The 113,983-nt window shown below is 66.0% G+C and carries 104 protein-coding genes and 1 pseudogene (2 of these 105 running past the window's edge); 32 read left to right on the top strand and 73 right to left on the bottom strand.

Features of this window, described 5'->3' with window-relative positions; all coding sequences use genetic code 11:
- Together L1O03_RS04545 and recA are read right to left on the bottom strand one after the other, a co-directional pair.
- A protein-coding gene (locus L1O03_RS04545; protein ID WP_236118255.1) for a regulatory protein RecX crosses the window boundary here: on the bottom strand, window positions 1–560 show its 5' portion. 58 nt of this gene lie to the left of the window's left edge; the window shows 560 of its 618 coding nt (coding positions 1–560); its start codon is at window positions 558–560; the stop codon falls past the left edge of the window.
- A 44-nt stretch (window positions 561–604) separates the two neighbouring features.
- Window positions 605–1,720 (bottom strand): recombinase RecA, encoded by a 1,116-nt coding sequence (gene recA, locus L1O03_RS04540; RefSeq protein WP_236118254.1) that lies wholly within the window; start codon window positions 1,718–1,720, stop codon window positions 605–607.
- 258 nt (window positions 1,721–1,978) lie between these two features.
- Between recA and L1O03_RS04535 the strand changes: the two genes are divergently transcribed.
- The 3 genes from L1O03_RS04535 to L1O03_RS04525 are packed head-to-tail and all read left to right on the top strand — an operon-like array spanning window position 1,979 to window position 3,856.
- Window positions 1,979–2,560: a biotin transporter BioY gene (locus L1O03_RS04535; RefSeq protein WP_236118253.1), complete on the top strand. Its 582-nt coding sequence runs from the start codon at window positions 1,979–1,981 to the stop codon at window positions 2,558–2,560.
- Window positions 2,553–3,242 (top strand): energy-coupling factor ABC transporter ATP-binding protein, encoded by a 690-nt coding sequence (locus L1O03_RS04530; RefSeq protein ID WP_236118252.1) that lies wholly within the window; start codon window positions 2,553–2,555, stop codon window positions 3,240–3,242. The genes L1O03_RS04535 and L1O03_RS04530 overlap by 8 nt, the downstream gene beginning before the upstream one ends.
- Window positions 3,239–3,856, top strand: a complete 618-nt coding sequence (locus L1O03_RS04525) for an energy-coupling factor transporter transmembrane component T family protein (RefSeq protein WP_236118251.1) — start codon at window positions 3,239–3,241, stop codon at window positions 3,854–3,856. Before L1O03_RS04530 ends, L1O03_RS04525 begins: the two co-directional genes overlap by 4 nt.
- A 34-nt stretch (window positions 3,857–3,890) precedes the next feature.
- Here L1O03_RS04525 and L1O03_RS04520 read toward each other — a convergent pair whose 3' ends face one another.
- The 4 genes from L1O03_RS04520 to pgsA form a co-directional block, all read right to left on the bottom strand.
- Window positions 3,891–4,739, bottom strand: coding sequence for a PspA/IM30 family protein (locus L1O03_RS04520; RefSeq protein WP_236118250.1), 849 nt, complete (start codon window positions 4,737–4,739; stop codon window positions 3,891–3,893).
- Between the two features lie 80 nt (window positions 4,740–4,819).
- On the bottom strand, window positions 4,820–5,146 hold the full coding sequence (locus L1O03_RS04515; RefSeq protein ID WP_236118249.1) for a helix-turn-helix domain-containing protein: 327 nt from the start codon (window positions 5,144–5,146) through the stop codon (window positions 4,820–4,822).
- A gap of 15 nt (window positions 5,147–5,161) precedes the next feature.
- Window positions 5,162–5,680, bottom strand: a complete 519-nt coding sequence (locus L1O03_RS04510; RefSeq protein WP_236118248.1) for a CinA family protein — start codon at window positions 5,678–5,680, stop codon at window positions 5,162–5,164.
- Complete coding sequence (pgsA, locus tag L1O03_RS04505) at window positions 5,677–6,249, bottom strand: CDP-diacylglycerol--glycerol-3-phosphate 3-phosphatidyltransferase (protein ID WP_236118247.1); 573 nt, start codon at window positions 6,247–6,249, stop codon at window positions 5,677–5,679. Before pgsA ends, L1O03_RS04510 begins: the two co-directional genes overlap by 4 nt.
- A 68-nt stretch (window positions 6,250–6,317) precedes the next feature.
- Here pgsA and L1O03_RS04500 point away from each other — a divergent pair, with 68 nt between their 5' ends.
- Window positions 6,318–6,614 (top strand): YciI family protein, encoded by a 297-nt coding sequence (locus L1O03_RS04500; protein WP_236118246.1) that lies wholly within the window; start codon window positions 6,318–6,320, stop codon window positions 6,612–6,614.
- An 8-nt stretch (window positions 6,615–6,622) separates the two neighbouring features.
- Here L1O03_RS04500 and L1O03_RS04495 read toward each other — a convergent pair whose 3' ends face one another.
- Together L1O03_RS04495 and L1O03_RS04490 are read right to left on the bottom strand one after the other, a co-directional pair.
- A complete protein-coding gene (locus L1O03_RS04495) occupies window positions 6,623–7,708 on the bottom strand; it encodes a TerC family protein (protein WP_236118245.1) in 1,086 nt (361 codons plus the stop codon).
- Window positions 7,709–7,947: 239 nt separating this feature from the next.
- Window positions 7,948–10,791 (bottom strand): DNA translocase FtsK, encoded by a 2,844-nt coding sequence (locus tag L1O03_RS04490; protein WP_236118244.1) that lies wholly within the window; start codon window positions 10,789–10,791, stop codon window positions 7,948–7,950.
- On the opposite strand from L1O03_RS04490, the gene L1O03_RS04485 reads away from it, so the two are divergent.
- Complete coding sequence (locus L1O03_RS04485) at window positions 10,790–10,954, top strand: hypothetical protein (RefSeq protein ID WP_236118243.1); 165 nt, start codon at window positions 10,790–10,792, stop codon at window positions 10,952–10,954. The genes L1O03_RS04490 and L1O03_RS04485 overlap by 2 nt on opposite strands.
- A gap of 182 nt (window positions 10,955–11,136) precedes the next feature.
- On the opposite strand, the gene L1O03_RS04480 is transcribed toward L1O03_RS04485, so the two are convergent.
- The 10 genes and pseudogenes from L1O03_RS04480 to L1O03_RS04435 form a co-directional block, all read right to left on the bottom strand.
- On the bottom strand, window positions 11,137–11,766 hold the full coding sequence (locus L1O03_RS04480; RefSeq protein WP_236118242.1) for a TIGR03085 family metal-binding protein: 630 nt from the start codon (window positions 11,764–11,766) through the stop codon (window positions 11,137–11,139).
- A 73-nt stretch (window positions 11,767–11,839) separates the two neighbouring features.
- Window positions 11,840–13,675, bottom strand: a pseudogene (locus L1O03_RS04475) (ribonuclease J); the annotation flags it as partial.
- Between the two features lie 185 nt (window positions 13,676–13,860).
- Window positions 13,861–14,772: a 4-hydroxy-tetrahydrodipicolinate synthase gene (dapA, locus tag L1O03_RS04470; protein ID WP_236118240.1), complete on the bottom strand. Its 912-nt coding sequence runs from the start codon at window positions 14,770–14,772 to the stop codon at window positions 13,861–13,863.
- Between the two features lie 47 nt (window positions 14,773–14,819).
- A complete protein-coding gene (locus L1O03_RS04465; protein WP_236118239.1) occupies window positions 14,820–15,527 on the bottom strand; it encodes an FAD-dependent thymidylate synthase in 708 nt (235 codons plus the stop codon).
- 3 nt (window positions 15,528–15,530) lie between these two features.
- Complete coding sequence (gene dapB / locus L1O03_RS04460) at window positions 15,531–16,283, bottom strand: 4-hydroxy-tetrahydrodipicolinate reductase (protein ID WP_236118238.1); 753 nt, start codon at window positions 16,281–16,283, stop codon at window positions 15,531–15,533.
- Between the two features lie 53 nt (window positions 16,284–16,336).
- Entirely contained in the window at window positions 16,337–17,557 is a 1,221-nt protein-coding gene (gene galK / locus L1O03_RS04455; RefSeq protein WP_236118237.1) for a galactokinase, read from the bottom strand.
- The gene (gene galT / locus L1O03_RS04450) at window positions 17,554–18,687 is read right to left on the bottom strand and encodes a galactose-1-phosphate uridylyltransferase (protein ID WP_236118236.1); all 1,134 of its coding nucleotides are present in this window, start codon (window positions 18,685–18,687) and stop codon (window positions 17,554–17,556) included. The genes galK and galT overlap by 4 nt, the downstream gene beginning before the upstream one ends.
- Window positions 18,687–18,992, bottom strand: coding sequence for a hypothetical protein (locus tag L1O03_RS04445; protein WP_236118235.1), 306 nt, complete (start codon window positions 18,990–18,992; stop codon window positions 18,687–18,689). Before L1O03_RS04445 ends, galT begins: the two co-directional genes overlap by 1 nt.
- Window positions 18,993–19,007: 15 nt before the next feature.
- Window positions 19,008–20,627: a sodium:solute symporter family protein gene (locus tag L1O03_RS04440; RefSeq protein WP_236118508.1), complete on the bottom strand. Its 1,620-nt coding sequence runs from the start codon at window positions 20,625–20,627 to the stop codon at window positions 19,008–19,010.
- A gap of 196 nt (window positions 20,628–20,823) precedes the next feature.
- The gene (locus L1O03_RS04435) at window positions 20,824–21,765 is read right to left on the bottom strand and encodes an aldose 1-epimerase family protein (protein WP_236118234.1); all 942 of its coding nucleotides are present in this window, start codon (window positions 21,763–21,765) and stop codon (window positions 20,824–20,826) included.
- A gap of 213 nt (window positions 21,766–21,978) precedes the next feature.
- Here L1O03_RS04435 and L1O03_RS04430 point away from each other — a divergent pair, with 213 nt between their 5' ends.
- The 4 genes from L1O03_RS04430 (at window position 21,979) to L1O03_RS04415 (ending at window position 27,806) form a co-directional block, all read left to right on the top strand.
- Window positions 21,979–22,962 carry an ABC transporter permease gene (locus L1O03_RS04430; protein ID WP_236118233.1) on the top strand — a complete coding sequence of 328 codons (984 nt, stop codon included), beginning with the start codon at window positions 21,979–21,981 and terminating at the stop codon, window positions 22,960–22,962.
- 2 nt (window positions 22,963–22,964) lie between these two features.
- Window positions 22,965–24,029, top strand: coding sequence for an ABC transporter permease (locus L1O03_RS04425; protein ID WP_236118232.1), 1,065 nt, complete (start codon window positions 22,965–22,967; stop codon window positions 24,027–24,029).
- A complete protein-coding gene (locus L1O03_RS04420; RefSeq protein WP_236118231.1) occupies window positions 24,026–25,981 on the top strand; it encodes an ABC transporter ATP-binding protein in 1,956 nt (651 codons plus the stop codon). Before L1O03_RS04425 ends, L1O03_RS04420 begins: the two co-directional genes overlap by 4 nt.
- Before the next feature lie 151 nt (window positions 25,982–26,132).
- On the top strand, window positions 26,133–27,806 hold the full coding sequence (locus tag L1O03_RS04415; protein WP_236118230.1) for an ABC transporter family substrate-binding protein: 1,674 nt from the start codon (window positions 26,133–26,135) through the stop codon (window positions 27,804–27,806).
- Between the two features lie 129 nt (window positions 27,807–27,935).
- On the opposite strand, the gene L1O03_RS04410 is transcribed toward L1O03_RS04415, so the two are convergent.
- The 4 genes from L1O03_RS04410 to L1O03_RS04395 form a co-directional block, all read right to left on the bottom strand.
- A complete protein-coding gene (locus L1O03_RS04410; RefSeq protein WP_236118229.1) occupies window positions 27,936–30,176 on the bottom strand; it encodes a polyribonucleotide nucleotidyltransferase in 2,241 nt (746 codons plus the stop codon).
- A gap of 155 nt (window positions 30,177–30,331) precedes the next feature.
- Window positions 30,332–30,601 carry a 30S ribosomal protein S15 gene (rpsO, locus tag L1O03_RS04405; RefSeq protein WP_236118228.1) on the bottom strand — a complete coding sequence of 90 codons (270 nt, stop codon included), beginning with the start codon at window positions 30,599–30,601 and terminating at the stop codon, window positions 30,332–30,334.
- A gap of 159 nt (window positions 30,602–30,760) precedes the next feature.
- A complete protein-coding gene (locus L1O03_RS04400; RefSeq protein ID WP_236118227.1) occupies window positions 30,761–31,726 on the bottom strand; it encodes a nucleoside hydrolase in 966 nt (321 codons plus the stop codon).
- A gap of 23 nt (window positions 31,727–31,749) precedes the next feature.
- A complete protein-coding gene (locus L1O03_RS04395) occupies window positions 31,750–32,724 on the bottom strand; it encodes a bifunctional riboflavin kinase/FAD synthetase (RefSeq protein WP_236118226.1) in 975 nt (324 codons plus the stop codon).
- A 55-nt stretch (window positions 32,725–32,779) separates the two neighbouring features.
- Between L1O03_RS04395 and truB the strand changes: the two genes are divergently transcribed.
- Window positions 32,780–33,682: a tRNA pseudouridine(55) synthase TruB gene (gene truB / locus L1O03_RS04390; protein ID WP_236118225.1), complete on the top strand. Its 903-nt coding sequence runs from the start codon at window positions 32,780–32,782 to the stop codon at window positions 33,680–33,682.
- Here the strand turns inward: truB and L1O03_RS04385 are convergent.
- The 13 genes from L1O03_RS04385 to rimP form a co-directional block, all read right to left on the bottom strand.
- The gene (locus L1O03_RS04385; protein WP_236118224.1) at window positions 33,679–34,602 is read right to left on the bottom strand and encodes a metal ABC transporter permease; all 924 of its coding nucleotides are present in this window, start codon (window positions 34,600–34,602) and stop codon (window positions 33,679–33,681) included. The two genes, truB and L1O03_RS04385, sit on opposite strands and share 4 nt — an antisense overlap.
- Window positions 34,599–35,498 (bottom strand): metal ABC transporter permease, encoded by a 900-nt coding sequence (locus L1O03_RS04380; protein ID WP_236118223.1) that lies wholly within the window; start codon window positions 35,496–35,498, stop codon window positions 34,599–34,601. Before L1O03_RS04380 ends, L1O03_RS04385 begins: the two co-directional genes overlap by 4 nt.
- A complete protein-coding gene (locus tag L1O03_RS04375) occupies window positions 35,495–36,241 on the bottom strand; it encodes a metal ABC transporter ATP-binding protein (RefSeq protein ID WP_338026124.1) in 747 nt (248 codons plus the stop codon). Before L1O03_RS04375 ends, L1O03_RS04380 begins: the two co-directional genes overlap by 4 nt.
- Entirely contained in the window at window positions 36,238–37,152 is a 915-nt protein-coding gene (locus L1O03_RS04370; protein ID WP_268914025.1) for a metal ABC transporter substrate-binding protein, read from the bottom strand. The genes L1O03_RS04375 and L1O03_RS04370 overlap by 4 nt, the downstream gene beginning before the upstream one ends.
- A 303-nt stretch (window positions 37,153–37,455) precedes the next feature.
- Entirely contained in the window at window positions 37,456–38,112 is a 657-nt protein-coding gene (locus L1O03_RS04365; RefSeq protein WP_236118220.1) for a 4'-phosphopantetheinyl transferase family protein, read from the bottom strand.
- Window positions 38,109–38,936 (bottom strand): metallophosphoesterase family protein, encoded by an 828-nt coding sequence (locus tag L1O03_RS04360; protein ID WP_236118219.1) that lies wholly within the window; start codon window positions 38,934–38,936, stop codon window positions 38,109–38,111. The genes L1O03_RS04365 and L1O03_RS04360 overlap by 4 nt, the downstream gene beginning before the upstream one ends.
- A gap of 18 nt (window positions 38,937–38,954) precedes the next feature.
- Window positions 38,955–40,337, bottom strand: coding sequence for an MATE family efflux transporter (locus L1O03_RS04355; RefSeq protein WP_236118218.1), 1,383 nt, complete (start codon window positions 40,335–40,337; stop codon window positions 38,955–38,957).
- A gap of 19 nt (window positions 40,338–40,356) precedes the next feature.
- On the bottom strand, window positions 40,357–41,313 hold the full coding sequence (locus tag L1O03_RS04350) for a DHH family phosphoesterase (protein ID WP_236118217.1): 957 nt from the start codon (window positions 41,311–41,313) through the stop codon (window positions 40,357–40,359).
- Window position 41,314: 1 nt separating this feature from the next.
- On the bottom strand, window positions 41,315–41,755 hold the full coding sequence (gene rbfA / locus L1O03_RS04345; protein ID WP_236118216.1) for a 30S ribosome-binding factor RbfA: 441 nt from the start codon (window positions 41,753–41,755) through the stop codon (window positions 41,315–41,317).
- Between the two features lie 126 nt (window positions 41,756–41,881).
- On the bottom strand, window positions 41,882–44,719 hold the full coding sequence (gene infB / locus L1O03_RS04340) for a translation initiation factor IF-2 (RefSeq protein ID WP_236118215.1): 2,838 nt from the start codon (window positions 44,717–44,719) through the stop codon (window positions 41,882–41,884).
- Window positions 44,720–44,824: 105 nt separating this feature from the next.
- The gene (locus L1O03_RS04335; protein WP_420830300.1) at window positions 44,825–45,106 is read right to left on the bottom strand and encodes a YlxR family protein; all 282 of its coding nucleotides are present in this window, start codon (window positions 45,104–45,106) and stop codon (window positions 44,825–44,827) included.
- A gap of 117 nt (window positions 45,107–45,223) precedes the next feature.
- On the bottom strand, window positions 45,224–46,234 hold the full coding sequence (nusA, locus tag L1O03_RS04330) for a transcription termination factor NusA (protein ID WP_236118213.1): 1,011 nt from the start codon (window positions 46,232–46,234) through the stop codon (window positions 45,224–45,226).
- Window positions 46,231–46,788: a ribosome maturation factor RimP gene (gene rimP / locus L1O03_RS04325; protein ID WP_236118212.1), complete on the bottom strand. Its 558-nt coding sequence runs from the start codon at window positions 46,786–46,788 to the stop codon at window positions 46,231–46,233. Before rimP ends, nusA begins: the two co-directional genes overlap by 4 nt.
- 43 nt (window positions 46,789–46,831) lie before the next feature.
- Here rimP and L1O03_RS04320 point away from each other — a divergent pair, with 43 nt between their 5' ends.
- Window positions 46,832–47,710, top strand: a complete 879-nt coding sequence (locus L1O03_RS04320; RefSeq protein ID WP_236118211.1) for a DUF4439 domain-containing protein — start codon at window positions 46,832–46,834, stop codon at window positions 47,708–47,710.
- A 21-nt stretch (window positions 47,711–47,731) separates the two neighbouring features.
- On the opposite strand, the gene L1O03_RS04315 is transcribed toward L1O03_RS04320, so the two are convergent.
- Window positions 47,732–49,498 carry a proline--tRNA ligase gene (locus tag L1O03_RS04315; protein ID WP_236118210.1) on the bottom strand — a complete coding sequence of 589 codons (1,767 nt, stop codon included), beginning with the start codon at window positions 49,496–49,498 and terminating at the stop codon, window positions 47,732–47,734.
- A 31-nt stretch (window positions 49,499–49,529) separates the two neighbouring features.
- Between L1O03_RS04315 and L1O03_RS04310 the strand changes: the two genes are divergently transcribed.
- Together L1O03_RS04310 and L1O03_RS04305 are read left to right on the top strand one after the other, a co-directional pair.
- A complete protein-coding gene (locus L1O03_RS04310) occupies window positions 49,530–50,267 on the top strand; it encodes a YaaA family protein (protein ID WP_236118209.1) in 738 nt (245 codons plus the stop codon).
- Between the two features lie 39 nt (window positions 50,268–50,306).
- A complete protein-coding gene (locus L1O03_RS04305; protein ID WP_236118208.1) occupies window positions 50,307–51,722 on the top strand; it encodes a protein adenylyltransferase SelO in 1,416 nt (471 codons plus the stop codon).
- Window positions 51,723–51,836: 114 nt separating this feature from the next.
- Here L1O03_RS04305 and mqo read toward each other — a convergent pair whose 3' ends face one another.
- Window positions 51,837–53,303 carry a malate dehydrogenase (quinone) gene (gene mqo / locus L1O03_RS04300; RefSeq protein WP_236118507.1) on the bottom strand — a complete coding sequence of 489 codons (1,467 nt, stop codon included), beginning with the start codon at window positions 53,301–53,303 and terminating at the stop codon, window positions 51,837–51,839.
- Window positions 53,304–53,484: 181 nt separating this feature from the next.
- Between mqo and L1O03_RS04295 the strand changes: the two genes are divergently transcribed.
- Genes L1O03_RS04295 through L1O03_RS04285 form a run of 3 tightly spaced genes read left to right on the top strand, consistent with a single transcriptional unit; the run spans window position 53,485 to window position 56,415 of the window.
- Window positions 53,485–54,498 carry an alpha/beta hydrolase gene (locus L1O03_RS04295; RefSeq protein WP_236118207.1) on the top strand — a complete coding sequence of 338 codons (1,014 nt, stop codon included), beginning with the start codon at window positions 53,485–53,487 and terminating at the stop codon, window positions 54,496–54,498.
- Between the two features lie 60 nt (window positions 54,499–54,558).
- Window positions 54,559–55,947, top strand: a complete 1,389-nt coding sequence (gene mtr / locus L1O03_RS04290) for a mycothione reductase (RefSeq protein WP_236118506.1) — start codon at window positions 54,559–54,561, stop codon at window positions 55,945–55,947.
- Between the two features lie 3 nt (window positions 55,948–55,950).
- Window positions 55,951–56,415 carry a hypothetical protein gene (locus tag L1O03_RS04285; protein ID WP_236118206.1) on the top strand — a complete coding sequence of 155 codons (465 nt, stop codon included), beginning with the start codon at window positions 55,951–55,953 and terminating at the stop codon, window positions 56,413–56,415.
- On the opposite strand, the gene map is transcribed toward L1O03_RS04285, so the two are convergent.
- The 5 genes from map to dxr form a co-directional block, all read right to left on the bottom strand.
- On the bottom strand, window positions 56,393–57,262 hold the full coding sequence (gene map / locus L1O03_RS04280; protein ID WP_236118205.1) for a type I methionyl aminopeptidase: 870 nt from the start codon (window positions 57,260–57,262) through the stop codon (window positions 56,393–56,395). The two genes, L1O03_RS04285 and map, sit on opposite strands and share 23 nt — an antisense overlap.
- Before the next feature lie 18 nt (window positions 57,263–57,280).
- A complete protein-coding gene (locus tag L1O03_RS04275; RefSeq protein ID WP_236118204.1) occupies window positions 57,281–59,101 on the bottom strand; it encodes a penicillin-binding transpeptidase domain-containing protein in 1,821 nt (606 codons plus the stop codon).
- Between the two features lie 62 nt (window positions 59,102–59,163).
- On the bottom strand, window positions 59,164–60,327 hold the full coding sequence (gene ispG / locus L1O03_RS04270; RefSeq protein ID WP_236118203.1) for a flavodoxin-dependent (E)-4-hydroxy-3-methylbut-2-enyl-diphosphate synthase: 1,164 nt from the start codon (window positions 60,325–60,327) through the stop codon (window positions 59,164–59,166).
- 81 nt (window positions 60,328–60,408) lie between these two features.
- Window positions 60,409–61,620, bottom strand: a complete 1,212-nt coding sequence (locus tag L1O03_RS04265; RefSeq protein WP_236118202.1) for a M50 family metallopeptidase — start codon at window positions 61,618–61,620, stop codon at window positions 60,409–60,411.
- A gap of 6 nt (window positions 61,621–61,626) precedes the next feature.
- Window positions 61,627–62,841: a 1-deoxy-D-xylulose-5-phosphate reductoisomerase gene (gene dxr / locus L1O03_RS04260; RefSeq protein WP_236118201.1), complete on the bottom strand. Its 1,215-nt coding sequence runs from the start codon at window positions 62,839–62,841 to the stop codon at window positions 61,627–61,629.
- A 164-nt stretch (window positions 62,842–63,005) separates the two neighbouring features.
- Here dxr and L1O03_RS04255 point away from each other — a divergent pair, with 164 nt between their 5' ends.
- Window positions 63,006–63,461, top strand: coding sequence for a DUF2631 domain-containing protein (locus tag L1O03_RS04255; RefSeq protein ID WP_236118200.1), 456 nt, complete (start codon window positions 63,006–63,008; stop codon window positions 63,459–63,461).
- Window positions 63,462–63,628: 167 nt separating this feature from the next.
- Here L1O03_RS04255 and L1O03_RS04250 read toward each other — a convergent pair whose 3' ends face one another.
- Genes L1O03_RS04250 through rlmN form a run of 3 tightly spaced genes read right to left on the bottom strand, consistent with a single transcriptional unit; the run spans window position 63,629 to window position 67,278 of the window.
- Window positions 63,629–65,344, bottom strand: a complete 1,716-nt coding sequence (locus tag L1O03_RS04250) for a hypothetical protein (RefSeq protein WP_236118199.1) — start codon at window positions 65,342–65,344, stop codon at window positions 63,629–63,631.
- The gene (locus tag L1O03_RS04245) at window positions 65,337–66,128 is read right to left on the bottom strand and encodes an ABC transporter ATP-binding protein (protein ID WP_236118198.1); all 792 of its coding nucleotides are present in this window, start codon (window positions 66,126–66,128) and stop codon (window positions 65,337–65,339) included. The genes L1O03_RS04250 and L1O03_RS04245 overlap by 8 nt, the downstream gene beginning before the upstream one ends.
- A 43-nt stretch (window positions 66,129–66,171) precedes the next feature.
- Window positions 66,172–67,278: a dual-specificity RNA methyltransferase RlmN gene (gene rlmN, locus L1O03_RS04240; protein WP_236118197.1), complete on the bottom strand. Its 1,107-nt coding sequence runs from the start codon at window positions 67,276–67,278 to the stop codon at window positions 66,172–66,174.
- A gap of 65 nt (window positions 67,279–67,343) precedes the next feature.
- Between rlmN and L1O03_RS04235 the strand changes: the two genes are divergently transcribed.
- Window positions 67,344–67,769 carry a LapA family protein gene (locus L1O03_RS04235; protein ID WP_236118196.1) on the top strand — a complete coding sequence of 142 codons (426 nt, stop codon included), beginning with the start codon at window positions 67,344–67,346 and terminating at the stop codon, window positions 67,767–67,769.
- 28 nt (window positions 67,770–67,797) lie between these two features.
- Here the strand turns inward: L1O03_RS04235 and L1O03_RS04230 are convergent, their stop codons facing one another.
- The 6 genes from L1O03_RS04230 to rpsB form a co-directional block, all read right to left on the bottom strand.
- Complete coding sequence (locus L1O03_RS04230; RefSeq protein ID WP_236118195.1) at window positions 67,798–68,697, bottom strand: phosphatidate cytidylyltransferase; 900 nt, start codon at window positions 68,695–68,697, stop codon at window positions 67,798–67,800.
- 24 nt (window positions 68,698–68,721) lie between these two features.
- The gene (gene frr, locus L1O03_RS04225) at window positions 68,722–69,279 is read right to left on the bottom strand and encodes a ribosome recycling factor (protein ID WP_236118194.1); all 558 of its coding nucleotides are present in this window, start codon (window positions 69,277–69,279) and stop codon (window positions 68,722–68,724) included.
- A 45-nt stretch (window positions 69,280–69,324) separates the two neighbouring features.
- On the bottom strand, window positions 69,325–70,011 hold the full coding sequence (gene pyrH / locus L1O03_RS04220) for a UMP kinase (protein ID WP_236118193.1): 687 nt from the start codon (window positions 70,009–70,011) through the stop codon (window positions 69,325–69,327).
- A gap of 117 nt (window positions 70,012–70,128) precedes the next feature.
- Entirely contained in the window at window positions 70,129–72,123 is a 1,995-nt protein-coding gene (locus L1O03_RS04215; protein ID WP_236118192.1) for an acyltransferase family protein, read from the bottom strand.
- Window positions 72,124–72,365: 242 nt separating this feature from the next.
- Window positions 72,366–73,193, bottom strand: a complete 828-nt coding sequence (gene tsf, locus L1O03_RS04210) for a translation elongation factor Ts (protein ID WP_236118191.1) — start codon at window positions 73,191–73,193, stop codon at window positions 72,366–72,368.
- Window positions 73,194–73,316: 123 nt separating this feature from the next.
- Window positions 73,317–74,117: a 30S ribosomal protein S2 gene (gene rpsB, locus L1O03_RS04205; protein WP_236118190.1), complete on the bottom strand. Its 801-nt coding sequence runs from the start codon at window positions 74,115–74,117 to the stop codon at window positions 73,317–73,319.
- Between the two features lie 393 nt (window positions 74,118–74,510).
- On the opposite strand from rpsB, the gene L1O03_RS04200 reads away from it, so the two are divergent.
- Complete coding sequence (locus L1O03_RS04200; RefSeq protein ID WP_236118189.1) at window positions 74,511–75,020, top strand: M23 family metallopeptidase; 510 nt, start codon at window positions 74,511–74,513, stop codon at window positions 75,018–75,020.
- Here L1O03_RS04200 and L1O03_RS04195 read toward each other — a convergent pair.
- From L1O03_RS04195 to rplS, 8 genes are all read right to left on the bottom strand, one after another.
- Window positions 74,983–75,930, bottom strand: a complete 948-nt coding sequence (locus tag L1O03_RS04195; RefSeq protein ID WP_236118188.1) for a tyrosine recombinase XerC — start codon at window positions 75,928–75,930, stop codon at window positions 74,983–74,985. The two genes, L1O03_RS04200 and L1O03_RS04195, sit on opposite strands and share 38 nt — an antisense overlap.
- 232 nt (window positions 75,931–76,162) lie before the next feature.
- Entirely contained in the window at window positions 76,163–77,350 is a 1,188-nt protein-coding gene (gene dprA, locus L1O03_RS04190; protein WP_236118187.1) for a DNA-processing protein DprA, read from the bottom strand.
- A 21-nt stretch (window positions 77,351–77,371) separates the two neighbouring features.
- Window positions 77,372–78,901 (bottom strand): YifB family Mg chelatase-like AAA ATPase, encoded by a 1,530-nt coding sequence (locus tag L1O03_RS04185; protein WP_236118186.1) that lies wholly within the window; start codon window positions 78,899–78,901, stop codon window positions 77,372–77,374.
- Window positions 78,888–79,262, bottom strand: coding sequence for a YraN family protein (locus L1O03_RS04180; protein WP_236118185.1), 375 nt, complete (start codon window positions 79,260–79,262; stop codon window positions 78,888–78,890). The genes L1O03_RS04185 and L1O03_RS04180 overlap by 14 nt, the downstream gene beginning before the upstream one ends.
- 169 nt (window positions 79,263–79,431) lie before the next feature.
- Window positions 79,432–79,737 (bottom strand): DUF2469 domain-containing protein, encoded by a 306-nt coding sequence (locus L1O03_RS04175; protein WP_236118184.1) that lies wholly within the window; start codon window positions 79,735–79,737, stop codon window positions 79,432–79,434.
- Window positions 79,727–80,398: a ribonuclease HII gene (locus tag L1O03_RS04170; RefSeq protein WP_236118183.1), complete on the bottom strand. Its 672-nt coding sequence runs from the start codon at window positions 80,396–80,398 to the stop codon at window positions 79,727–79,729. The genes L1O03_RS04175 and L1O03_RS04170 overlap by 11 nt, the downstream gene beginning before the upstream one ends.
- A 22-nt stretch (window positions 80,399–80,420) precedes the next feature.
- Window positions 80,421–81,197: a signal peptidase I gene (gene lepB, locus L1O03_RS04165; protein WP_420830287.1), complete on the bottom strand. Its 777-nt coding sequence runs from the start codon at window positions 81,195–81,197 to the stop codon at window positions 80,421–80,423.
- Between the two features lie 87 nt (window positions 81,198–81,284).
- Complete coding sequence (rplS, locus tag L1O03_RS04160; RefSeq protein ID WP_236118182.1) at window positions 81,285–81,626, bottom strand: 50S ribosomal protein L19; 342 nt, start codon at window positions 81,624–81,626, stop codon at window positions 81,285–81,287.
- A gap of 270 nt (window positions 81,627–81,896) precedes the next feature.
- Between rplS and L1O03_RS04155 the strand changes: the two genes are divergently transcribed.
- The 6 genes from L1O03_RS04155 (at window position 81,897) to L1O03_RS04130 (ending at window position 87,650) form a co-directional block, all read left to right on the top strand.
- Entirely contained in the window at window positions 81,897–83,612 is a 1,716-nt protein-coding gene (locus L1O03_RS04155; protein ID WP_236118181.1) for an ABC transporter ATP-binding protein/permease, read from the top strand.
- A complete protein-coding gene (locus tag L1O03_RS04150) occupies window positions 83,606–85,264 on the top strand; it encodes an amino acid ABC transporter ATP-binding/permease protein (RefSeq protein ID WP_236118180.1) in 1,659 nt (552 codons plus the stop codon). The genes L1O03_RS04155 and L1O03_RS04150 overlap by 7 nt, the downstream gene beginning before the upstream one ends.
- Before the next feature lie 75 nt (window positions 85,265–85,339).
- Complete coding sequence (locus tag L1O03_RS04145) at window positions 85,340–85,558, top strand: PLDc N-terminal domain-containing protein (protein WP_236118179.1); 219 nt, start codon at window positions 85,340–85,342, stop codon at window positions 85,556–85,558.
- 96 nt (window positions 85,559–85,654) lie between these two features.
- On the top strand, window positions 85,655–85,969 hold the full coding sequence (locus tag L1O03_RS04140; protein ID WP_236118178.1) for a PLD nuclease N-terminal domain-containing protein: 315 nt from the start codon (window positions 85,655–85,657) through the stop codon (window positions 85,967–85,969).
- A 101-nt stretch (window positions 85,970–86,070) separates the two neighbouring features.
- Window positions 86,071–86,877 (top strand): ABC transporter ATP-binding protein, encoded by an 807-nt coding sequence (locus L1O03_RS04135; protein ID WP_236118177.1) that lies wholly within the window; start codon window positions 86,071–86,073, stop codon window positions 86,875–86,877.
- Window positions 86,874–87,650 carry an ABC transporter permease gene (locus L1O03_RS04130; protein WP_236118176.1) on the top strand — a complete coding sequence of 259 codons (777 nt, stop codon included), beginning with the start codon at window positions 86,874–86,876 and terminating at the stop codon, window positions 87,648–87,650. The genes L1O03_RS04135 and L1O03_RS04130 overlap by 4 nt, the downstream gene beginning before the upstream one ends.
- Window positions 87,651–87,665: 15 nt before the next feature.
- Here L1O03_RS04130 and L1O03_RS04125 read toward each other — a convergent pair whose 3' ends face one another.
- Window positions 87,666–89,969, bottom strand: coding sequence for a Tex family protein (locus tag L1O03_RS04125; RefSeq protein WP_236118175.1), 2,304 nt, complete (start codon window positions 89,967–89,969; stop codon window positions 87,666–87,668).
- 125 nt (window positions 89,970–90,094) lie between these two features.
- On the opposite strand from L1O03_RS04125, the gene L1O03_RS04120 reads away from it, so the two are divergent.
- Both L1O03_RS04120 and L1O03_RS04115 read left to right on the top strand, forming a co-directional pair.
- On the top strand, window positions 90,095–90,451 hold the full coding sequence (locus L1O03_RS04120; protein ID WP_236118174.1) for a GntR family transcriptional regulator: 357 nt from the start codon (window positions 90,095–90,097) through the stop codon (window positions 90,449–90,451).
- 3 nt (window positions 90,452–90,454) lie between these two features.
- Window positions 90,455–91,420, top strand: coding sequence for a hypothetical protein (locus L1O03_RS04115; protein WP_236118173.1), 966 nt, complete (start codon window positions 90,455–90,457; stop codon window positions 91,418–91,420).
- Here L1O03_RS04115 and trmD read toward each other — a convergent pair.
- Window positions 91,417–92,289 (bottom strand): tRNA (guanosine(37)-N1)-methyltransferase TrmD, encoded by an 873-nt coding sequence (trmD, locus tag L1O03_RS04110; protein ID WP_236118504.1) that lies wholly within the window; start codon window positions 92,287–92,289, stop codon window positions 91,417–91,419. The two genes, L1O03_RS04115 and trmD, sit on opposite strands and share 4 nt — an antisense overlap.
- A 75-nt stretch (window positions 92,290–92,364) precedes the next feature.
- Window positions 92,365–92,865, bottom strand: a complete 501-nt coding sequence (gene rimM / locus L1O03_RS04105) for a ribosome maturation factor RimM (RefSeq protein ID WP_236118172.1) — start codon at window positions 92,863–92,865, stop codon at window positions 92,365–92,367.
- 159 nt (window positions 92,866–93,024) lie between these two features.
- On the opposite strand from rimM, the gene deoD reads away from it, so the two are divergent.
- Window positions 93,025–93,738: a purine-nucleoside phosphorylase gene (gene deoD, locus L1O03_RS04100; protein WP_236118171.1), complete on the top strand. Its 714-nt coding sequence runs from the start codon at window positions 93,025–93,027 to the stop codon at window positions 93,736–93,738.
- Complete coding sequence (locus L1O03_RS04095) at window positions 93,735–95,132, top strand: MFS transporter (RefSeq protein WP_236118170.1); 1,398 nt, start codon at window positions 93,735–93,737, stop codon at window positions 95,130–95,132. The genes deoD and L1O03_RS04095 overlap by 4 nt, the downstream gene beginning before the upstream one ends.
- Window positions 95,133–95,219: 87 nt before the next feature.
- On the opposite strand, the gene L1O03_RS04090 is transcribed toward L1O03_RS04095, so the two are convergent.
- The 3 genes from L1O03_RS04090 to L1O03_RS04080 are packed head-to-tail and all read right to left on the bottom strand — an operon-like array spanning window position 95,220 to window position 98,821.
- Entirely contained in the window at window positions 95,220–96,854 is a 1,635-nt protein-coding gene (locus L1O03_RS04090) for a phospho-sugar mutase (RefSeq protein WP_236118169.1), read from the bottom strand.
- Window positions 96,851–97,495, bottom strand: a complete 645-nt coding sequence (gene deoC / locus L1O03_RS04085; protein WP_236118168.1) for a deoxyribose-phosphate aldolase — start codon at window positions 97,493–97,495, stop codon at window positions 96,851–96,853. The genes L1O03_RS04090 and deoC overlap by 4 nt, the downstream gene beginning before the upstream one ends.
- A gap of 42 nt (window positions 97,496–97,537) precedes the next feature.
- Complete coding sequence (locus tag L1O03_RS04080; RefSeq protein ID WP_236118167.1) at window positions 97,538–98,821, bottom strand: thymidine phosphorylase; 1,284 nt, start codon at window positions 98,819–98,821, stop codon at window positions 97,538–97,540.
- A 170-nt stretch (window positions 98,822–98,991) separates the two neighbouring features.
- Between L1O03_RS04080 and L1O03_RS04075 the strand changes: the two genes are divergently transcribed.
- Both L1O03_RS04075 and L1O03_RS04070 read left to right on the top strand, forming a co-directional pair.
- Window positions 98,992–99,408, top strand: a complete 417-nt coding sequence (locus L1O03_RS04075; protein WP_236118166.1) for a cytidine deaminase — start codon at window positions 98,992–98,994, stop codon at window positions 99,406–99,408.
- 5 nt (window positions 99,409–99,413) lie between these two features.
- Window positions 99,414–100,628: a NupC/NupG family nucleoside CNT transporter gene (locus tag L1O03_RS04070; RefSeq protein ID WP_236118165.1), complete on the top strand. Its 1,215-nt coding sequence runs from the start codon at window positions 99,414–99,416 to the stop codon at window positions 100,626–100,628.
- A gap of 72 nt (window positions 100,629–100,700) precedes the next feature.
- Here the strand turns inward: L1O03_RS04070 and L1O03_RS04065 are convergent, their stop codons facing one another.
- Together L1O03_RS04065 and rpsP are read right to left on the bottom strand one after the other, a co-directional pair.
- Window positions 100,701–101,657, bottom strand: a complete 957-nt coding sequence (locus L1O03_RS04065) for a sugar-binding transcriptional regulator (protein WP_236118503.1) — start codon at window positions 101,655–101,657, stop codon at window positions 100,701–100,703.
- Between the two features lie 84 nt (window positions 101,658–101,741).
- Window positions 101,742–102,230 (bottom strand): 30S ribosomal protein S16, encoded by a 489-nt coding sequence (rpsP, locus tag L1O03_RS04060; RefSeq protein WP_236118164.1) that lies wholly within the window; start codon window positions 102,228–102,230, stop codon window positions 101,742–101,744.
- A 237-nt stretch (window positions 102,231–102,467) separates the two neighbouring features.
- On the opposite strand from rpsP, the gene L1O03_RS04055 reads away from it, so the two are divergent.
- Entirely contained in the window at window positions 102,468–102,941 is a 474-nt protein-coding gene (locus L1O03_RS04055) for an ankyrin repeat domain-containing protein (RefSeq protein WP_236118163.1), read from the top strand.
- A gap of 115 nt (window positions 102,942–103,056) precedes the next feature.
- Here the strand turns inward: L1O03_RS04055 and ffh are convergent, their stop codons facing one another.
- From ffh to L1O03_RS04025, 6 genes are all read right to left on the bottom strand, one after another.
- Entirely contained in the window at window positions 103,057–104,661 is a 1,605-nt protein-coding gene (gene ffh / locus L1O03_RS04050; protein ID WP_236118162.1) for a signal recognition particle protein, read from the bottom strand.
- Between the two features lie 43 nt (window positions 104,662–104,704).
- Window positions 104,705–106,840, bottom strand: coding sequence for a [protein-PII] uridylyltransferase (locus tag L1O03_RS04045; RefSeq protein WP_338026121.1), 2,136 nt, complete (start codon window positions 106,838–106,840; stop codon window positions 104,705–104,707).
- Entirely contained in the window at window positions 106,821–107,159 is a 339-nt protein-coding gene (locus L1O03_RS04040; protein ID WP_236118161.1) for a P-II family nitrogen regulator, read from the bottom strand. The genes L1O03_RS04045 and L1O03_RS04040 overlap by 20 nt, the downstream gene beginning before the upstream one ends.
- A 73-nt stretch (window positions 107,160–107,232) precedes the next feature.
- Window positions 107,233–108,561, bottom strand: coding sequence for an ammonium transporter (locus L1O03_RS04035; protein WP_236118160.1), 1,329 nt, complete (start codon window positions 108,559–108,561; stop codon window positions 107,233–107,235).
- A gap of 485 nt (window positions 108,562–109,046) precedes the next feature.
- Window positions 109,047–110,792, bottom strand: coding sequence for a signal recognition particle-docking protein FtsY (ftsY, locus tag L1O03_RS04030; RefSeq protein WP_420830299.1), 1,746 nt, complete (start codon window positions 110,790–110,792; stop codon window positions 109,047–109,049).
- A 23-nt stretch (window positions 110,793–110,815) separates the two neighbouring features.
- Window positions 110,816–113,983, bottom strand: the 3' portion of a protein-coding gene (locus L1O03_RS04025; protein WP_236118158.1) for a hypothetical protein. Its footprint extends 378 nt past the window's final position; only the last 3,168 of its 3,546 coding nucleotides appear in the window; its start codon lies beyond the right edge, outside the window; the stop codon is at window positions 110,816–110,818.

Genomic DNA, 113,983 nt, shown 5'->3' with positions numbered 1-113,983 from the left:
AAACACCGATGGGCGAGCGCCATACTCATGCCCTGGGGGAAGCCCCGCCGCGCGAGCATCCCGAGCAGCCTGCGCAGGTGTTTGTCATATTCCGCACTATCCCGCGGAATGGAGGTGATTCTCCGGGCCTTCTTCTCGAGGATGGCCCAGGCAATCGATTCCTCGTCCTCCCGCGTGATCTGGGATAGCGCATCCTCGCGAATGTCCGACGCTACACCTTTGGCGATGAGTTCCCGATCCAGCATCCGGGCGGATTTTCCCCGACGCTCGTGACGCTGGCGGACCCACTGCTCCGCGAAGTGACGGTCATTGATGAGGCCCACCCCCTCCAGGTCATCGAGGACTTCCTCAATGACCCCGGTGGGAAAGTCGAGATCACGAAGCCGCGTCCGCAGTTCCTCGCGCGAGCGCGCCCGCTGATTGAGGAGCTTGAGCGCCCGCTCGCGAACGGGCGCCTTCGCTTCCTCTTCCCGTGCATCGAGGATGGTGTTCTCGCGCTCCCCCTCGGCGTATTCGGCCAGCGCCTGGCGCAGGCGGGCAATGGCATCCTGGTTCTCCATGGGGCTATCCCGCCTTCCTCGAGCGCTCGTGGTGATGGGTGGGGCTAGGACTCATCCTCATCGTCGAAATCCACGTTGGGGATCATGTCGACGGGATCGTCGGTAAGCTCATCGTTGTCCTCGTTGGCATAGGGCCCAACGCCCAGCTTCTTGAGGATCTTCTGCTCGATCTCATCGGCGAGATCAGTGTTGTCCTTGAGGAACTGGCGGACCTTCTCCTTGCCCTGGCCCAGCTGGTCCCCGTCGTAGGTGAACCAGGACCCGGACTTCTTAATGATGCCGTTTTCGACGCCGAGGTCGATGAGAGAGGACTCCCGGGAAATGCCCTCGCCATAGAGGATGTCGAACTCCGCGGTCTTGAAGGGCGGGGAGACCTTGTTCTTCACGACCTTGAGTCGCGTCCGGTTACCGATCGCATCCTGCCCATCCTTGAGCGTCTGGATCCGTCGAACATCGCAGCGAACCGACGAGTAGAACTTCAGCGCCTTGCCGCCCGTCGTCGTCTCCGGGGAGCCGAACATGACACCGATCTTCTCGCGCAGCTGGTTGATAAAGATGGCCGTGGTGCCCGCGTTGTACAGGGCGCCGGTCATCTTCCGGAGGGCTTGGCTCATCAGGCGGGCTTGGAGGCCAACGTGGCTATCGCCCATCTCGCCCTCGATTTCCGCCTTCGGGGTAAGGGCCGCCACGGAGTCCACGACGATGATGTCGATGGCCCCGGAGCGGACGAGCATATCGGCGATTTCCAGCGCCTGCTCGCCGGTATCCGGCTGCGAGACCAGCAGCGCGTCCGTGTCCACCCCCAGCTTGCGGGCATAATCCGGGTCCAGGGCGTGCTCGGCGTCGATGAACGCCGCAATCCCGCCATCCTTCTGCGCCGAGGCGATGGCGTGCAGGGCGACCGTCGTCTTACCCGAGGACTCCGGACCATAAATCTCCACGATGCGTCCGCGCGGGAATCCGCCCACACCTAGGGCAATATCAATGGCGGTGTTCCCCGAGGAAATCGCGCGAACGGGCGGGCGATTCTCATCGCCCAGCCGCATCACGGCCCCCTTGCCAAAGTCCTTCTCGATCATGGCGAGGGCAGACTCTAACGCCTTGGCGCGCTCCCCCTCCGCGACCGGGCCCGAGTTGGTCTTCTTTTTCTTAGCTGCCATTAGTCTCTTGTCTTTCCTTCACGATTCATGGATAGCGCCGAGGTCTCGGCTAAGCACGCACACGCACTCTATATTCTCTAGACGGCGCGTGGGCGCTTATGGATCCCTCGTCCCCATCAGGACAGTGGAAGCATATCGTCCCTCGCGGACACTACCCGACAATGTACACGCACAACTGTTCGAATACAAGCGGGCACACGGCGCTCCCGGACCGTACACTATTGAGCACTGAACATTGTTCAAGGTAAGGTGTTTCTCATGGCCTCCTCAGCTTCCCGGTCCACCACGATGGATCTCGCGTACATCGCTGTGTTCGCTGCGCTCATCATTGTCCTTGGCTTCCTCAGCATTCCCGTGGGCGGCGCGGGCGTGCCCATCGTCCTCCAGAATGCCGCCATCATCCTCTGCGGCCTGGTGCTGGGCTGCCGTCGCGGGGGGCTTACGGCTCTCCTCGTCCTCCTCATCGGCTGTGCGCTTCCGGTCCTCGCCGGCGGCCGCACGACCCTCCAGGCTCTGGCCGGCCCGACGGCGGGCTACCTCGTCGGCTATGTGATCTCCGCCTTCGTCGCGGGCTTCATCGCCTATCGTGCGCGCACCACGACGAGCTCGCTGACCCTCATGCTCTCCATCGCCGCGGTCCTCGGCCTCCTCATCCAGTACCTCTGCGGCATGGGCGGGCTCATGCTCCGCTCCGGTCTGAGCCTCTCGGCTGCGGCCGTGGCCCAGGCCCCCTTCCTCCTGCCTGACATCGCCAAGATCATCGTTGCCGTCCTCATTGCTGCGGGGGTGCACTCGGCTTTCCCTGATCTCATGGGGAGCTCGCGCACGCGTCATGCCTAGGATTTCTTTCGACCGGGTGTCCGTCTCCTTCGAGGGCACCCGCGTGCTCGATCCCCTATCGCTCGAGCTCACGGAGCAGCGCATCGGCATCATCGGGGAAAATGGCAGCGGAAAGTCGACGCTCGCCCGGCTCATCAATGGGCTCGTCACCCCCACCGAGGGCACGGTGAGCGTGGACGGCGTCGACGTCGCCCGCCATGGCGCCCGCGTTCGCCGTCGAGTGGGATTCATCTTCTCCGATGCCGACAATCAAATCATCATGCCCCGCGTGCGCGATGACCTCGAGTTCTCCCTCCGCCGCCTCCGCCTCCCCCGCACCGAACGCGAGCAGCGGATCACCAACGCGCTCCGCCGCTTTGGGCTCGACGGCCTGGCCGAGCGTTCGCCACACGTCCTCTCCGGTGGCCAGAAGCAGCTGTTAGCGCTCGCGAGCATTCTCGTCGTGGAACCGGACATCATCATCGCCGATGAGCCCACCACTCTCCTCGATCTTCGCCACCGGCGGCGTATCGCACGCGAATTCGAGCTCTTACCGCAGCAGCTGCTCGTCGTCACCCACGACCTCGAGCTTCTCGAAGGCTTTGACCGGGTCCTCTGCATCGACCACCACCGAATCATCGCTGATGGCCGCCCCGAGGACGTGATCCCCCACTACGAGACCCTCATGGAGTCGAGGGCATGAGACTCCAGCACCCGCCCCTGGGCGTCTACTCCCCGGGCTCGACGGCCATCCACCGCGCGAACCCCGGGCTCAAACTCCTGGTGCTCATTGCCTTCATCGCGCTGAGCACCATCCTCGCGAGGACACCGCTCCACGCCCTCCTCGCGTGCGTGCTCCCCGCCCTTGGGCTGGCGTGGGCGCGCATCCCGCCGCGTCTTCTCTGGGAGCAGCTGTGGCCGCCCATCCCCCTTCTGCTTGCGCTCGGCGCGTTCCGCTGGTGGTCGAGCGACCTCCCCACCGCCGCCACGATGGTGATCATCATCCTCGCTGCCATCGCCGCGGCTGTCCTCTTCACGCTGACGACCCCGCTGCCCCGCCTCATGGAAACAATCGAAAGGGGCCTCGCGCCCCTCGAGCGCTGGGGCGTCCCCGTCGAGAGGCTCTCGATGGCTGTGGGCTTGACACTGCGCCTCATCCCCTCAGTGATGACCATCGCGGGGGATGTTCTCGACGCCCGCACGGCGCGGGGAGCCGGATGGTCGCTCCGCGCTTTCGGGACGCCCCTCCTTATTCGGTGCATAAAAAAGGCCCGCGCGCTGGCACAAGCGCTGCAGGCCCGTGGGGTCGGAGATTAGTCCCCGACCCTGACGCGAATGCTCTATTCGCGTCTTAGCTTTCCCCGCGCAGCTCCCGGAGGCGCTGAGCGACCGCATCCTGCGGCGCCGCGTGCTGCGGCTGGGAGGAGGTCCCCTGCCCCAGCTGCTGCTGGGGGGAGCCCTGCTCCACCGACGGGGTGGCGCCGCCGTTCATCTCCGCGCGGATCTGCTCCAGGCGGGAGTGCCCGGCCAGCTGGAGGCCCGCCTGCTCCACCTCGGCCATGCGGCCCTGGACGCTGTTCTGAGCGAGTTCGGCCTCACCAAGAGCCTTGGCATAGCGCCGCTCGATCTTGTCCCGGACCTGATCAAGGTTCGGGGTGCTGCCCGAGGCCAGCTGATTCATCGACTGCAGGGACTCGGACACTTTCTCCTGCATCTTCGCCTGCTCAAGCTGGCTGAGAAGCTTGGTGCGCTCGGCCACCTTCTGCTGAAGAGCCATGGAGTTGCGCTCGACGGCCTGCTTGGCCTGCTCGGCCTGCCGGAGAGCCTGGTCGTGAAGCTTCTTGGTGTCCTCGACGGACTGCTCGGCGTTCACCAGCTGGGCGGCAAAGGACTCCGCCGCGTTCTCGTACTCCTGGGCCTTGCGCTCGTCGCCACTCTGGCGGGCCTTGTCTGCAAGCTGCAGGGCCTGGCGGGTGTTCCCCTGGAGCTTCTCAATCTCCGCGAGACGACGGTTCAGCTGCATCTCCAGCTGCCGCTGGTTGCCGATCACCGCCGCCGCCTGCTGGGACAACTCCTGATGCTGGCGCTGAGCCTCCTCGATGGCCTGCTGAATCTGTACCTTCGGATCGGCGTTTTCCTCGATCTTGGAATCGAACAACGCCATGAGATACTTCCATGCCTTTACAAAGGGATTAGCCATCTGTCCTGCGGCCTCCTACACCCGAGTCGAGTTATCAAATATGCGAACCCCATGGTAACCGACGCACCATGAGAAATGGCTTAGACGCGCACCAATTCTTCTGCGACGGACTGCAGCGCCATCGAGCCTGCTGCCTCGATGAGCACGTCCGACACCGAGACCCCCAGCGCGTGGCACACCGATGCGAGGAGCTCTGAGGAGACCTCCTTGCGACCACGCTCCAGCTCCGACAAATACCCCGGAGAGACGCAAGCGGTTTCCGCGAGCTCCCGCAGGGTCACCCCCTTGTCCATGCGGAACGACTTCAACGCGTCGCCCAGTGCTTCGCGCAAAAGAGGCTCGGGATGAGGACGCGGCGGTAGCGTCCCCTCCCGTGGCGTGTCTAGCAATGCGGTGTTGGTACTCATTACTCCCTCTAACGCTCAGCGCTTCGGAATTGTTCCCAGCGTCGCGAGGAGGAACTCGATAGCCTTCGCCACGCTGGTGCTTCGAATATACTCCCGCGTGCGCTGAGGATCATTCTGGGGATCGATGCTGAGGCGCCGGGTGAGCGTCGGCCCACCATCGCGCGCCACCCCGATCCAGACCTCTCCGACGGGATGGCCGTCCTGGGAATCCGGTCCGGCGACCCCCGTCAGGGCGACTCCCCACGTGGCCTCACACGTCGAGCGTGCCCCCTCGGCCATGGCGCGCGCCGTCTCCTCCGCGACGGGCCCGACCGCGGCGAGTGTTTCCTCGGGGACTCCCGCGAGGGAGTGTTTGAGCTCGGTGGCGTAGGTGATGAGTCCCCCGCGCAGCACGGCCGAGGCGCCGGGAACTGTCGCGATCTCCGCGGCGAACAACCCGGCGGTCAGTGATTCGCAGCTCGCTAGGGTCTCAGCCCGATCCGTGAGAGCGTGGACCAGCTCCTGGGCCCGCGAGTTCCCATCCGCACCGCTCACTGCTGCTGCTTCCGGGAATCCAGCAGGTACTGGGCGCCGGTAATGACCGTGATCGCCAACGCAATGGCCATCACCACATGCGTGGGCCAGTCCATCCAGGCCGGCAGCGGGCAGAGGTACATGGCCACCGCAAGCGCCTGGAGTGTCGTCTTCCACTTGCCGCCGCGGCTGGCTGGAACCACGCGCCCCTTGCGCAGCAAGACCATCCGCCAGGCCGTAATGCCCAGCTCGCGGACAACAATGACGATCGTCACCCACCACCACAGGACGCCAACGATATTGAGGCTCACCAGCGCGGTGATCATGAGGGCTTTATCGGCAATGGGGTCAGCGATCTTTCCGAAGTTCGTGACGATCCCCCGAGCGCGCGCGATATCGCCGTCGAGTTTGTCCGTCACCATGAGCGCGACGAAGACGCCGAAGGCCCACCACTGTGTGCTCCCGTTCTCATTGTTTCCGCGGATCGCTAACCACGCGAACACGGGGACAAAGAGTATCCGCAGGCAGGTCAAAATGTTCGGCAGGTTGATGTTGCTCTGCCGAGCCGAGGATCCAGGAACAGTGCTCACTCTGTCTACCCTACCTTCTTCATTCGTGCGTCCTCACTCCGCGTACCGAGCGCAGTAGAGTGACAGGCATGAACTACTTTGCCGTTCTCTACCGCTACGCCCCTGATTCTGAACTCATCGCCACGGTGCGCCCGCGCCACCGCGAGTTCCTTGGCAGCCTCAAGGAGGAGGGAAAGCTCGTCGGCTCCGGCCCCTACACTGACGGCGACGGCGGGGCGCTCATCGTCCTCCGCCTCCCCGAGCCCGCCGGCGTCGAGGACGCCGCGAGCCTCATGAACAACGACCCCTTCCTCAAGGAGGGTGCCCTCGACGGCCGCGAGATCCGGGCATGGAACCCGGTCCTCAATATTTTCGACGGCCAATAGCTGGGCGTTTAGGATTGCTCCTTCTCGGGCCAATCCTCTCCCGTGGTGAGGGCGGTATTCCACTTCGGCGGAATGCCGCCCTGCGCTTCATCGCGCTTCGTCTTCACCACGGAGGCCACCACCGTGACCAGCAGAATTCCCACGATCACGACGAGGGACATGAGCGTCGGAACCTCGGGGACCGGGACGTCCGAGCCGCCGTTGATGAAGAACAGGTTGTTCTCATGCAGCGCGTGGAGGATGAGCTTCACGCCGATAAAGCCCAGGATGACGCCCAGCCCATAGGGCAGGTACACCAGGCGGTCCAGGAGGCCGTCGAGGAGGAAGTACATCTGACGGAGGCCGAGGAGGGCGAAGGCGTTCGTCGTGAAGACAATGTAGGGCTCCACGGTGATGCCATAGATCGCGGGGATGGAGTCCAGCGCGAACATGAGGTCCACCATCCCGATCGCCACGAGGGCGACGACCAGCGGGGTCAGGGCCAGGGCGCCGTGGCGCTTCCCCTCGGCGGCGGGCAGACGAACCGCGAGCTTGTCACCGTGATAGGTGCTGGTCACGGGGATGACCTTGCGCAGCCAGCGGATGATGCGCATGTCGTTGGGGTCGGTCTCGGGGGTATCGGTGACCTCGTCCCACAGCAGCTTGATCGCGGTGTAGAGAAGGAAGATACCGAACAGGTAGAAGACGTCGGACCACGCGTGGATGACCGCCGCCCCCAGGAGGATGAACACGAGCCGGAACACCAAAGCCAGCGCGATACCGATGAGGAGCACCTTCTGCTGATACTTCCGGGGGATTTTGAAGGCCCCCATGATGAGCGCGAAGATGAAGAGGTTATCGACGCTCAGCGCCTTTTCCGTGATGTAGCCGGTGAAGAACTCGATGCCGTGCTGGTGGGGGTTGCCTGGCTCGCCCCACGTCACCCACAAGAAGCCGCCGAAGAGCACGGCCAGGGCCACGTAGAAGAGCGACCACCACGCGGATTCTTTGAGGGTGGGCTCGTGGGGGACGCGGACGTGGGAATAGAAATCGAAGATGAAGAAGCCGGCGATGACGGCGATCGTCACCACCCAGGTGACAAGGTTGACTTCCATGCTGCTGATGGACCTCCGGAAGCATAAAAAAACTTACCGGAGGTCTCCCCCACCCGTGAAGCAGATGGGCCGGTGAGGCCGGGGCACAACCGTGACTCTCAGGCGGGATCTTCGTGATCCCGCCGCCAGGGCTGTGCGTCCGTGTTGACGACCGTCACCGTGTCCGGGGTACTCCCCTCCATGACCCGGCCAACTCTACCGGGCAGGAAAGCGTCAGCGCAACTGCGCCCGCGTGGCGCCTAGACGGCGCCGCCGGAAGGGTTGGGGTGGGCATCGACGATCGTCGTCTGCGCATCCTCGTCCTGGACCTCCTTGGGGGCCTCGGCGGGATCGGCGCCCTTCACCATCCACAGGGTGGTCTCCAGCTCCTCGGGTTTGACGAGCACCTCGCGGGCCTTCGACCCCTCGGAGGGACCGACAATCCCGCGGGTCTCCATGAGGTCCATGAGGCGCCCGGCCTTCGCGAAGCCGACCCTGAGCTTGCGCTGCAGCATCGACGTCGAGCCCATCTGGGAGGTGACGACGAGCTCGATGGCTTCGAGCAAGTCGTCCATGTCCTTGCCGATCTCCTCGTCGATTTCCTTCTTCGCGTCGCTCTGGCGCTCATCCGTGACGCCCTCGGTGTAGACGGGATCGCGCTGCGCCTTGGCCTCGTCGACCACGGCTTGGATCTCCTCGTCGGTGACGAAGGCGCCCTGGAGGCGGACCGGCTTGTTGGCCCCCTGCGCGATGAAGAGGCCATCGCCCATGCCGATGAGCTTCTCCGCCCCGCCCTGGTCGAGGATGACCCGCGAGTCCGTGAGAGAGGACGTCGCGAACGCCAGCCGGCTAGGAACGTTCGTCTTGATGAGGCCGGTCACGACGTCGACGGAGGGTCGCTGCGTCGCGAGCACGAGGTGGATCCCCGCGGCGCGGGCCTTCTGGGTGATGCGGACGATCGAGTCCTCGATCTCCTTCGGCGCCGTCATCATGAGGTCCGCGAGCTCGTCGACCACGCACACGATGAACGGATAGGGGTGGTACTCCCGCTGGGACCCCGCCGGCGCCTGGATCTGACCGGCCTTCACCTTGCGGTTGAAGTCCTTGATGTGGCGCACGCGCGCCGACTTCATGTCGAGGTAGCGCTGCTCCATCTCCTCCACGAGCCACTGGAGAGCCGCACTGGCCTTCTTCGGCTGCGTGATGATGGGGGTGATGAGGTGCGGAATGCCCTCATAGGGGGTGAGCTCCACCATCTTTGGGTCCACGAGGATGAGCCGGACTTCCTCGGGCGTCGCGCGCGTGAGTAGGGAGACCAAGAGCGAGTTCACGAAGGCCGACTTACCGGAGCCCGTCGAGCCCGCAACAAGCAGGTGCGGCATCTTCTGCACGGAGTGGCAGATGAAGTCGCCCTCGATGTCCTTGCCGAGGCCGATGAGCATGGGGTCGGGATTCCGCACCGTCGAGGGGGCGTTGAGCACGTCGCCGAGGCGCACGAGCTCACGGTCCGTGTTCGGGACCTCGATGCCCACGGCTGACTTCCCGGGGATCGGCGTGAGGAGGCGGACGTTATCCGTGGCCACCGCGTAGGCAAGGTTCGACTGGAGGTTCGTGATCTTCGAGACTTTCACCCCCGGCCCGAGCTCCACCTCGTAGCGGGTGACTGTCGGGCCGCGCGAGAACCCCGTAACCGTCGCGTTCACCTTGAACTCGCGGAAGACCTCGGTGATGGCCTCGATCATGCGATCGTTGACCTCCGAGCGCTCCTTCGGCGGCTCCCCGGGGATGAGGAGGTGCGGGCTGGGCAGCTCATAATCGGAAGTCTCGACGCCGTCCTCCGCCGCCCCAGCAGGCGCCGAGCCGGAAGCCGGGGAGGGGGCGGGAGCGGCCGGCGGCGCGGCGGGCGTGGCCACCGGAGCCGCGGGACGGTCCATGCGGGTGGTCTCCTGCGGCTGCTCGCTCGGGCGCGGCGCCGCCTGGCGGGCCGAGTTCCGCGCCGCCTGCGTCAGGCGGTCATGGGACTGCTGTACAACATCCTGCGCCGGAACCTCCACCGTCGGCTCATCGCCGGGCCCGTCGAGCCCAGCGGAGCGCACGGTCTCCGGGTGCTCAGGCTCATCCGCGGCGGGCGTCGAGAAGAGCCCCTCGCCGGCCGGGGCGTCGTCGTTGGCGGGAGTGTGCGGAAGAGGGCTCGCGGGTGGCGCTGGGCGTCGGCGCGGCGGGGCCTGATAGGAGGGCCGGGCCGCGCGCGGACGCGGCTGCGGACGGGGCTCCCGCCCGGCTGCACGGTCATCGATGTCCTGGGCGACGTGCCCGTAGAGGTCATCGTCCTCCTCGGGCTCCTCGGCCTCGCCGACCATGAGGCCCGTCACCCACTCCTTCACGGCGCCCACGAACTCCCGGGTGGTGATCCCCGTCGCCTTAAGGGCACCGTAGACCAGCGCCAGAACGAGAATCGGGACCGCGAGATACGCGGTGAAACCCGCGCACAGCGGCGTGCCGATGATCGCACCGATCGCGCCACCCGCGCGAGCCCGGCCAGCCCACTCCCCCGGGTTCCCCGCGAAGACGTGGATGAGCGCCAGCATGACCACGATGATGATGCCCACGCCCAGGGCGGTCTGCCCTCGGTCCGTGCCGTGGCGCCCCATCTTGAGCATGAGGACGACGGCCAGCGCCACGAGAGCCACCGGCAGGATGAGAGCACCCGCTCCGATGACCGTGTGGACGGCCGTCGCGATCATCTCGCCGACGGGGCCAGCGACATCAAACCAGACCGAGGCGCCCAGCACGACCGCAATGCCGATGAGCGTGAGCCCCAAGCCGTCGGAGTGCTCATCCACCCACGCGGACGCGGTCTGGCCGAAGCCGGAGATGGATCCGGAGGTGGATGAGGAGCGCTGAGAGCGCGGACGCGACGGCTCGTCGGTCTGCTCCTCGGTCATGAGGTCGTCATCATCTCCTTCGTCATCGAAGAGGTCGAGGTCATCGTGGGCTGTCGAGGGGAAGTCCTCTTCGGCGCCGTAGAGGTCATCCGAGCGGCGGCTCAGCCGGGAGCGCAGGCCCCGGGCCATGGCGCCCACACCCTGAGCCGCCGAGCTCATGAGGGTCCCCACCCCGTGGCTCACCGCTTTGAGTGCGCCGGTGCTGCCGGTGCGCTCCGAGGATGTCTCTGCCGCCCGGTGGGCGACGGCGAAGGAGGACGTCGGCGTCCCACTGGCGCGCTCAAAAGACCGGGTAGTCGAGGTTCGACTCCCGGTCGCGTAGGTAGAGCGTCCCTGCGGTCGCGTTCGACTGCGGGAGGAGCTTCCGGTCCCCCTCGATCGCTTCGGCGCGGCATTCTTCACAGACATATTATTAACAATAGACGCTCATCCCACTTGCTTCACATTTGCCACACCGGCCTCGGGAGAAAAAATCCGCCCCTCGCGGCACGGGCCTAGTCAAGCCTAAATGCTTGACCGCACGATACACTCCGCGTCTCCCTCGATACGGACGCGCACGGCGTCTCGCCCATAGACCCAGAGGAGGAGCTCCCCCGGGTCGCCATACACCCACGCCCCGGCGTCGCCGTGTTCGGCAACCCCGCGGCGCGCCGCCACCGTGATCGGCGTCCGCCCCGGGGCCACGAGGTGGACGGGGGCCGTGCTCTTCTTCAGCATGATCGGGGCGAACCGATCCACTCCCCGGAAGAGAGCATCATTGACGACGGCGGAGAAGTCCCGCGGCTCCCACTCTCCTTCCGCACGGGCCACGTCCTCATAATGGACGAAATGCTCGCAGGTGTTGACCAAGGAGTCAGCGACGCGCAGCGGGTTCCACCGGGAGAGCCCTGCGGCCCAGCGGTCCACGATCTCCTCATAGGAGAATCGCGATTCATAGTCCTGGGTGACCGCCGCCGTGTGAGAGGAGAGCTTCCTCACCAGGATGCCGGCGGCTGCGTCGGGCCGCTGCTCCCGGAGGAGAAGGTGGGTGGCGAGGTCGGCCGTCGTCCACCCTTCGCACAGTGTGGGGGCGTCCGGACCTTTGGCCCGGAGAAGCTCGGCGAGGCGTTGACGTTCGGCAGCTGCAAAACTCATGGGCCCCAGACTAGCGGTTTTCTCCGCCAGACTGGGGCCTGTGCGCGGCATCCGCGCGGGAACGTGAGGTGGTCTACTGGCTCGGGCGGGAGGCCTCGAGCTCGGCATCGCCGATGTACTCGGTGTCCGAGCTCATCGGTACCACGGTGGGAACCACCATGGGCTCGCGACGCCACTTCTGTTCCACGAATTTGGAGACCTTACGCCGCAGCTGCTTCACCATGCGGTAGGGGTCGTTCTCCCCCTCCGCGGCGAGGTCGTTCATGGTCGCCTCGACGATCTTCGCGATCTCGGTGCTCATGGCCTTCGAGTCCTCGGAGAAGCCCTTCGCAACAACGCGCGGGAACTCGAGAAGCCGACCCGTGCGGTTGTCGATGACCGCCGTGATCGCCAGGAGGCCGCCCTCGCCCATGGAGGTGCGGTCCGCCAGGACTTCATCATCGATATCGCCCATCCGGACGCCGTCCACGAAGAGGTTACCGACGGGGATCTGCCCAGCGACGCGCACCCGTCCGTCGACAAGATCGACGACGACGCCATTCTGCGCGAGGACAACCCGATCCTCGGGCACACCCGTCGCGATGGCGAGCTCCTTGTTTGCCCGCAGGTGGCGCCATTCGCCGTGGACCGGCATGGCGTTGCGCGGGCGGGCCGCGTTGTAGAGGAAGAGCAGCTCACCGGAGTAGCCGTGACCGGAGGTGTGGACCTTGGCGTCCCGGCCGGTCACGACGGTGGCGCCGATCTGCGCCAGCATGTTGATGATGCCGAAGACCGCTTCCTCATTGCCCGGAACGAGCGAGGAGGACAGGATGATGAGGTCACCATCGCGGACGGTGATCTGGCGGTGCTCGCGGCGCGCCATGCGGGAGAGAGCAGCCATCGGTTCACCCTGAGTACCGGTGGTGATGAGCATGACCTTGTGCGGCGCCATCTTGGACGCCTCATCCATGGAGATGAACGTGCCGCGCGGAGCCTTGAGGTATCCCATCTTCTCCGCGATTTCCATGTTGCGGATCATCGAGCGGCCGTTGAAGGCCACCTTTCGGCCCGCAGCCACCGCGGCGTTCACCGCCGATTGGACTCGGTAGACGTTCGACGCAAAGGACGCGACGATGACGCGCTGCTTCGCGTCCGCCACGAGCCGCTTCAACGTCGGGGCGATGTCCGCCTCGGAGCCGGAGAAGCCCGGAGTGGTGGCATTCGTCGAGTCGCAGAGGAGGAGGTCCACGCCCTCGTCGCCGAAGCGAGACAGGGCCGGCAAGTCGGTGGGCTTGCCGCCAATCGGGGTCTGGTCCAGCTTGATATCGCCGGTGTGGATCACGAGGCCAGCGCCGGTCTTGATGGCAATACCCAGGCAGTCCGGGATGGAGTGGTTGACCGTCCAGAAGCGCAGGTTGAAGGGGCCCCGGTTGATGTCCGAGGACTCGTTGACCTCAATGAGCTTGGGACGCTGGCGGTGCTCCCGGCACTTCGCCGCGATGAGCGCAAGGGTGAACTTCGAGGCGAGGATCGGGAGGTCCGCGCGGTGCTTGAGCAGCCACGGAATACCGCCAATGTGGTCCTCGTGCCCGTGGGTGATGACGAGGGCATCCACCCGGTCCAGCTCATTCTCGATGGGCCCAAAGTCCGGGAGGATGAGGTCCACGCCCGGCTCCCCCGAGGAGGGGAAGAGGACGCCACAGTCCACGATGAGCAGGCGGTTGTTGTACTCGAAGACCGTCATGTTGCGGCCGATCTCCGAGATACCGCCGAGGGCGTAGATACGCAGGCCGTTCTTCGGAGCCTTGGGCGGAGCCGGAAGGCGCTTCGTCAGGTCAGCACCCTGCATCGACTTCACCACATTGCGGCGGCCACCATCCTGGCGAGAACGCTTATTCCCCTGCCCCCGGCGGCCCCGACCGCCGCGCTTCTGGCCACCATTCTTCTTTGCGGTGCTCTTCTTTGCATCGTTCTTCTGGCCACCATCAGAGGTCGCCGAGGACGCCGACTGCTCATCGGCAGCCGACGGTTCCTCCGGTGCACGGAACACCGGAGTTTCAGCCCCCGGAGGGCCCGCCTTGCGGGTCACCTTCCGGGAGCGGTTGCGAGGTTCAGTCATACTTCAAGAACTCCAGAATTGTTCAAATCGCGCCGGAGCTCCTCCACCTGCTCCGCCGAGGGCGGAACAATAGGCAGCCGAGGATCTCCGACTTCCATGCCTTGCAAACGCAGTGCTGCTTTCGCCATGCTGACCCCGCCCAGACGCGCCTGAGCACGCACCAGGGGATTCAGCGTGGCATTAATACGCCGTGCACGGACCAGATCGCCCTGAGCAAAGCTGTCGTACAGCTCCCGAAGCTGGGAGGGAGCGGCATGGCCAATCACCGAAATGAATCCGGTGGCGCCCACCGACAGCCAAGGAAGGTTGAGCGGATCGTCTCCCGAGTACCACGCTAGGCCGGTCTCCTCAATCAGGGGAGTTGCCGCAGCAATATTCCCCTTCGCATCCTTGAGAGCCTGGATGGTGGGCAGTTCAGCCAACCGTCGAATCGTATCAGACTCGATAGGAATACCGGAGCGGCCGGGGATGTCGTAGAGACAGATCGGGAGGTCCGTGGCCTGGGCGACAGCCCGAAAGTGCTGGTAGACGCCTTCCTGGCAGGGCTTGGAGTAATAGGGTGTCACGACGAGGAGCGCGTCGGCCCCCGCCTCTGCCGATGCCCGGGCCAGGTCGCAGGAGGAACGGGTGTTATTCGTTCCCGCGCCGGCGATCACGCGAGCACGGTCCCCCACCTCATCCATGACGGCTGCGATCAGTGCGCACTTCTCGGCCTTGCTCGTCGTCGGTGACTCCCCCGTGGTTCCGCCGAGAACCAGAGAGTCACAGCCGTTGTCGACAAGGTGGGCCGCCAGACGCCGACCGGCAGCGAGATCCAACTCACCGTCCCGATCGAAGGGCGTGACCATGGCCACGCAGACGGTACCGAAGGTGTCGATTCCGTTCTCCGATGTCAAACCTGTGCTCATGTTCTCACAGAGTACCCGCTCAATCGGCAGAATGGGGCACCGACCCCTCAGGTCTCCGGCCAGTTGAGGCTCACATCTGCCCAGAGCGCCGGGCTCTCCTCGGCGAGCACACGAAGACAGGATCGGGCGAGGTCGCCCAACTCAGGATCGGCGGGCAAGTGGGCGCACGTCTCAATGAATCGACGCCACTGCGCCATGCTGCCCGTCGCCACCACGGGAACCTCGAGACACTGCGGGGCGACGGTGCGGATCATCGCGCGCACCCGCTGATCCCGGAGCACGCGGTTGGTCTCCGCGGAGAGCTCCTCGGCCAGGACCTCCCCCAGCTCCTCGGCCATGAATCGGGTGTCTTCCACAAGGCTCTCGACGATCCTCCGCAGCTCAGCCTTCCCCGCGAGCTCCCGCGAGAGCGCAATGACCGGCTCCTTCTCCCACTCCCCGTGGCGCATCTCCGTGAGCTCAAGATCCGCGACGGATCGAAGATCATCGACCACCCGCCGTGAGACGCCGCGCACATAGAGCGTAGCGGAGGAATGCTCGAGGAGCCGGGTCCTGCCGACCTCAATGACAGTCCGCAGGTAGGAGGCATGATCCATGGACGCGGGGGCGCTGAGTGTGGCGTCGTGAACCCTGCTGGCGAACTCCACGAGCGCCTCGGGCCCGGAAACCTTCCCCGCCTCCCAGGCGCAGCCCTGCGGGGCACGGAACTGCGTCACCCCGATGAGCTGGACCTCCAGACTGCGGATACTGACCATCGTCTAGCCTTCGAGGCCCAGGTAGGCGTCGAGTCCCACGGTGAGGCCGGGGTGCTCGGCAACATTGCGCACGCCCACGAGCACGCCGGGGACGAAGGAGGTGCGGTCATAGGAGTCCTGGCGGATGGTGAGGGTCTGCCCCTGCGTTCCGAAGATGACTTCCTCGTGGGCGACCATCCCACTCATCCGCACGCCGTGCACCGGCACGCCCTCGACATCCGCGCCGCGAGCGCCCTCGAGCGACTGCGCGGTCTTATCGGGCTGGGCGCCCATTCCGGCCTCTCGGCGAGCCTCCGCGATGCCCTCGGCGGTGTGCACCGCCGTGCCCGAGGGCGCGTCGAGCTTGTTCGGGTGGTGGAACTCGATCACTTCCGCGGACTCGAAGAAGCGGGCGGCCTGGCGGGCAAAAGCCATGGTGAGCACCGCGGAGATCGCAAAGTTCGGCGCGATGAGCACGCCAACACCCTCGGACTTCTCCACCCAGGAGCGCACCTTCGCCAGGCGCTCCTTATCGAATCCCGTCGTCCCGACCACGCAGTGGATGCCGTGTTCAACGCAGAACTCGATGTTCCCCATGACGGCATCCGGGGTCGTGAAATCGACGATGACCTCCGCCCCTGCATCAACAAGGGTCGAGAGGTCATCATCACGATCAATTTCCGCCACCAGATCAAGATCCTCGGCTTCCTGAACACCAGCGACCACGGCCTCACCGACCCGGCCACGAGCGCCCAGCACGCCAACCTTGATTCCCATGCTTACCTCCTGGGTCATCGACGTTGTTATGAATCGATGTCCCAGTCTAAGCCCTAGGCCACCCGGCGCGCCCCCTCGGAGGGGGTAGCCGCGAGGAAGGCGGGAGGATCAAAGTGGGCATCCTCGAAAGCCTGAGCAATCCGCTGCGAGAGGGGCTCGACGTCCTCCCGGCGCACGAGAGCGATCGCGCTACCGCCGAACCCGCCGCCGGTCATGCGGGCGCCAATAGCACCGAATTCCCTCGCGGTATCAACGATGAGGTCGAGCTGGGGCACGGTCACCTCGTAGTCATCGCGCAGCGAAGCGTGCGAGGCGTACATGTCCGCCCCGAAGCCCTCGAAGTCATCGTTTCGAAGGAGCTCGATGGCGTGGAGGGTGCGGTCGATCTCGGAGGAGACGTGGCGGACCCGGCGGAGGGCAACGTCGAGGTCATAGCCCTCCTTCTCCGCCCACGCGCGCGCGGCCGCCTCGATGGCGTCGGCGTCACCGATGGCCCGGAGGGTTGGTGCCTCCGCGGAGGCCGCGACGGCATCAATGACGCCGCGGCGGGAGGCGTACTGTCCGTCGGCGAGGCTGTGGGGAGCCTTGCTATCGATAATGAGGATGGCGAGGCCGTGCCCATCGAGGTCGAAGGGGACCTGCATTGTCTCCCCGTGGAGGAAGTCAATCTTGAGGGCGTGGCCGCTCTGGCCGCTCATGGCTATGCTTTGATCGAGCCCGCCCGTTGATGCGCCGACGACGTCATTCTCGGCGCGGATCGCTGCGGCGATGAGCTCCGACCGGACGCTCGGGTCGGCGAGGCTCTCCGAACCCAGTTCGAGCTCCACCACCGCGCTGCCCACCGCGCACTCGATGGCAGCCGAGCTGGACAGCCCCGATCCCAGCGGAACCTCGGACACAATGGCGAGGTCATAGCCCCGGGGATCCGAGGGGAGGGTGCCGGCCTCACGCAGCGCCCAGATGGGACCTAGCGCATAACCGACCCAACCCTCAATGTCACCCGGGCCGAGGGAGCCTGCGGCGCACTCGGTGGCCACGGGCTCGCTGTCTCCCGGTAGAACGGAGCAGATGCGGATACGCTCGTCTTCCCGCGGGGAGGCGGCAACATAGGTGCACTGATTGAGGGCGAAGGGGAGGCACACTCCCCCGGCGTAGTCGACGTGCTCGCCGATGAGGTTGACGCGCCCGGGGGCGGCCCACACGCCGGTGGGATCCGCCCCGTACTGGGCAGCAAAGAGCTCCTTCACCTGGGCAATGGCCGTGTCGGCGCTCATGCTTGCTCTCCAATCTCCTGGAAACGCTGGGCGATGCGCTCGGGCGTGGTATCCGAGATCCACGCCGACTGCCCGGACTCCGAGCCTGCGAGGAACTTCATGCGACCCGGCGAGCGCATGAGGGAGAAGAGCTGCAGATGGAAGCGGCCGAACTCACGCCCCTCCCCCACAACGGCCTGGTTCCATGCGCTGATATACGGGGTCTTCTCCACGCCCTCGAAGAACTGATCGATCCTCCGCAGAAGGTCGAGGTAGAGGACGGCCAGTTCGTCCTTCTCCTCCTCGGTGAGGTCAGCGAAGTCCTTCACATCGCGCAGCGGCATAATCATGGCCTCCACCGGCCACTTCGCCGCAGCCGGAACGAAGACCAGGAAGTGCTCTCCCCGGCGGATGATGCGGCGCCCGTCCTCCTGCTCAGCCTGGAGGATGTCCTCAAAGAGGTCGCGCCCGGTCTGAGACCGATGCGCCTGCGACTGGGTGAGGATGGACTGGGCGCGCGTCGGTACGTACGGGTAGCTATAAATCTGGCCGTGCGGGTGTTGGAGGGTGACGCCGATTTCCTCGCCGCGGTTTTCGAAGGGAAAGACCAGCCGGATCCCCTCGATAGCGGAGAGCTCCGCCGTGCGGTGCGCCCACACCTCAATGACGGTGCGCACGCGGTGGGGGCTGAGGTCGCGGAAGGAGTGGCTCACTTCCGGGGTGAAGCACACGACCTCGCAGCGGCCGCGCGCCGGCTCCTGGGGATAGAGCTCGGGAAGCCCACTGTCGAGGGCCTCCGCCCCCTCCTCCATGTGAAGGGAGAGGGAGGGGAAACGATTCTCGAAGACGACCACGTTGTAGTCGTCCGCCGGGATTTCCGTCGGCAGCTCACCGGGCTTGGAGGGCGCGAGCGGATTCTCATTCGCCGGGGGCATGAACGTCCGATTCATGCGGTGCGCGGCATAGACGTTCCACTCCCCGGTGAGGGGATCACGGCGCATCTCCGACTGGGTGTGTGCCGTGGGAAGATCCCGAGGATCCTCGAGGGTCCGGGTGCTCTCCCCCGAGAGGAAAGGCTCCTCATCATCGAAGTAGAGCAGCTCGCGACCATCCGCGAGGTGAGTTCTGGTGACCCGCACGGGGTGGGACATTAGTTCTTCTTCCCTTCCGAGGACGCGGCGGCCAGTTCCTCCTCATCGACGACGATGGGACGCATCTTCGACCAGGCGAAGAAGATCACCGCGACGATGATGAGGACAATGCCCGCCCACAGGTTGTAGGAGGCATCCTTGGGCTCCTGGGAATCAATGTTATAGCCCGGGTTGAGGAAGAAGCTGGCGATGAGCAGCAGCACGCCATAGATTCCGAGCAGAGCGCCAATGACGTTGCGGATATCAAATGCGCCCGCGGAGTGCCGCTTCGGAGCGCGAGGCGCGGGGGTAGACGATGTCGTCATCGAAAATCAGACTCCTTAGGCGAAAATGACGTTGAGGATGATGACCATGACGAGGCACAGAATGCCGAGCGGGACCGTGCGGCGGTACCACGGCAGGGCCGCCTCCGCCTCGTCCATGAGGTGCTCCTTCGGGGTCACGGACTTCACGAAGCCGACGAGCTCGTGATCCGGCTTCGGCTTCGTCACGAGGGAGACGATCACCGAGAGGATGATGTCAACGACGAAGGCGATCGACGCCGCAACGAAGGCGGTGCCCTGCCCCGGAAGGTTAAAGAAGCCAATCGTGGTGGTGCCGAACTCCGCAACCGCCCAGTACGCAACGGCGGAGGCAGTACCCATGATGAGGCCGACCCAGCCGGCCGTCGGGCTCATGCGCTTCCAGAACATACCGAGGATGAAGGTCGCGAACAGCGGGGCGTTGAAGAAGCCGAACAGGGTCTGGAGGTAGTCCATGATGTTGCTGTAGTTCTGGGCGATGAGGGCCGTGAACACAGCGATGAAGGTGGCGATGACCGTGGCGATCTTGCCCACCTTGAGGTAGTAGCCATCGGCCTTGTTCTTCACGACGTAGGCCTGCCAGATGTCATAGCTGAAGACCGTGTTGAACGCGGAGATGTTCGCCGCCATACCGGCCATGAAGGCGGCCAGGAGGCCGGCGATCGCGATGCCGAGGAGGCCGTTCGGGAGCAGGTCGCGCATGAGGTAGAGGATGGCGTCATTCGCGGAGGCTTCCCCACTCTTCAGCGGTGTCACGAGGACGCCCGCCACCATGCCGGGGATGACGACGAGGAACGGGATGAACATCTTCGGGAAGGCGCCGATGATCGGGGTGCGGCGGGCGGCCGAGAGGGAGTCCGCAGCCATGGAACGCTGCACCTCGACGAAGTTCGTGGTCCAGTACCCGAAGGAGAGCACGAAGCCGAGGCCGAAGACCAGGCCGATCACAGACACCACGGGGTTATCGAAGCCGGAGAGCTCCGTGCCCGGCCAGGTGTGGAAGTGGCTCTCCGCAGCGACCATGGTCTTCAGACCGCCCCAGCCACCGACGTTGTGGAGGCCGATAAGGGTGAGCGGCAGCAGGGCCGCGACGATGACGAAGAACTGCAGCACCTCGTTGTAGATCGCGGCGCTGAGGCCGCCGAGGGTGATGTACGAGAGCACGATGACCGCGGCCACGATGAGGGTGACCCACAGCGACCAGCCCAGCAGGGCGTTGACGACCTTCGCCAGAAGCAGGAGGTTCACACCAGCGATGAGGAGCTGCGCTAGCGCGAAGGAAATCGCATTGACCAGGTGAGCACCCGGGCCGAAGCGTCGAAGCATGAACTCCGGCACGGAACGGACCTTCGAGCCGTAGTAGAAGGGCATCATCACGATGCCGAGGAAGACCATGGCCGGGATCGCGCCGATCCAGAAGTAGTGCATGGTCTCCACGCCGTATGTCACACCATTCGCCGAGTGGCCGACGATCTCCACGGCGCCCAGGTTGGCCGAGATGAAGGCCAGACCCGTCACCCATGCGGGCAGCGAACGCCCGGAGAGGAAGAAGTCAATCGAGCTGGACACCTTGGAGCGCGCGGCCCATCCGATGCCCAGAACGAAGATGAAGTAGATGGCAACGATGGCATAGTCCATCACCGTTGCATCGAGCCTTGGGGCTCCAGCCGCCAGAATCACGGCAGATCTCCATTCTATGTCACGAAACTAGATAAAAGTGCTATACAGCACAGATGTCTTCCCCTTCGGTATACGCCAGACGTCGTACCTCTCGAAAGGGACGTGGGTCACTATTTAATTTTTCTCACAGCTTTTCATCAGGCACGGGCGCCGACTAGGCCTCGGGAAGGTCCGGACCGATAGCCCGAATGCCCAGGTGGAAGGAGAATTCCTCACCCGGATTCAGAGTGAGGAGATCCCGCCCGGAGCGCAGGGCGTTGGGCGGACATGTCATCGGCTCCACGGCGAGGGCCCTCCCCAATCCGGGGTACCCCTCGCGTCGGGCAGGATCCGCGGTGAAGATCTGGAACCAGCGGGTACGTGCATCCGCCAGGAGTTCCACGCCGCGGCCGCCGTCGTCGAGAAGCCGTGCCCGAATCATGCCCTCACCTGGGCTTTCCACACCACCAAAGCAATGATCCAGCCACACGCCACGCAGCGGCACGCCTGACGCAAGCCCGGCGACAGCCCCCTCAATGGGGCTCTCCGGGCCAGCCGGAAGATTGCGCTGCGGATCGAGCGGGAGGGACGTCGAGACGGGAACGGTGAGGGTGCACTCATCGACGTGCGCACCCCGCGCCACGAGGTAGGGGTGCCACCCGAAGCCCAGCGGGCAGGAGGATTCGGCGGCGTCCTCGAGAGCGATGGTGACGACGCCGCTCAGGCCCGCGTCCTCCTCGACGCTCCACGTCACCTCGTAGCGCATAGGCCAGGGCCAGCCGGGCTGCCCCGGGAAGCGAAGCCCCAGGCGAACGGAGGTTTCTCCGTGGTCGAGGACCTCCCACTCCTCGCTGGCCACAAAGCCGTGGATGGCGGTCATCCTGCCCGGCTCCGTGATGTCCAGTCGATGAATGATGCCCTCGTGGGCGAAGACCCCGTCGGCGGTGCGATTAGGCCACGGCGCCAGGAGGGTCTGGGCGCTCAGTGGCGGGAACCCGTGGTCCCCATAGGGAGCAACGAGGTTCTCCCCCTGGAACGTCAGCGATGCCAGGCCTCCGCCGAAGGGGCTGACCTCGCACCGGTAGTGGCCGGACTGAATGTCGAGATAGGTGGACATATTTCCCCTCTCAGGAAAACTTCACACAACACCTCCAGGGTAGTCCCATTGCAGGACCAAGAAATGTGACAAAAGACGCCACGGACTCATGGGACTCCCCTATTCGACATTGAGGCTACTTTAAGGCTACGATTCCTTCTCATCACAGTGTTTGCGGTCACACGGCCCCTCACGTGATTGCTCCCTCACCCTCGACAGGACCTCAAGACCGACATGTTCAAGTACCTCGTGAAGAAGACCGTGAGCTGGCTGGTGGTGATCTTCCTCGCCACCAACATCGCGTACTTCCTGGCCTCGCTGTTCCTTGACCCTCGTTCGAATTACGTCGGGCGAAGGCCGCCCATCCCTGAGGATCAGGTGACGGCCATCCTCGAACCGCTCAACCTCTCGGACACCACCCCGCTCCTCCAGCGCTGGTGGACATGGTTGAGCAACATTTTGTTCCACTGGAACTGGGGCACCTCTCCCCTCGGAGACCCGGTGAATGCACAGATCTCTCACCGCATTTGGGTGTCCGCCCAGCTCCTCCTTCTCGCGACGATCCTCTCCGTCATCATCGGCGTCGCGATCGGCATTTATACCGCGTCCAATCAGTACAAGCTCGGGGACCGGGCGTGGCAGTTCACCTCCATCATCACGATGAACCTTCACGTCGTCGTCGCCTCTCTCGGCGTTGTTGCCGTGGCCCTGTGGATCAATAAGGCCGCGGGAACCCGCATCTTCTACGTCACCGGGGCCTCCAACCCGGACGTCACCGGGTTCTTCCCGAAGCTCATCGACATTGCCCAGCACCTCGCGCTCCCGACGATCTCCCTGCTCATCGTCAGCTACGCCGGGTATCACATGATGCAGCGCACGCTGCTGCTCGACAACCTCGGCGCCGACTACGTGCGGACCGCCCGAGCCAAGGGCCTCACCCGGCGGCAGGCCATCCGGAAGCACGCCCTGCGCACGTCGATCATCCCCGTGGCGACCTCCGTCGCGTTCTCCATCCCCGGCATCTTCACCGGCGCCATCATGACGGAGAAGATCTTCGCCTGGCGCGGCATGGGTGACTACTTCCTCCAAGCACTGAGCCGCAATGATATTCACGGCACGGTGGCCGTCGCCGCCTTCGGTGCTTTTACCACCGCGATCTCCGCCATTCTGGCGGACATCACCGTCGTCATCGTCGATCCACGCGTGAGGGTGAACTAATCATGAGCGACACTGGAAAGAACCGCGCGAGCGTCCACCGCACTGACCTCGGCCGATCTGCTTCCGACGACGCCCTCGGCGGCGGCGCGATCCCCAATGCCGACCTCACGACGGCCTCGCAAACCAGCTCCCAGACGTCGGTGGCCTATCCCGCGGAGGCGGGGATCACCAGTTCCCCCTCCCCCTATCGGGAGCGCAAGCCCGGCAAGAAGCACATGAGCCGCATGACGCTCTATCGGCGTCGCTTCCTTCGCAACAAGTTTGCGGTGGCAGGGCTCGTCATTTTCGTCCTTCTTATCCTCCTGGCCCTCATCGGCCCGTACGCCACCCACTGGACCTACTACGAGGCCGACTTCCTCGCCCTCTCCGATCCACCCGGCCCTGATCACTGGTTCGGCACCTCGGAGTCCGGCAATGACCTCTTTGCCCAGGCCACGCACGGTCTCGGCCGATCCCTCATCATCGCGGTCCTCGTCTCCGCCTGCGTGACCTTCCTGTCCGCGGTGATCGGATCCGCGGCGGCTCTCTATAGAGGGGCCGTCGAGAAGGTCATTCTCACGATCATTCACTTCCTCCTCGCTATCCCGACCTTCCTCATCATCGCCCTCCTCGTGGCGGATTCGGGCGGTGACTGGAAGCTCCTCACCGTGGTCCTCATCGCCTTTGGCTGGTTCTACCCGGCGCGCGTCATCTGGTCCCTCGCCCTCTCCGTCCGCGAGAATGACTATGTCCGTGCCGCCAAGTACATGGGTGTCTCCCGCCCCCGCACGATTGTCCGGCACATCGTCCCCAACATCGGTTCCCTGCTGGTCATCCAGCTGGCTCTCAGCGTGGTGAGCACCGTGATGTCGGAGACCGGCCTGTCCTTCCTGGGACTGGGCGTCAAGCTCCCCGACGTCTCGCTGGGCACCCTCCTGTCCCAGGGCGCCGGACAGCTTGAGTCCGCGCCGTGGATGTTCTGGTTCCCCGCTGGCATTCTCACCCTCCTCACGGTGTCCATGGCCTTCATTGCCGACGGCCTTCGCGACGCCCTCGACCCCAACTCCAACGCTGGAGGCAAAGCATGACCGAGCAGCCCATCCTCTCCGTTCGTGACCTCTCCGTCTCCTTCCCCTCTGAAGCCGGCACGGTCAACGCCGTCCGCGGAGTCAACTTTGATCTCTATCCGGGTAGGACCCTCGGCATCGTGGGCGAGTCCGGCTCCGGCAAGTCCGTCACCTCCATGGCCATCATGGGCCTCCTGCCGGATTACGCGAAGATCGAGGGCTCCATCACGCTGCGCGATCGCGAGCTCCTCGACCTCAACGATCAGCAGATGTCCTCCATTCGCGGCAACGACATCGGCATGATCTTCCAGGATCCGCTCTCTGCGCTCACCCCCGTCTTCACCATCGGTGACCAGATTGTGGAGGCCCTGCAGTCTCACCAAAAGCTCTCGCGCGCCAAGGCCCTCAACCAGGCCGCCGAGCTCCTCGACCTCGTTGGGATCCCGGAGCCCAAGCGCCGCCTCAAGGCCTTCCCCCACGAGTTCTCCGGCGGTATGCGCCAGCGCGCGGTCATCGCGATCGCCATCGCCAACAACCCGCGGGTGCTCATCGCCGATGAGCCGACGACAGCCCTCGACGTCACCATCCAGGCGCAGATCCTCGACGTCATCAAGAAAGCCCAGCGCGAAACCGGGGCGGCCACCATCATGATCACCCACGACATGGGTGTCGTGGCCGGCACCGCCGACGACGTCATGGTGATGTACGCCGGGCGGCCCGTGGAAAGCGCCCCGGTCGATGACCTCTTCCACCACCCGCAGATGCCCTACACCGTGGGGCTGCTGGGCTCGACTCCGCGCGTCGACATCGCCAGCGATGGCGCGCTCACCCCGATCGGTGGGCACCCGCCCGTCGTCGTGAACCTCCCCCCGGGGTGCCCCTTTGCGCCGCGCTGCCCCATCGCGCAGGATGCCTGCTGCGAGAAGGATCCGGAGCTTCTCCCCGTGCGCGGTGAGAAGCACTATGCGGCGTGTGTGCGTTCGGAGGAGATTGTCGACGGCACGCTCAACGGTGAGGCGCTCTTCCCCACCCCGCAGCTCGCCGAGGATCGGCTGGCCGGCGTCCCGCGCGAGGAGCGTCGCACGATCCTTGAAGTGAAGGACCTGAAGAAGGACTTCCCGCTCATCAAGGGGGCGGTCCTCAAGCGGCGAGTCGGCACAGTGCACGCGGTCCGCGGCCTGAACTTCGATGTGCGCGAGGGAGAGTGCTTCGCGATCGTCGGCGAGTCCGGCTGTGGCAAGACCACCACGCTTCTGGAGATCATGGACCTCCAGCCGGAGGATGGGGTTGTCATCCTCGGTGGCAAGGATGCCTCGCAGATGTCCGCGCGGGAGCGCCGCAACGCACGCAGCAGCCTGCAGATGGTGTTCCAGGACCCGATGAGCTCCCTTGATCCGCGTCTCACCATTCGCGACATCATCGCCGAGCCCCTCACCTCGCTGGGCTACGAGGGGGACATCGACGAGCGGGTGCAGGAGCTCATGAGCCTCGTGGGGCTCGACGCCACCCAGATCGACCGCTTCCCCGGGCACTTCTCCGGCGGCCAGCGCCAGAGGATCGGCCTGGCCCGGGCGTTGGCGACCAACCCCACGCTCATCGTCCTCGATGAGCCGGTCTCCGCGCTCGACGTCTCCATCCAGGCGGGCATGATCAACCTGCTCGATGACCTCAAGCGCAAGCTCGGCCTGTCCTATCTCTTCGTGGCCCACGACCTCTCGGTCATCCGGCATCTCTCGGACCGGGTCGCCGTCATGTACCGCGGGGAGTTCGTTGAGACTGGGAACGTCGACGACATCTTCGATCACCCCCAACACCCCTATACCAAGGCTCTGCTCTCCGCGATCCCCATCCCGGATCCCGCGATCGAACGCACCCGCGAACGCATCGCCCCACCCAGGGATGAGGATGGTGGGCACGGAGCCCCCATTTCCGAGCTGCCCACCAAGGGTCTCGCGAAACTCTGGAAGCGCTAGCCCGCTCACGCTTCCCCACCCCGCCCGGGGTGCGGTGGGTGGTGACGAGACGGTTCATTCCTCCTCGTCACCACCTTCCGGGCCCGAGGCGATCGGCCCACAAGCCCTCTGCCCCTGAACTCCCCAGGGGCACGACAGATAGGAGAGTCCGATGAAGAAGCCATGGAAGGCATCAGCTCTTGCGTTGCTGTCCGTGGTTGGTCTCACGCTGAGCGCCTGTGGCGGCGGATCTGAGGCCAACAACGAGGCAATCACCAGCAACCAAGTGGCTGACTACGCCCCCACCCCCCGCGACCAGATCAAGGATGGCGGCGAGCTGACCGTCCCGATTGCAGAGGTTCCCGAGCAGGAGAACCCCTTCCACGCCGACATGACGACAAACACCGGCGATATTTGGAGCCTCTACAACCCCGAGCTCGCGACGTTCACCCCCGAGGGCGAATTCGCCCCCAACGAGGACTACCTCGCGAAGGTCGAGGACAAGGAAGAAAACAACAAGACCATCGTCACCTACACCTTCCGTGACGAGGCACAGTTCAACGACGGCACCCCGATGGACTGGAAGAGCATCGAGAACACGTGGCGCTTCTCCAATGGCGAGATGCCCGGCATCGTGCCGCATAGCACCGATGGCTACAAGCTCATCGAGTCCGTCACCAAGGGCGAGACGGACAAGCAGGCCGTCGTCACCTTCAAGCAGGTCTACCCCTGGTGGATGGGTCTTTTCAACATCGTGCTTCCGCCCCAGGTGAAGACCGCAGAGGACTTCAACAACGGCTTCCTCAACAAGGTGCACCCCGAGTGGGGTGCTGGTCCCTTCAAGCTGGAGAACATCGACTTCCACACGGGCACCGTCACTGTGGTGCGCAACGATAAGTGGTGGGGCGACCCGGCGAAGCTCGAGCGCATCACCTACCGCCAGATGGAAGACACCGCCTCCATGAACGCCTTCCGCGCGGGCGAGGTTGACGCCACGGGTGTGGGCAACAAGGACCGCTTCGAAAATGCCAAGAAGATGGGCGACCAGGCTGAGATTCGCATCGGCAAGGCTCCGAAGAATGCACTCCTCACCCTCAACGCCCAGGCAGGCCCCCTCAAGGACGACAAGGTCCGCGAGGCCGTGCTCACCGGCATCGACCGCAAGCAGATCGCCGAGATCCGCTTCAACGGCCTCAACTATTCGGAGGAATCCCCCGGCTCCTTCCTCCTCTTCGATAGCCAGGAGGGCTACGAGGATAACTTTGGGAAGATTGTGAGCTTCGACGCGGAGAAGGCGAAGTCTATCCTCGAAGAAGCTGGGTGGAAGGAAGGCCAGGACGGCATTCGTGAAAAGAATGGCCAGACCCTCCAGCTGAGCTACACGCTCTTCGGCGATGACCCCTTGACCAAGGCTATGGCCACTGCTATTCAGCAGATGCTGCGTGGCATCGGTATCGACCTGTCCATCCGAGAGCGCCCCTCCTCAGAATTTTCTGACGTTATGCAGCATCGCGAGTTCGACATCCTCCTCATGGCGTTCCAGTCGGGCGATCCCTACGGAGTCGCCTACTTCGACCAGATCTACAACAGCGAGTCTGAGCTCAACAAGTCTGGCACTGGTTCCGCGGAGTTCGACAAGAAGATCGTCGACCTCACGAAGATCCACGATCCTAAGGAGCAGATTGCCAAGGGCAACGAGCTCGAGCAGGAGGCCTTCAGCTTCCACGGCATCATGCCGCTCTTCAACGGACCGGCCATCATCGCTGTGAAGCCGGGTCTTGTGAACTACGGCCCGAAGATGTTCGGCACCGTGAAGATCCAGGACATCGGGTGGAAAGCTGAATAAGCCCTCCTCAGCCCCACTCTGAGAGATCCTCAACAGACAAGAGCCGCCACCTGCTCCCCTTTTTTCGGGAGTGAGTGGCGGCTTCTTCCGCGTGCGGCGCCCGCGCGGGGCCGAGCTTCCTAGAGCCTCCTAGTGCTCGTCCACCGGCTCGAGGGAGATCTTTCCGCGGTTATCGATGTCCGTGATCTCCACCTGGATCTTGTCACCGACGTTCACGACGTCCTCCACCTTCTCGATCCGCTTCTTCCCGCCCAGGCGGGAGATGTGGACGAGGCCGTCGCGCCCAGGGGTGAGGGAGACGAAAGCACCAAACGGAACCGTCTTCACCACGGTGCCGAGGAAGCGCTCGCCCACCTTCGGCAGCTGGGGGTTCGCAATCGCGTTGATGCGCTCGATGGCGGCGTCGGCGGCCTTCCCGTTAGTGGCAGACACGTAGACGGTGCCGTCCTCCTCGATGCTCACCTCGGCGCCGGTCTCCTCCGTGATGGCGTTGATGTTCTTGCCCTTCGGGCCAATCACCTCACCGATCTTGGAGACGGGGACCTTCACCGTCGTGATCTTCGGGGCGAGGTCGCTCATCTCATCCGGGGAGTCGATGATCTCCGCCATGGTGTCGAGGATCTCCAGTCGCGCTTCCTTCGCCTGCCCCAGCGCCTTCGCCAGGACCTTCGAGGGGATGCCGTCGAGCTTGGTGTCCAGCTGCAGCGCGGTGACGAACTCGGCGGTGCCGGCCACCTTGAAGTCCATGTCGCCGAAGGCGTCCTCGGCGCCGAGGATGTCAGTCAGCGCAACGTATTCCTGCTTGCCGTCCACCTTGCCGGAGACCAGGCCCATGGCGATACCCGCCACCGGAGCCTTGAGCGGCACGCCCGCGTTGTACAGGGAGAGCGTCGAGGCGCAGACGGAGCCCATGGAGGTCGAGCCGTTGGAGCCCAGGGCCTCGGAGACCTGGCGGATGGCGTAGGGGAACTCCTCGCGGGAGGGAATGACGGGGAGCAAGGCGCGCTCAGCGAGGGCGCCGTGGCCGATCTCGCGGCGCTTCGGGGAGCCCACGCGGCCGGTCTCGCCCGTGGAGTAGGGCGGGAAGTTGTAGTGGTGAATGTAGCGCTTGTTCGTCACTGGGGTGAGCGCGTCGATGTGCTGCTCCATCTTCAGCATGTCGAGGGTGGTCACACCCAGGATCTGGGTCTCCCCGCGCTCGAAGAGGGAGGAGCCGTGGGCGCGCGGGACGAGGTCCACCTCGACGCTCAGGTCGCGGATGTCCTTCACGCCGCGACCATCGATGCGGAAGTGGTCGCGGAGGATCATCTCACGGACGATCTGCTTCTGCAGAGCGTTGTACGCGGCGCGGATCTCCTTGTCCGGGGTCTCCCCATCCTTGCCGACGAGCTCCGCCTCCACCTTCTCCAGGTAGGAGGCCGTGGCCTCGTCCCGCTCCTGCTTGCCCGGGATCTGCATGAGCTCGCGCACCTTCTTGGCGGCCTTCTTCTCCACGCGAGCGAAGGTCTCCTCCGTGTAATCCGGGAAGAGCTCGAACTCCTGCTGGTCCTTGCCGGCACGCTCCTTGAGGCCCTCCTGGGCCCGGCACAGCGTGTCGATGAAAGGCTTCGCGGCCTCCAGACCCTCCGCCACGACCGTCTCGGTGGGCGCCGGGGCCCCCTCGGCGATGCGCTGGGTGACGGTCGGGGTCGCGCCCGCCTCCACCATCATGATGGCGACGTCGTTGACCTTCTTGCGGCCCTGGCGGCGCGTGATGCGTCGGCCGGCCACAACCATCTCAAAAATGGCCTTCTCATGCTGCTGCACGTTGGGGAAGGCCACCCACTGGCCCTCGGGATGTTTGTCATCGACGACGAGCGCCATCCGCACACCGCCCACGGCGCCGGAGACCGGCAGGCCGGAGAGCTGCGTGGCCGCGGAGGCACCATTGATGGCGACGACGTCGTAGTACTCGTCGGGGTGTTGGGAGAGGACCGTCACGACGATCTGCACCTCATTGCGCAACCCCTTGACGAAGGTCGGGCGCAGCGGCCGGTCGATCTGGCGGCACGCGAGGATCGCCTCCGTGGAGGGGCGGCCCTCCCGGCGGAAGAAGGAGCCGGGGATGCGGCCCGCGGCGTACATGCGCTCTTCCACGTCCACGGTGAGGGGGAAGAAGTCAAAGCCCTCGCGCGGATGGGAGGAGGCGGTGGTCGTCGTGAGGAGCATGGTGTCCTCATCGAGGTAGGTCGTCACCGAGCCGTCGGCCTGGCGGGCGAGCTGCCCCGTTTCAAAACGGATGGTGCGGGTTCCGAAGTCCCCGTTGTCGATGGAGGCAACAGCCTCAATAATTCCGAAATCTTCGTCTTCGAAATAGCTCACGTCGCTCATGCGCGTGGTTTCTCCTCAAATTTTTCTGTTCTCCGGCGATCATCGGTGCCGCCGTCTGGGGATGTAGACACAAATTCCATCGACCACTGTATCAGGTGCATAAAGAAAACCCCTCGTTCCATGGAGAACGAGGGGAAAGATTGACCAAGCCTGGCCTAGCGGCGCAGACCCAGGCGGGAGATGAGATCGCGGTAGCGATCAACATTGTTCTCCGCAAGGTAGTTGAGCAGGCCACGACGACGACCAATGAGCAGCATCATGCCGCGACGGGAGTGGTGGTCGTGCTTGTGGAACTTGAGGTGCTCGGTGAGGTTGGAGATACGGGCGCTGAGGAGCGCAACCTGGGCCTCCGGGGAGCCCGTGTCGGTCTCGTGAAGACCGTACTCAGCGAGGATTTCCTTCTTCTGCTCGGCAGACAGTGCCATGGAGAACTCCTTATCGTGTTTCAGTCCACATCACATGTGACCCCGGCTAGCGGGGCGGGCCTGCTGACTGCTGTGGACCACAGTCATGAAGCCGCAGGACAGTTTAGCGTCCTGCGGCCTCTTCACCCAAATCGGGGGCAGACCCCAGCTGTCTGAACCCTAGCTCTCGCGCGCGGGAGTGTCCGCCGCGAGGCGGGTGATGCGCTCCATGAGCTCATGGAGGAAGCGCTCGACGTCGACGCCGACGGCCACCTTCATGCTCTTCTTCGGGTCGTTGAGCTTCTCCTCATCCCCGATGGTGCGGCCGCGGGTCTCCCCCTCGCAGTCCACCTTCATGTTGATGTCCAGGCAGGTCACCAGGCTGGGATCCACCGCCACGGCGACCGCGAGCGGGTCGTGGAGCCCGCAGCCGCCGAGGTGCGGGGCCGTGGTCTCGTAGGCCTTGATGTAGTAGTCCGTCGCCTCCGCGAGGAAGTCGCCGCCGACGGTGCCGAGCTCCCGCCACTTCGCGGTCTCCTTCACCGTGAGGAGGGTCTGCAGCGTGACGTCGAGACCAATCATGGTGACGTTCGCGCCGGAGCGGAAGAGGGCGTTGGCGGCGTCGGGGTCCTGATTGATGTTGGCCTCCGCCCAGGGGCTCACGTTGCCCGGGACGGTGAGTGCGCCGCCCATGATGACGATGCGGGCTTTCTCAGCAAAGCTCGGATCCTTGGCGATGGCAGCCGCGAGATTGGTCATCGGGCCGGTCGCCACGATGACGAGGTCATCGCCGTAGGTGTTGACGGAGTCGATGAGGAAGTCCACGGCGCTTTGCTCCTGCACGCTCCCCTTCGGATCCGGGATCTCTGCCTCACCGATGCCGTTCTTGCCGTGGATGAAGGCGGAAATGTCCAGGACCTCGAAGCTGTCCTTGGTGCTGGCGTGCGGCTCCCCAGTGAAGACCGGGACGTCGCTGTGCCCGAAGAGCTCGAGGATGGCCAGGTCATTGCGGGTCCCGGTCTCAATGAGCACATTGCCGTAGGTGCCCGTCACGCCAATGACGTCCAGCTCGGGGGACGCCAGCGCGTAGGTCAGCGCCAGGGTGTCGTCGATACCAGTGTCGAGGTCAAGAATGATTTTCGTCAACGGGTAGCCTCCTTGAGAGTCGTTTACCCGCCCGAGTGTATACCTAATGCGCTATAAGCCTCGGTGACGTCGTGGTTCATGGCCTTGAGGAGATCGTCGATCCCATCGAACTTCAGCATGGGGCGCAGATGGGCGACGAACTCCACGCGCGCCTGGCGGTCATAGAGATCAGCGTCCCGCCCCATGACGAAGGACTCGACGCTGCGCCGCTCATCGCCGAAGGTGGGATTGGTCCCGACGGAAATCGCCGCGGGATAGGCGGTGTGCGGCTCCATATCGCCTTCGACGGGCTCATCATCGGTGAGGAGGAACCACCCGGCGTAGACGCCATCCGCCGGGATGGCGACGTGCTCCGGGAAATACATGTTGGCGGTGGGAAAACCGAGCTCCCGACCCCCACGCCCATTCCCGTGCACCACTTCACCCTCGACGGCAAAGCGCCGGCCCAGGGCGCGCTCCGCCGCGGCGACGTCCCCCTCGCTGAGGGCTCGACGGATGATCGTCGAGCTGATGCTCGTGCCCGAGGACTGGAGGAGCTCGACGATGTGCGCGTCGATCCTCTCCTCATCGCAGAGGAAACGCAGGACGTCCGGGGTGCCGGCGGCGTCCTTGCCAAAGGTGAAGTTCTCCCCGACGAAGACGGCGCGGGCGTGCAGCGTCTCGACCAGCAGGGTGCGCACGTACTCCGAGGGGCTCAGCCCTGCGAGCTCCTCGCGGAAATCAATGACGAGCGCGTCATCGACGCCCAGGGCTGCCGCCGCCTCAAGCCGCTTCTCCAGGCTGAGCAGCGCCGCCGGCGTGCGCCCCGGGAGGAACACCGAGACAGGGTGCGGATCAAAGGTCACCATGATGCACGGGAGCCCACGCCGCCGCGCCTCCGCTACCGCGCGGCCGACGAGGTCCTGATGCCCCCGGTGCATCCCATCGAACACCCCGATGGTGACCACGGATCCCGTGAGCTGCGGAGGGACTTGCTGCAATCCACGCCAGATATCCACCGCTCCATGCTACGACATGGCCTCCCCTGCCCCAGCCATCGCATAGACTGCCAGCATGAGCTTGGCTGATTCTGGACTCGTCATCGTCGATAAGCCCGCGGGAATGACCTCCCACGACGTCGTGGGGCGCCTACGCCGCATCTACCAGACCCGCAAGGTCGGCCACGCCGGAACGCTTGATCCGATGGCCACGGGGGTGCTCGTGGCCGGCATCGAGCGGGGGACGAAATTCCTCGCTCACCTGGGCTCGGAGTCCAAAACCTATGAGGCGCGCGTCCGCCTCGGCGCCACCACGAGCACCGAGGACGCCGAGGGAGAACTCCTCAGCACCGCGAGCCCCGACGCCCTGGGCACGCTCAGCGAACGCGCCATCCACACCGCGGCGGAGGCCTTCCGCGGCGACATCCTCCAGCGCCCCTCCGCCGTGAGCGCCATCAAGATCAACGGCAAGCGCGCTTACCAGCGCGTTCGCGAGGGCGAAGACGTGGAGATCCCGCCCCGGCCGGTCACCATCCATGAGCTGGAGATCAGCGACATCACCCCCGGGCCTGAGTTTTGGGAGCTCTCCATGCTCGTGAGCTGCTCCTCGGGCACCTACATTCGCGCCTTGGCCCGCGACCTCGGCGAGGCCCTCGGCGTCGGCGGGCACTTGCGCTCCCTCCGGCGCACCCGCGTGGGGGCCTTCACTATTGACGACGCCCACACCCTCGAGGAGCTCGCTGACTCCCCCACCCCACCGCTCCTCGGGCTCGACGAGGCCCTGCCGCGCTGCTACCCCACCCTCGACGTCACCGAGGCGGAGGCGCGGAAGCTCTCCCTCGGGCAATGGCTCGAGCCGCGGGGGCTCGACGGCACCCACGCGGCCGTTGACCCGAAAGGCCACGCGATCGCGCTCGTCGCCGAGCAGGGCCGGCGGCTCAGCACTGTCTTCGTCGCCCGCCCCGCGACCCTCTCCTAGCGAGGGGCCGCGGGAAGGGCGGGCTCGGAGGCCTCGGAGGCCGCGGCCGTCTCCGACTCGTCCATTGTCCAGGCTCGCCGGGCGTGCAGCACCCGGGTCAGCACAAAGACGAGGACAAAGATGAGGCCGTCCACGAATGCCATCATCGCCGAGGTCGGGCGGTCCAAGTGATAGCCCAACCAAAAACCGAGCTGAGAGCCCACCACCGCGATGAGCACCGACACCCCGATGAGCCTCGGCACCGTCCGCACGAGCAGGCTCCCGCACGCCGCCGGCACGATCATGAGCGCCACGACGAGGATGGACCCGGCCACGTGGAAGGCCGCCACGATCACCAGGCACATGAGCACCATAATGATCTGGTTGATGAGCGCCACCCGCACCCCGGACACCCGGGCGAAGTCCAGGTCAAAGGAGATCGCCAGGAGCGGTCGGTAGCAGATGAGAAGGACGGCCATCGTGATGATGGCAATGCAAATGAGGATCCACGCATAGCGGGGTCCAAAGTCATAGGTCCCGATGATGACGCGCTGCCGCACCGCATAGTTGAACTCCCCGATGAGCACCGAGTGTTCAGACAGGTGGGAGGAGCGGAAGTTCCTCGTGAGCAAGATGACACCGAGGGCGAAGAGCGGAGGGAAGACAAGGCCCGTCGCCGAATCACCCGCGACCAACCCACTGTCCTTGATCCACTGCGTTCCCATGACGACGACCACCCCGGCGATCGTCGCCCCCACGAGGAGCCAGGGCGAGTCGATGCTCTGCGTCATCATCGCGGCGATGACGATGCCGGGGAGCACCGCGTGGCTGATCGCATCGGTGAGCATCGATTGGCGGCGCAGCACGAGAACCACGCCGGGAATCGCCGCGACGACGGAGGTCACGGCGGCCAGGAAGGCCACGGCCATCGCATGACTCATGAGCGCACCACCGACTTTCTCAGCATCCGGGCGACGAGCCCTCGACGCGGCGCCGCGATGAAGGACACCAGCACGATCGCCGTGAGGACCAGCACGATCACCGGGCCCGCCGGCATCCCCTGCCCCACCACGGAGAGCCACGAGCCCAGCACGCCAGCCACCGCGCCAAACAGCGCAGCAAGCGCCATCATCGCCCCCAGCGAGCGCGTCCACTGCCGCGCTGCTGCGGAGGGGAAGATCGCGAAGGCGATGATGAGGATCAGTCCCACCGACTTAATGCCCAGGACCACCGCGCAGACGATGAGCACCATCTGGATGATCGAGAGCACCGTCGCGCGCCGGGGGGACATCACGAGCTTCGCCATGACCGGGTCAAAGAGCATCGTGTGAAAAGGACGGTGGAGCACCACCGTGGCGAGCACGACGATGAAGGCGATGACGCCCAGCGTCGCGTTGTCCGCCGCGGTGAGCGTCGAGACTTTTCCGAACATGAGCTCGTCGATGCCACCACGATTCGGCAGCGTGGAGTGCTGAATGATGTGGAGGAGAATCATGCCACCGCCATAGAAGAGCGCGAGGGAGGCGGCCATCGCGGCGTCGTCGCGGACCCTCGATACGCGCGCGACCCAGTCAGTGAGCCCCACGGCGAGGAGCCCGGACACCAGCGCCCCGATGACGATGACGAGGATCGAGCGGCCGTCCACGCTCAACATCGAGGCGCCTATGAACGCCCCCATGACACCCGCCACCGAGCTGTGCCCGACGACATCGGCCAGCATCGACTGCCTGCGGAGATAGAGATGGCAGCCCAGCATGCCGGCGGCGATGCCGATGATGACGGCGCCGATCGCGGTGCGGCGGTACTCAAAGACGGAGAGAAACTCGAGGAAACTCACGGCGTGTCCTCTGTCATGAGGCCGAGCCCATACGCGGCGTTGATGTTCTCCGGCGTGAAGGCCTCCTTGAGGGTGCCGCTCGCGATGACCCGGTGATCGAGCAGGGTCACATGCGAACAGATCTCCTTCACCGTCGCGAGATCATGGTGGATGAGCACGACCGTGGCCCCGCTCTCCGCGAGGCGCTGCAGTTCGCGCCGGATCACGCGATCGCTCACGACGTCCACCCCGGCGAAAGGCTCATCGAGGAGGTAGAGCTCCGGGTCCTGAGCGAGTACGCGGGCCAGGAAGGTGCGCTTGAGCTGGCCTCCGGAGAGCTCGGAGATCTGGTGGTGGCGGTGGTCGTCGAGGCCCATGCGGGAGATGGCGTCGTCGACGAGGGCGCGCTCCCTCTCCCCGGGGCGACGGAAGAGACCCAAGCGTGGGTAGGTGCCCATGCGGACCACGCCCTCGACGGTGATGGGATAGTCCAGGTCCACCCGTGCGGTTTGGGGCATGTGCGCGATCCGGCGTCGGGCGGCGCGGAGGGGGTCGCCGAAGAAGGTGACCTCACCGCGCGCGCGGGGTACGAGACCGAGGATGGCGTTGAGGAACGTGGACTTCCCTGCCCCATTGGGGCCCAACAAGCCCATGACGGCCCCACGAGGAACCGTCAAGGACGCATCCTTCACGATCGCGGGACCGCCATAGCTCACAGTAAGTCCACGAACGCTCAACGCGGTGGAGGTACTGTCTTGGGTCACTTGCTCAATGCCTCCGAGATGGCATCGGCGTTGTACTTCATGACACCGATGTAGGTGTCGGTCGGGGCGGACTCACCAAGGGAGTCGGCGTAGAGCTGCTTGTCGGAGACCTCAACCTCCCAGCCCTTGGCGCGGACGGCCTCCTTGAGGGAGTTGATGGCCTGCGGGTTCTGCAGGTTGTCCTGGAAGATGACGGGGATCTTGTGCTCAGCGATGAAGTCCGCCAGCTCCTTGATGTCCTGCGGGGTCATCTCCGACTCGGAGGTCACGAAGTCCGTGGCCTTGATCTCCAGGCCGAACTGCTTGCCCAGGTAGTTGAAGGCATCGTGGCCGGTGATGAGGTAACGACGATCCTGCGGGATGGAGTTGATCTTCTCCTGAACGTAGGAGGCGGTCTCCTCGATCTCCTTCTTGTAGTCGGCGGCATTCTTCTCGTAGGTGTCCTTGTTCTTCGGATCCACCTCGCCGAGCTTGTTCGCGATGGCGTCGACGACAATGCTCCAGTTCTCCGTGGAGTTCCAGATGTGCGGGTCGTGGAGCGGGTTGCCCTGGTCATCCGTCTCCGGCCACGGCAGGAGGTTCTGCTCCGGGAGGACCTCGCCGACGGCCAGCTGACGATCACCCTGGCTGGAGAGTTCATCGAGCATGTGCGCCTCCATGTGGAGGCCGTTCCACAGAACGAGGTCAGCGTTCTGGATCTTCTCCGTGTCCTTGGTGGTGGCCTGGTAGGTGTGCGGGTCTCCGCCCGGCCCGACCATGACGTCCACGTGGGCATCCGGCGCAATCTGTTTCACCGCGTCACCGATGTAACCGGTGGTAGCAAAAACCTCCAGCGTGTCCCCGTCCTTCGACGTGGAGGAACCCGAGGAATCAGCATTTTCAGTCGAGCAAGACACAAGGGCCAAGCCCATGATGGCAGCGCTGGCGGCACCAGCAATACGGCGGAAAAGGTGACGATCCACGACAGTCTCCCTAGTTGGTCAAAGAAATAGTGCCGCCGTTCATCTTAGGTTTTCCTCAGTCTGCCGAAAAGGGTTATGGAGTTCCGTTGCGTGTGTTTAACCTCACCTGATTGCAGAGCATTTTTATTAGCATAGCCTGAGCTGCAGATATGGACTGCGCCTCCACGCATCCCCTCCCTGCACCCAACCCGCCACCCCCTCATTGTGGGGGTAAAAACTGAGGTCAGAGGGCCTTCCGTCGCCACCCCTTCGTTAGACGACGGACGCACTGGTCACGATATAGCCATCGCTGAGGACCCACTTACCGCTAATGAAGGGCACGGGCGTCGGGCGAACCAGGAGGTATGAAATAAAAGTTCCATCCTCCCGAACATCAATTTCAGCTTGATCGAAACCGAGCCACCGATGAGTGAGTGGGAACCACGTTTTATACGTGGCCTCTTTTGCGCAAAAAAGGAGGCGATCAGCGCACTCCACCCCGGCCTGGCGGAGGCGCTCGATCTGGGGGTACTCCCCCGGGCGCGCGATCTCCTCAAAGACCCCCGCAGGGAGGCTCTCCGCAGGTTCGACGTCGATCCCCACGGATCGTACGAGCAGACTGGGGGCCACGACCGCCATGCGGAAACCACCCGTGTGGGTGATGGACCCGCACACCGAATCCGGCCACAGTGGCATGCCCCGGTCCCCGCGGAGAATCGGCCCGCCATCGTGCTTGCCGAGGTCCTCCAGGGCACGGTGGGCGCACCAGCGGGCATCACCAAACTCGGCTTTGCGCACGTCCGTCGCCCGAGAGACAAGGGATTTCTCCAGCGGGTGCAGTGCCTCGTAGTTGCTGAGGTCGTGGCTGCGGACAGAGGTGCGGACATAACACCAGGTGGCGCTGGTCGGGAAGAGGGTGGCGTCGATCATCCGTCCAGCTCCTCCACGAGGACCGGGTAGGGCCACGGCGGGGCGGAACGCCGCGGCTGCCACTCCCGCGGGTAGCCGAGCGAGACCTCGATGTGCTGGACGTCGTCAATGACGTCGACGCGCGGAATGTGGAGGTGACCATACACGACAGCACGGGCCTGGTAGCGCTCCGCCCATCCGCGGGTATGCCGGGTCCCGCACCAGAGCGCGAGCTCCGAGTGGCGCAGGCGGCGCGTCGGCTCCCGGAGGAGTGGCCAGTGGTTGATGAGGATCGTCGGGCCCTCGACGCGGCTCAGCCGCTTGACGCTATAGGCCAGGCGGTCCCAGCACCAGCCGCGCACATCGACGAAGGGGGCGAGCGAGAAGTAGTCCATCATCATGATGCCGGCCCGCTCCGCGGCGCTGAGGGCCTCCTCGAGGGAGAGACCCGGGGGGCGGAAGCTGTAGTCATAGAGGGTAAAGAGCGGGCAGATCGTGACGTCGTGAAAGACGGGGAAAGGATCCTCCGGGGTGAAGATCCCCATCTGCTGGCAGCCCTGGACGAGCTCCTCGTACTTCTCGCGGCCCCGGTGGCGATCCCCCGAGCGGCTAAAGAGCTCATGGTTGCCCGGCACCCACACGACGGTCCCGAATCGGGAGCGCAGCTGGCGAAGCACCCGCAGGACAAGATCGCTGCGCTCCCCCACGTCACCAGCAACGATGAGCCAATCCTCCGGGTCCTGCGGGCGGAGGGCGTCGATGCGCTCACGGTTGGCGCGCACGGCCGCGTGGAGGTCGGACACAGCCCACAGGGTGCGCTGCCGTGGCTGCCGTGACTGCGACATGTGCCCTCCTTGCTGCGTCTAGGATTTCTGCGGTGCCGGCGTGTCTGCACCCCGTGGCCCCTCCGAGGCCGAGGAGGATTCGCGCGCCACTCCCGCCCGCGCCCATCGCATGGAGCGGAAGCGCCAGGTCACGGCGATGAGGCGGATGAGAATAAACACCACCAAACCACACCAGATCCCCACCAGTCCAATAGAAAAGACAAAGGAGAGGAGGACGCAGGGGAGGAAACCGCCGAGCGCCGAGATGATACTGATCGTGCGCAAGTAGCGGGCATCCGCCGCTCCGAGCAACACGCCGTCGAGGGCAAACACTGTTCCCCCGCCCAGGATCATGATGACGAGGAGCCACCACGGGCGGGACATCTCGTAGAGCACCGAGGCATCCTGGCTAAAGAGCGAGGGAATGACGCGGTAGCCCAGCGCCATGATGAGGCAGAGGCCGCCGGCGAAGACCGTCGCCCACCCAGTGACCTGCCGACCCACCCTCCGGGCCACGGCCACAGTCCCGCCGCCAAGAGCCGCGCCGACGAGCGCCTGCGCCGCAATGCCTAAAGAATCCAACACCAGCGAAATGAAGTTCCACAGCTGGAGCATGATCTGGTGCGCACCCAGGGCGGCTTGCCCCGCCCGTGCCGCGACGGCCGCCGCCGCGAGGAAGGTGATCTGGAAGGAAAGCGAACGCAGGATGAGGTCGCGTCCAAGGACGAGCTGGCACTTGATGGTCGGCCAGTGCGGTGCCCAGGAGCCCTGGTGACTCCGGGCCAGCTTGATCACAAAGCAGAGGCTGCTGATGCTCGCACCCATGAGGTTCGCAATAGCCGAGCCGAGGATCCCCCACTGCCCCACGAAGAAGGGAATCGCCATAGCACCGGGGATCACGCCCGCGAGGGTAAAAAGCAGCGGGGAGCGCGTGTCTTGCACCCCGCGGAGCCAGCCGTTTCCTGCCATCACCATGAGAATGAGCGGGATACCGCAGGCGGCGACTCGCAACCAACGCGTCGACTCCGCACCGATCTCCGGGGACTTCGCCAGCCAGCTCGTGATCCCCGGGGCAAAGGTGATGACAATGGCGGCGAGGGCCAGGCCCACCAGCAGCGCCACCCACGTGGATTGGACCCCCTCCCTCACCGCGGCGGGCCGATCCCCGGCCCCATACCAGCGGGCAGCGCGCGCCGTCGTCCCATAGCTGAGAAAGGTGAGCTGCGTCGTGACAAGAGACTGGATGGTGGTTCCCGCCGCGAGAGCCGCCAACTCGAAAGCGCCGAGCCGCCCCACCACCGCCGTGTCGAGGAGGAGGTAGAGCGGCGTAGCCACGAGCACGCCCAGCGCCGGGACAGCGAGGGAAAGGATGCGTCCAGCCGAAGCCTGGGCGTATTCAGGCTCTTCGACGCGAGTTTTCACACAATCTCCTTCAAGTCAGCTAGTCGGAGAGCTCCTCCAGGACGGTGACGAGCTCCTGCACAATCGTGTCCACCCTGCCCGAGGTGGTGTATCCCGCGGCCGGGACGTGGCCGCCGCCGCCCAGGCGGGTGGCAATCCGCGAGACGTCCATGGACGAGGACCGCAGCGACACCGCCCAGCGGCCCCGCGAAGTCTCCTTAAAAACGACGCCCAGCTGCGCGTTGTCCACCACCCGGACGAAGTCCACGAGGCTTTCTACCGCGGAGGCGGAGTGCCCATAGATGGTGTCGGCATCGGCGACGAGGTAGGCCACACCCAGCGAGCCCACCGTCATGAGCGTGACGCCGCTGAGAACGGAGCCGATCATCTGGAGGTCCCCCACCGAGTTGCCGTCGATGAGCTCCTCGGCGATCCGCCGCGTATCAATACCGGTCTTCATGAGCTCCGCCGCGACGAGGTGCATCCGCGGGGTGCCCCAGCGGAAGCTCCCGGTATCTGTCACAAGCCCGGCATAGAGGCTGTGGGCCAGGGTGGCGTCGAGCTCCACCCCCAAGGTGGAGAAGAGGCGGAAGAGGATGAGCGTCGTCGACTCTGCCTCCGCGTCGATGATGTTCACCGTCCCGAAACCCGGGTTCGAGGCATGGTGATCGATGACGAGGCAGTCGGGGGCGGCGGCGACGGCGTCGGCCAGCCCACCCGTGCGGTCGAGGGAACCGCAGTCCACCGCGATGACGAGATCCACCGGCGGCAGCTCCGCGCTCACCGTGATCTCCTCCGCGCCGGGGATGCTGCGGAGGTTCGCCGGCAACGGCTGGGCCTGCCCGATGAAACCGTCCGCCTTCTTCCCCAGGAAGCGAAGGGCGCTCACCATCGCCGTCACGGATCCGACGGCGTCCGCGTCGGGGCGAAGGTGTCCGACGACGGCCACCCGCGCCGCCTTCTCAATCAGGTAGCGAGCCTGTGCGAAACGGCTCACCCTAGGCGTCCTTCTCCGAGTCGCGATAGGGATCAGCATCGCCCGCAGGGGTGGCATTCTCCTTGAGCTTGGCGAGCTCCGCATCGCGGGCGCGGGCCCGGGCCAGGAGCTCTTCCATGTGGGCAGAGGCCTCGGGCACGGTGTCCACCTCGAAGCTCAGCGTCGGAGTGAAGCGGACCTTGAGCTCATCGCCGATGAGTTTGCGCAGCGGGCCGCGCGCCTTCGCGAGCGCCGCCTCCGCCGCCTTCATGTCCGGTTCCTCATCGAGGGTGCGGCCGCGGACGGTATAAAAGACCGTCGCGTCGTGGAGATCCCCCGTGACCTTCGCGTCCGTGATCGTCACGAACTCGAGCCGGCGGTCCTTAATCTGGCGCTCAATGGCGGTGGCCACGATGTGCTGAATGCGGCGCGCCATCCGCGCAGCCCGCTGGTGATCAGCCATGGCAATCCCCTTTCTTCACGTCACGTCCCCTTGTCTAGCCCTGCGATTCTACCCCACGCACAAAGCCCCCGCGAAGCCTCATGGCCTCGCGGGGACTCGAGTGTGATCAAGCTATCTGTCGAGCTCTTAGGTGCGCGGCACCTCAACCTGCTCGTAGACCTCAATCTTGTCGCCCACCTGGATGTCCGGGTAGGAGAGCACCATACCGCACTCGTAACCGGCAGAGACTTCGGTGACGTCGTCCTTCTCCCGGCGGAGCGAGGTGATGGTCGCGTCCGGAGCGATGACGTTGCCGTCGCGGACCAGGCGCAGCTTGGCGTTGCGGCGGACCTTGCCCTCTTCGACCATGCAGCCGGCGATGAGGCCGACGGCGGAGGCCTTGAAGATCTGCCGGATCTCCGCCACACCCATGTCCCGATCCTCGTAGATCGGCTTGAGCATGCCCTTGAGCGCCTGCTCCACTTCCTCGATGACGCGGTAGATCACCGTGTAGTAGCGGATGTCGACGCCCTCGGCGTTGGCTTCCTCGGTCGCCTTGCCTTCCGCCCGGACGTTGAAGCCGATGATCACGGCGTCCGAGGCGGCGGCCAGCTTGACGTTGGTCTGCGTCACGGCACCAACACCGCGGTCGATGATGTTGAGCTCGACCTCGTCGTCGACCTCGATCTTGAGGAGGGCCTCCTCCAGAGCTTCCACCGAACCGGCGTTGTCGCCCTTGAGGATGAGGTTGAGGGTGCTGGTCTCCTTGAGGACCTTGTCGAGGTCCTCCAGGGACACGCGCTTGCGCGTCTTCGCGGCCATCGCGTTACGACGACGAGCATCGCGCTGGTCAGCGATCTGGCGGGCCACTCGATCATCCTCGACGACCAGGAGGTTGTCACCCGGGCCGGGCACGCCGTTGAGACCCTGCATCTGCACGGGGCGCGACGGGCCGGCTTCCTGGACATCCTCGCCGTACTCGTCCACCATGCGGCGGACGCGGCCATAGGTGTCACCCACGACGATGGAATCACCGACGCGGAGGGTACCGCGCTGGACGATGACCGTGGCGACGGGGCCGCGGCCACGATCGAGGTGGGATTCGATGGCGATACCCTGGGCGTCCATGTCCGGGTTCGCGACGAGGTCCAGGGAGGCATCGGCGGTGAGGGTGACGGCCTCGAGAAGGCCATCGATGTTGATGCCCTTCTTCGCCGAGATGTCGACGAACATCGTGTCGCCGCCGTACTCCTCGGGCACGAGACCGTACTCGGTGAGCTGGCCGCGGATCTTGTCCGGCTGAGCCTCCGGCTTATCGATCTTGTTCACGGCCACGACGATCGGCACATCCGCCGCCTTGGCGTGGTTGATCGCCTCGACGGTCTGCGGCATGACGCCGTCGTCGGCGGCGACCACGAGCACGGCGATGTCCGTGGACTTCGCACCGCGGGCACGCATGGCGGTGAAGGCCTCGTGACCCGGGGTATCGAGGAAGGTGATCGTCCTTTCCTCATCCTCCACGTTCACCTGCACCTGGTAGGCGCCGATGCCCTGGGTGATGCCGCCAGCCTCGCGACCGCCGACGTTGGTCTTGCGGATCGTGTCGAGCAGGCGGGTCTTACCGTGGTCGACGTGACCCATGACGGTGACCACCGGGGGACGCTTGGCCAGGTCCTCCTCGGTGCCCTCGTCCTCGCCGAATTGCAGGTCGAAGCGCTCGAGGAGCTCGCGGTCCTCATCCTCCGGGGAGACAACTTCCACCTTGTAGTTGATCTCCTCGCCGAGGAGCTGCAACGTCTCATCGGAGACGGAGGCCGTCGCGGTCACCATCTCACCGAGGTTGAACAGCGCCTGCACGAGGGAGGAGGCCTCGCAACCGATCTTCTCCGCGAAGTCAGAGAGCGAGGCACCACGGCGCAGACGCAGGGTCTGGCCGCCGCCATCGGGCAGCCGAACGCCACCAATGACGTTCGGAGCCTTCATGGACTCGTACTCATTCCGCTTCTGCCGCTTCGACTTGCGGCCCTTACGCGGAGCGCCACCGGGCCGCCCGAACGCGCCCGCGGTACCACCGCGACGGCCACCCCGGCCGCCGCCACCAGGACGGCCGCCAAAGCGCGGGCCGCCCGGGCCACCACCGCGGTTGTTGCGCCCGCGTCCGCCGGCAGCGGACTTCGAGGGCATCTGCCGCGGGCTCGGGTGCGCCGGCATCATCGCCGGGCTCGGCCGACGGCCGCCGCCCTGCTTCGGGCTCTCCTGGGAGTGCCCACCCTGCTGCTGACGCTGCTGGGAACGGCCACCACCCGGACGCGGCGGGTTCTGCTTCCGGTTGCCACCGTGGCCACCGGGACGCGGGGTCGCCCGGCCACCGCCGGGACGCGGCGCGGGACGCTCGCTGGAGCTGTTCGTGGAGAACGGGTTGTTCGCCACCCGCGGGGCGCGACCACCGGGCTTGGGGCCCGGCTTCGGGCCGGGCTTCGGGCCCGGCTTAGCGGACTTCTTGTCCTGCTGCTGGCTCTTCTGGGCAGACTCGCCCTGGGCTCCGGCGCCGGGCTTCGGTGCGGCGGCACCGGGCTTGGCCTGCGGCTTCGGGCCCGGCTTCGGCGCGCCAGCACCGGCACCCGCACCTGGCTTCGCCTTCGCGGAACCGGCGCCCGGCTTGGGCGCAGCGGCACCGGTACCGGCACCGGGCTTGGCCTGCGGCTTCGGGCCCGGCTTCGGCGCGCCAGCACCGGCACCCGGCTTGGCCTTCGCCGAACCGGCGCCCGGCTTGGGCGCAGCGGGCTTGGCGGCAGCCTTCGCCTCTGCCTCCGCGGGCCCGTTCTTCTTTTCGTAGTAGGCGCGCATCTTCTTCACCACCGGCGGTTCGATGGTGGAGGATGCGGTCTTAACGAACTCGCCCTGCTCCTTCAGGGTCGCCAGCAGTTCCTTGCTGGGGATTCCCAGTTGCTTAGCGAGTTCATGAACACGAAGCTTTCCTGGCACTTCTCTCCTCTGTGGTTAACCCAGGAGACGAAGGCCAGGGCGCGCTGACCTCCGACCCTAGGTGTGGTCGTTGACGTTCATCGCTGATGCTTCATCGTGCGCTCATCAGTGTTCGGTCTTCCTTTGTTCGCTCGTGGCCTCGTCGATAAAGGCCGTGATTGCGGAGGCGTCCACCCTGCCGGACACGCGCAGTGCCCGTCCCCATGCCCTCTTCTTCTCAGCTTGAGCACAAGCCTGAGGAGTGGGGGTGATCCACGCTCCCCTCCCGGGGAGTCGACGCCGTGGATCGGGGAGAAGATGACCCGGCCGAGTAGGATCCTGGACCACTCTGAGGAGCTGGTCCACGCTCTTCTTCTGCCGGGTAGCAATACAGGTTCGACATGGCATGTGCGTTGTTGCTCGTGCCATGTCACCTCCTCATCCGCGTGCGTTCTGGTACCCCAAACACAGGCCGGGGCACCAGGCCGGTCATTCATATTACGCGATAAGGAAGAAAAAGGAGAATTAGGCCCCAGTATCCGCGTCGGAGTGAATGTCAATCTTCCATCCGGTCAGACGCGCCGCGAGGCGGGCATTTTGACCCTCCCGGCCGATCGCCAGGGACAGCTGATAATCCGGAACGGTGACGCGTGCGGTTTGGGCGTCGGCGTCGATAATCTCGACGTTCACTACCTTCGACGGCGCCAGCGCGTTGCCCACGTACACCGCGGGGTCCTCGGACCAGGAGATGATGTCGATCTTCTCGCCGCTCAGTTCCTTCATGATGCTGCTCACGCGCTGCCCGCGCGGTCCGATGCACGCGCCCTTCGCGTTGAGGCCCTTCGCCTTCGCGTGGACGGCCACCTTGGAGCGGTGCCCCGCCTCGCGGGCGATCCCGAGGATCTCCACCGAGCCCTCGGCCACCTCCGGAACCTCAAGTTCGAAGAGCCCCCGGACAAGCTCGGGATGGGTGCGCGAGAGATTGATGGTCACCTGGCGATTCCCGCGGTTCACGCCGACGACGAACGCCTTGATGCGATCACCATGCTCGAGTTTCTCGCCCGGAATCTGCTCGGCGGGCAGGATGATGCCGTCCTGGGGCTCGGCCTCCGTGCCGATGGCCACGACGACGATCCCCCGCTCATTGGCCCGGGCGTCCCGCTGGACAACCCCGGACACGATCCGCCCCTCGTAGGAGGTATAAGCCTCGTAGACGCGACCGGCCTCAGCCTGCTTGAGTTTCTGGACGATCGCCTGGCGCACGGCCAGGGCGCCGACCCGGCCGAATCCCTGCGGGGTGTCGTCGTACTCGCTGATGACTTCGCCGTCCTCGTCGAGCTCACTGACGATGACAGCAACGTCCCCGGTCTCCCCGTCGATGTCGACGCGGGCGCGCGTCTCGTGCTCAGAGGGCTCCGAGACCCGGAAGTCCTGATAGGCATGGAGTAACGCGCCGGCGATCGTCGGGAGCAACTCCTCCACGGGAATCCCCCGCTCCTTTTCAATAGCCTCCAGCGCGTGAAGATCAATATTCACTTGTCGTGTCCTTGCCTTTCTTCGGCGTCGTCAAATGAGAGAGCGCACAATTCGCGCTCAGCTTCAGGAATATGAGCGAACTCAATTTCTACCACCCCGGGCCGGGAGGGCGCCACTTCCATCATGCGGATGCTCGGCTTCTTCTCCCGGCTCACGAGCACCACTCGTGCCTGGCCGTCCTCCTCCTTGAGGTCGCCGATGCGCCAGGTACTCGTCCTCCCCTCTTCCTCAATACGGACGGCGCGGTAGCGGTGCCGCCGCCAGTGGCGAGGGAGGGTGAGCGGAAAATCGACCCCCGGGGTGGTGACCTCCAGGGTGTACCCGGGGCCGAAGTTCATCTCCCCGGCCTCCTCCTTGTCATCAAGCAGCTGGGAGAGCTCGCGGCTCAACGCCTCCAGATCATCGGAGCCGGGAGCGGTATCGGCGCCGACCGCGATCGCCACCACCGACTTCTTCCCCGCTCGATGGACGCGGACGTACTCAACGTCCATCCCATAGGAGGACACGGTGGGGCTCACGCACTGCTCAATCTCATCGTGTGTCGGAAAGGCCATGGCAACCAGCCTAACCACTCGGCCGGCGCGTAACATACCCGGTGTGCCGAGATCGACGATGACGCCCCTGCTCCCCCGACGCTGCGCTGTCCTCCTCCTCTGCGGAGCGAGCGTGTGCGCCAGCTCCTGCAGCGTCCTCGGGCCTCACCCGGACGACACGCTCATGACACTCGCCGGGCAGGCTCTTCACGACGGATCGGCCTGGGAGTCCAGCGACCCCACCCTCGCCGCCATGCGGCAGGAACAAGCCGACGAGCTGCTCGCTGACCTCGCCCGCAGCTGCGGCATCTACGAGGACGGCAGCGCGCCCTCGGCGTGCGCCGTGGACCGGGATGAGCTGGCCCGTGACGCGAGTGACCTCGACCCCCGCACCTCCCTGGAGAACCTCATCGACGCCGTCGACGACGCCCCGGAGGACTCCCGCGATCTTCTCAGCCACCTGGCCCTCGATTTCGCCGGGGCGCTGCGCGCCGAGGACCCGGAAGCGGACTCCGGGGAGGGTGCGCCCCGCTTTGGGCAGCCCGGGGCGCTCGGCTCCTCGGATCGTGAGGGGGCGGGCGCGCTCATCGAGGCCGAGTGGGCCACCATCTGGGGGCTGGACTCCGCCCAGGGCTTCGCGGATCCCTCGCAGGAGGAGGCCCTCTCCCGCAGCTCCCAGTGCCACCGAGATGCCGCCGCCGGGATCCGCCACGCCTTTTCCGAGTCCGAGGAGAAGGCACCCGAGCCCCAGCCGGGCTACCAGATCCCCGCCGAGTCCCTCCCCACCACCTCCACCGCCGCTCAGGGATACATCGCGACCCTCGAGTCCGACTCCCAGCAGCGCTGGAGCGAGGCCATCGCGCAGGCCCACAACGACGAATGGCGACGCTGGCTCACCACCAGCGCCGCCACCTTGCGGGACTGCTCCGCCGCCCAGGACTAAGCGCGGCGGGTCCGATCCGTCTTAGCTCTGCGCCGCCGGGCGCAGGGCGCTCAGGATCTCCTCGACGAGATCCTCCGCCGGCACGTCACGCGTGTCCGCGCCGCGCTCGCGCAACTCAATGACGCCATCGGCATACCGGCGCCCGAAGACCACGGTGTACGGCATACCGAGCAGCTCCGCGTCCTTGAACTTCACGCCGGGGCTGACCTTCGGGCGATCATCAAAGAGGACATCGACGCCCTGCGCGTCGAGCTCCGCCACGAAGCGCTCCGCCGCCGCGCCCGCCTCGGGGTCCTTGTTCGCGACGACGACGTGCACCGGGTACGGGGCCACCTCGACGGGCCAGTTGAGGCCCCGCTCATCGTGGCGCTGCTCCGCGAGGACGGCGAGAAGCCGGGAGACGCCAATGCCATAAGAGCCCATCGTGGGGATGGTGCGCTTGCCGTTCTCGTCGAGAATCTGCACGTCAAAGGCGGTGGTGTACTTCCGACCCAGCTGGAAGATGTGGCCGATCTCGATGCCGCGCTCGAGGGTAAGGGTGCCTTTGCCGTCGGGGGCAGGGTCGCCCTCCTTAATCTCTGCGGCCTCGATGCTGCCATCGGGTTGGAAGTCGCGGCCGCAGACGAGGCCCACCACGTGGCGGTCCTTCTCATCGGCACCGGTGATCCACGCGGTGCCCTCGACCACCCGCGGATCCGCGAGGATGCGCACGCCGTTCTCCGCGAGCGCCCGCGGGCCCACGAATCCCTTGGTGAGGAAGGGGTTCTTCGCGAAGTCCTCATCGCTGGCAAGCTCCACCGTGGCGGGCTCCAGGGAGGCTTCGAGGCGCTTCATGTCCGCCTCGCGGTCACCGGGGATGAGGATGCCGGTGAGCTCCGGCTCCTTCCCCGGCTGCGCCACCTTGACGATGAGGCACTTCAGCGTGTCGCTCAGCTCAGCCGGCCGGCCGTCCACCTCGATGCCATCGCGCTGCATCCACTCGAGCATGGACTCCATGGTGGAGGCACCCGGGGTGTCATAGACCTTCGGCTCCGGCTGGCCCTCGATGGGGCGAGGCGTACCCGGCTGAGTGACGACGGCCTCGACATTAGCCGCGAAGCTTCCATCCGTGCTGCTGACGAACGTGTCCTCCCCCGTCGGGGAGATCGCCAGGAACTCCTCGGAGGCCGAGCCGCCCATCGCCCCGGAGGTCGCCTGGCAGATGGCGTAGTTGACGCCCAGGCGGTCAAAAATCCGCTGATACGCCTGGCGATGCAGGGAATAGGATTCCGCCAGGCCCTCGTCGTTCATGTTGAAGGAGTAGGAGTCCTTCATAATGAACTCCCGGCCGCGCAGGATACCTGCGCGCGGGCGCTCCTCATCCCGGTACTTCGTCTGGATCTGGTACAGGATGACGGGGAAATCCTTGTAGGAGGAGTAGAGATCCTTGACGGTGAGGGTGAAGAGCTCCTCGTGGGTGGGCCCGAGAAGGTAATCAGCCTTCTTGCGATCCTTGAGTCGGAAGAGGGCGTCGCCGTACTCCTCCCACCGATTGGTGGTCTCATAGGGCTCCCGCGGCAGAAGGGCGGGGAAGCTGAGCTCCTGCGCGCCGATCCGGTCCATTTCTTCGCGGACAATGGCTTCAATCTTCTTCAGGGTCTTCCACCCGAGCGGCAACCAGGAGTAGACCCCCGGGGCGACCCTTCGGATATACCCAGCGCGAACGAGCAACTTGTGGCTGGGGACTTCTGCGTCTGCAGGATCTTCACGCAGTGTGCGCAAAAACAGAGTGGACAGGCGGGTAATCATGTGCTGCAGTCTACCGCCTAGGCTTAAGCGCATGCTCATTATCCTCCCCCCTTCGGAGGCGAAGGCCGACGGCGGAGATCTGCCGCCCCTTGATCTCGATCGCCTGCACTTTTCCTCGCTCACTCCGGTGCGTGAGGAGATCATCGAGGATCTCCTCGCCCTCGAGCCGCTCGCCATGCAGCGGGTGCTCAAGCTCTCGGATCGGCTGTGGTCGGAGGTGGAGGCGAACATCGCTCTGCGCGACTCCCCCTGCACTCCCGCGCTGCGCCGCTACACGGGCGTCCTCTACGACGCCCTCGACGCCGAGCACCTCCCTCCCCGTGCCTGGGAGCGCATCCTTCTCAGCTCCGCGATGTTCGGCTTCCTCCACGCGACAGACCCCATCCCCCACTATCGCCTGTCCGGGGGCTCGACGCTCCCCCGGCGCGATGGCGGCACCGCCACGATGAAATCCCGCTGGTCACCGACTCTGAGCGCCGCGGGGGCGGAGCTCCCGGGGCTTATCATCGACGCCCGGTCGGGGGCCTACGCGCAGCTCGGCACCATCCCCGGCGCGCTCACCCTCACGGTGATGAAGGAGAAGCCGGACGGCTCGCGTTCCGTGGTGAGCCACGTGAACAAGAAGTACAAGGGGGTGCTCACCCGCGTCCTGGCGAGCGCCGAGGAGGAGCTGGAGAGCGCGGGGGACGTCGTCGATTATACCGCTGAGCACGGACTTCACATGGAGATCCCGAAGGATGCGCAGCTGCACCTCATCGTCCGGGAGTAGGCGGAGCGCGCGGCGCGGGGGCATCCGTATGCTGGCGGCATGAGCACTCTGCCCCCGCTTCAGCATCATTTCGCCGAGACGTTCCCGGAGCTGTCCGTGCCGTGGCAGGTGCAGGAGGCGCCGGAGCCGCGGCTCGTGGTCCTCAACGAGGGGCTCGCGCGGGAGCTGGGGCTTGATCCGAAATGGCTGCGCGGCCCGGAGGGGATCGCCTTCCTGTGCGGGCGGAACCTCCCCGCGGGGGCGCAGCCCGTGGCCCAGGGCTATTCGGGACACCAATTCGGCCAGCTGAGCCCCCTGCTCGGCGATGGCCGCGCCGTTCTCCTCGGCGAGCTCCCCCACCGCGACGGCCACCTCCGCGACCTCCACGTCAAAGGCGCCGGGCGCACCCCCTTCGCCCGCGGCGGCGACGGCCAGGCAGTTCTCGGCCCCATGCTGCGGGAATACCTCGTCTCCGAAGCGATGCACGCCCTCGGGGTACCGACGACGCGATCCCTCGCCGTCCTCACCACCGGGCTCACGGTCCAGCGGCAGGGGGCGGAACCCGGTGCGATGCTCGTGCGGGTTGCCCGCACTCACCTCCGCGTGGGCACCGTGCAGTACGCGCGTCTTCTCATGGGGCATGGTCGGGCGAGCGAGGATGTGCTGGGGCGGATCGTCGAGGAGGTGGGGCCCGAAGAAAGCCGAGGCAATGCGGGGCTGGACCTCCTCGAGCACGTCATCAGCGTGCAGCTGCGCGCCGTTGCCCAGTGGATGCGGCTGGGGTTTATCCACGGCGTCATGAACACGGACAACACCACGCTGAGCGGAGAAACGATCGACTACGGCCCGTGCGCCTTCATGGATCGCTTCGATCCGGACACGGTGTTTAGTTCCATTGATCGCGCAGGGCGCTATCGTTACCGCAACCAGCCGCTCATCATCGGGTGGAATGCGGCCCGGCTTGGCGAGGCGCTCCTCCCCCTCATCGATCCCTCCCCGGAGACGGCGGCGGCGAGGGCCATGGAGATCGTCGCTGAGGTCCCAGACCGCTACCGCGCAGCGTGGGGCGAGGAGATGGCCAGAGCGCTGGGACTTCCCGCAGGTCCGGAGGCCCTCTCGCTGGCCGATGAGCTGGTGGAGATCATGACGGAGCATCACCTGGACCTCACCGGAACTCTGCGCAGCCTCACTGGGGAGTCCTCCGCCGCGCCCGAGCTCGCGGAGTGGTGGGCCCGGTGGGAGGCGGCGGGGCCAGATCGTGGGCAGCTTGCCCGCGTGAACCCGCTCATCATCCCCCGGAATCACGCCGTTGAGAACGTTCTTCGCGAGGCCCGCGACGGCGACCTCGCCCCCTTCCACGCCCTCCTCGATGCCGTCACCCACCCCTGGGAGCTGCGCTCGCGGCAGGCTCCCTCCGGGTGCGACCGGCCCGGGGACCCCGACGCCCCGCCCTACGTCACGTATTGCGGCACCTAGTGAGCGGCGCTGCCCGGGTGGGGCTCGCCGCCTGCGAGGAAAGAGAACACCCCCGGCTCCTCCGCGATCTGAGACCGCGGTGCCGGGGGTGTCTGGAGGGGTGCTCGGGGCGCTTTAGCGCTCGAGCTTGAGCACCTTCTGGGTGTGATCCCACAGCTCTTCGAAGAGCTTGGGCTCGTTGGAGAGCTTCACACCGTAGGAGGGGAACATCTCCTTGATCTTGGGCGCCCACTCGATGAGGTAACCGCCGAAGCAGCGCTCGAGGAGCTCGAGCATGGCGGAGGGGGCGATGGAGGCACCCGGGGAGGCGCCGAGCAGGCCGGCGATGGTGCCGGCGGAGTTGTTGATGAGCGTCGTACCAAACTCGAGGGAGCCGAAGCGCGGGATCCCGGCGGGCTTAATCACCTGCACGCGCTGGCCGGCGACGATGAGCTCCCAGTCCTCCTTGCGGGCCGTCGGCATGTACTCACGCAGGGAGTCGATGCGGGCATCCATGTCCTTGAGCAGCTCGGTGACGAGGTACTTCGTCAGCCCCATCTCCTGCACGCCCACGCCCAGGTAGGAGGGGATGTTGCCGATCCGCATGGACTTGAAGAGGTCGAGGTTGGAACCGTTCTTGAGGAACTTCGGGGTCCAGCCGGCGTAGGGCCCGAACATGAGGCCCTTCTTCCCGTCGATGATGCGGGTGTCGAGGTGCGGGACGGACATCGGCGGGGCGCCCACGGAGGCCTTGCCGTAGACCTTAGCCGCGTGCTGCTCCACCAGCTCCGGGTTGGTGCAGCGCAGCCACTCGCCGGAGACCGGGAAGCCGGCGTAGCCCTTGATCTCCGCGATGCCGGACTTCTGCAGCAGCGGCAGCGCCTGTCCACCGGCGCCCACGAACACGAAGTTCGCGATGATCGACTGGGACTCGCCCGTGTGGAGGTTCTTGGCGGTCACCTTCCACTTGTCACCCTGGGCGGTGATGTTGGTGACCTCGTGCCCGTAGCGGACCTCGGTGCCCTGCTTCTTGGCAGCGTCGATGAACTGGCGAGTCTGGGCGCCGAAGTTCACGTCCGTGCCGTTGCCGAACCAGGAGATGGCGACGCGGTCGCCCGCGGCACGGCCCTTCCCCATGAGGGGGAGCATCTCATCGAAGGTCGCCCGATCATCGCTGAACTGCATGTCGGGGAAGAGCGGAAGCGGACGCAGGGCCTCGTAGCGACGGCGGAGGTAGCGGACCTGGTCCTCGCCATTGGCGAAGGAGACGTGCGGCACCGGGTTGATGAACTCGCTAGGATCACCCAGCACACCGCTTTCCACCTGGTGGGACCAGAACTGGCGAGAAAGCTGGAACTTCTCGTTGATATTGACGGCCTTGGCGGTATCCACCTTGCCGTGGTTCTCGGGAGTGTAGTTCAACTCGCACAGGGCGGAGTGGCCGGTTCCCGCATTGTTCCACGGGGAGGAGGACTCCTCCGCCGGAGCGTCACACCGCTCAAAAAGTACCTGGGTCCAGGACGGTTCCAGTTCGCGGAAAATCGCGCCCAGGGTGGCGCTCATGATGCCGGCGCCGATGAGGGCGATGTCCACCTCGCCCATCAAAGCCGAGCTTTTCCCACTGTTAATTCGAGCCACGAAGATCTACCCCTTAGGAGAGTTGCGTCGTTTCTTTGCCCATTTACTCTACTCCCCTCCCCCATGTTTGAGATCAATAAGACCCCTAACAGGGGAACGCGCCCCAACTTCCACCCCCGCTCATTCCCCCCTACACTGGGACAACATGACATCTGCACACCCCGAGTGGCCCGATTGGGAATCGGACATCCTCGGCACCCCCTACCAGTCGCTCACCCTCCCCCTAGGGGAGGATCCCGACAGCGAGAGCGACGTCTGCTGCACCGTCGTGCGCTATCACCCCGCCGACGCAGCCGCCCCCGAGTGGGAGCAGCGCCCGGCGCTCCTCTGGGTTCATGGAATGACGGACTACTTCTTCCAGACCCACGTGGCCGAGTTCTTCCACGAGCACGGCTTCGCGTTCTACGCGGTGGATCTTCGCAAGTGCGGCCGGAGCCACCGCCCTGGCCAGCGCTGGCACTACACCACTGACCTCGAGTACTACTTCCCCGACCTCGACGCCGCCGTGGACGCCCTCCGCGGCGCCGGCCACGAGCACATCATCCCCCTCGCCCACTCGACGGGCGGCCTCATCGTTCCGCTCTGGCTGAGCGCGCTTGCCACCCGGGGCGATGAGCGCCACGCGCACATCTCCGCCCTGGTGCTCAACAGCCCCTGGCTGGACATGATGTATCCCCGCCTCCTCGTCACCCTCGGCACCCCGGTGGCTATCGCCCTCGGGGCCCGCAAGCCGAACATCGAGATCCCCGGCGGGAAGCTCACCTGCTACGGGGAGTCCCTCCACCGCGATTACCACGGAGAATGGGACTATGACCTCGCGCTCAAGCCCCTCGAGGGTCACGACAAATACCTGGGCTGGCTCCGCGCCATTCTCCTCGGCCAGCGGGAGGTACACGCCCACCACGTCGATGTTGGGGTGCCGACGCTCACCCTGTGCTCCTCAACCTCGTGGCTCAACCAGCCCTACTCCGCGGCCGCGGACACGGCGGATACCGTGCTGGATGTGGAGCAGATTCGCCGTCGAGCCCCCTTGCTCGGCCGCGATGTCACCGTGCGAACAATTGACGGCGCCCGCCACGATGTGTTCTGCTCGACGCCGCAGGCGCGCGCCGAGGCCTTCGCCGCCACGCTGCGATGGCTGCACACGACGCTCGACTAGGATCAACATCCAGACACCGCAACTGACCCCTCGACGAGGAACGGATTGAACGTGAGCACAATGCCCGTGGACAAGCATTACTCCCTCATCATCATCGGAACGGGATCGGGGAATTCCATCCCGACCCCGGAGTTTGATGACCAATCCATCGCCATCATCGAAGAGGGGCGCTTCGGCGGGACCTGCCTCAATGTGGGGTGCATCCCCACCAAGATGTATGTCCACGCTGCGGATATCGCCTACGAGACCCGCGAGGGCGGTGCCCTCGGGGTCCACGGCCACGTCGATCGGGTGGACTGGCCGAGCATCGTCGAGCGCGTCTTCCACAAGCGCATCGACCAGATCGCGGAGGGCGGCGAGGCCTACCGCCGCGGCCCGGAGACCCCCAACATCGACGTCTACGACCAGCACGCGCGCTTCATCGGGCCCAAGACCATCGAGACGGGCCAGGGCGAGGAGCGGCGCGTCATCAGCGGCGACACCATCATCATTGCCGCCGGTTCCCGCCCCCAGGTCCTCCCCGTCATCGCCGAGTCCGGCGTCACCTATCACACCAGCGAGGACATCATGCGGCTGCCCGAGCAGCCCTCCTCCCTCATCATCATGGGCGGCGGATACATTGCCCTCGAGTTCGCGCACGTCTTCGACGCGCTCGGCACGAAGGTGACCATTGTGAACCGCTCCGAGCAGCTTCTGCGCACCGTGGACCAGGATGTGTCCCAGCGCATCAATGAGATCATCGCGCAGCGCTACGACATGCGCACCGGCGTGGAGGTTTCCGCTGCGCGCGACGTCGAGGACGGCGTCGAGCTCACCCTCGACGACGGCAGCACGGTCCGCGCGGAGGCGCTGCTCGTGGCCACCGGCCGCATCCCCAACGGCGACCTGCTCGGCGCCGAGGCCGCGGGCATCGATCTCCATGAGGATGGGCGGCGGATCGTCGTCGACGACTATGGCCGCACGAGCGCCGACGGCGTGTGGGCCCTCGGCGATGTCTCCTCCCCCTACCTCCTCAAGCACGTGGCTAACGCCGAGATGCGGGCCGTGCGCCACAACGTCCTCCACCCGGAGGACCTGCGCCCCATGCCGCACACGCACGTCCCGGCGGCCATTTTTACCCACCCGCAGATCGCCACCGTCGGACTCACCGAGGACGAGGCCCGGGAGAAGGGGCTCGATATCACGGTGAAGATCCAGAACTACGGGGACGTCGCCTATGGCTGGGCCATGGAGGACACCACGGGGTTCGTCAAGCTCATCGCGGACCGCTCGACGGGCAAGCTGCTGGGCGCCCACCTCATTGGGCCCCAGGCTTCCACGCTGATCCAGCAGCTCATCACCCTCATGGTCTTTGACATCGACGTTCGGGATGCAGCCACCTCGCAGTACTGGATCCACCCCGCCCTCCCCGAGGTCATCGAAAACGCCCTCCTGGGCCTGGAGTTCTAGGCGATGGCCGTTGCCACGAGCACGCGCCAGCGACCGCCAGCTGCCGCCGCGCGGCGCCGACGCCTCATCGCCTCCCTCACCTCGCTCGCCACGGGGCTCTGCCTCATCCTCGCCTCTCTCGGCCCCAGCCTCACGAAGGCCCATGTGCTCGCGATTCCCCTCGCCGGGGTGCTCTGCTGCACAGCCTTCTTGAACGCCCAGGGGCTCTTCCGGGAGCACGTCGACGGCCACTCCCGTGCCGGGAGCATCTTCTCCGGCATCGGCGGTCTGCTCATCCTGGGGGTCGGGGCGCTTCACGCAGCCGCGGTGTGGGTGGCCGGCGGACAGCTCAATGGGGCACTCATCACGGCGTCCTCCGTGGTAGTGCCCCTGGCCGGCCTCTGTTGTCTGGCCGGCGGTGTCCTTCACCTCCCGGGCCGTGGGCCCCGGGAGGATGCCCCGCGGTCTAGGACTCGTCGGGAATGGTGAGGATTTCGTTGCCGTCCTCGGTGATGACGATGGTGTGCTCGAACTGGGCGGAGAACTTGTAATCCGTGTTCTGCACGGTCCAGTCGTTGTCCCAGATGGTGTAGTCCAGCCCACCGAGGTTAATCATGGGCTCGATGGTGAGCGTCATCCCGGGTTCGAGGATGTCCCGGTAGGCCATGGAGTCATAGTGAAGGACCACGAGCCCGTTGTGGAAGGTGGGCCCCACGCCGTGTCCGGTGAAGTCGCGGACAACGGTATAGCCGAAGCGGTGGGCATAGGACTCGATGACGCGCCCGATGACGTTGATCTCACGCCCCGGCTTGGCCACCTTGATGCCCCGCATCATCGCCTCGCGCGTCCGCTCGACGAGGAGCCGGTGCTCCTCGCTCACGTTGCCGGCCAGGAACGTGGCGTTCGTGTCACCATGCACGCCGTTCTTGTAGGCCGTCACATCGATATTGACGATGTCTCCATCCTCAATCACCGTGGTGTCCGGAATCCCGTGGCACACGATCTCATTGAGGGACACGCAACACGACTTGGGGAAACCCCGATAGCCGAGCGTCGAGGGATAGGCGCCGTGGTCACACATGTACTCGTGGGCCACCCGATCAATCTCATCGGTCGTCACACCAGGCTTCACCGCGGCACCGGCCGCAGCCAGGGCATTCGCCGCGATGCGCGAGGCCTCACGCATCTTCTCAATCGTTTCCGGCGTCTGCACATACGGTTCGCCGACGTTCTCCTGGACCGAGTCCTTCCAGGCGTACTCCGGCCTCTCAATGCTCTCAGGGACCTTGCGAATCGGGGTGGGCTTCTCCTGCTTCAATGGCGCACGTTCTGACATGGTGGCCATCGTAGTCCCCTACTCGGCTGGCGCGTCTAGCAGCCGGAAGAACTCGTCGGTGACCGCCACCGAGGACTCCGATCCTCCGCCGCGGACCACCAGCGTCGCGAAGGCCAGATCATCCCGGTACCCGGCGAACCACGCGTGCGACCCGCCGTCGAACTCCGCCTCGCCCGTCTTGGCGTAGATCTCGCCGCCGGCTTTCATCCCGGTCGCCGTTCCGTGGGTGACGACGGCCCGCATGAGCGGCCTGAGACCGTCGATGACGTGCTGCGAGGGCGCATCCGCGCCGTTTTTCACCTCAGTCTGGTGGCCCTGGATGAGCACGGGTGTGGGCGTGTGCCCCGCCGCCGCGGTGGCCGCAACGAGCGCCACGCCGAAGGGGCTCACGAGGTCATCCCCCTGGCCATAGCCGGCATCGGTGCGGGCGAGCTCATCCTCCCCCTTGGGGATGCTCCCGGTCAGCGTGTCCAGGCCGGGGATCTCATAGTCCACCCCGATCCCGAACTTCCTCCCCTCCTCCTGCAGCTCAGAGGGCGCAAGCCGGCTGGAGATGTCCGCGAAGGTCGTGTTACAGGAGCGGGCAAAGGCCGTCTGTAGCGGCACCGTCCCCAGCCCGAAGCCCGCGTAGTTCGTCACCACGCGTGTCCCAATGTCCATGGTGGACGGGCAGGGCACGGAAGCGCCCGGGCCCAGGCCCTGGTGCTCGATGCCGGCGCTCGCCGTGATGATCTTGAACACCGAGCCGGGCGGGTACTGCCCCATGAGTGCCAGGTCCCCGTGCTTATCCGCCTCCGGGGTCTGCGCGACGGCGAGGATCTCCCCCGTCGACGGCCGGATGACCACCATCATCGCCTCCATCGAGGAGCGCGTGTTCACCGCCGCCTGGGCGGCATTTTGCACCTTGTGGTCGAGGCTCACCCGGATGGCGGGGGCGGGCTGCGGGGCGTGGTAATCCACGTCGGTGTAGGCCGCCCCCTCGGCGGACACCGTCGAGACCTTCCACCCATTATTGCCCTGCACATCATCCGCCACGATGCGATTGACCCGCGCCATGATGTCCGGGGCAAACTCCGGATCCTTGTTGATCATCGCGGCTTCCTCATTGATCCGCACCGCCGGCTGGGCGCTCACGGCCGTGCGCAGCTGTGCCCCGAAACGATCCGCCACAAGGGCCACCGAATAGGAGCCCGTGTGCTTCGCCAGCTCCCCCTTGAGCTCCTCCGCCGACACCGTGGGCTGGTGAGCATCCTCCCGGTGGATCGCGTCGAGGGTCCGGGAGATCGTGTACGCCACCGAGCGGCGCTGCTCATCCGTGGCCAGCTGATCCGTGTCGACGACAACCCTATGCTGCCTCCCCGGGACGAGCACCGACGCCCCGTCCGAGGTGATGACGCTCGCGGGCTCCGCCGCGACGGAGCGCAGCTCAAGGTGCTGGTGCGCGGCGAGCTGCGGGTGAATCATGCTGGGACGCCAGCGCACGGTCCACTCCCCATCGGAGAGGGTGAGCAGCATTTCCGTGTCATAGGAGAGCTCCCGCTCGCGGGGAAGGATCCAGCGCAGGTGATAGTGCGCCGTCGCGACATTCTCCCGGACGTCGATATCTGTCAGATTGGTCTCGAGACCCTCCGCCTGGAGACCGTCGAAGCTGCGGCGGATGATGTCCTCCGCCGCCTCCGACTGATCGATGTACTGGCCCGCATCCTCGGGCTTATCGGCCGCGAGCGCCTCGAGCACGGCCGTGGCGACTGGCTCCGGGTCATTCGGACGAGGCGTGCACGCGACAAGGCTCGTGGCCCCCAGAGCCGCGCTCAGCACGATGGATGCAAGCCTTTTCATGCACGGAAGAGTAACACCGCGCACGAGACGCCCCCGGGAGGCGCACCCCAGCCCCCAATCGTCTAGCGTGTAACCTTGACCGACGGCGAGACGCCGTCTTCTTCTTCCCAGCCTTCTTCCTCGGCGATGCGCATGGCCTCGTCGATGAGGGTCTCGACGATCTGGGATTCTGGCACGGTCTTGATGACCTCGCCCTTCACGAAGATCTGCCCCTTGCCGTTGCCCGAGGCGACGCCCAGGTCAGCATCGCGGGCCTCACCCGGCCCATTGACCACGCAGCCCATGACGGCGACGCGCAGTGGGAACTTCATCCCCTCGAGCCCGGCCGTCACCTCGTTGGCGAGGGTGTACACATCCACCTGCGCCCGGCCGCAGGAGGGGCAGGAGACAATCTCGAGCTTCCGCGGGCGGAGGTTGAGCGACTGGAGGATCTGGTCCCCCACCTTGATCTCCTCCACCGGGTCCGCCGAGAGGGAGACGCGGATCGTATCCCCGATACCAGAGCCCAGCAGCCAACCGAAAGCGACGGCCGACTTGATGGTCCCCTGGAAGGCCGGGCCGGCCTCCGTAACACCGAGGTGTAGCGGATAGTCCGTCTTCGCAGCGAGCTGACGATAGGCCTCCACCATCACCACTGGGTCATTGTGCTTCACCGAGATGGCGATGTCCCCGTACCCGTGCTCCTCGAAGAGGGAGGCCTCCCACATCGCCGACTCGACGAGCGCCTCCGGGGTGGCCTTGCCGTACTTCTCCAGCAGCCGCTTATCGAGGGAACCCGCGTTCACGCCGATACGGATGGGGATGCCGGCATCGCCGGCCGCCTTGGCCACTTCCTTCACGCGGCCATCGAATTCCCGGATGTTCCCCGGGTTCACGCGAACTGCGGCACAGCCGGCGTCGATGGCCTTGAAGATGTACTTCGGTTGGAAGTGAATGTCGGCGATCACCGGGATGGGAGACTTTGCCGCGATGGCGGGCAGCGCGTCGGCGTCCACCGTCTTGGGGCAGGCCACACGGACAATATCGCAGCCCGTCGCCGTCAGCTGCGCAATCTGCTGGAGCGTGGCGTTGATGTCATGAGTCTTCGTCGTGGTCATTGACTGGACCGACACGGGATAATCCGAGCCGACCCCCACAGAGCCCACCATGAGCTGGCGAGTTTTCCGCCGAGGGGCCAGGGTTGGCGGCGGGGCGTCCGGAAGTCCAAGTCCAATGGGTTGAGACACGATGTTTTTCAATCTCCTCTAGACAGCGTATGCGGAGCAACGGTCACCGCGAAGAAAATTCTACACCCCGAAGCGCCCCTCTCAGCCGAAGAGCCGAACCGGGTTGACGACGTCCGCCACGATGACCACCACGCCCAGGCTGACCAGCAGCGCGGCGATCGTCATCGTGAGCGGCATGAGGCGCGTGTAGTCCGCCGGCCCGAGCGCGGGAAGGCCCCGCATCCGCCGCACCCCGTCGCGCAGCTTCTCCCACAGCACGACGGCGATGTGCCCGCCGTCGAGCGGCGGCAGCGGCACGAGGTTAAAGAGGGCGAGGAAGAAATTGAGGTTGGCGAGCATCATCCAGAACATCGTCCACATGCTGCGCTCGGCCATTTCCCCGCCCACGCGCGAGGCTCCCACCACGCTCATGGGGCTATCGACGGCCCGCTCCGCGCCGAAGATCGAGGCCACCACGCCAGGCACCTTCCCGGGGAGGGAGAGGAGCCCCTTCACCGTGGCGTCGAAGAACTGCCCCGAAAAGCGGAGGGCGGGGCCGATGCCCTCGATCGGCCCGTACTTCTTCACGGCATCGGGCCCGGTGCCGCCGGTGAGGCCGATGGCCCCCACCTCGCGGAGGGTGCCGTCAGCGTCGAGGCGCTGCACGCTCTGGACGTCGATGTGGAGGGTGAGCGGCTGGCCGTTTCGTTCCACCTCGACGCTCACCCGCTCCCCGGGGTGGGCCATGACGATGTCCCGCACCTGGCCGAAGCTGGTGATCTGCTGCCCTTCCACCACGCGCACGCGATCCCCTGGCTGGATCCCGGCCGCGGCCGCCGGCCCCTCACCGCTACAGCGAGCGAGGCTGCCATCGGGGAGCTGGTCCGCGGCGCAGACCGTCTCGAGGGCGACCGGCGCGGGATCGGCATCCGGATTCGGCAGACCGTTACTCAAGCCCACCCCATAGATAATGATGAAGCCGATGAGGACGTTCATGATCACCCCGCCGAGCAGCACGATAATCCGCTGCCACCAGGGTTTATTCACCATCGCGTGCGGGGCTTCCTCCGCCGTGACCTCATCCTGGGCCGTCATGCCCGCGATCTCGCAGAAGCCCCCCAGCGGGACAGCCTTGAGCCCGTATTCCGTCGTGCCCCGCCGGAAGGACCAGACCCGCGGCCCGAATCCGATGAAGTATCGACGGACCCTCATGCCGCAGGCGCGCGCCGCCGTGAGGTGGCCCCACTCGTGGAGAGCAATGGTCACCGCGATACCGAGAGCAAAAAGGAGAACTCCCAGGATGTACGCTCCCACGTGTTCCTACCTCTCATTCCTCGACGTGCGTCGCCCGATCTCCTCCTGCGCGAGGGCCCGGGCGGCCTTCTCCGCCTCAAGAACCACTCGGACGTCCCCGGCGCCGCCCTCGGTCTCGGTGGCGAAGCCGGGCGCCGTCGCCGCTGAGGAGTTCATCACATCGGCAACGATATCGACGATCTCCGGGAAGTGAATGACCCCCTCGAGGAAGGCGGCCGCGGCCTCCTCGTTGGCCGCATTGTAGATGGCCGGCAGCACGCCGCCCTGCCGGACGGCCGTGCGGGCGAGCTCCACCGCGGGAAAGGCCTCGTTGTCCACCGGGGCGAAGGTCCACGTGTGAGACTCGGCGAAGTCGAGCCGGGGCTGCACATCCGGGACGCGCTCCGGCCACGCCAGGGCATGCGAGATCGGCATGAGCATCGAGGGCGGAGAGGCCTGGGCGATGGTCGCTCCATCAGCGAAGGTCACCATGGAGTGAACGATCGACTGCGGGTGCACCGTCACCTCGATCATGTCCGGGTCAATATCGAAGAGCAGCGTGGCCTCGATGAGCTCCAAGCCCTTGTTCACCAGGGTGGCGGAGTTCAGCGTGTTCATCTGCCCCATCGACCACGTGGGATGCGCCGCCGCCTGGGCCGGCGTGACATCCCACATGTCCTCGCGGCTCCACCCGCGGAAGGGCCCGCCCGACGCGGTGAGCACGAAGCGGCGGATATCCTTCGCCGAACCCGCCCGGAGGCACTGGGCCATCGCCGAGTGCTCCGAGTCCACGGGGACAATCTGCCCCGGCCGCGCCCGGCCGGTCACCAGACGGCCGCCCGCCACGAGGGATTCCTTGTTCGCGAGCGCGAGGGTCGCGCCCTCCTCGATGATCGCCAGCGTTGCGGCCAAACCTAAGGAGCCGACGAGGGCATTGAGCACCGTCTCCGGCGGAGTATCGCTTGCCGCCGCGGCACGGACCAGCTCCGCCGCCGACTGCTCCCCCTCCAGTACTCGGCCGCCCAGCGCCTCGGACACGACGCGCGCAGCCTCCGCATCAGCCACCGCCACCTGCTCAGGCCGAAGATTCCAGCGCCTGGCCTGCTCGACGATGAGCTCCGGGCGCGAGCCGTGCGCTGCGATCCCTACCAGCTCAAAGAGCTCCGGGTGGGCGTCGAGAACCTGGAGCGCCTGGGTGCCAATCGAACCTGTAGATCCAAGGATGAGGATGCGCTTCGTCATTCGTCCATTTTCGCACCCCGGGCGGAGATGGGAAAGTCCGCCGCCCGTCACCCCGAATGCGGGTAAACCAAAAGGATGGTGGCCGCGGAGGATGAGGGGAAACTGAGGGCGCCATGTGTAGGATAAGGAGAGCAAGAGTCCTGTAGCGACATAAGGAGAGAACTGTGGCTGGTTCGCACGAATTGAAGCCGGAAATTCACAACGGGGTATCCACGCTCGATGAGCCTTCCGCCGCCTGGGGGTGGCACGGCCTGAGCCGCACCGCTATTCAGATCGCCGGGTGGATCTCTGTCCTCGTTCTTCTCGCCTACCACTTTGGTAACCACCGCGGTCACGTGGAGACGATCTTCCTCGTCGTCCTCGCTGCCGTGATCGCCCTCGGCCTTCTCATTCACCTGTTCCAGCCGCAGGGCCACCAGGTTCGCACCGTGACCGCCCGCAACAAGCCGGTCGGCCACCAGGAGCCTGAGTGGGCGTACCTCCAGGCCACCCTGCAGGGCCCCTACGCTGAGCTCTCTGATTCTCAGCTCCGCTCCCTCAACATCGAGCCCTCCCGCGTGCAGCACCTGCGCGCCGTGAGCTCCTCCGAGGGCGCGCACGCGCTGCACAGCAAGCACTAAGCTTTCTTTCTCTCCTTGGCGCTCCTCATCGAGCGAACGCCAGCACGCTGAAGCCCCTCCTCCGCACCAGCCGGAGGAGGGGCTTCGCTGTGCGTTCCCGCGAAGCGTTGGAGAGGCTCCACGCTACCGTCGCTCCCCTGTCACCCCCTTGAGGAACCAGAAGCGCCTTAGGCGCTGATCCAGTTCTTCACCTTCTGGTAGATCTCCGCACCACTCTGCTCGTACTTCTTGGCCCCGAGGTTGAGGAAGAGCACGTGCACAGCCAGGGGGACAAGGATGGCGAGCACATAGCCGAGGATGCGCAGCCAGAGCCCCACCTCGACGTTGTACTGCACGACAATGCAGACGATTCCCGGGATGAGCGGGACCCAGCCCGTGAATACGGAGATCAAGGAACTCACCAGTGCCGCCGCCTTGAAGCCGCTGCGGTCGCCCCAGGGGCTCGTGCCGGGCTTGGACATGGCGAAGGGATTGTAAGTGCTGAGCAGGAACCCAATCCCGATCGAAGACAGTGCCGCCCCGAGGCCGAAGGTCATGCTGGCCCAGAACCAGAACCACGTCGAGTCATCGGAGTGACCCGTCACGATGAAGAGGAGGACGCTTGCCACGCTCATCAGCACGACCGCGACGATCTCCAACAGGTACAAGGGGAAAGCCCGGCCCAGGAGCAGCGCCCGCGAGGAGACCCCAGAGCTGAGGTAGAGCCCCGTGCCGGGCCCGTCGAGACCGAAGACGTTGGCAGACTGGCTCGCGAGAATCAGCGCAAAGAAGCAGGTGTATATCACGGACATCATGTAGTTGTCCGTGGAGTAGGCCATGTACGCCAAGAAGATCGCGAGGATGGGAAGCATCCACACAAGCGATGCCGTGCGGCTGTCCTTCACAAAACTGCGCACGCCCACCGAACCCACGATGCTCCAGGGCCTCCACTGAAGGCCGGGGAGAAGGAGGGCACGCGGGTTGATCACGGTGCTGTCCACCGTCGATTGGCGTTCCTTCGCTGTTTCTCGCACGAGCGGCTCGGCGATCTGATGGCGCAGCGCCACGGCGATGAACCAGATCAGCACTGCCACCGTCGCCACCGTGATGAGGAGGCACAGGAGTGCCCCCATCAGAGAGCCATGAAGTGTGTGCGCGATGATCCCCGCCGGCGCAGCCAAGGGAGTCCACTGGATGAATCGCCCGAACTCCATGATCCAGTTCTGCGGATTCTCAAGCCGAAGCATAATGTTCGCGGCGAGGATCACCACCAAGAAGATCACCACGCTGTACTTGGCCAGCTTGTCCTTCTGCGCGGAATGATCCGCACCGAAGATGAGCGGGATAAAGCACATCCCCACGATCGTGATGAGGATGGTCCCGATCGCCCCCAGCACCACGGCCACGACCACACTCGCGCTCAGAGTGGGAAGCGCGACGAGCACGCACGCGGAGAACACCACGGTCCACACGATGACGAGGATTCCCCGCGACTGGATGATGCTCCCGCAGAGCGTCGCCACGAGGTAGTCCCGCATGGACAGCGGGAGGGTGGGCGTCTGGCGGGGTTGGACCTGGGCGTCGCCGAGGGGGAAGGTGATCGCGAGCAGCCAGAGGAAGAGTGTCGCAAACCCCAGCGTGCCCGGGATGATGGCCGCGTGGCCCTGGGGATCATCGTGGAGGCCGATGCAGCCCAGGCCAGCAAAGAGCAGCCCCCACAGCCCGTAGAACCACAAGAGGATGTGGCACACGAGGATCGACTTGTTGTTCTTGACAATGCGCCAGCCGACAAGCCGCTGGAGCGCAATGAGCTGTCGCCACTGAGGCCGCGGTTCCCCCGCGATAGCGCGGATGCGTTCACTGGTGGAGGCACCGGCGCCCGACGTCGTTTGTAACTTAGACATGGTCTCGGCCCCCTAGCCAGCCCAGCGATCCCTCCTTGAGCGAGGCCCCGCCCACGAGCTCGACGAAGACGTCGCTGAGGCGGCGGCCGTTGCGGACCTCGTCGACGTGGCCGGCGGTGCGTACGGTGCCGCGGTCGATGATCGCCACGTAGTCGCAGAGCCCCTCGATGAGCTCCATGACGTGCGAACTGATCACCACGGTGCCGCCCGCCCCGACGTAAGCGCGCAGGATGTCCTGGATGAGCTTGCCGGAGACGGGATCCACGGACTCCAGCGGCTCATCGAGGATGAGGACCTCCGGGTTATGGATCATCGCGACGGCAAGCAGGATCTTCTTCGTCATGCCCGCGGAATACTCCCCGATGGGGGTGTCGGCCGCCTCGACCAGTCCCAGTGCGTCGAGGAGCTCTTCGCCGCGGCGGGCGATGGTATCAGGATCCATTCCCCGCAGTCCCCCGGTGAAGGCGAGGATCTCCGGGCCCGAGAGCCGGTCAAAATAGGGGGCGTCGTCGATGAGGAGCCCCATCTTCTGGCGCACCAGCTCGGGTTCTTCCCAGGTGTTGTGGCCCGCGATGTAGGCCTCACCCGCGTCGGGGCGAAGCAGCCCGGTGGCCATGGCCAGGCTCGTTGTCTTCCCCGCGCCGTTGGGACCGACCACCCCGTACAGCGCCCCGCGCGGGATATCGAGGCTCAGGTTGTCGACGGCCACCTTATTCCCGAACACCTTGCGCACGCCACGAAGAGCCAGCGCAACGCTTCGGGGGTCATCGTGAAGCTCAATCATGTCACTGAGTCTATCAGTGAATGACGTTTATCACTCCTTATCTTTATGAGGCGGCCCTATCCTCCGCGGCCAGCTGGCCACACGCAGCGGCGATCTCCTGCCCCCGGGTATCGCGCACGGTGCAGGTGACGCCCTGGGCGGCGACCCGCCGGACGAACTCATCCTGCCGCTCCTTCGGGGAGGCATCCCACTTCGAGCCCGGGGTGGGATTGAGCGGAATGAGGTTGACGTGCGCGAGCGGACCGAGAGCCCTGTGGAGCTTGCGGCCAAGCAGGTCAGCGCGCCACGGGTGATCGTTGATGTCCCGGATGAGGGCATACTCGACGGACACCCGGCGCCCGCTGCGCTCGGCATAGTAGTGCGCGGCCTCGAGGACCTCGCTCACCGACCAGCGATTATTCACCGGGACGAGGGTGTCACGAAGCTCATCGTCCGGGGTGTGGAGGGACACCGCCAGCGTCACCGACAGGTCTTCATCCGCGAGGCGCCGGATAGCTGGCGCCAAGCCGACCGTCGAGACCGTCACGTTGCGCTGGGAAAGACCAAAGCCCCGCGGCGCCGGCTGCGTAATCTGCCGCACTGCTGAGACGACGCGCTTGTAGTTGGCCAGCGGCTCCCCCATCCCCATGAAGACGACGTTGCTCAGGCGACGCCCCTCCGCGTGCATGGTCGCCGCGGCGGCGCGCACCTGATCGACGATCTCCCCGGTGGAGAGGTTGCGGTCGAGCCCGCCCTGGCCCGTCGCACAGAAGGGGCAGGCCATGCCACAGCCGGCCTGCGAGGAAATGCATAGCGTGGCCCGGTCGGGGTAGCGCATGAGCACGGATTCCAGCAGCGTGCCGTCGTGCAGCTTCCACAGCGTCTTTCGGGTCTCGCCATTATCCGTCTCGATGCTGCGCACCGGGGTCATGAGCGTCGGGAAGAGGGCATCTTTCACCTTCTCGCGCTGGGCCGCGGGAAGATCCGTCATGGTGAGCGGGTCAGCTTCATAGCGGGCATAATAATGCCGGGCGATCTGATCCACCCGGAACTTCGGCAGGCCGAGCTCCGCGAGCGCCGCGATGCGCTCCTCCTGGGTGAGATCCGCGAAGTGCTTGGGGGGAAGGCCGCGCTTGGGCGCAGCGAACTGAAGTGCCACTGGTTTAGCCATGATGCTTCTTATCTTTACACGGCCGCTTCTGCGAGAACGAATCCGGAGTGCGTAAGTTAGGAAGCATGACCCAATCTTTTGAGAGCGACGACCGCCGCCCCACCACCGACGAGACCCTCGCATCCTCCCCCGCCGCCGCCTCCGCCCCAACGCCCACCCCGTCCACGGACTCCTCTGCGAAGCCGGCCCCCACCCACTCGAGCACCACTCAGCCGAGCACCTCCGAGACTTCTCGCCGGGAGGTCACGGGCTCGCTGGCCGGCAGCACGTGGGTGGGGCTTATTATCGGCGCGCTGCTGCTCATCGTGCTCATTGTCTTTATCGTGCAGAACCAGCAGCAGGCCACTGTCACGCTCTTTGCCTGGGAGTTCAGTCTCTCGGCGGGCCTTATTTATCTCATCTTCGCGATCTTCGGCGCGCTCATCATGGCGCTCGTGGGTGGAGTTCGGATGCTCCAACTGCGCCGCCAGGTGCGCCAGGTTTCGCGCTAGAGTCCGCTCAGGCTCTCGCTCGGGGGGGCTAGACGGCGCCCGTGGAGTGGATGATCGTGAGGATCAGCCACGTCACCATGGCTGCGGGCAACATGCCGTCGAGTCGATCCATCACCCCGCCGTGGCCCGGCAGGAGGTTCGACATGTCCTTGATCCCCAGCTCCCGCTTGAATTGGGATTCCACCAGGTCCCCCAGCGTCGCACAGACGACAAGGAGAACACCCAGGATGGGACCCATCCACCACAGGTGGTGAAGCAGTAGCGTCACGCAGAGGGTGCCGACGACAATGCCGCCAACCAGCGAGCCCACAAAGCCTTCCCAGGACTTCTTGGGGCTCACCGCGGGGGCCATCGGATGCTTGCCAAAGAGCACCCCGGCCACGTACCCGCCCACGTCCGAGGCCACGACGCACAGCATGAACGTCACGATGTAGAGAGAGCCCCGGGGTGTGGCCCCATCGGCGTCGATCCGGGAGATCATCGCGGCGAAGGCGCCGAACATCGGGATCCAGGTGAGGACGAAGAGCCCCACCGCGGTATCGCGGACATAATTGTGGGGCGCCGAATGCGTGCCGTGGCGGAAGAGCCGCCCGTACATGAGCGCGAGGACGCCGAGGACATAGGCGGCCACCAGGCCTTTCGCCCCGAAGGGCCAGCTCGCCCAGATCATGGCCTCACCGATTACGATGATGAGCGCACGAGGAATCACGAAGCCCTTATCCCTCAGGCGGGTGCAGACCTCCCACATCCCGAGCCCGAGGAAGAAGGCCACGAGCGGGTACCACAGGATGGGAAACACCAGCATGCAGAGAAGGGTGAGCGCACCCAGCCCCACCCCGACACCAATGGCCGATTTCAAGTCCCGTCCTGCCTTGGAGCGGGACGAGGGGGCGTCGCTGGGGTCGGGGTGACGGGTGCGCTCTTTCACGGAGTTCCTTCCAGATGCTGACGATTACACAGCCATGAGTTCTTCTTCTTTTTTGCTCACAACCTCGTCGATCTGGGCCACATACGTCTGGGTGATCTTGTCCAATTCCTTCTCGGCTGCCTGGACCTCGTCCTCGCCGGCGTCGCCGTCCTTCTGGATCTTCTTCAGCTGATCCATGCCCTTGCGGCGGACGTTGCGGATGGCGATTTTGCCGTCCTCACCCTTCGACTTCGCGAGCTTCACCATCTCCCGGCGGCGCTCCTCCGTCAGCTGCGGAACGGTGACGCGCAGCACCTGGCCGTCGTTGGTGGGGTTCACGCCGAGGTCGGAGTTGCGAATCGCGTCCTCGATCTCCCCCATCATGGACATCTCGTAGGGCTTGATGAGCAGCATCCGCGGCTCCGGCACCGAGATCGTGGCCATCTGGTTAATGGGGGTGCGCACGCCGTAGTAGTCGGCGAAAACCCCATTGAACATCGCGGGGTTGGCTCGCCCCGTGCGAATCGTCGTCATCTCCTCGCGGGTGTGCTCGACGGTCGTGGTCATACGCTCTTCCGACTCGAAGAGAATCTCATCAATCATGGCTTGTCCTTCTCCGGGTGTAATGGGGCACTGGGCTTGAGATTATCAGGATTGAACCAGGGTACCGATTCGCTCCCCCGCCACTGCCTTCGCAATGTTGCCGTCAGTGAGCAGGTTGAACACCAGAATCGGCATGTTGTTATCCATGCAGAGGCTGAAGGCCGTCGCATCCGCCACCTTGAGCCCCTTCTCGATGACCTCGCGGGGGGTGATCTCCTCGAAGAATTCCGCGTCGGGATTCGTGCGCGGGTCATCGCTGTACACCCCGTCGACGGCCTTCGCCATGAGGAGAACCTCGCAGCCGATCTCCAGCGCGCGCTGGGCGGCCGTCGTGTCCGTCGAGAAGAAGGGCATCCCCATGCCGGCACCGAAGATCACCACGCGGCCCTTCTCCAGGTGGCGGGAGGCGCGCAGCGGCAGGTAGGGCTCCGCAACCTGGGTCATCTGGATGGCGGTCTGCACGCGGCATTCCACCCCCTCTTGGAGGAGGAAGTCCTGGAGAGCGAGGCAGTTCATCACCGTGCCGAGCATGCCCATGTAGTCCGAGCGCGCCCGGTCCATCCCGCGCTGCTGCAGCTGGGCCCCGCGGAAGAAGTTGCCCCCACCGATGACGACGGCGATCTCCGCGCCCGCACGCGAGACCTCAGCAATCTGGCGGGCGACGTTCTCCACGACGTCGGGGTCAATCCCGACCTGGCCACCGCCAAACATTTCACCCCCCAGCTTCAGCATGACACGCTTGTATCCGGTGTTTCTCGCGCTTTCTGCGGGGGCGTTCACGATGGCCCGTCTCCTTTTCTCGTCGACAATCGTCACGATGCTATCCGCGTACATCCTACCTTTAGCGGATTAGACACCGCACTGAGCGGGTACCTTCTTCTCGTCTTTCTGCCACTGCTCCAGGGCGGAGCGCACAGCATGGGCATAGGCCGTAGCACCCTGGGGCTCGGGGTGGATCTGGTCCTCCCGCAGGAGCCCGTGGTTCGCCTGGGCCACATGGCACCAATCCGCCACGTAGACGTTCTCGTGCTCCTGCGCAGCCGTGCGGACCTCCTCCTGGGCCTCCGCCATATAGCCGCGATCCCCATAGGGCATCACGAGGATGATGGTGCGGTCCTCCCCCAGGCTGTCGATGATCTGGTTGAGCAACTCGGGATCGCCCGCGCCCGACGACGGCCCATTGGTGCCAAAGCTCAGGACCACGAAGGGGTCGAGGGTGCCCTGGCTCTCCATGCCGGAGATGATCCCCGGCGCTGCGGCATAGTGGCGCGAGACCTCACCGTCGACGTAAATCCCGGGGAACTCCGTCATCATGGCGTCCTTCGAGGCGAGGAGCACCGAATCGCCGATCGCGGTGATCTTGTCGCCGGAGGGCATGACGCGCTCCTCCTTCTCCTTCTCCTCTGCCGGGTTGACGGCTTGCTCGGCGGTGCCCTTGTCCTGGGCAGCAGCCGCGAGATCCGCCTCCAGCCGCGTGTGCTGCGGCGCCACGATGAGGCTCACCAGCGTGAGGACCGTGAGAGCCACCGCGCCCCCAGCCCAGCCCCAGCGCTGCGAAGGACCGGCGGGTTCGCCGAAGAACTGGCGGAACACGGCCTGGTAGCCGTATCGACGGAAGGGGGTCTCAATGTGCTTGAAGCTCCACTCGGATAGCAGCATCGAGATGACGAGGCCCAGCAGGCCGCTGATCCACATGACAACGTTCGGGTCGATGTCCGCCGGCCCCAGCCTGCGCACGAGCTCGCGCAGCACGATGACCACCGGCCAGTGCCACAGGTACAAGCTGAAGGAAATGGCGCCGAGGTGGCGGAGGACTCGCCTCTCCCCCACCCACTGCGGGATGGTGTGGCCGCGGACAATCCCCGCCACGACGACCACCGTCGCGATCGACGCCACGAGCAGCCCCCCGCGATACGTCACCGGGGACTGATCCGGCAGCGTGAAGAAGAGCGCGAGGAGCACGAGCATCGCGACGAGCGCCGGAATGCCCCAGGTACGACGCCCCGTCACGACGGGCCAGGAGTCCGCTTCGGGATCGGAGCTGTGCGAGCTCAGCCCCAGCGCCAGGGCCACGCCCAGGAGGAGGCCGAAGGCGTGCGTATCCGTCCCGTAGTAGACGCGGGAGGGATCCTGCTGGGGGTCGTAGAGCAGGAGCATCGCCAGCGCCGAGAGCAGGGCCAGGAGGAGCGGGAAAGCGAGGATGGCGCGTCGAGCCCTCTTCTTCCCCGCCACCTTCATGATGAGAAGGAAGAGGAGCGGCCAGAGGACGTAGAACTGTTCCTCCACGGAGAGGGACCAATAGTGCGCGAAGTACTCGGCGCCCTGGTCTGCGAAGTAGGAGCGGGAGGCGATGATCTGCGCCCAGTTATTGGTGAAGAGGAGCGAGCTGAAGAATTGGCGTGGCAGCCCGACGGCGGCGTCCCCACCACACCAGCCACCAATGGCCGTCATAATGATGAGAACGAAGGTGGCCGCGGGGAAGATCCGTCGGGCGCGGCGCAGCCAGAACTGGCTGAGGCTCACGCGCCCCGTGACGGCCTTCTCCCGGACGAGGAGAGACGTGATGAGGAAGCCCGAGAGGACGAAGAAGACGTCGACGCCAAGGTAACCACCCGGAAGCAGATCCCCAAAGAAGTGGTAGAGGACGACGGCAGCCACCGCGATGCCGCGGATGCCGTCGAGCCCTGGGACCCGGCGGATGCGAGGCCTGGCCCCCGGGCGGGTGGGCTTCTTCGTGCCCTTCGTGGCGGCGATGGTCTGCGGCTGCGCGCGGCGCGGACGCGGGGAGGCCGGGGCGGGGCTGGAGATGGCCGCGTCGGGGCTCGTTTCAGTCTGCGGATCCACCGACGCTGGGGCGGGAGCGGGGAGCTCTTTTCGCTGCGCGCTCGATTGTCCGGGAGGTAAGGCAAGCTGCGGTTTTTCCGGCTGCCAAGGCCCGTTGTGTGGCGCGTCCATTCTGTGAAAAGTCCCCTCGTTCACCTGGTTGTCCTGACACGTCTCGAAAAAGACAGAGACCACCCTACGCGCCCGTGGCGCGGGGTGGTCTCATTAGATAAGGTGTGTCGCACCCAATCGTGAGAGCCGTATTAGTGCTGGCCAACCTCGAAACGGATGAAGCTGGTGAGCTTCACGCCGGCCTCGTCCATGAGCTTCTGGACGGTCTTCTTGTTGTCAGCAACAGAGGGCTGCTCGAGCAGGACGGCGTCCTTGAAGAAGCCGTTGAGACGACCCTCGACGATCTTCGGGATAGCCTTCTCCGGCTTGCCTTCCTCGCGGGTGATCTGCTCGGCGATGTTGCGCTCCTTCTCCAGGACGTCGGCGGGGACGTCCTCGCGGGAGAGGTAGGAGGCCTTCAGCGCGGCCACCTGCATGGCGGCGTTGTGAGCGGCTTCCTTCGCCTGCTCGCCCTCACCCTCGTAGGCGACGAGGACGCCCACGGCCGGGGGAAGGTCAGCGGAACGGTGGTGGAGGTACACGGAGACGTTCTCGCCCTCGATGGTCGCGGCGCGACGCAGCTCGAGCTTCTCGCCGATCTTGGCGGAGAGGGCCTGGATGGCGTCGGCGGCGGTCTGGCCGTCGACCTCCACAGCCTTGAGCTCCTCGGCGGAGTTGGCCTTGGCAGCGGCGGCAGCCTCGGCGATCTTCGCGGCGAAGTCCTTGAACTCGGCGTTCTTGGCGACGAAGTCGGTCTCGGAGTTGACCTCGATCATGGTGTTGCCGGAGACGGCGATGAGCCCCTCAGAGGCGTTGCGCTCGGCGCGCTTGCCCACGTCCTTCGCACCCTTGATACGCAGGACCTCGATGGCCTTCTCGAAGTCACCCTCGGTTTCCTCGAGCGCCTTCTTGCAGTCCAGCATCCCGGAGCCGGTGATCTCACGCAGCTTCTTGACATCTGCAGCGGTGTAGTTCGCCATGAGTTAGTGTGTTCTCCTTCGGTGGGAACAGATGAAGTCTGTACTCTGCCCACCAGCGTTCATCCCCGGCTCGGAACCGGAGCGAACGGGGTGGGCATGATGGACGATGTGTCGAGGCAGAGTCTACTGGGCGTCCTCGGCTTTTTCAGCCTGAGCCTCAGCGTTCTCGACGGCGGCGGCGTCCTTCTCCGCGGTGTCACCGGCAGCTTCCTTGGCGGCAGCCAGCTCGCGCTCCTGGCGAGCCTTGCGGCCCTCCTCCACAGCGGTGGAGATGATGCGGGTGAGCAGGCTGGTGGAGCGGATGGCGTCGTCGTTGCCCGGGATCGGGTAGGTGACCTCGTCGGGGTCGCAGTTGGTGTCGAGGATGGCGACGACCGGGATGCCGAGCTTCTTCGCCTCAGCGACGGCGATGTGCTCCTTGTTGGTGTCGACGACCCAGAGGGCGGAGGGGACCTTGGTCATGTCCGCGATACCGCCGAGGACGCGCTCCAGCTTCTGGCGCTCGCGGGTGAGCATGAGGACTTCCTTCTTGGTGCGGCCCTCGTAGCCGTTCTCCGCGGCATCCATGGCCTGCAGTTCCTTCATGCGGTGCAGACGCTTGGAGACGGTCTGGAAGTTGGTGAGCATACCGCCCAGCCAGCGGTGGTTGACGTAGGGCATCCCGACGCGCTCGGCCTCGGTCTGCACGGCCTCCTGAGCCTGACGCTTGGTGCCGACGAAGAGGATGGTGCCACCGTGGGCGACGGTCTCCTTGACGAACTCGAACGCCTCGTCGATGTAGGTCAGGGTCTGCTGCAGGTCAATGATGTAGATCCCGTTGCGGTCAGTGAAGATGAACCGACGCATCTTCGGGTTCCAACGACGGGTCTGGTGGCCAAAGTGCACACCAGCATCAAGAAGCTCACGCATGGTCACGACTGCCATGGGATACTCCCTCCTTCTCTAGAAATGTGGTTTTCCGACTGTGCAGGTGTTGTGATTTTGCCTGCACCCTAGCGATCGTTGCCTCTCCAGCACCCTCTCCCGACGGGGCAAGGGACCACGCTAGAAACGCTCCCGGAACCGGGCCGACCGCGCGTAGTCAACGCAGCTATCCAGCGCTTTCCGTGGAAGAGCCCAGAATAGTCACATTGCTGGCGGAAATTATAGCGCATTCTGCACGAATCCCCTAATCCATGAAAGGGCGGGGAGCAGCAGTTTTCCACAGGCTGGCGGATCGTTGTCACTATGTTCACTGGCGTCACATTCTCCACAGTTTCGGGGCATTCCGGCTCCTCGCCACTCGACGATCGCAGCCCCGCACCGCAGGATCAGTGCATGAACTCTCGCATCCTCCGCCTGGTAATTTCCGCGCTCTGCTGCATCGGCTTAAGCACGGCAGCTCTCCCGACGGCTGCCGCGTATGTTGATCCCACCACCGGCCGCCCGTCCGCGCGGAAGGTCCTCCGTCCCTTCGACAAGCCGGCGCAGAACTGGCTTCCCGGCCATCGGGGCGTGGACCTCGACGCACCGATCGGCAGCGACATCCTCGCCGCTGAGGACGGGGCCGTCGCCTTCGTGGGCGTGGTGGCCGGCACCCCGACCCTCTCCATCGATCACGCTGACGGCATCCGCACGACCTATCAGCCCGTGCACGCCGTCGTCGAACGCGGAGCGCAGGTGAAAGAAGGCCAGCTCATCGGGAGGCTCGGCCACCCCTTCGATGGCTATCCCGGCCTGCACTGGGGAGCCAAGCGCGGCGAGGACTACCTCAACCCGCTGAGCTTGCTCGACGCGCCCGTCATCAGGCTCAAGCCCGTGGGTGGGCGCGGCGGTAGACCTCTTTAAGGCGCTCGGCATTGACATGGGTATAAATCTGCGTGGTCTGGAGCGAGCTGTGCCCCAGCATGTCCTGGACAATGCGGAGGTCCGCCCCGCCTTCCAGCACGTGCGTCGCCGCGGAGTGACGCAGACCGTGGGGGCTGAGATCCCCAGCCCCATTAGCCTCCGCGGAGCGATGGACGACGCGCCGCACCTGGCGAGGATCAATGCGCTTTCCCCGCACACCAACGAAGAGGGCCTTCTCCCCCGCTTCCGCGAACTCAGCGCGCCCCTCGCGGATCCAGGCATCGAGGGCCTCGGCCGCCGGCTCCCCAAAGGGCACGGTTCTCTCTTTGTTCCCCTTCCCCACCACGCGCGCGGTGCGCTGTTCCAGGCGGACATCACCGAGGTCGAGGCCGCAGAGCTCCGCCACGCGCATGCCCGAGGCATAGAGCAGCTCCAGCATGGCCGTGTCTCTGAGGCGCTCCGGGCCCTCCGGCGAGGGGGTGTGGCTGACGACCTCCTGCGCTTGTGTCTCGTTGAGCACGCGGGGAAGCGCACGATGAGCAGTGGGGTGGGCGAGCCGCGCCGCGACATCCTTGTCGAGGAATCCCTGCTTGACGGCCCAGGTGCTCAGCGCGCGGGCGGCCGCGGTCCGACGGGCGAGAGTCGCGCGGCTCTTGCCGCTGCGCAGGGCGTCGGCGAGCCACGCGCGGAGGACCTCCAGGCTTAAGTCATTGAACGTCTCCGCGAAAGGCAGGAGCGTGCGCAAATCCGAGCAATAGCCGCGCACCGTGGCCGGCGAGCGCCCCTTCACGAGCTTTTCGTACTCCCCGAACTCCTCGATGGCGGGCTCCAGCCGCGCCGCTCCCCGAGATGCAAGCGAGGGCGGTGCCGACCGTTGCTTCGGCACCGCCCTCGTTGTTGACTCACCCATAATGCACAACCTTAGCTTCCGATCAGTCCCGGGGGCCAGGTTCCTCTCTCCTGTACCGCCCGTTCTTCCCTTTCGGTAGTAGTCCGGCGCCCAGCCCGACGCCCAACTACTAAACTTAGGCTTGCCTGTCTCACCCTAGCTGAGGCGGCGGCACTTGGCAAGACCTTTCTCCAACTTTTTCTCGATATCAGAGTTTCCGCAGCGTAGCTGCCCTCTCCGAACGCCGGCCCGGCTACGCCGCGGCCCCCGAGTGGCGGATCCGACGCCACGTGATTCCCTCGCGGCGACACAGCCCCCGCTGCTGCAAGGTCATCAGCGCGTGCACCGTGAGAGCGAGTGGCAAACCCGCCTCGGAGGCCAGGGCTTCCGTCTCCGTCCCCTTGTGTTCGCTCAGCGCATCGAAGACCTTGAGCTCCGCGGGAGAGAGCCGCTGGACCTCGTCGGGGGCGAATTGCAGCTCGTACTGCTGGTCCACGTCGAGCCCGCCCAACGTGCTCAGCAGACTGCGGATGTCTGCGCCGGAGGTGACCAGCTGGGCGTCGCCACGGCGAATCTTGTCATGGCATCCCAGGGAGGCCACGGAGGTGACGGGGCCGGGGACGGCCATCGCCACCCGCCCGAAGGCCTGCGCCCAGGTGAGGGTGCTGAGAGCTCCCGAACGCCAGGCCGCCTCCACGACCACGGTCCCCTGGCTCAACGCCGCGACCAAGCGATTGCGGGTGAGGAATCGGTGCCGCGCCGGCCGGAGCAGCGGCGGGTACTCGCTGACGAGCGCGCCACGCTCGGCGATGGAACGGAACAGCTCAGCATGAGCAGCCGGATAGTTCACCCCCGGGCCGCACGCTGCCACGGCGATGGTTGCGGCCCCGGCCTCCACCGCGCAGCGATGCGCAACCGCATCCGCGCCGAGCGCTCCCCCAGAGACGATCGTCCACTGATGCTGGATCATGTCGCGCACGATCATCCGCGTGGCCTCCGCCCCATAGGCACTGAGCGCCCTCGTCCCGACGACGGCCAGCGCCTGCTGCGTGAGCGTTCTCAAGGATTGACCCTTGACCCACAGGGCGTGCGGGCGCACAGCATCCTCCCGATAGGTTCGCGGGCGGCTGCTGAGTCCCGTCGCGGCATAGCCAAAAGCCACCGTGAATTGCTCCTCCGGCCACTCCTTCGACTGCGCGCTGAGAAGACGGAATCCGTGGCGTTCGGCCTCGTCGAGGTCCTCCCCGGCGCGATCCCAATCCCAGCGGCTCGCGGTCTGTCGGAGGAGCTCCGGGCCCAGCCATTCCTCCCTGTTCTTCACGGCCTGGGCGAGCTCCTCAAGGCTGCGCCCCTGGGCGAGGTGCTCCTGCAGCGGGCGGCTTGGCCCCTCGATGACTCGGGAGAGGTAGGCCCCGGCCAGCTGGTGCTCATCGTGTGTCATTCTTATTCCTTCCCCTCGTGTTCATGCAGGTTCCTTCCCCTCGTGTTCATGCAGGTCAATGGCGCGAGCCATGTGGTCGATGTCAGGGCGGGGAGCCCCGTCGAGATCGCAGAGTGTCCACGCCACGGTGAGCGTGCGGCTCACTCCGCGCTGGGTGAGAGAGCGCTGGGCAAGGTGTGCCCCGAGGAGCGCCATGGCCGGCTCGTCGGCCGGGTGTTCTCGTCGGAGGAGATGCGGGTCCACGTGAGCGTTGAGGCTGACGGGGACCCCGGCGCGAGCCCAACGGTGCGCGGAGCGCTCCCGGGCGGCGGCGACGCGCTCGGCGATCTCCGCGCTCGAGGGGGTTGAGGCCTCGGCGAGGATCTGGCCTCCGCTCCGACTCCGCACGATGATGTCGATGCGATCCCGCAGCGGGCCGGAGAGATTCTGGAGGTAGCGCTGCCGTTCGGTGGCTCGGCACCGGCACTCGGCGAGAGTTTCCGCACCGCATCGGCAGGGGTTGGCGGCGAGGACCAGCTGGCAGCGGGCCGGCAGGACACACTCCCGCCGCGAGCGGATGATCCGGACTTCGCCCTGGTCGAGAGGGGTGCGTAGCGCGTCGAGGATGGCCGCGGGGATCTCCGAGACCTCATCGAGGAAGAGGATCCCATGATGCGCAAGGCTCACCGCCCCGGGCGTCGGGTAGCCCGAGCCACCCCCAAGGAGCGCCGCCCGCGTCACGCTGTGATGGGGAGCGACGAAGGGAGCCCGGCGCACGGGGAGCTCATGCCCTCCCCCGCTGAGGGAGTGGATGATCGTGGCGTCGATGCACTGGGTGGGGGTGAGCGGGGGCAGGATGCTCGGCAAGCGGGCGGCCAGCATGGACTTCCCGGAGCCCGGCGGGCCGATGAGCATGAGGTGGTGCCCGCCCGCAGCAGCCACTTCCGCGGCGTGAACGAGCTCCGGCTGCCCCACCACATCCCGCATGTCCCCGTGCGTGCGGCCTGGCTCTCCCATCGCCCGGGGCCGCGGCGCGCCGAGGTCCCCCACCCCGCAGGCCCAGCGCCAGGCCTCGATGAGGTGATCGGCAAGGAGGATCTCCACGCTGTTCTCACGGAAGAGGGCGGCCTCCTCCTCGTTGGCCTGGGGCAGGATGACGGTGCGCATGCCCTCCTCCTCGGCCCGCCGGAGGGCCGCGAGGACGCCAGGAACGCGGCGGACTCTGCCGTCGAGACCCAATTCTCCGAGGATGAGGGCGCGGGAGAGTCGGCGGTGGACCTCGGTGCTGGGCTGGGCGGCCGCGAGGATGCCAAGGGCCATCGCGAGGTCATAGTGCGCCCCCTTCTTCCGCAGCGAGGCGGGAGACAGGGAAAGCGTGATCTTGGTTTTGGGCCAGCCGAGCTCCGAGTTGATGATGGCGGTTTTCATGCGCTCGCGGGCCTCGCTCACTGCGGTGTCGGCGAGCCCCACAATGTGGACGCCCGGCAGGCCCGCGCCGATGTTGACCTCCACCTCGATGGGCTCGGCGCTCACCCCGAGGAACGCGACGGAGCGGGTGCTAGCAAGCGGCATCGTCCACCCCCTGATAGACGCGGAGGGTGCCATCGACGATGCTCACCACGTCGATGCGCACACTGCCCGCCGGGTTCTCGCTGAGCCAGCGGCTCATCGCTCGGCGCATCTTCACGAGCTTCCACGCCGTCACGGACTCCGCTGCCCCAAAGGCCTCGGAGCTGCGGGTTTTTACCTCGACGAAGACGGTATCCCCCGAGGGCTCCCGGACGATGAGATCGATTTCCCCGACGGGATAGCGGACGTTTCTCTGTAGGATCTGCGCCCCTCGGCGTCGGTACCACCGGGCGGCGGCGTCTTCCCCCTGGGCGGCGAGTGTTCTGCGCTTCTGGCTGGCACGGCGATGGTGATCGGTGGCCATCGTGGTCTCCCCCTGTCTCTCAAGAATTGACTGAGATCAGGGTGCCGTGGCAGGCGGAGACCCACAAGGCCCCCGAACGCGCGAGGGCCGGAACTGTGGAGAACGGAGGTTATCCACAGCCCCGGCGTCGGCCCTCTTGACTCGAGGAGGGAGATGTGCTGCGTTCGCGTTACTCCGGCATCACGAGGTCCGGCTTATCCAGCTCCTCGATGTTGACGTCCTTGTACGTGATGACGCGGACATAGCGGACGAAGCGGGCGGAGCGATACATGTCCCACACCCAGGCATCGGACATCCGCACTTCGTAGTACACGTCGGAGCCGCTCGTGTGCGGGATGAGTTCGACCGCATTGGCCAGGTAGAAACGGCGCTCCGTCTCCACAACATAGGAAAACTGGCTGACGACGTCCCGATACTCCCGGTAGAGAGACAGCTCTACGTCGGCCTCGTAGTTGTCGAGCTCCTCAGCGCTCATGATGCCCCTTTCCTTCCGGCGCGTGGTCACGGCACCACCGCTCGTGCGCGGCGGCCACATTGGAATAACTATATCGGTGTTCGGGGCAGGCGCCGTGGCGGCGCACCGCGTCCATGTGCGCCTTCGTTCCATAACCCTTGTGGCGCTCCAACCCATAGCCCGGGTAGGTGCGGGAGAGCTCCACCATGAGCTCGTCCCTCGCGTGCTTGGCTAAAACGCTCGCCGCGGCAATGCACCGCACGAAGCCATCCCCGCCGATGATGGGCAGCGAGGGGCAGGCCAAACCCGGAACCCGCATGGCATCGGTGAGGACATACCCGGGAGCGAGCTCGAGGGCCGCGACCGCCCGCCGCATGCCGGAGATATTCGCGTGCTGGATCCCCAGGCGATCAATCTCGGCCGCGGGAATGTGGATAATCGACCAGGCCAGCGCCCTGCGCTGGATGATCGGAAAGAGCTGTGCGCGGCGGGCGGGGCTGAGCTTCTTCGAGTCCGTCAGCGCGGCGAGCTCGGGCAGGGAACGGCTCGGCAGGATGCACGCCGCCACCGTGAGCGGGCCGCAGCAAGATCCGCGGCCGGCTTCATCGACGCCCGCCACGGGCCCGAGGAGCGCGCGGTCGAGCGCCACCTCATGCGTGCGGAGATAGGCGAGAGTGCGCACAGGAGTACAGGGGGCCGGGGGTTTAGGAGGCCGAGCTCTGGGCGTCGAGATCCACGGAGGAGACGCCCCCAATCCTTGTGAAGGGGTACACGATGGCCGTCACCTTGCCGCGGATGTTTTCGCGCGGGATGGTGCCCTGGAGCTCATCGCCCATATGGAAGCGGGAGTCGCGGGAATTCGTGCGGTTATCGCCCATCATGAAGTAGTGGCCCTCCGGCACGGTGACCGGCCCGAAATAGGGGCCGCCGCACTCTGCGGAGCCATCGGGCGAGGCCGGGTCGACGGGATACATGGGCGGGTTGAGCACGTAGGAGTCATCCACCTTCTTCCCATCGACCATGATCCCCGGGTCGCCGGGAAGGCAGGACACCGTCTGTCCACCCTTCGCGATAATACGCTTGACCAGGTCATTCTCATCCGGCGCCACGAGCCCCACATAGGAGAGCGCATTCTGCACACCCCGCATCATGGGATTCTCCGAGCGCTGCGAGACAAAGGATTCATCCCAGGACTCCGCCCCCTTGAAGACGACGACGTCCCCCGGCTCAGGATCAGAGAAGTAATAGGAGACCTTCTCCACCGCGATACGGTCCCCCGTGCAGCCGGCGCAGCCGTGGAGGGTCGGCTCCATCGACTGGCTGGGGATGACGTAGAGCCGGCCGATGAAGTTCTGGATGACAAAGATGATCGCCAGAGTCACCACGATGACCACGGGAATCTCGATGTACCACGGCCAGGACGAGGAGTCCTTCGAGGACGAGGGGGTGGACGTCGGGGATGTCGATTCTGGTTCAGTCACGCTGCACAGAATAGCAGCAAGGAAAAGGCCCCAGCCTCCCCGAGGGAGAAGCTGGGGCCGCCCACCCGCGCGAGGTGGGGAAAAGAATTAGCGACGCTCCTTGATGCGAGCCGCCTTGCCGCGCAGGTTGCGCAGGTAGTACAGCTTGGCGCGGCGGACCTTACCGCGACGCACAACATCAATGTGGTCAATGTTCGGGGAGTGCACCGGGAAGGTACGCTCGACGCCGATACCGAAGGACACCTTGCGGACGGTGAAGGTCTCGCGGATGCCGCTGCCCTGGCGGCGAATCACGACACCTTTGAAGAGCTGGGTACGGACGTTGGAGCCCTCGATGACCTTGACGTGAACGTCGAGGGTGTCACCGGGACGGAAATCCGGAACGTCATCGCGCAGCTGTGCGGCGTCAACCTTGTCAAGAATGTTCATGAACGATCTTCCTTCACTGAAAGAGGGATAGAGGACCCTGGCGGCACTTCCACTTCGGTGGCGCTCGGCCGGTTCGTATCCGTGACATTGTCGCAGCCAGCGGGCGCTTCGTGGGGCGCACGTGCCCTTCTCGCCGCTGACCAACCTCAGTAGTGTGCCATATTCCCCGCTGGCAGGGCAAATGCTTCGGCGCGTGTCGCGTATCCCTCACCGCGGGATCGCCCGCCGGGCGGGAACGAGGGATAAGTGGCAACGCTTATCATGAGATCTATGCCTAGCCTGACCTCCGCGGGCCCTGCAGGGTCACCGCCTCCCATTCCCCTCGATAGCCCACGTGACCGGGCTTTTCACGCCGCGGTCCTCCTTCTGTGCCTTGTGCGGACGGCCGCGCTGGCCATGGTGTGCGTGGAGCTCGGACGCGGGGTGGGTTCTCTCATCGAGAGCGGGAGGCTTGACCTTCCCCTCACCTCACTGCTGCTGTGGACGATCCTCGCCGCGCTGAGCGACGCCGGGCGGATCCTCGTCGAGAACACAGGAGCGACGGCAGCCCAGGAGGATTATCAGGATCGGCTTCTCCGCCACCTCTTTGCCCTGGGGCCCGCGCGCGTGAGCGCTGAGCGGCGCGGCGGGCTCGTGGCCTTGCTGAGCGACGGGGCCGGGCGAATCGCCACCTACCGGCAGACGTATCTGGCCTCGGCGATCGCGGGCATGTGTTCGCCGATCATCGTGCTCATTGTCATCGGCTTCTGGGGTGACCCGGTGACGTGCGGCTGGCTCTGCCTCGCCCTGCCCGTGCTTCCCCTCATCATGGGGTTGTTCTCCCACGTCACGCGGGGCGTCTCGGCCTCTTCCCGGAAAACGAGGGCACGCCTGGCCGCCCGCTACCTCGACGCCCTCCAGGGCCTCGAGAGCCTCACCATCACCGGAGCCGCCCCGCGCGTGTCCACCGAGCTCTCCGAGCTCGGCGAGCGCAACCGCCAAAAAGTCATGAAGGTGCTGGCCTCCAACCAGCTCATTCTCTTCATTATCGACGCCGGCTTCTACCTGGCCTTCATCACCGTGGCCGCCGTCCTCTCGATTGCGCGCCTGGGCTCAGGGGCCATCACCCCCACCCAGGCGATCACCACCTGCCTGCTGAGCCTCCTGCTCCTCGCTCCGATGGGTGAGATCGGTGGCTTCTTCTACGTGGGCATGGCGGGCCGCGCGAACCAGCGCGCCTTCCGGGCCTTCCTCTCCACTCCCCTGCCCGAGGGGAACGCGGCCTCCGCCCGCGGGGACGCATCCGCCCCGGACCGCCGCGCGCCGGAGCTTCGCCTCCGCGGGGTGAGTTTCTCCTATCCCGGCGCGGCGGAGACGGCGCTCTCCGTCCTTGACATGGAGGTTGCCCCCGGCGAGTTCCTGGCCATCACGGGACGCTCGGGCGTGGGCAAGAGCACCCTGGCCCATCTGCTCAGCGGGGAGCTTCGACCCAGTTCGGGCGAGATTCTCATCGGGGGCGAGGGCGCCTCGCCGAGCATGATGCGGGACCTGTCGGCCGTCGTCGCCCAACGTACCTGGCTCTTTGCGGACTCCATCCGAGGCAACCTCAGCCTCTCGCGGCCAGACGCCAGCGAGGAGGAACTCTGGGAGGCGCTCCGCCAGGCTCGGCTCGATGAGGAGGTGCGCTCGTTCCCGGAGGGGTTGGATACCCGCATCGGCGAGGGCGGGGCGGGGCTCTCCGGGGGCCAGGCGCAGCGGTTGTCGCTGGCGCGGGCGCTCGTGTCGGGGCGTCGTCTCCTCATCCTCGATGAGCCGAGCGCGCACATTGACCGCGACTCCGAGGCGGCCCTCATGGACAGCCTCCGTGATCTGCGGGGAAGCCACACCATCGTCATGGTGACGCACCGCACGGAGACGCTGCGCTCCTGCGACCGTGTGGTGCGCCTCTCCTCGGAGCCCGGCCGTCCCCACTCCACTTCGAGCACTCAGGAGGACACCTCATGCTGACGTGGCTTCTTCGTCATACCCGCCCGGTGCTTGGCCCGCTCGTGTGGTCGACGCTCTGCCGGATCCTCGATCATCTTCTAGGCATCGGCGTCATCGGACTGACCGGATGGCTCTTGGTCTGGGCGGCCGAGCGCGCCGCCCAGGGCGAGGGGGTTCCCGGCTCCTCCGTGTGGCAAATCGTCGGGATCATCGTCCTCATGTGCCTGGTCAAAGCGTTCCTCCACTATGGGGAGCAGTTCCTCGGCCACCTCGTGGCCTTCAAGGCGCTGGAGCTTTTGCGCACCACCCTGTTCCGGGAGCTCATCCCCCGCTCCCCGGCGATTGTTGCGCGTAGAGATGCCCACGGTTCCGGCGACGTCTTAAGCCGCGCCACCGCGGACATCGACGGCATAGAGGTCTTTTTCGCCCACTCCATTGCTCCGCTCATCTCGTCTGTGGTGGTGCCCATCCTCACGTTCATTGGCGTGGGTGTCCTTGCGAGCCCCCGGATGGCGATCGTGGCGGGCATCGTCCTGCTCATCGTCTGGGTCCTCATCCTCCTCGTGGGCTGGCGGAGTGCCTCGCGGGCGGCGGGCGCCAGCCTCAGCGCGCGCGGGGCGCAGGGGCAAACCCTCACCGACACCGTGCAGGGGGTGCGCGAAATCCTCGGCTATGGGGCCGAGGAACGGCAGTGGACCGAGATCCGCGCCCACCGGCGCGAGGGCCGAACACCCGCCGCCCGGCTCACCGGGATCTTGGCTGGGCGTCGAGCCCTCATGATCCTTGGCCATACTCTGAGCGTCATCATCCCGCTGCTGTCTCTCCGGGGCGCGGAGGGGCTTTCCGCGGCGGGGGTGGTGGCCTCCGCGCTGGCGCTGTGGCGACTGTGGGAGATCATCGAGGGCGTGGAGGCGTGCGCGACCTCCCTCCACACCGCGCTGGGCGGGGCGCGGCGCGTCTACGAGCTCACCCACGAGGAGCCGGCCGTCACCGCGGGGGGCGAGGAGTGGCAGCCCGAGCGCGCACCCGATGTGACCTGGGAGAATGTGAGCTTCGAGGCCCCGCGCCTGGATGGCTTCAGCCTCGACGCCCGCTCCGGCGAGTGGACCACCATCGTGGGCCGCACGGGCTCGGGCAAATCCACCGCCCTCAATCTGCTCCTGCGCTATTGGGATGCCGACGACGGCCGCGTCCTCCTCGACGGCTGCGATATCCGCGACTTCCGCCCGCAGAGCCTCTACGAGAACATCGGCGTCGTGCCGCAGCACGCGGCCGTCCTCACGGGAACGATCCGCGAGAACCTCCAGCTCGGCGCCCCGCAGGCGAGCGAGGAGGACATGTGGCACGCCCTCGACGACGTCTGCCTCACCGAGGAAATCACCGCGATGGGCGGTCTCGACACCCCCGTGGGAGAGGCGGGCGCTGCACTGTCGGGTGGGCAGCTCCAACGGCTGGTGATCGCCGCGATGCTGCTCAAGAAGCCGCAGCTCATCGTGCTCGATGAGTCGACCTCCCACCTCAACCCGGAGTTGGCCAGGGACGTGAGAACGCGCGTGCGCGCCCGTTTCCCCCGGGCCACCGTCATTGAGGTGAGCCATACGCTCGCCCCGGACGATCCCCTGGTGGATCACAGGGTGGAATGCGACCGGGGACGGATTCGACAGTCGCACTAAAGGACCCCCTTCAGCCAAAGAGTGACTTGTGCTATTCTCACTAGCACAAGTCACTTTATGTTTTGGAGGTTCATCATGACATCCCGATCGCTGTCCCAGCTCTCTCCGCAGCAGCGCGGCCTGCTCGGCCTCGCCGGCGTCGCCCAGGTGGGACTGTGCATCACGGCACTCATCACCCTTGCCCGCACCCCGAAGAGCGCCGTCCGCGGCCTCCCCCGGTGGGCCTGGGTTCCGGTGTGCTTCATCAACTTTGTCGGCCCCATCGCCTTCCTCACCCTGGGCCGGAAGCACTAACCCATCCGTACCGAGCCCCGCTGCGCGGGGCTCTACACCATCACCGGGGGCGCACGTCGCCTCCGGTGATATCACTATCAGAAGGGATCACTGCCCATGTCACTACTGACTCTTGCCTCACAAACGGATCAGCTGTCCACCGGGAGCCGCGTCTTTGTTGGTGCTCTGCTTGTCGTCCAGATCGGCCTCGCCATCGCCGCGCTCATCGTCCTTCTGAGGACGTCGCGTGAACGCCTCCGCCTTCTTCCTGTCTGGGGCTGGGCTCTGGTCATCCTCTTTATCAGCATCATCGGGCCTATCGTGTTTCTCGCTGCAGGCCGTGGGCCCGAACAGGCTCAAGAGGCCTCTGACGGCCAGTATCCAGGGCAATCCTCCGAGCCGGGAGAGCCGGGAGTGGTGCCGGGAAAATAAGCACACGCGCACCGGCATCCTCTGATTCGGCAGCCACCCACGCGCCCTCCCCCTCGCAGAATCACGATGAGCGGCAGAACCTCGCCATTTTCGCCTCCGGTTTGCGCTATTCGGTCAAGAATCACCCCATCCTGCGCGGCGTTGACCTCGCCGTCCCGGAGGGAAGCATCTACGGCTTCCTCGGCCCCAATGGCTCCGGGAAGACCACAACGCTGCGAATTCTGCTCGGTTTTCTCGCCCGCGATGAGGGCGAGCTGCTCATCCATGGAACGCCCGTCGCGCGTGATACCCCTCGCTCCGACATCAGCTATCTTCCCGATGTGCCGGTTTTCGACCCGTGGCTCACCCCGCGCCAGTATCTCCGCATCAGCGCCGCGCTGTCCGGCATCCCGTCGTCGGCACGAGAAGCCCACGTCGATGGCGCTCTCCACCGCGCTCACCTCGCCCATGTTGACACCCCTCTCGGGGGATTATCCCGAGGAATGCGGCAACGATTCGGCATCGCGCAGGCTCTTCTCCACGAGCCCCGCGTGCTCATCCTCGATGAGCCGACGTCCGCGCTCGACCCACTATCTCGGGATGACATGCTCGAGCTCATCGACAGCCTCCGGGGCCACACCACCGTGTTCTTCTCCACCCATTCCATGAGCGATGTGGAATCCGTCTGCGATCATGCTGCCTTCCTCTACCAGGGAAAGATCCGCGCCGCGGGGACCATCGCGGAGCTCACGCAGACGTACGGGGGCAGCAGCCACCTTCAGGCCTCCTTTGACCCAGCGGGCCTCCATCCCGATGAGGTCCAGGGCATTCTCCGCGAGGCCGGCTGCCAGGACATCTCTCTTCGCCCTGAGCGCTCTCTCCACAACGCCTTCACCACAGTGATCAGAAGGGCGGACAGCCACTCATGACGACAGTGCTTACTCTCTTCCGGCGCACCCTCCTGTACCTGAAATCCCGCTGGACCACCTGGGTGTTCTTTGCCCTGGCGTGTTTCTTCGGGATCACGGCGGCTCCCACCGCCCAGTACCTGCCCGACATCCTCAGCTCCCTTGCCGGACCGGACCTTCCCATCGACACAGCTCAGCTCCCCGATCCCACCATTCGGGACGCCTGGGCCCAGTGGAGTTCCCAGCTCCAGCAGCTCTTTCCCCTCTTCATCGCCATCATGGCAGGAGGACTCATTTCCACTGACGTTGCGGGGCGAACCATCATCCCCCTTCTCTCCCGCGGTGTCTCCCGCCGACGGTATTGGTGGGTGTCTTTCGCCTCGCTCCTCCTGGTCATCTGCGCCAGTGTGCTCTGCGGGCTCATCCTCGTCCTCGTCATCTCTCCCCTCTTCTTTGAGATGGACGCGGGAGATCTCCGCGCACCACTTCTCTTCACGCTGCGGTGGGTGCTCTTCATCCTTCCCCTGGTGGGCATCGCGATGCTGGCCTCCGCCTGCGGGGCGTCCTCCCTCGGCGCTGCAGCGCTGGGCCTCGTCTACTTCGCCGTGTGCACGGTCCTCGTCATGAGCCCGCACATCGCGAGCTATACCCCCGCCGGCCTCCTTCTGGATTGGGAGGCAGGCGGGGAGGCCCTGGAGGATCGCTCCGTCTGGGTGAGCGCGCTCGAGTCCGCAGCGCTGAGCGTCCTCGTGCTCGAGGTCGGATCCCAACGATTCCGCAGGCTCAGCCTCTAGCCGGGCTCTCCGCAGCTAGCGGCCAAATCCCGCCTTCTTCAGCGCCTCAGCCATCGAGCCCTGCGGTGCGGCTCCCCCGTCGCGCCTCCGCGAGGGGTGCCGACGCCGAGACGCCGCCTTCTTCCCCTGGTGATCTCCCTTCGCGCGGGCCCGGCGCGCCGGCTTCTTATCTCCGCCGGGCTCGTCATCGAGCCGCAGGCTCAGCCCGATCCGCTGCCGGTCCACATCCACGTCGATGACCTTCACCTTCACTACCTCGCCCGAGCGCACGACTTCGTGCGGGTCGCTGACAAAGGAGCGGGACATCGCTGAGACATGCACCAGGCCATCCTGATGCACCCCGATGTCCACGAACGCGCCAAAGGCCGCCACGTTGGTGACCGTCCCCTCGAGGATCATGCCCGGCTTCACGTCGGAGACCTTTTCGATTCCCTCGTGGAACTGGGCTGTGCGGAACTCGGGTCGCGGATCGCGGCCGGGCTTCTTCAGCTCCGCCAGGATGTCCGCCACCGTGAGCTCACCGTGCTCCTCATCGACGAAGGCCGCCGGGTTGAGGCGCGCGAGGACGGCGTCGTTCCCCATCAATTCCGGCACGCTCAATCCCGTCTCCGCGACGATGGCGCGCACAACGGAATAGGACTCCGGGTGAACGGCGGAGGCGTCAAGCGGCTCCTCTCCCCCGCGGATGCGAAGGAAGCCGGCGCACTGTTCGAAGGTCTTCGGTCCGAGGCGCGGCACCTTGCCGAGCTCCTTCCGGGAGGGAAAGGCGCCGTGCTCATCGCGGTAGCTCACGATGTTGGAGGCCACCGTCGGGTTGATCCCCGCCACCCGCGAAAGCAAGGAGGCGGAGGCGGAATTGAGGTCGACGCCCACCGCGTTCACCGCATCCTCAACGACGGCATCAAGGCTGCGCGCCAACGCCGTCTGGTTCACATCATGCTGGTACTGCCCCACGCCGATGGCCTTGGGCTCGATCTTCACGAGCTCCGCGAGCGGATCCTGGAGGCGGCGCGCGATGGACACCGCGCCGCGCAGAGAGACATCCATGTCGGGGAATTCCTGGGCGGCCACGGCCGACGCGGAGTAGACGGACGCCCCGGCCTCGCTCACCACTACCGGGGTCGGCCGCGCACCTCCCGCCTGGGCGATGAGATCGGCGACCTCCTTGGCGAGGGAATCGGTCTCGCGGCTGGCCGTGCCGTTTCCGATCGCGATGAGCTCGACGCCGTGGGTCGCGCACAGCGTCGCGAGGGTGTGAACGGCCTCTGTCCACTGCTTGCGCGGCTGGTGCGGGTAGACAATGACGGTGTCGCAGACCTTGCCGGTGGGGTCCACCACGGCCACCTTCACCCCGTTGCGATAGCCCGGGTCCAAGCCCAGGGTGGCGCGCTGCCCAGCCGGGGCGGCGAGGAGAAGATCCTTAAGGTTATCGCGGAAGACCCGGATGGCCTCCTCTTCCGCGCGTTCGCGGAGGCGGGAACGGACGTCGAGGCCCGAGGAGACCTCGAGCTTCGTCCGCCAGCCAAAGCGCACTGCCTCGGCAAGGAACTCCGAGGTGGCGGTATCCAGCTCCGCGTGGCGGGCAATCATGCCCTCATAGGGCTCCGCCTCCCCGGCATCGAGGTGAAGGCTCAGCACACCCTCCTTCTCACCACGCAGGAGCGCGAGGATCCGGTGCGAGGGCAGCGAGCGGAAGTCCTCCGCGAAGTCGAAATAATCGCGGTACTTGGCCCCCTCCTGTTCCTTGCCCTCGACGACCCTGGCGCGCATCCGCCCCGTCGCATACATGCACTCGCGTACCTCGCCGACGAGGTCCGCGTCGGTGGCGAAGCGGTCGATGAGGATCGCCCGGGCGCCCGCCAGCACCGCCGCCGTGTCCTCATAGCCTGAGGTGATATAGGAGCGCGCCTCCTCCTCCGGGGAGCGCTCCGGGTGAGCGACCAGCACATCAACGAGCGGATCGATCCCCGCCTCCCGCGCCTTATCCGCCTTGGTCTTTCGGCGCTTCTTGAAGGGCAGGTAGAGGTCTTCGAGCCGCGCCTTGGAGTCACATTCGCGGATGAGGGCCTCCAGCTCCGGCGTGAGTTTATCCTGCTCGCCGATAGCGTCAAGGATGCTTTCCTTCCGCTCCTCCAGCTCCGCGAGGTAGGTGGAACGCTCCTCGATGTGGCGCAGCTGCGTGTCGTCGAGCCCACCCGTCATCTCCTTGCGATAGCGGGCGATGAAGGGCACCGTGTTCCCCTCGGAGAGGAGGGTGAGCGCGGCGGCGACGTGGTGCTCATCGACATCGAGTTCCGTGGCAATCGTTCTCGCGATCATTCCGTGTAGTTTAGCGGGGGCGCGGGAGGGCGGGGCCCTCGGCCTCGGGGGGTGATCCTCGCGGACGCCCCGCGGGGAATTACTATTTAGAGTGGTTCAACTCCCCCTTTCCTGGAAGGTGCCTCATGCTGCTCTCTATCAACCCGAGTTCCTCGACGCCCATCTATGAGCAGCTCATCGCCGCTGTCCACCGGGAAATCGCGGAGGGCTCGCTCAGCGCCGGGGACAAGCTGCCCTCCGCCTCGGATCTCGCGGCTGGACTGTCGCTCAACCGCAACACAGTGCTCCGCGCCTATCGTGAGCTCGCGCAGGCGGGCGTCATCGAGCTCCGCCGGGGGCGCGGGGCGACAGTCCTCATCTCCGCGAGCCCGGAGCGTACCGCCGTCGACAAGGTCCTCGACGAGCTCGCGAGCCTCGCCCGCGACCAAGGCCTCCGCCTCTCCGACCTCGTCGCGGGGCTGGGTGTCCGCGGAGTGCGCTAGCCCATGAGCATCCGACGCTGGGTCGCTTTCGCGCTCGTCCTCCTGCCGATGAGCATGAGCATCGGGCTGAGCCTCGCGCTCGGCCCGCGGCTTCCCTCCCCCATGAGCACCACGGTAGGCTTCGACGGCCACCTCGGCGGGCTCGCGCTCCCCTCCGTGTTCCTCCTCTTCGCCTGCATCAACTTGCTGGCGCTCACCGCCTTCTTCTTCGGGGCCCTTCTCAGCCAGGCGCCGCGGACGGCCCTCGCGATGTATGCCGCGGTGGCGCTCTTCTTCGCCGTGTTCTCCCTCGGAATCGTGATTCTCAACGCTGTCGGCGTCGGCTCCCCACCGGCGCCAGGAGAGGAGCGCCTGGGCATCGTTGTCCTTTTCGCGAGCATTCTCCTTGCCGTCCTCGGCGCTCTGGCCGTCGCGATCCTCGCCGGCGAGGGGGCCGAGGACACCGCCCCCGCGCGCAGCCTCAGCCTTGATCCCGGAGAGAGCGCCGTGTGGTGCGACTCAGTGACGCTTCCGGCGGGACTCTGGATTGCCATCAGCATCGTCCAGATCGCCTATGTGTGTTACCTGCTTGTCCCTCCCGCCGCCGGAGCGATGGGACGTGCGGCCGCCCCCGATCACTGGGTGGGGCTCGGCATTCTTCTCCTCGCCATGAATGCGATGCTCGTCCAGCTCAGCCGACTCACCATCATGGCCACCCACCGCGGGGTGAGGATCGCTCTCGGCCCCTGGCGCTGGCCCCGCTGGACTCTGCCCGCAGAGAGCATTCGCTCCGCTCGCCCCTGCGTGGTCACGCCTCTCGCCTGGGCGGGGTGGGGAGTCCGGCTAGGCCCCCGCGGCCTGGGACTCATCATGCGCCGCGGCCCCGGGATCCGCATTTCACGGGACCACCGCCTTCCCCTCGTTGTGAGCTCGACGGATGCCACGCGCGGGGCGGCCTTCATCAACGCGGTGGCCAGCGACGCGGGTTAGGCCCCCGCATCCTCCTCGGGCGACACCCCGCGGTCCAGGCATGCGCGATCCCGCTGGCTGAGTTCCACCTGGTCAAGCAGCTCTGGCCGTCGCTCCTGGGTGCGCAGCAAGGCCTGGTCCCGGCGCCAGCGATCAATCTTCGCGTGATTCCCGGAGAAGAGGATCGGCGGGACCTCCAGGCCACGCCAGGAGCGCGGCTTCGTATAGCAGGGCCCCTCCAGCAACCCGTCGGAAAAGCTGTCCTCCTCATGGCTGAGGTGATTGCCCAGAACACCAGGGATGAGCCGCACAATCGCTTCCGCCATGACGAGCACCGCGACCTCCCCACCAATGAGGACATAGTCTCCCAGAGAGACCTCACGGACGCGATAAGTCCGGGCGGCATCCTCCAGCACGCGCTGGTCAATCCCCTCGTAGCGGCCGCAGGCGAAGACGATGTGCTCCTCCCTCGACCACGCCTGGGCATCCGCCTGGGTGAAGGGGGCGCCGGCGGGTGTTGGGACGATGAGAAGAGGGCGGGAGGTGTCGTCCTCGCTCGCGGTATAGGGTTCCGGGGTCGAACCGGAGAGGTCATCGTGGAGCTCACGCTGACGGTGCGGCACCGAACTGAGCAGATCCTCCGCGGCGGCCGCCGGGCCGGTGCCCGCCGCGACGTCGTCGAGGGCCTCGCCCCACACCGGGGCCTTCATGACCATGCCGGGGCCGCCGCCACACGGTGGGCTATCCACGGACTGGTGGACCCCCGGCGCCCACTGGCGCAGGTCATGGACGCCGACGCTCAGCATCCCGCGCTCGATCGCCCGGCCAAGCAGCGCGTGGCGAAGGGGCTCCACGTAGTCGGGAAAGATCGTGAGAACGTCGATGCGCATGGGGGCTTCCTCCAGGTTGTGTCGTCGAATCATCGCGCGGGCGCGCACCCACCTGCCGCGGGGGCACGGCGCGGGCTACAGGTCCAGCAGCCCCTCGGGCGGGGTGATGAGGATGTGTCCTTTCTCCAGGTCCACCTCCGGGACGATCGCGTGGACAAAGGGGATGAGGCAGTCCTTGCCCGAGTCCATGCGCACCTCGAGGAGGGTGTTGCTCGGCAGATGCGACACACCCGTGACCGCGCCGATGGCCGTGCCCTCGTGGAGCACGCTCAGCCCCTCGAGCTCGTGATCGTAGAAGCCATCGTCATCCTCGTCCTCGCGCGGGGCAGCCATGAAGCGGGTTCCGCGCAGCGTATCGGCCTGCGTGCGATCGGCGATCTCCTCGAAGCGGATGAGCAGCCTGCCCTGGTGAGGGCGCACCGCCGCGATCGTCAGTCGATGCTCCGCGTTCTTCTGCACTCCACGAAGAACCTCACCGACGGCAAAACGTTCCGCCGGCTCGTCCGTCGTCGGTTCCACGACGATCTCGCCGCGCACTCCGTGCGACTTCACCACACGGCCAATCATGAGCTCCATGGCTACGTAATGTAGCAGCTGGGGTGGGGTGTGGTGGCCCTCTCCCCCGCATGGGGAACATTTGTCAGTGGGGATATTGACGGGTGTTCTCGACGCTCGTAGCCTGTGACTTAAGCACGCTATTCGCCCGAGCACTATCCCCCTCACGAAGGAGAGGTCATGCCATCTACCCCACACATCAATCCCCATGGCGCCCCCATCGCCGAGACCGTCCTGGTCCCCGGTGATCCTCTCCGGGCCAAGTTCATCGCGGAGACCTACCTGGAAGAGACCGTGCAGTTCAACAAGGTGCGCAACATGCTCGGCTACACCGGCCTCTACCAGGGGCAGGAGGTGTCCGTCATGGGCTCCGGCATGGGCATCCCCTCGGTCTCCCTCGTCACGCATGAGCTCATCCACATCTTCGGCGCGCGACGGATCATCCGCGTGGGCTCCTGCGGCTCCTTCCAGCCGGACCTCGCCCCCTATGAGATCATCGTCGCGCAGGGGGCGTGCACCGACTCGCGCTTCGTCGAGCACTTCAACACCCCTGGGACGTACGCGCCCATCTGCTCGTGGAAACTCCTCAAGGCCATCAGCGAGGAGGCGGATCGCCGGGGCGTGGACATCCACGTCGGCAACATCCTCTCCTCCGACGTGTTCTACAACCTCGACGACACCGTCAACGAACGCTGGGCGCGCATGGGCGTGCTGGGCGTCGAGATGGAGTCCGCGGGCATGTACGCGGTGGCGGCGGAGGCGGGGGCCGAGGCCCTCGGCGTGTTCACCGTCTCGGACAATCTCGTCACCGGCGAGCAGACCACCCCGGAGGAACGGGAAAAGGCCTTCACCACCATGATGGAACTCGCTCTCCCCCTGGCGGCGCTGTCATGACGAAGAAGATCCTCTCCCCCAAAGCCGCTGTCCCCATTCTCCTCATCACCTTCATCTTCAGCCTCATCATCGACAATGGCTTCAAGTTCATGGCCTTGGCGATCCAGGAGAATTTCCACCTCTCGGCCTCTTCCGCCTCGCTTCAGGCGACGCTCACGGGCATCATTATCGGCATCGGCGCCGTCGTCTACGCGGCGCTGGCCGATAGCTTCTCCATCCGTCGGCTTCTCATCGTGGGGCTTATCCTCACGGCGGTGGGCTCGATCATCGGCTTCGTCGGGCAGAGCAGCTGGTCCGTCGTTCTCACAGGCCGCATCATCCAGACGGCGGGCCTTGCCGCCGCGGAGACGCTCTACGTCATCTACGTGACCAAGCACCTGCCGGAGAAGGATCAGAAGACCTACCTGGGCTTTTCCACCTCGGCATTCCAACTCGCCATCCTCTTCGGAACGCTGTCGAGCGGCTTCATCGCCACCTACATCTCCTGGACGGCGATGTTCCTCCTCTCGTGCCTGGCGCTCGTGGCCATTCCCTTCGTGGCAAAGAAGGTCCCCGAGGAGGAATCCACCCGCAGCCATCTCGATATCCTCGGCCTCTTCTACATCACCGTGGTCTCGACGGCGGCCATGCTCTTCCTCAACACCCCGAACCTCCCGTGGCTGCTCCTCGCGGTGGTGGCCCTGGTGTTCTTCATCGTGCACGTGATCCGCAACCCCCGCGCCCTCGTACGCCCGGAGTTCTTTAAAAACTGGCGCTACGTCTTTGCGCTCATCACGGTGGCGATCATCTACTCCACCCAGATGGGCATCACCACCCTCGTCGTCCCCTATGCCGTCCACCATCTGCACGGCATGAACCTCGACGTCGCGAGCCTCCTCATGGCGCCGGGCTACGCCACCGGCGCGCTGCTCGGCGCCCTGTCTGGGCGGGTGGCGCGCGTCCTCAATTCCCGGCAGACGATGTACCTGGCGCTTAGCATGATCGTCCTCGCGATGGTGCTGATCGCCGCCCTCATCGACGGCCCCCTGTGGGTCATCGTCCTCGCGATTGTGCTCTTCTCTGGTGGTTTCGCGACGATGTACGCCCCGCTCGTGAACTCCGCGCTGAGCACGATCCCGGCGGCGAAGTCGGGCATCGCCATCGGCTTCTACAACCTCACGATCAACATAGCGATCCCCGCGGGCATCGGCTACACCGCCAAGCTCATCGACCTCTCCCCGAACTTCCTCGGCTTCCTCAGCTCCGCCCACGGCGCTGAGGCGGAGGCTCAGGCCACGGTGTGCTGGATCCTCGTCATCATCGGCGTGGTTGGCGCTCTGGTCTACGTCATTTCCGACGCCATCCTCGCCCGATCGGAGCGGGCGCACGCGGCCCAGCCTGCGCCCACTGAGTGACGCGCTCCGCTCACACCTCCTAGCGCGGGCAGGAGGTAGCACGAAGGTCCGCCCCCTTCACGGGGGGCGGGCCTTCCTTTTCCTCTCTTAGTTCACTCCGAGCGCCCGAGCGAGGTCGCGTTCCACCGCGTCCATGCGGGCGGTGGCCTCCTCGCGATCAGGGGCAACGGTCTCGAGGTAGCACTTGAGCTTTGGCTCCGTACCGGAGGGACGAATGACCACGCGGTCTCCGCTCTCCATGTCCAGCACCATGCCCGGGGTGCCGGGAAGTCCCCGGTAGCCGGTGGAGAGGTCCGTCGTCGCCGTCACCCGGCTGCCGCCGAGGGACTGCGGGGGATTGTCCATGACGGCCGCGAGGCTCTCGCGGATCTGGGCGGGGTCGCTGAACCGGAGGGTCAGCGGGCGGGTGAGGTAAACCCCGTATGCTGCATCGATCTCCTGGCCCAGCTGGGCGAGGTCCATGCGGGAGGCCAGGTCCGCGACGCGCAGGCAGGCGCTCACGCCGTCCTTATCGCGCACATAGCGCGGGTCGGTGCAGTAGCCCAGCGCCTCCTCGTATCCAAAGACGAGGCCCGGCGTCCGGCCGATCCACTTGAAGCCGGTGAGGGTCGGTTGGAAGGACAGGCCATGAGCCTCGGCGATGCGCTCGAGGATGCGCGAGCTCACGATGGAGCACGCCATGGTGTCCTGGTCCTTCTGTCCCTCGCTCTCCCAGCGGCGGGCGCAGTCCTCGCCGAGGAGTGCTCCCACACGGTCGCCACTTAGCTGCGTCCATGTCGAGCCCTCGCGGATCGCGACGCTGCACCGATCCGCATCCGGGTCGAGGGCGAGGATGAGGCCGGCGCCTTCGCGCTCGGCCGTCGCGATGGCGAGGTCGAGAGCACCCTTCTCCTCGGGGTTCGGGAAGGCGACGGTGGGAAAATCGGGGTCGGGATCGAATTGCTCCGCCACCCGGATGACCGTCTCAAAGCCGCAGCGGTGCAGCGCGGTCTCGAGCACCGCCCCACCCACGCCGTGCATCGCGGTGATGACGATGGGCAGGCTCCGCGTGCTGTGCGGAACGAGGGAGCAGACGCGCTCCAGGTAGGCCTCGAGTGCCTCGTCCCCCAGCTGGGTGATTCCCTCGGAGGACTGGGGAATCTGGTCGGCAGGCGGGGTGGCCGCGATGCAATCGGCGATCTCACGATCCGCCGGGGAGATGAGCTGCACACCTCGCTCGGCGTCCTCCGCGCAGATCCGGCCGCCCAGGTAGACCTTGTAGCCGTTATCCTGCGGCGGGTTGTGGCTCGCGGTCACCATGATGCCTGCATCGGCGTCGTAGTGGCGCACACTCGCGGAGGTCACCGGGGTGGGAAGTTGGGTCGGCAGGGCCAGAACCTTGCACCCCGCTGCGGCCAGCACGCCGCAGGTCGCGCGGTGGAATTGGGCGGAGCCATGACGGGCATCGCATCCCACCACGACGACGGGCTCCTCCACCTTCGAGGTGAGCCACGCCGCCAAGCCGGCCGTCGCTTTCATCACGGTCGCCTGATTCATGCAGGACTCACCGGCGGCGATCTTCCCGCGCAGCCCGGCCGTGCCGAAGGAGAGGGGCCCCGCGAAGCGGGTGGCCAGCTCTTCTTCGTCCTCGGCGTCGATGAGCGCGAGCAGCTCCTCCTTGGTGCTCGGATCGGGGTCGTGCTCCGCCCACTGGCGGGCACAGTCAAGGAGAGCGCTCATCATGCCCCCTCGACGATGGCCCGCGAGGAGGAGCACCCAAGCCGGGTGGCCCCCGCCTCGATGAGAGCGAGCGCGGTCTCCGTGTCCCGGATGCCGCCGGAGGCCTTGATCCCGAGCCGCCCGCCAACGGCCTCGTTCATGACGCTGATGGCGTGAACGCTCGCCCCACCCGCGGGGTGGAACCCGGTGGAGGTCTTCACGAAGTCGGCTCCGGCCTTCTCCGCCGCGAGGCAGCAGGCGGTGATCTCCTCATCGCTCAGCGCTGCGGTTTCCAGAATGACCTTGAGCACGGCGCCGGGGATGGCCTCGCGGACGGCGCGGATGTCAGCCTCAACCCCGTCGAAATCCCCGGTCTTCGCGAGGGCGAGGTTGATGACCATGTCCACTTCGTCGGCACCCTTGGCGACGGAATCCTTCGCCTCAGCTGCCTTGATCGCGCTGTGGTGGGCCCCGGAGGGGAAGCCGCACACGGTGGCGACCTTGACCGATTCGGGGGTCTCGACGGGAAGCTGGGAGGGAGACACGCACACGGAGTACGTCCCCAGATCCGCCGCCTCCTTCACGAGTGCTGCCACGTCCTCCGGTGTTGCCTCGGGCTTGAGGAGGGTGTGGTCAATGTACGCTGCGAGCTCTTCTCGCTGCATGGAGGTGTCCTTCCTATCGTCTCGTGAGTGCTGAGCGCTGCTCTACTGGATGATCTCGTGGATGAGGGTGCGCGGGGCCGGCTGGGTATCACCGATGCTCAGCCCGGGCTCGATGCTCTCGAGAGCACGCTCGAAACGCTCCGGGGTCTCGGTGTGCAGGGTGAGGAGCTTCTGCCCCTTCGTCACCTTCTCGCCATAGCCGGCGTGGATCTCGATGCCGGCGGTCGCCTGCACCGGGTCCTCCTTGCGGGCGCGGCCCGCGCCGAGGCGCCAGGAGCCCACGCCGAGCGCCAGCGCGTCGAGCTCCGTGACGTAGCCATCCTTGTCTGCCACGACATCGTGCGTGTGCGTCGCGACCGGCAGCGGCGCATCCGGGTCACCGCCCTGGGCCTTAATCATGCGGCGCCAGGAATCCATCGCGCGGCCGTCCTTCAGGGCCTCCTCGACGTCGGCATCGTGCACGCCAGCCAGGTCGAGCATGTTGCGCGCGAGTTCACAAGTGAGCTCGACGACGTCCGCCGGGCCGCCACCCTGGAGGACTTCCACAGACTCGCGGACCTCGAGGGCGTTGCCGATGGTCCGGCCCAGCGGGACATTCATGTCGGTGAGCAGTGCGCGGGTCTTGACACCGGCATCCGAGCCGAGGTCCACCATCGTGCGGGCCAGCTCCCGAGCATGATCGAGGTCTCGCATGAAGGCGCCGGTACCGACCTTGACGTCGAGGACGAGGGCCGCGGTGCCCTCAGCGATCTTCTTGCTCATGATGGAGCTGGCAATGAGCGGGATGCAGTCAACGGTGGCCGTGATGTCCCGCAGTGCGTAGATCTTCTTATCGGCCGGGGCAAGGCCCGAGCCAGCGGCGGCAACAACCGCGCCGGAGTCCTCGAGGATCTCCATCATGCGGGCGTTGCTCATGTTGGGATCCCAGCCCTTGATGGACTCCATCTTGTCGAGGGTTCCGCCTGTGTGGCCCAGTCCGCGGCCGGAGAGCTGCGGAACGGCGACGCCGAAGGCACTCACCAGCGGCCCCAGCGGGAGGGTGATCTTATCGCCGACACCACCCGTGGAGTGCTTATCCGTGGTGGGCTTGCTGAGGGAATCGAAGTTCATGGTCTCGCCGCTCGCGATCATGGCCTTTGTCCAATCAACGATCTCGCGGCGGTTCATGCCATTGAGGAACACGGCCATGTTGAGGGCAGCCATCTGCTCGTCACCCACGACGCCCCGGGTGTAGGCGTCGATGACCCACTGGATCTGCTCAGTGCTGAGCTCGGAACGGTCACGCTTGGTACGGATGACGTCGACAACGTCAAATGCTTCCGTCATTGTTCTGCTCCTTGAGAGAGGGGGTGGTGGCGCAGGTCGAAAATTGTGATCCAGATTTCTTGCGCCAATGCCTATGACCCGATTATCTTACTGGCTAGAACAATTGTCAATGGGCACTTTTGCGAATGTTCTCACAGTGCCCTCGGTGGTCTAGGAGAAAGGATCCCGGCATGACTTCTACAACGCTCATGAGCGATACCGCCCTGTTGGACGCCGCTCGAGAAGTCGCCCACCGTGCTTACGTCCCGTATTCCCACTTCCCAGTTGGTGCCGCCCTGATCGACGGCGAAGGGCACCTCGTCACCGGCTGCAACGTGGAGAACGCCGCCTATGGGGAGACCATTTGCGCCGAGCGTAACGCGATCACCACCATGGTTGCCCAATATGGTGCACAGCGCATCAGCGCCATCGCCGTCATCGGCCTCAAGGCCGCCCCCTGCTGGCCCTGCGGGGCCTGCCGCCAGGTACTCCGCGAGTTCCAGTGCGAACGGGTCATCGTCGAAGGCCCCGATGGAGAGCCCCTCAGCCTCCCCTTCGAGAAGATCCTGCCCTACTCTTTCGGTCCCGAAGCGCTGGATGAGGAGTAGCCACCATGGAACGCTTCCAAGGCCTCATCGGCATCGTCCTCATCCTCGCTATTCTCGTTCTCTTCTCCTCGCACCGCCGCCAAATTAAGTGGCGCACGATGGGCGCCGGCCTCCTCCTCCAGGTGGTCTTCGCGCTCATCGTCCTCAAGTGGGAGCCCGGCTTCCACGCCCTGCGCTGGACGGCCGACGTCGTTCAGAAGCTCATCGACTTCACCGGGAAGGGCACGTCCTTCGTCTTCGGCCCGCTCTTCGGTGACAACATCGGCTTCGTCTTCGCACTCAACGTCCTGCCGGTCATCATCTTCCTCGGCGCGATCATCGCCGCCCTCTACTACCTGCGCGTTCTCCAGTGGTTCGTGGAGATCGTCGGCACGGGCCTGGGCAAGATCCTGGGGACGTCCAAGGTGGAGTCCGTCTGGGCGGCCACCGTCATCTTCCTCGGGCAGTCCGAGGCGCCCCTCGTCATCCGCCCCTGGCTCTCCAAGCTCACGCGCTCTGAGCTCTTCACCTGTATGAGCGGCGGCTTCGCCTCGGTGGCGGGCTCCACCCTCATCGGCTACTCGCTCCTGGGTGCGCCTCTCCCCTACCTCCTCGCCGCCTCCATTATGAACGCCCCGGGCTCCTTGCTCGTGGCGAAGGCCCTGATGCCGGAGACTGAGGAATCCCGGGCATCCGCGAACGTTCGCAACGTCCGCGATGAGGAGAACAAGAACATCATCGACGCCCTCGGCGCCGGTGCCATGGCCGGTGGTCGGATCGCCGTCTCCGTCGCGTGCATGCTCATCGCGTTCATCGCTCTCATCGCGATGCTCTCGGCGATCCTCGGCGGGATCGGCCACCTCTTCGGCCAGGAGAACTGGTCCCTCGAAGGGCTCTTCGGCCTCATCTTCTCCCCGCTGGCCTGGGCCATCGGCGTCCCGTGGCACGAGTCCGGGCTGGTCGGCAGCTTCATTGGTCAAAAGACCATCCTCAACGAGTTCGTCGGCTACACCTCCTTCTCCGAGCACGTTGCTCAGCTCTCGCCCAAGGCCGTGATGATCTCCACCTTCGCGATGGCCGGCTTTGCCAACCTCTCCTCCATCGCCATCCAGATCGGTTCCTTCGGCGCGCTCTGCCCTGAACGCCGCGGCGAGGTCGCCCAGCTCGGCCTCCGCGCCCTCTTCGCAGGCTTCTGCACCAACATCCTCAACGCTGCGATCGTCGGGGTGGTTGCCCTCTAAGGCACGCCCCACTCCACGGCCCAGCACACACGACCGGCCCCGGTGACAACCATCCGGGGCCCGTCGTCGTCGTTAATGAACCTCCGGCTGTGCGAGGATCTCCTCCGCCGTATCGACGTCCGTCACCAGGTGGGAGGCCAAACCCATGCGGACGGCCGTGTCAATGGCAGCGGCCTTCCACCGGCCTCCGGCGACGAGGATCTTCACCGGGCGTTCTGCGAGGTCCTCCACCGAAATGCCCACAGTGCGGTCATTGATCTCCGGGATGGCGATCTCGCCGCGCTCATTGAAGAAGCGGGAGCACACGTCACCCACCGCCTCGGTAGCCAGGGCCTCGATCTCCTCATCACGGAGGTAGCCCAGGGTGAGCGGCAAGGAGTCCGGGTGCACGTGGCCGACGGTGAACACCGCGATGTCCGTATTCCGGCCACGCTCGAGGAGGCTCGCGATGTGGCGGTCGCTTTCCACGATGCGCTTCGTCTCCGCGTTATCGAAGATCACGGGCAGCGGGAGGGTACGCGCATCGGCGTCGAAAGCACGGCAGAAGAGGTTGATAGTCTCCATGTCGTTGGTGCTCTTGCGCGTGTAGCTCATACCCCCCTTGAGCTGCACAATCTCCACCCCATGGCGGGGGGAGTACTCCAGGGATTTGGCCAGCGCGTACATCGTGCGGCCCCAGGAGACGCCCACCTGGTCACCATCCTGCACCTCACGGGTGAGGATCTCCGCGCCAGCACGGCCGAGCTCGCGGAGGAGCTCCTCGAGGCGATCCCGAGGCGCCTCCACAACGCGGACCTCCCGCACCCCATAGGGCCGGTAGCGGTTCATGAGCCGCTCGGCGACCTCGCCGCTGCTCTCCCGGGGGTCATGCACCTCGATGACGACGAAGCCGCGCTCTTTCGCGTGTTTAAGGAGCTTCGACACGGTGGGCCGGGATACGCCGAGTTCCTTGGCAACCTCCGCCTGGCCCAAACCCGTAAGGTAATACAATTTGGCCGCACGAAGAGCCTGCTCATCCCGGTTTTCCATAGAACTCATGGTAGCAGTACGGACACGAAAAACCGCCATCGCCCCAGGTCAGGGGATGGCGGCACGTGCACGAAGCGGAGGGAATTACTCCTCGGACTCGGCCTCGGCGTCAGCCTCGCCAGCGGCGGCGGCAGCCTTCTCGGCTTCCAGCTTCTCCGCAGCTTCCTTGGCTTCCTTCTCCTCGCGAGCCTTGCGCTTCTTCTCGGTGATGGCCTCGGCGGTGGGGCCCTCGTTGGCCTCAGCCAGAGCCTTGTTGAAGAGGTCCAGCTTGGAAGGCTTCTCCTCGGCAACCTTGAGGGTGCCCTCGGCGCCCGGGAGGCCCTTGAACTTCTGCCAGTCGCCGGTCACCTTGAGCAGGGCGAGGACGGGCTCGGTGGGCTGGGCGCCCACACCCAGCCAGTACTGGGCACGCTCGGAGTCAATCTTGATGAGGGAGGGCTCCTGCTTCGGCTCGTAGATGCCGATGTTCTCGATCACCTTGCCGTCGCGGCGGGTGCGGGCATCAGCCACCACCACGCGGTAGTGCGGGGTACGGATCTTACCGAGACGCTGCAGCTTGATCTTGACAGCCATGGTTCCTCTTTCTGTGGTCACTGGGCAGTTCAGACGCTCCCCACAGGAGGCGGAGAGCCGGTTCAACCCTTGGATTTAGCCTGCGCGTGACCACCGGTCGGCCGTAGCCGATGACGGTGTAACGCAGGATGGTCATGTGCTCGGAAGCAACTTGAGGGATTATACCCTCCCGCGCGCATCCACACAATTGGTCCACGATGTATGCGCGGGCTTGACCCGCGTTGTAGATTAATCGCTGTGACATCTCCTGTTTTGCGGATCCCGCATACTCTGGTCAGATACACCGATGAATCCAGGATTGACACGCTCCTTCAGGCCTATGACCGTGAGGGACTCGACGCCCTCGTGACGCGTCTCGGCGTCAATGTTCGTGTCTCCGGCGGCAAAACAATTCTCATGCTGGCAGCTGAACGGGATCACCTGCTGGCCACCACGTCACTGCTGTGCCGCCACGCTGATGTTGCGGCCGTGGATGACAGCGGCAAGACCGCCCTACACTATGCGGCGATGTCCGGCGCGGATGGCGTCGCGGAGGTCCTCATCGACGCCGGCGCTCCCGTCGATATGCGTGACGCCGAGGGCCGCACTCCCCTGTGGTACGCCGCCGCCAGGAACTATCCCGATTCTGCCATCGTCGACGTCTTCCTCCGCGCCGGGGCCAATCCCCGGCTTCGGGACCACCACGGCGTCAACGCCAACGACATGCTCTAGCTCCCTGCAGCTTTCTTCAGCTTTTTGCAGATCCCCCACCAGCACGAATGCCCCGGCCAGCGCCGGGGCATTCTCTTTCCGCCGAGTCAGGCAAGCCGGGGGTGCTCGTCGTCCCTTACTTCTTCCCCTTGCCGAAGTCCAGGTTATTGAGGTCGATGTTCTCCAGGCCCTTCGGCATGCCGCCGGGCATCCCCATGCCTCCCATGCCGGGGAAGCCACCACCCTGGCCGCCTTCCATCTGCTGCTGAAGCTTCTGCAGCTCCGCCATGGAGGGCATCCCGGGCATGCCGCCGCCACCGCCGGTGCGCTTCGGCGGCTTGCGCTTGCCATTCTTGCCCTTGCGGCCCTTCGGTTTCTTCTTCGTGGCCTTGCGGCCGCCCATGCCGAACTGGCCGGCCATCTTGCCCATCATCTTCTTGGCTTGGAAGAAGCGCTCGACGAGCTGGTTGACCTCAGAGACCGACACGCCCGAACCATTCGCGATGCGCTTGCGGCGCGAGGCGTTGAGGATCTTCGGGTTAGCCCGCTCGGCGGGCGTCATGCCGCGGATGATCGCCTGGATGCGGTCGAGCTGCTTCTCGTCGACCATATCCGCCATCTGGTTCATCTGCTTGCCGCCGGGCAGCATCTTGAGAAGGTTGCCGATGGGCCCCATGCGGCGGATCATGAGCATCTGCTCGAGGAAGTCCTCCAGGGTCAGCTCGCCCGAGCCAATTTTCGACGCCGTCTCGGCGGCCTTCTCCGCGTCGAGGGTCTGTTCCGCCTGCTCGATGAGCGAGAGGATGTCACCCATGCCGAGGATGCGGCTGGCCATGCGCTCGGGGTGGAAGACGTCGAAGTCCTCGAGCTTCTCGCCCGTCGAGGCGTAGAGGATGGGCTTGCCGGTGACCTCGCGGATGGAGAGCGCCGCGCCGCCGCGGGCATCGCCGTCGAGCTTGGTGAGGACGACGCCGGTGAAGTCCACGCCATCGCGGAAGGCCTCGGCGGTCATCACGGCGTCCTGGCCGATCATGGAGTCGATGACGAAGAGGACTTCGTCCGGGTCGATGGCGTCGCGGATGTTGCGCGCCTGGGTCATGAGCGTCTCGTCGATGCCGAGGCGGCCGGCGGTGTCCACGATGACGACGTCGTGCTGCTGGCGTCGAGCCTCCTCGATGCCCGCGCGGGCGACCTCGACGGGATCGCCGTGGCTCGTGCCCATTTCGTGCTCGGAGGAGTCGGGGGCCGTCCCCGGATCGGGGGCGAAGGTCGGCACCCCGGCGCGCTCGCCGACGATCTGCAGCTGCTGGACCGCGCCCGGGCGCTGGAGGTCACAGGCCACGAGCATGGGCGTGTGCCCCTGCTTCGCGAGGTGGAGCGCGAGCTTACCGGCCAGGGTGGTCTTACCGGCACCCTGCAGACCGGCGAGCATGATGACTGTCGGGGGGCGCTTCGCGAGGTTCAGCCGCCGGGTCTCGCCTCCGAGGATCTGGATGAGCTCCTCGTTGACGATCTTGATGACCTGCTGGGCCGGGTTGAGGGCCTCGGACACCTCAACGCCGAGCGCACGCTTCTTGATCCGCTTGATGAATCCGCGGACCACGCTTAAGGAGACATCGGCCTCCAGCAGGGCGAGTCGGATTTCTCGGGCGGTGGCGTTGATGTCGGCTTCGGTGAGGCGCCCTTTGCTACGAAGGCCGCTCAGCGCACCGGACAACCGATCAGACAACGACTCAAACACGTTGCTGCTCTCCCTTACAGATAATTCGCTAGGTCACCTTATGCTAACTGTTACCCAAGGCGCGGGTCACGTCGCGTTCGATCTGGGCCCTCTGGCACGGTGGGGTGAGCGCCGCGCGGAGGATGAGCGTCTCCCCCACATTGTTGAGGTCAATCCACTCCGTTTCCGGCAGGACGCGGAGGATTTCGCCTACCACGCCCAAGTGATCCGGGGTGCGGATCTCCATGATGGACTCGTGCCAGAAGATCGCACAGGGGCGCGGTGGCACCTCGGGGAGCACCGTGTGCACGCCAGAGCGATAGGTCTGCACGAGGTCGGCTTCGTCGATGCGCTGGCTGCCCGTCGTGGGCCTCACGACGATCTCCGCCGCACAGCCCTCCTTCGTGCGGATGCAGCGCGTGGCCTCGATGTTCCATGCCTTCGCGGCGCAGAGGGCGAGGATCCGCACGATCTGGCGGAGGTGCTCGCCCCGCCAGTAGAGGACGGGGAATCCATCCTCCAGCTCCTCGTGGATGCCGAGCTCAGAGGGGGCATGCACCATCGGAGCCGAGGGGTGAACATAATGCAGCTGCTGCAGCTGGGCCAACCCGCGGCGCAGGAGCTCGTCCCGGCCGCGCTCGAGGCGGCGCGTCCACACCCCCGGCCCGGTCGCGCGGGCGTCGGCCTCCGTGAGCACCCCGAGGAGCTCGAGGGTGAGCTGATCGTGGTGGACGGCGTCGAGAAGGGTGTCGACGGTATCTGGATCCGAGGGATCCCGCGTGGCCACCAGCTTGGCGAGCGTCGTGTGCTCGGCGACAAGCGTCTGCACCCGGGAGCAATCCTGATAATGAAAGCCCAGCTTGGCGGCCATCTGTGCCACGAGCTCTGCCCCCACCTGCTCGTGCGGGCGGTTCTCCCCCTTCCCGACGTCGTGGAACAGAGCACCGAGGAGCAGGAGATCCGGGCGCGCGACGGTGACCGAGCGGCGCGCGCACTGCTCGACGGTGACGAGGAGGTGCTCGTCGATCGTGTGGATGTGGATGGGCTCGGCGGGGAGGATGCCCCGCACCCGGGACCACTCCGGCACGCAGCGCTCCCAGAGCCCGTGACGATCAAGGTCCTTCACCACTCGGCGCGAGTGCTCCGGGGAGGACAGGACAGCGAAAAAGTCCTGGGTATGGGCCTTGAGCCAAGGGTCGCGCAGGGGCGGAGTCTGCTCGAGGCGCCCCCACGTGGCGGGATCAATCTCCAGCCCATAGCGCACAGCCGAGGCCGCGACGCGCAGCGGCAGACCCGGGTCATCCAGGCGCGGGTTCCGCGCGAGGGTCACGTGCCCGTGGGCCTCGACGACGTCCAGTTCCAAAGGACGCCGCTGCTCGCTGAGTATCCGCCGCGCGACAGGGCGCCGGCGGTTGAGGAGCGCCCGCGCGGAGGCCAGCGTGGTGGTGAGCGCCTCGTCGACGTCGCGAGCGGCCGCCGCGAGCTGCCTCGCGAGGTCATAGCGCGAGCGATAGCCCAGCTCCGCCGCGATGTCCGCGCTGTACTCGGGTTCGAGGATGTCCCGGTTTCTCTTCACCTGCTCGTGAAGGAGTTCGCGGATCGCGAGGAGGAGTTCTCGCTGGGCGTGGAGATCGGGGGCGTCGGCCACCTGGGCGAGGGCGAGTGCCCGGATGACGTCGAGGTCACGGAGCCCGCCGCGGCCGTGCTTGAGGTCCGGCCGGGTCATGGTGACGACGGGCCCCGCGCGGCGCCAGCGCTTCGTCGCACTATCGACGACGGTGTCTAGGATGCGGGAGATCTGCTGGCGCCACGCCTTGAGGGCCATCTGGCGGGCGCGGGCGGACACCTCCTCCTCCCCGCAAATGTGGCGGAGATCGAGGAGCGCGAGGCCCGCCGCCGCGTCCTCGAGGACGATCTCGCCGCAGCCCTCGGGGGTGCGCACCGCGTAGTCGAATCTCTCGCCCGCGTCCCACAGGGGGTACCACAGGGCGGAGACCTCCTCCTCGGTGGGGACCTTCTTCCGAGGATGGAGGAGGATGAGGTCGATGTCGGAGTAGGCGGTGAGCTCCCGGCGTGCAAGCGAGCCGGTCGCCGCCACCGCACACCCCGGTGGAAGGGGCAGGCTGCGCAGCAGCTCCTCCTTCTCCTCGACCCGTCGGAGACGGCGCTCCGCGAGGTCTTTACAACGCGGCGTCGTCACGGTCTCCCGTGCGCACGCGCACGACCTGTTCGACCGGGCTGACCCACACCTTGCCGTCGCCGATCTTGCCGGTGCGGGCAGACTCGACGATGGCGTTGACGACGTCGTCGGTGTGGGCGTCGTCGACCACGACCTCAATCTTCAGCTTGGGGACGAAGTCGACGGCGTACTCGGCGCCGCGATAGACCTCAGAGTGGCCCTTCTGCTGGCCAAAGCCCTGGGTCTCGGTGACGGTCATCCCGTGGACACCGATGTCCTCGAGCGCGTCCTTGATATCCGTCAGGGTGAAAGGTTTCACGATGGCGGTGATGAGCTTCATGGGGTTCTCCTCACGTTAAGCGACAGTTTTGGGCGGGAACCACGGCGAAAATTTTAGCGCGTCCCGCCTGTCCTCATCGGATATCGGGTCCGACGGTGTCATAGGCCGTTTCGCTGTGCATCGTAATGTCAATGCCGCGGGCCTCGTCCTCGTCCTCGAGGCGCCAGCCGGCCGTCGCCTTGAGAATGACCGCGATGATCGCAGTCACGACGCCGGAGATGAGCATCGCCACGAGGGCGATGAGGATCTGGACGATGAAGAGCTTGAGCCCATCCATGCCACCTCCGGTGAACCAGCCACGGTCCGTCGCCAGGAGACCGACGCCCACCGTGCCCCACAAACCGGCGACGAGATGGACGCCGACGACGTCGAGGGAGTCATCAAACTTGAACCGGTACTTCAAGCCCACGCCGAGGCAGGCGAGAACACCGCCGATCACGCCGAGGAGAAGTGACGTCATCGGGGTGAGGTCCCCCGCCGCCGGCGTAATCGCGACGAGGCCGGCCACGACGCCCGAGGCCGCCCCGAGCGAGGTGGGATGCCCATCGCGCAGCTTCTCGACGAGCAGCCAGCCGAGCATCGCCGCCGCCGTTGCCGCCGTCGTGTTGATCCAGGCGAGCCCAGCCACACCATCCGCCGCGAACGCCGAACCAGCGTTGAAGCCGAACCAGCCGAACCACAGTAGGGCGGCGCCCAGCATGACGAGGGGCAGGTTGTGCGGGCGGTGGGAGTGGCGGAGGAAGGCCCGGCGCTGACCCACAATGAACGCGAGGACCAGGGCCGCCGTTCCCGCAGAGATGTGCACGACGGTCCCGCCGGCGAAGTCGATGGGAGCCACCGAGGCGACGGTCTCCCCCTCCTCCACCGTGGTTCCAAACAGGGCGGCAGACAGCCCGGACGCGCTGTGGCTGAGCAGCCCGCCGCCCCACACCATGTGTGCGAGGGGGAAGTAGGCGAAAGTGGCCCACAGCCCGCTAAATAGCAGCCAGGTTCCGAACTTCACGCGCTCGGCGAGGGCGCCGGAGATGAGCGCCGTCGAAATCACCGCGAAGGTGAGCTGGAAGCAGACGTCAATGACGTTCGGGTACCCGTTGGCCCCCGCAATGTAGGCGCCGGAGGCGTCAGTAATGGAGTTTTTCAGCCCGAGAAACTCGAATGGGGAGGCGACAAGCCCCAGGAAAGATTGCGACCCATAGGACATCGACCATCCCCACAGGACGTAAATGACGCTCACGACGCCGAGGGCGCCGAAGCTCATCATCATCATGTTGAGGACGGATTTCTGCCGCGACATCCCCCCATAAAAGAGCGAGAGGGCGGGCGTCATCAAAAGGACAAGGGCCGCCGAAATGAGCATCCACGAGCTATTCCCAGAGGCCTGTACCAGGTCGGTTTCTGTCATCGTGGTGAGGCCTTTCTCTTCAGGATCCCCTGCGGTGGATCCGCTGATGGTCGGTGGTGGTCCCCGGGGACGAGAGGTGACCTGGATTCTCGTCCCGAGGGACAGTTCCTAACTATAGACCGACAGGTTTCAAAGCACACCTCTGGCCACGGTGAACGTGCCCGCGCGGGCCGCTCCCCTTCCACGCGCCGGCATGACCGCGCCGCCTACGCACAGAGAAGTGCGGCTACACAGAGAGGAAGAGATTCGCGACGGAGCGCGCCGGGAACACCCCCACCCAGCGCGTCGGAAAGCCCCTGCCACCGGCCCCTCGGCGTAGGGGCCCAGTCCGGAGTCGCCCTGAGGCGCCTGCCAGCCGTGAGCAGAATCTCTCTGATCGGATCAGTCTCTGTGCAACCGCACTTGTTCTTGTCTGACCGGGCGTCAGACCATCTGGTTCCCATCCCCACTTTCGGGGGTAGTCTCCTGAGTTTTTTCTGAGGCTGCTAGCCCAGCAGCGCGTCCACGAAGCCCTCCACCTCGAAGGGAGCGAGGTCATCGGCGCCCTCGCCGAGGCCCACCAGCTTCACCGGCACGCCCAGCTCCTCCTGGACCTGGAAGACGATGCCGCCCTTAGCCGTACCGTCCAGCTTGGTGAGCACGACGCCGCTGATATCCACCACATCGCGGAAGATCCGCGCCTGCATGAGCCCGTTCTGGCCGACGGTCGCGTCGAGAACCAGAAGAACCTCATCAACCTGGGCTTTCTTCTCGACGACGCGCTTGACCTTGCCCAGCTGGTCCATGAGCCCCTTCGAGGTGTGCAGCCGGCCCGCGGTGTCCACCACCACGACGTCGGCGCGCTCCTCCACGCCCTTGGCCACGGCGTCGAAGGCGACCGAGGCGGGGTCCGCCCCCTCGGCGCCGCGGACGGTCGTCGCGCCGACGCGACGGCCCCAGGTCTCCAGCTGGTCGGCGGCAGCGGCGCGGAAGGTGTCCGCCGCTCCGAGTAGCACGCTGTGCCCCATGGACACGAGTACGCGGGCGAGCTTGCCCACCGTCGTGGTCTTTCCGGTGCCGTTCACGCCCACTACGAGGACCACCGCCGGCTTCCCCTCCGAGGGGACGGCGCGGATGGAGCGATCCATCTCCGGTTTGCAGGCCTCGATGAGGCAGGCGCGCAGCATGGCGCGGGCCTCGGCCTCACTGGACACGCCCTGCTCCGCGATGCGGGAGCGCAGGCTGCCCATGACCTTCTCGGTCGCCACCGCTCCGAGATCCGCCATGTACAGGGTGTCCTCGATGTCCTCCCAGGCGTCCTCGTCGAGGTCACCCGCGCTGAGAATGCCCAGAACACTCTTGCCGATCGCATTCTGCGAACGCGAGAGGCGCCCGCGCAGCCTGCCCAGGCGCCCGGCGGCAGGAGCGATGTCCTCCTGAGGCTGCGCCGGGGTCTCGACGACGTCCGCCTGCTCCTCCTCCGGTTCAGGCTCCGGGGCCGGGGTGCTCTCCTTCGCTGCCGCCGCGCTCTCTGCCGCAGCGACCGCCGCAGCAGCCGCCTCCTGGGCCTCGGCCTCGTCCTCGGCGGGCGTGGGCTCCGGCTCGGGCTCGGGCGCCGGCTCGTCGATGGCTTCCGGCTGCGGCTCGCGCTCCTCCTCGGGCTGCTCGCCCAAGGCGGCGGTCCCCTCCTCCGGGCTGCTGGCCGGCTGGTTCTCCGGCTTCTCCGCGGTGGAGGGCAGGTCCGAAGCGGGAGCCGGTTCCTCGGTGGGTTCCTCGATAGGCTCCGGCTCGTGTGCGACCGGCTTCGTTTCCTCGACGGGCTCGGCGGGCTGCTCCGGCTCGGCAGCCTCGGCGGGCTGCTCGGGTTCGGGCTCGGCCTGAGGCTCCGGTCGGACCTCAGGTTCAAGCTGAGGTTCCGGCTCAGGCGCCGGGGCGGGCTCCGGTGCCGGGGGCGTCACGGGCGTCGCCTGCGCCTCCTTCGGCGCCGGGGTCTCGGGGAGCTTCTGGTCGTCGCGAAGGACGGGCTCTTTCTTCTGCTGGGTTCCCGGCGCTGCCGGAGCGAACTGGAAGCCGCCGTGCGCCTGGTAGTTTCCGGACTTCTCCTGCTGCGTCAGCTGCTTGGGTGCCTCATCCGCGGGCTTCTCAAAGCTCACAAGCTTGGACTTGCGGCGATGATTTCCCCAGATAAGCAGCAGCGCCACCACCACGATGATGATGGCGACGACAACGATAATGAGCGTCGGGGTGTTGATCATGGCCCCCATGGTAGCGGCCGCTAGTTCACCCCGGGCTGCTGCATCGCGAGGACCATGGCCTCCGCGCTGACGATATCGCCGGTGACCACCTCGGGGACCACGTCGGCCAGTTGGGCCCAGCCGCGGGCTGCCTCGTCCATTGTCTTGGACTTGCCCATGAGCCCGTGGGCGCGCATCCGGGCGGAGAGCGCAAAGACCATGGACACCACCGGGGCGAGTGCCCACGCGTGCGTCGGATCCTCCGTGTTGACGCCGTCGAGCTTGTCGAATCGGACGCGGGCGGCGGCGTAGAGGTTGCGATTCGCCCCGCGCATCGTGCGCAGGAGCTTGACGGCAGGCTTGATGAGCCCCTCGGAGGTCATGAGAGTGCGCAGCTTCTCGCGCTGGCGGAAGGTCTCGAAGACGGCCATGAGGCGATTGCCGTCCTCCATGATGGCGCCGGGCACGACCTCGACGTTCGAGAAGAACATGCCCAGCAGCGCCTCCTGCTGGGAGGGATCCATGTCCGCGATGCGCACGGTGGACTGGTCGATGCACGCGCTGTCCAGGGTGGTGTCGCGCCCCGTCGTGAGGGTCTGCACGAGATTTTTCCCGCCGCACGTCGCGATGCGATCCAGCTGGGCCCTCACGTGCCGACGGCAGGCCGTCGCCGCCTCGGCGTCGCCGGAGGCTTGGGCCTCTTCCGCCTCGCGCCACAGGCGGGGCATGCGGGAGAGCTCCGCCAGGCAGTGCAGCCAGGCGGCCGAGTGGAAGGCCGGGTGGATGTCATCGTCGGGAAGCGATTCGGAGTCGAAGCTCACGCCCACGAGGCCAGAGTTGATGATCTGGCCGGGCTGGCGCTCGGCGGGGACGAGCGAACCAGACAGCGCACCGATCGCCGCGAAGGGGCGGGATTCCAGGGCCGCCTGGATCGCCGGCCGGGAGCTCGCCGAGGCCGCCCCGAGGTGATCCCAGAGGATCGGGAGGACCTCGTCGTTGTCCGGGGCGTCCTCCCGCTCGCCGGCGAGGAAGGCGGAGAGCTCACTCAGCGCCTCATCCTGATCGGTGTAGTAGCCGGGCTGCTCGGCGCGCAGGGCGCCGGGGCTCGGGGCCTGGGGGGACCACAGGTTCATGAACGGGTCGCGGGTGTGCAGCTGGATCCGCACCGGGCCGGCGTCCACGAGGGATTCCGGCAGCGGGGTCCGCTCCCCCTCGATGGTGATCGTCGTGGCCGGGGCCCATGGCGCGGTGTCCGGCCAGATCCAGGCGTCGAGGCGTCGCTCGGGGGCGAGGTCCTCGAGGACGAGGTGGCCGTCGTCGATCCGTGCCGCCGTGGCATGCGGCTGGGAGCTCATGCCCGCGAGGGAGACCGAAATGCGCCGGTCCGTGGCGGTGTCGGTCCACTCGCAGTCGAGGGTTCCGGAGGGCAGGAGGGCGGCGGAGGCCGCGAGCTGCGCCATGGGCGCGACCCAGGTGATGCCGCCGTCATCGGTGCTCATGGAGACCGTCCGCAGCGGGGAGCCATGGTGGTTGCGGATCATGATGCGCGGTGTCTCCATCCGGCCGGTGCCGCGGACGCGCACGTGACCCTCCGGGTCGAAGGAGCGGGATTGGCATTCGAGGCGGGTGGTGCGCCACATCGGCGGGTAGCTGAGCAGCGGGACCTCGTAGCGCAGTCGCGGCGGGGTGAAGCGGAGGGGAAGGCGATCACCCTCGTCGGTGGAGATGACGACGTCCGCGCCCGCGGAGGAGGCGTCGACGCGCACCGTGCGGGAAGGCTCCACCTCGAAGGGTTTCTCACCGTGGCGGATGCGGATCTTCGACTCGCTGAGCCCGCCGCCCGTGGGAATCCGCAGGCTGGAGGTGCCACCCCCGATCTCCACCGAGGTGCTCATGCCCTCAACGATGCCGTAGCGGTGGCGGAAGGACTCGTTGCGCGGGCCGCGCAGGCGGATGAGGTACTCCCCCACCCAGGGGGCGTCGTAGGCCTCGGGATCGAAGATGGGGAACTCCCCACCCTCGGCGGGGACTTCGAGGGGCTCGGGCTCCGCGATCTCCTCCCCCGCAACGCCGACACCCGCGTACGCGGAGATGGACAGGTACCAGATCTCCTCCGTACCGGAGAGCGTCGGCGGGAAGACCGCGACGACCGACTCGTCGTGGACGCGCAGGCCGCCGGCTGTCCGCACGAACTCGATGGGCTCAGCGGGGTGGACAAAGCGGACGCGCTGGCGAGGATCGATGCAGCGCAGCTGCTGCATCGCCGAGGGCGTATGCCCGGCGCGCAGCACCTGGATGCTCGCCGCGGTGGAGGCATCCACCAGGCGGCAGGCCCAGTGCTCCCAGCCGACGATCGGGAAGCGGTCGGTCTCCGGGAGGTCCTCGCCGGTGACGACGTCGACGAGGCGGGCGTCCTCCGGAGCCAGGACGTAGAGCTCCTGGTGGTGGAGGGAAGCCTTGGCGGAGAGGTTCTGGCCATTCGCCGCGAAGATGAGGACGGGGTCATCGGCGGCGAGGACGGGGACGGTCCAGGAGATGGTGTTCGTGGCGTCGAGGACGGAGACCTCGCGCACCGGGGAATCCAGCGTGATGTCGAGGGCCTCGGCATAGGTGGGCTCGCCCCAGGCCCGACCGGTGCGGAAGAGGCGCGTCGTGCCCTCAATGCTCACGCGCCAGGAGACCTCGGCGCGGCCTGACTCCTCCGGCGCCACCCGCTGCTCCGGGAGGCGGACGCAGACTTTGCGGCGCTCGGCGTCGAGAATGATGCGCGGGCGCAGCTCACGGAGGGCGACGCCGACCGCGCTCGCCCGGTCCTCGGTGCCGACGGGGCGCTCGCGCAGCTCCGCGACGACGGCCTCGCGGACAAGGCGGGGAAGCTGCGGCTCAAGGTGGGAGTGGTCACGATCGAGCCAGGAGCTGGGGTGTTCCACCGAGAACCGACGCACCGCCTGGATGCCGCCCATGAGGGAGCGAAGGAGGGAGTCCTCGGCGTCGAGGAGGCGGGTGAGGATGGGCAGGCGCTCCCCATCGAGGTGGGGGCGCACCGCCTCCATGATCTCCTCCGGGAGGGCCTGGACGTCGGGGTCGCAGGTATCGAGGGCCTCGAGCACGCCGGGGATCTCCGCCGCCGTCATCCCCGCGTGGAGAAGGGCGAGCTCCGCGCCGGAAAGCCCGGGCCCCTCGGGCACGTAGAGGCCGCTGCGGGCGAA

The organism is Corynebacterium uropygiale (assembly GCF_021568315.1).
GTDB lineage: Bacteria > Actinomycetota > Actinomycetes > Mycobacteriales > Mycobacteriaceae > Corynebacterium > Corynebacterium uropygiale.
Note: the sequence above shows the minus strand (reverse complement) of the source record. Positions and strands in the feature narration are given on the sequence as shown.

Excerpts from the sequence above, each read along its gene's own strand:
- recA (WP_236118254.1), bottom strand. The coding sequence starts at position 1,720 with ATGGCAGCTAAGAAAAAGAAGACCAACTCGGGCCCGGTCGCGGAGGGG.
- L1O03_RS04535 (WP_236118253.1), top strand. The coding sequence starts at position 1,979 with ATGGCCTCCTCAGCTTCCCGGTCCACCACGATGGATCTCGCGTACATC.
- L1O03_RS04530 (WP_236118252.1), top strand. The coding sequence starts at position 2,553 with ATGCCTAGGATTTCTTTCGACCGGGTGTCCGTCTCCTTCGAGGGCACC.
- L1O03_RS04525 (WP_236118251.1), top strand. The coding sequence starts at position 3,239 with ATGAGACTCCAGCACCCGCCCCTGGGCGTCTACTCCCCGGGCTCGACG.
- L1O03_RS04520 (WP_236118250.1), bottom strand. The coding sequence starts at position 4,739 with ATGGCTAATCCCTTTGTAAAGGCATGGAAGTATCTCATGGCGTTGTTC.
- L1O03_RS04515 (WP_236118249.1), bottom strand. The coding sequence starts at position 5,146 with ATGAGTACCAACACCGCATTGCTAGACACGCCACGGGAGGGGACGCTA.
- L1O03_RS04500 (WP_236118246.1), top strand. The coding sequence starts at position 6,318 with ATGAACTACTTTGCCGTTCTCTACCGCTACGCCCCTGATTCTGAACTC.
- L1O03_RS04495 (WP_236118245.1), bottom strand. The coding sequence starts at position 7,708 with ATGGAAGTCAACCTTGTCACCTGGGTGGTGACGATCGCCGTCATCGCC.
- L1O03_RS04485 (WP_236118243.1), top strand. The coding sequence starts at position 10,790 with ATGAGGGTCCCCACCCCGTGGCTCACCGCTTTGAGTGCGCCGGTGCTG.
- L1O03_RS04490 (WP_236118244.1), bottom strand. The coding sequence starts at position 10,791 with ATGAGCTCGGCGGCTCAGGGTGTGGGCGCCATGGCCCGGGGCCTGCGC.
- L1O03_RS04480 (WP_236118242.1), bottom strand. The coding sequence starts at position 11,766 with ATGAGTTTTGCAGCTGCCGAACGTCAACGCCTCGCCGAGCTTCTCCGG.
- dapA (WP_236118240.1), bottom strand. The coding sequence starts at position 14,772 with ATGAGCACAGGTTTGACATCGGAGAACGGAATCGACACCTTCGGTACC.
- L1O03_RS04465 (WP_236118239.1), bottom strand. The coding sequence starts at position 15,527 with ATGGTCAGTATCCGCAGTCTGGAGGTCCAGCTCATCGGGGTGACGCAG.
- dapB (WP_236118238.1), bottom strand. The coding sequence starts at position 16,283 with ATGGGAATCAAGGTTGGCGTGCTGGGCGCTCGTGGCCGGGTCGGTGAG.
- galK (WP_236118237.1), bottom strand. The coding sequence starts at position 17,557 with ATGAGCGCCGACACGGCCATTGCCCAGGTGAAGGAGCTCTTTGCTGCC.
- galT (WP_236118236.1), bottom strand. The coding sequence starts at position 18,687 with ATGTCCCACCCCGTGCGGGTCACCAGAACTCACCTCGCGGATGGTCGC.
- L1O03_RS04445 (WP_236118235.1), bottom strand. The coding sequence starts at position 18,992 with ATGACGACATCGTCTACCCCCGCGCCTCGCGCTCCGAAGCGGCACTCC.
- L1O03_RS04440 (WP_236118508.1), bottom strand. The coding sequence starts at position 20,627 with ATGGACTATGCCATCGTTGCCATCTACTTCATCTTCGTTCTGGGCATC.
- L1O03_RS04435 (WP_236118234.1), bottom strand. The coding sequence starts at position 21,765 with ATGTCCACCTATCTCGACATTCAGTCCGGCCACTACCGGTGCGAGGTC.
- L1O03_RS04430 (WP_236118233.1), top strand. The coding sequence starts at position 21,979 with ATGTTCAAGTACCTCGTGAAGAAGACCGTGAGCTGGCTGGTGGTGATC.
- L1O03_RS04425 (WP_236118232.1), top strand. The coding sequence starts at position 22,965 with ATGAGCGACACTGGAAAGAACCGCGCGAGCGTCCACCGCACTGACCTC.
- L1O03_RS04420 (WP_236118231.1), top strand. The coding sequence starts at position 24,026 with ATGACCGAGCAGCCCATCCTCTCCGTTCGTGACCTCTCCGTCTCCTTC.
- L1O03_RS04415 (WP_236118230.1), top strand. The coding sequence starts at position 26,133 with ATGAAGAAGCCATGGAAGGCATCAGCTCTTGCGTTGCTGTCCGTGGTT.
- L1O03_RS04410 (WP_236118229.1), bottom strand. The coding sequence starts at position 30,176 with ATGAGCGACGTGAGCTATTTCGAAGACGAAGATTTCGGAATTATTGAG.
- rpsO (WP_236118228.1), bottom strand. The coding sequence starts at position 30,601 with ATGGCACTGTCTGCCGAGCAGAAGAAGGAAATCCTCGCTGAGTACGGT.
- truB (WP_236118225.1), top strand. The coding sequence starts at position 32,780 with ATGAGCTTGGCTGATTCTGGACTCGTCATCGTCGATAAGCCCGCGGGA.
- L1O03_RS04385 (WP_236118224.1), bottom strand. The coding sequence starts at position 34,602 with ATGAGTCATGCGATGGCCGTGGCCTTCCTGGCCGCCGTGACCTCCGTC.
- L1O03_RS04370 (WP_268914025.1), bottom strand. The coding sequence starts at position 37,152 with ATGGGCTTGGCCCTTGTGTCTTGCTCGACTGAAAATGCTGATTCCTCG.
- L1O03_RS04365 (WP_236118220.1), bottom strand. The coding sequence starts at position 38,112 with ATGATCGACGCCACCCTCTTCCCGACCAGCGCCACCTGGTGTTATGTC.
- L1O03_RS04360 (WP_236118219.1), bottom strand. The coding sequence starts at position 38,936 with ATGTCGCAGTCACGGCAGCCACGGCAGCGCACCCTGTGGGCTGTGTCC.
- rbfA (WP_236118216.1), bottom strand. The coding sequence starts at position 41,755 with ATGGCTGATCACCAGCGGGCTGCGCGGATGGCGCGCCGCATTCAGCAC.
- L1O03_RS04335 (WP_420830300.1), bottom strand. The coding sequence starts at position 45,106 with ATGCCATGTCGAACCTGTATTGCTACCCGGCAGAAGAAGAGCGTGGAC.
- rimP (WP_236118212.1), bottom strand. The coding sequence starts at position 46,788 with ATGGCCTTTCCGACACACGATGAGATTGAGCAGTGCGTGAGCCCCACC.
- L1O03_RS04315 (WP_236118210.1), bottom strand. The coding sequence starts at position 49,498 with ATGATTACCCGCCTGTCCACTCTGTTTTTGCGCACACTGCGTGAAGAT.
- L1O03_RS04310 (WP_236118209.1), top strand. The coding sequence starts at position 49,530 with ATGCTCATTATCCTCCCCCCTTCGGAGGCGAAGGCCGACGGCGGAGAT.
- L1O03_RS04305 (WP_236118208.1), top strand. The coding sequence starts at position 50,307 with ATGAGCACTCTGCCCCCGCTTCAGCATCATTTCGCCGAGACGTTCCCG.
- mqo (WP_236118507.1), bottom strand. The coding sequence starts at position 53,303 with ATGGGCGAGGTGGACATCGCCCTCATCGGCGCCGGCATCATGAGCGCC.
- L1O03_RS04295 (WP_236118207.1), top strand. The coding sequence starts at position 53,485 with ATGACATCTGCACACCCCGAGTGGCCCGATTGGGAATCGGACATCCTC.
- mtr (WP_236118506.1), top strand. The coding sequence starts at position 54,559 with ATGCCCGTGGACAAGCATTACTCCCTCATCATCATCGGAACGGGATCG.
- L1O03_RS04285 (WP_236118206.1), top strand. The coding sequence starts at position 55,951 with ATGGCCGTTGCCACGAGCACGCGCCAGCGACCGCCAGCTGCCGCCGCG.
- map (WP_236118205.1), bottom strand. The coding sequence starts at position 57,262 with ATGTCAGAACGTGCGCCATTGAAGCAGGAGAAGCCCACCCCGATTCGC.
- L1O03_RS04275 (WP_236118204.1), bottom strand. The coding sequence starts at position 59,101 with ATGAAAAGGCTTGCATCCATCGTGCTGAGCGCGGCTCTGGGGGCCACG.
- dxr (WP_236118201.1), bottom strand. The coding sequence starts at position 62,841 with ATGACGAAGCGCATCCTCATCCTTGGATCTACAGGTTCGATTGGCACC.
- L1O03_RS04250 (WP_236118199.1), bottom strand. The coding sequence starts at position 65,344 with ATGTCTAAGTTACAAACGACGTCGGGCGCCGGTGCCTCCACCAGTGAA.
- L1O03_RS04245 (WP_236118198.1), bottom strand. The coding sequence starts at position 66,128 with ATGATTGAGCTTCACGATGACCCCCGAAGCGTTGCGCTGGCTCTTCGT.
- rlmN (WP_236118197.1), bottom strand. The coding sequence starts at position 67,278 with ATGGCTAAACCAGTGGCACTTCAGTTCGCTGCGCCCAAGCGCGGCCTT.
- L1O03_RS04235 (WP_236118196.1), top strand. The coding sequence starts at position 67,344 with ATGACCCAATCTTTTGAGAGCGACGACCGCCGCCCCACCACCGACGAG.
- frr (WP_236118194.1), bottom strand. The coding sequence starts at position 69,279 with ATGATTGATGAGATTCTCTTCGAGTCGGAAGAGCGTATGACCACGACC.
- pyrH (WP_236118193.1), bottom strand. The coding sequence starts at position 70,011 with ATGCTGAAGCTGGGGGGTGAAATGTTTGGCGGTGGCCAGGTCGGGATT.
- tsf (WP_236118191.1), bottom strand. The coding sequence starts at position 73,193 with ATGGCGAACTACACCGCTGCAGATGTCAAGAAGCTGCGTGAGATCACC.
- rpsB (WP_236118190.1), bottom strand. The coding sequence starts at position 74,117 with ATGGCAGTCGTGACCATGCGTGAGCTTCTTGATGCTGGTGTGCACTTT.
- L1O03_RS04200 (WP_236118189.1), top strand. The coding sequence starts at position 74,511 with ATGAACTCTCGCATCCTCCGCCTGGTAATTTCCGCGCTCTGCTGCATC.
- L1O03_RS04195 (WP_236118188.1), bottom strand. The coding sequence starts at position 75,930 with ATGGGTGAGTCAACAACGAGGGCGGTGCCGAAGCAACGGTCGGCACCG.
- dprA (WP_236118187.1), bottom strand. The coding sequence starts at position 77,350 with ATGACACACGATGAGCACCAGCTGGCCGGGGCCTACCTCTCCCGAGTC.
- L1O03_RS04185 (WP_236118186.1), bottom strand. The coding sequence starts at position 78,901 with ATGCCGCTTGCTAGCACCCGCTCCGTCGCGTTCCTCGGGGTGAGCGCC.
- L1O03_RS04180 (WP_236118185.1), bottom strand. The coding sequence starts at position 79,262 with ATGGCCACCGATCACCATCGCCGTGCCAGCCAGAAGCGCAGAACACTC.
- L1O03_RS04175 (WP_236118184.1), bottom strand. The coding sequence starts at position 79,737 with ATGAGCGCTGAGGAGCTCGACAACTACGAGGCCGACGTAGAGCTGTCT.
- rplS (WP_236118182.1), bottom strand. The coding sequence starts at position 81,626 with ATGAACATTCTTGACAAGGTTGACGCCGCACAGCTGCGCGATGACGTT.
- L1O03_RS04155 (WP_236118181.1), top strand. The coding sequence starts at position 81,897 with ATGCCTAGCCTGACCTCCGCGGGCCCTGCAGGGTCACCGCCTCCCATT.
- L1O03_RS04150 (WP_236118180.1), top strand. The coding sequence starts at position 83,606 with ATGCTGACGTGGCTTCTTCGTCATACCCGCCCGGTGCTTGGCCCGCTC.
- L1O03_RS04145 (WP_236118179.1), top strand. The coding sequence starts at position 85,340 with ATGACATCCCGATCGCTGTCCCAGCTCTCTCCGCAGCAGCGCGGCCTG.
- L1O03_RS04140 (WP_236118178.1), top strand. The coding sequence starts at position 85,655 with ATGTCACTACTGACTCTTGCCTCACAAACGGATCAGCTGTCCACCGGG.
- L1O03_RS04130 (WP_236118176.1), top strand. The coding sequence starts at position 86,874 with ATGACGACAGTGCTTACTCTCTTCCGGCGCACCCTCCTGTACCTGAAA.
- L1O03_RS04125 (WP_236118175.1), bottom strand. The coding sequence starts at position 89,969 with ATGATCGCGAGAACGATTGCCACGGAACTCGATGTCGATGAGCACCAC.
- L1O03_RS04120 (WP_236118174.1), top strand. The coding sequence starts at position 90,095 with ATGCTGCTCTCTATCAACCCGAGTTCCTCGACGCCCATCTATGAGCAG.
- L1O03_RS04115 (WP_236118173.1), top strand. The coding sequence starts at position 90,455 with ATGAGCATCCGACGCTGGGTCGCTTTCGCGCTCGTCCTCCTGCCGATG.
- trmD (WP_236118504.1), bottom strand. The coding sequence starts at position 92,289 with ATGCGCATCGACGTTCTCACGATCTTTCCCGACTACGTGGAGCCCCTT.
- rimM (WP_236118172.1), bottom strand. The coding sequence starts at position 92,865 with ATGGAGCTCATGATTGGCCGTGTGGTGAAGTCGCACGGAGTGCGCGGC.
- deoD (WP_236118171.1), top strand. The coding sequence starts at position 93,025 with ATGCCATCTACCCCACACATCAATCCCCATGGCGCCCCCATCGCCGAG.
- L1O03_RS04095 (WP_236118170.1), top strand. The coding sequence starts at position 93,735 with ATGACGAAGAAGATCCTCTCCCCCAAAGCCGCTGTCCCCATTCTCCTC.
- L1O03_RS04090 (WP_236118169.1), bottom strand. The coding sequence starts at position 96,854 with ATGATGAGCGCTCTCCTTGACTGTGCCCGCCAGTGGGCGGAGCACGAC.
- deoC (WP_236118168.1), bottom strand. The coding sequence starts at position 97,495 with ATGCAGCGAGAAGAGCTCGCAGCGTACATTGACCACACCCTCCTCAAG.
- L1O03_RS04080 (WP_236118167.1), bottom strand. The coding sequence starts at position 98,821 with ATGACGGAAGCATTTGACGTTGTCGACGTCATCCGTACCAAGCGTGAC.
- L1O03_RS04075 (WP_236118166.1), top strand. The coding sequence starts at position 98,992 with ATGACTTCTACAACGCTCATGAGCGATACCGCCCTGTTGGACGCCGCT.
- L1O03_RS04070 (WP_236118165.1), top strand. The coding sequence starts at position 99,414 with ATGGAACGCTTCCAAGGCCTCATCGGCATCGTCCTCATCCTCGCTATT.
- L1O03_RS04065 (WP_236118503.1), bottom strand. The coding sequence starts at position 101,657 with ATGGAAAACCGGGATGAGCAGGCTCTTCGTGCGGCCAAATTGTATTAC.
- rpsP (WP_236118164.1), bottom strand. The coding sequence starts at position 102,230 with ATGGCTGTCAAGATCAAGCTGCAGCGTCTCGGTAAGATCCGTACCCCG.
- L1O03_RS04040 (WP_236118161.1), bottom strand. The coding sequence starts at position 107,159 with ATGAAGCTCATCACCGCCATCGTGAAACCTTTCACCCTGACGGATATC.
- L1O03_RS04035 (WP_236118160.1), bottom strand. The coding sequence starts at position 108,561 with ATGACAGAAACCGACCTGGTACAGGCCTCTGGGAATAGCTCGTGGATG.